This window comes from Kribbella sp. CA-245084 (genome assembly GCF_050942355.1).
Taxonomy (GTDB): Bacteria; Actinomycetota; Actinomycetes; order Propionibacteriales; family Kribbellaceae; genus Kribbella.
The window spans coordinates 6,503,184-6,618,288 of the sequence record NZ_CP192053.1; the positions used below are offsets into that span (position 1 = coordinate 6,503,184).

Below are 115,105 nucleotides of genomic sequence, written 5' to 3' on the forward strand. Positions count from 1 at the left end.
GCGACAAGCTCGAGGTCGAGCATCTGCTCGAGGCGCATCGCCTGCTGATGGCGCAGTCGCCGCACTCGGAGTACGCGGGCGAGATCCGCTACCTGCAGAACTGGATCGGCGGCCGCTCCCCCGCCGAGGCGTACTACGTCCCGCCGCCGGCGCAGCTGATCCCCGAGCTGCTCGAGGACCTGATCACGTTCGTCCGCGAGTCGCGGCTGCCCGTCCTTGCGAAGGCCGCGATAGCGCACGCGCAGTTCGAGACCATCCACCCGTTCGCCGATGGCAACGGCCGGACCGGGCGCGCGCTGATCCACCTGATCCTGCGCGCCGAAGGCCTGGTCACGCGGACCGTGCCGCCGGTATCGCTCTCGCTCGCGACGCACGCAACGGAGTACGTCGACGCCCTGACCGCCTTCCGGTACGTCGGACGCGCGACGACCCCGAAGGCCCGCGCTGCCGCGAACCCGTGGCTGCGGATGTTCGCGATGGCCTGCACACACGCGACCGCCGAAGCCGCGCGCTTCGAGCAGACCGCCGTCGACCTCAAGGCCGCCTGGCGGGAACGTGCGGCGCCGGTCCGGGCGGGCTCCGCGACCGAACTGCTCATCGACGCGCTGCCCGCCGCGCCGGTCCTCACACTCGCCGCCGCGGCGCAGCTCATCGACCGCTCGCAGCAGGCCGCCAACCAAGGGCTCGCCCGGCTGGTCGAGGCGCGCATCCTGCGCGAGGTCACCGACGGCCGGCGCAATCGCGTCTACGAGGCGCCCGAGCTGATCGACGCCTTCACGCTGCTCGAACGCCGCTTCGCCAGCCCGGCCGCGGACACCCGGATCGAGGCACCTAGCAGACCCGTTCCATCGAGGCCAGAACCGACACACCAGTGAATTGACTTTCGTCTCCCCGGCGAGCAAGAATTCGAACATATGTTCGATCGTACAGGGGAGAAGTGATGTCGGAGGCGTTCGACTGGGACATCCTGCACAAGCCATCGGCGATGGCCATGGTGCGCGGCCAGCTCGGCTTCAGCTGGATGGTGCTGTCCGGCCGACTCGCGCAGTTGACCGACGAGCAGTACTTCTGGCGACCGAGCAGCGAGGCGCTGACCGTCGTCCGGCGGCACTACGCCGGTCACTTCCGATCACTCGGATCCGGCGAATGGGTCGCACAGTGGCCCGATGAGCCGGACCATCGCGGTCCCCGCACGATCGCCTGGTTGATCGCCCATCTGACCGAGACCTTCTTCGAGCGGTGGGAGTGGACGTTCGGCGCGAGTCAGCAAGGGCGCGCCGACATCAACCTGCACGGCAACGCGCGCGACGCGGTCGCCTGGCTGACCTACTGGGTCGAGGCGTGGCGCGACGCGATCGCTGCACTGGACGAGGACCAGGTGATGACGGTCGGGTTGAGCCAGGCCAACGAGCTGGATGCCGGCGAGCCGTTCGGCCATGTCGTGCTGCGGCTGAATCGCGAGCTGATCCACCACGGCTCGGAGATCATGACGCTCCAGGACCTCTACGCGGTCGCGGCGTGAGATCGGCGACCACAAGATGTGCGACACGCGGCGTGGCGCTACCACAAGATGTAGATCTCTCGGCCTAGCATCACTACTGCTGGTGGTTCGGAGTGGTCGGCACCACAAGATGTGGGCCAGTCCGAGGCAACAGGGGAATCCGGTGCGAGTCCGGAGCTGCCCCGCAACGGTGAGCGGACGTGCTGTCGAGAGGCGTCCGCAAGTCCGGATACCTGCCACCGGCGCATGCACCGCCGGTGCATGCGGTCCGAGACCTCGCGGGTGGGTCGCAGGGCGTGACGGCAGTGTTCCCGGCCGGTGCTGCCGGTCCCGTCGTGCGCCTGCTCGCGTGGTTCCAGGCTTCCGAACTCTTGTGGAGAGCACACCTGTGACCCTTGCTTCCTCAACGGCTGCATCCCCGTCCCCGTTCTCGGGGATCGCGGCAGACCAGCCGATCGAGCTCACCGTCATCCGTCGCGACGGCAGCAGTACGCCGTTCGACGCCACCAAGATCTCCGTCGCCGTCACGAAGGCTTTCCTCGCGGTCGAGGGCGCCGACGCCGGCGCCACCCACCGGGTCCGCGACCTGGTGACCGACCTGACCGGCCGGGTCGTCGGAGCCCTCACCAGCCGCGGCGACGCGCGCCGCAGCGTCCAGGTCGAAGACATCCAGGACCAGGTCGAGCTGGCGCTGATGCGCGCCGGCGAGCACCAGGTCGCCCGCGCCTACGTGCTGTACCGCGAGGAGCGGACCAAGGCTCGCACGCCTGCCGATGCGGCCGGCGTGACCGAGAAGCCGGCGCTGACCGTCCGCGCGGCCGACGGCACCCGGTCCCCACTCGACGTCGACCGGCTGCGAGTGATCGTCGCGGAGGCGGCAGCCGGGCTCGACGCGGTCGACCCCGAGCTGATCCTCAACGAGACGCTCGGCGCCTGCTACGACGGCATCGCGCAGCACGAGGTCGAGCTAGCGCTGGTGATGGCCGCGCGCGGCTTCGTCGAGACCGAGCCGCAGTACAGCTTTGCCGCGTCCCGGTTGCTGCTGGACCAGATCCGGCGCGAGGCGCTGGGGCGTGTCCACGGCGAGCCGCGGCAGGCCAGCCAGGCCGAGATGGCCGAGGCCTACGCGACCTATTTCCCGCAGTACATCCGGACCGGGATCGAGGCCGGCCAGCTCGACCCCGAGCTCGGCACATTCGACCTCGAGCGGCTCGCCGCCGCGATCAGGCCCGAGGCCGATCTGGACTTCACGTTCCTCAGCCTGCAGACGCTGTACGACCGGTATCTCCTGCACCTCGACAAGGTTCGATACGAGCTGCCGCAGGCGTTCTTCCTCCGGGTCGCGATGGGGATGGCGCTGCGCGAGGACGACCGGGAGGCGCGGGCGATCCAGTTCTACGAACTGCTCAGCTCGTTCCGGTTCATGTCGTCGACGCCGACGCTGTTCAACTCCGGCACCACCCGGCCGCAGCTCTCGTCCTGCTTCCTGACCACGGTCGAGGACGACCTGGCCGGCATCTTCAGCGGCATCCGCAACAACGCTCTCCTCGCGAAGTACTCCGGCGGCCTCGGCAACGACTGGACCCCGGTCCGCGGCATCGGCGCCAAAATCCGCGGCACCAACGGCGAGTCCCAGGGCGTCGTCCCCTTCCTCAAAATAGCCAACGACACCGCCGTAGCTGTGAACCAGTGCTTCGGTCCCGAGACCCTCGTCTACACCGCCGCGGGTGCACAGCCGATCAGTGACATCGCCGTCGGTGACCTGGTCCTCGGCGCGAGTGGCCGGTATCGCGAGGTGACGAAGACCTTCGTGTACGACCAGGACGGCCCGATGGTCGAGGTCGACGTCAAGCACTCGATCGACCCGTTGCTCGTAACCGCCGGACACCCGTTCTACGCGATCCAGGGTGTGCCGATGGAGCAGAGCAACGAGCGCACCTACCGGTGGCTCGCGAACGGCAAGGTCACTGCCGGATGGGTCGAGGCAGGCATGCTCAGCAAGGGGGACTACATCGCTCAGGTCGTACCGGAAGAGATCGTCCCGGTCCGGGATCTGACCGAGGACGACGCACGGCTGTACGGCATCCTGCTCGGTGACGGACACCTGTCGAAGGACCGAAACCAGTGGGGCGTGTCCGGCAACCCACAGCGCGACACGCATCTCGCCTTCGTTCGCGCCTACCTCGCTGCCCGGTCGATCCACTTCTGGGAGACCGGTCGCGGTGACACCTACCAGCAGATCCACTGGGCTGCCGGACGAGGCCCTCGCCGGGATTCACTCACCGGCCGGATCGCCGGCCCCGGCGAGGCGACGTTGCCGTTCACGTACGACGACCTGTACGACGACGCGCACTCCAAGCGCATCGCGCGGCGACTGGCGCATCTGCCACTCGGCCACACTCGCGCGCTCATCCGTGGTCTGCTCGAAACGGACGGCGGCATCTCACGCGGGAAGGAGATCTACTTCACGAGCACCTCGCGCGGGCTGGCCAGCGGCATGCGCTACCAACTGCTCCGTCTGGGGGTTCCCACCGCCGGCCAGTTCCGGATCCGCGAAGGTGAACACGTCGGACGTCGTTCGGACGGCTCCGAGATCGCCTTCTCGAAGCCGGTGCACGCCTACGATCTCCGCATTCCGGCGGTCCCTGGGATCGCCGAAGTGCTGGGCGTGACACCGGTCGAGAAGCTCAACTGGATCACACACGAAGGCATGGTCTTCTCCCGGGTACGCGAGGTCCGCAGGACGCCGATGGTTCCGGTCGTGCACGATCTCGAGGTCGATATCGACGAGTCCTACATGACAGTCGCCGGACTGGCTCACAACGGTGGCAAGCGCAAGGGCGCGGTGTGTGCGTATTTGGAGACTTGGCATATCGATGTCGAGGAGTTTCTCGATCTCCGGAAGAACACTGGGGACGAGCGTCGGCGGACGCATGACATGAATACGGCGAACTGGGTGCCGGATCTGTTCTTGCAGCGGGTTGAGGCTGGTGGCGAGTGGACGTTGTTCTCGCCCAATGAGGTGACCGATCTGCATGATCTGTACGGCGCGGCGTTTGCCGAGGCGTACGTCGCGTACGAGGCGGCGGCGGATCGTGGTGAGGTCCGGGTGTTCAAGCGGGTCAAGGCTGTCGACCTGTGGCGGCGGATGCTGACGGTGCTATTCGAGACCGGGCATCCGTGGATCACGTTCAAGGACGCCTGCAACCTGCGTTCGCCGCAGCAGCACGACGGTGTCGTCCACTCGTCGAATCTGTGCACCGAGATCACCCTCAACACCACGGTCGAGGAGACCGCGGTCTGCAACCTAGGTTCGGTCAACCTGGTCGCGCATCTCACCGGGGACGGCCTCGATGCCGAGCTGCTCCGGGACACGGTCAAGACCGCGGTCCGGATGCTCGACAACGTCATCGACGTGAACTTCTACACGACCCCGGAATCGGAGCGGGCCAACCAGCGCCACCGTCCGGTCGGCCTCGGGCTGATGGGCTTCGCGGACGCGCTGTTCGCGCTGCGGATCCCGTACTCGTCGGATGCCGCGGTCGAGTTCGCGGACAGTTCGATGGAGCAGATCAGCTACCACGCGATCGAGGCGTCGAGTGATCTCGCTGCCGAGCGCGGGCGCTATTCGACGTACGACGGGTCGCTGTGGAGCGAGGGGATCCTGCCGATCGACTCGCTCGAGCTGCTGACGTCCGCCCGCAACGGCGACGTGATCGTCGACGAGAGCAAGCGGCTGGACTGGGACGCGCTGCGGGCGAAGGTACTGCGCGACGGCATGCGGAACTCGAATGTCATGGCGATCGCGCCGACCGCCACGATCTCCAACATCTGCGGCGTGAGTCAGTCGATCGAGCCGGCGTACAGCAACCTGTTCGTGAAGTCGAACATGTCCGGTGAGTTCACGGTCGCCAACCCGTACCTGGTCGCCGAGCTGAAGGCGCGCGGGCTCTGGGACCAGGTGATGGTGTCCGACCTGAAGTACCACGACGGTGTGCTGGCCGGTATCGAGCGCATCCCCGCGGACGTGCGGGAGCTGTATGCGACCGCGTTCGAGATCGACCCGCAGTGGTTGGTGAAGGCGGCGTCGCGCCGGCAGAAGTGGATCGACCAGGCCCAATCGCTGAACCTCTACATGGCGAAGCCGTCGGGTCGTGCGCTCGACGAGCTGTACCGGTCGGCCTGGCGGTATGGCCTCAAGACGACCTATTACCTGCGTTCCCAGTCAGCAACCCACGTGGAGAAGTCCACGCTCAAGGGAACCGACGGCCGACTCAACGCAGTACCAGTGGCAGTGCCAGTTGCAGTACCAGTAGCAATCCCAGAGCCGACCGGAGCTGTCTGCTCCATCGAAGACCCCGACTGCGAGGCCTGCCAGTGAGCACCATTTCCGTTGGAGCGGCACGAGTCGAAGTTGCCGACAAGGCGATGATCAACTCGCGGGCCGACGTCAACCAGTTGCTGCCGCTGAAGTACACGTGGGCCTGGGAGAAGTACCTTGCCGGGTGCAACAACCACTGGATGCCGACCGAGGTCTCCATGCAGGCCGACATCTCACTCTGGCGGCGTCCACCAGGGGCAAAGGACGGCCTGACCGAGGACGAGCGGCTGATGCTCAAGCGCAACCTCGGCTTCTTCGCAACCGCGGAGTCCCTGGTCGCGAACAACATCGTCCTCGCCGTGTATCGCCAGCTGACCAACCCCGAGTGCCGGCAGTACCTGCTCCGCCAGGCGTTCGAGGAGGCCGTGCACACCCACACGTTCCAGTACATCTGCACGTCGCTCGGGCTCGACGAGGGCGAGCTGTTCAACATGTACCGCGAGGTGCCGTCGATCTCGGACAAGGACGCCTGGGCGCTGAAGTACACCCAGCACCTCGAGGACCCGGACTTCCGCACCGGTACGCCGGAGACCGACACCGCGTTCCTGCGCGATCTGATCGCGTTCTACGTGGTGTTCGAGGGGATGTGGTTCTACACCGGGTTCGCGCAGATCCTGTCGCTCGGCCGCCGGAACAAGATGGTCGGCATCGCCGAGCAGTACCAGTACATCCTGCGCGACGAGTCGATCCACCTGAACTTCGGTATCGACTGCATCAACCAGATCAAGCAGGAGAACCCGCACCTGTGGACGACCGAGTTCCAGGCTGAGGTCCGGCAGATGCTCACCGAGGCGTGCGAGCTCGAGGTCGCGTACGGCCGGTCCACGATGCCGAACGGCATGCTCGGCCTCACGGCGGAGCTGTGCGAGCAGTACATGCACTTCATCACCGACCGCCGTGCAGAACAGATTGGTATCGATCCGATCTTCGGTGAAACGCGGAACCCCTTCGGCTGGATGTCAGAGGTGATGGACCTGAAGAAGGAGAAGAACTTCTTCGAGACCCGAGTGATCGAGTACCAGTCGTCCAGCGGACTCAGCTGGGACTGACACCGGATCACCCCAGATCGGGAGGCCCGCGGAGCTACTCGCCGCCCCGCGGGCCTTCCTTACCGCGCCTGATTCGTCGACCGGCCCGATTCGTCAGCGTGGGTTGTTGGCGTGGGTCAGGGTTTCCCAGGCGAAGAAGTAGTTCGCGCCGGCGGGGCGTTTGGCCTCGGTGTAGGCGAGGGTTGTGGGCATCTGCTGGCCGAGGCGGTTGTGGTAGTGGTTGTAGACCACCTCGGTGACCGCTCCCAGGCCCTTCTTCACCGTGCCGCCGCACAGGTTCGACGGGACCGCGGCTCCGTTCTCCAGGCGGGTGTGGAAGTAGTAGCCGTCGGTGAGTCGCTTGCCCGCTTCGGCGTACAGGTTGACGCCTTGGTGATACGCGGTCTCGGCGACGTGCGTGGCAGCGGTGAGGCCCCAGCCGGTGTGGCCGAAGTCGCGGCAGGTCTCCTGGGCGAGGCCGTTCGAGAACGTCGACTGTCCTTGCCAGTAGTCGACGATCTCCTCGCGAGTGTCCTTCGCGCAGGTCGACGGCGCCTTCGGGTACGCACCGTCGGTCGTCTCGTACACATAGCCGGGCAGCCGGCCGCGCCAAATGCTCAAAGCCTTGTCAAAAGCCGCGTGGTCGTCGAGGAACACCGCGATGCCGATCGCGGCGTCAGTCATGATCAGTTCCCAGTTGCCGTTCTTGCAGCCGGCTCCGTTGCGTACTTCGGGCAGGTACACGTCGCGCAGCATCTTCTCGAAGCGCCCGCGCTGGGCCCACTGACCGCCGTACGTGTGCTTGATCAGCTCGCCGGCGCGTGAGAACGAGGCGCCGGACCAGCCGGTCTGCAGCGGCGCGTTGCTGTTGGTGTGGTCCTTCAGTACGGCGGACCACGCGTCCATGATCTGGATCGCCTTCTTGGCGTACCGGTCGTCGCGGGTGATGTACCAGAGCAGTGCGTGCGTGTACGCCGCGAGCGCGTCGTCACGCTCGTCCGAACACCCGTTGTTCGGGTTCGAACTCGAACCGCATTCGACGATCGCACGCGGCTTCGGGGTGTAGGACAAGGCGGCGTACGAGCTGGCCTTCATCGCGTCGTACGCGGCCTTCTGCGGCTGGGCTCCGGCCAGGACCTGCTGCCGAGCGAAGTCGAGCTGCGCCTTGTCGACAAGGACACCCGGATGCTTGAACGCGGCAGGCGCCGCCTCACTGGGCCGGGCAGCGACCAGTACGACGGACGCCGCGATCAGAGTCATGGTCAGGATCAGAAGGAGTGGGCGGTGCAGTCGGAGCATGGCTGTCTCCTGTGATGGGGGCGGAAACAGCAAGCTACCCGGTCCACCGACTATTAGTAAACCTTCTTAACCAAATTATTCGGGAAGCTGCACGAAGATCACCAGCACGAGCAGGCCGGCGACGGCGAGCAGGAAGATCGCCATCTCGTGCAGTCCGGCCGTCGTAGCGCCGTGCTGGAAGAAGTGGGCGTTGGCCGCGGCGGAGATGAGCGCACCGACGTACACGCAGGTCCGCAGCAGGCCGGCGGATGAGCCGATCCGGGCGGGATCGGCCTGCTGGTAGAGGGCGGTCTGGTTGGCGAGGTTGTTCAGGCCCTGCGGGATGCCGGCGATGACGCCGACCACGGCCAGGATCCAGATCGACGTACTCGGGCCGACGAACAGCTGCCCGGCCGCGGCCGCCACGAGACAGATGCTTCCGGCAACGAGTTTGCCGCGGATCGCTGCGCGCCGGCCGGTGAGCAGCGTGACCACGACCGCCGCCAGGGACAGTGGTAGAAGGAGCAGACCAGCGGAGGAAGCACTGAGCCCGCGGGCCTCCTCCAGCCATTGTGTGAAGCCGTAGAGGAACGAGTACGCGCCGACGTACGCAAGCACCTGGCGCGCGTACGTGAAGATCAGCGGACGGTTGCCGCCCAGCACTCGCAGATCGATGAACGGCGCGACGACGCGCAGCTGCGTGATCACGAACGACACGCCCAGGACCAGCGCAAGCACCAGTACGTACCACCGCGAGAGCCGCGGCTGCATCAGGAACAACATCAGCGAGGTCAACGTCGTGGTGAACAACGCGACCCCCGCATAGTCCAGTCCCCCGGCGCCGCGCGACCGTGCCCGGCGCGGCAGCCACAGCGAGCCGAGCACCACGCAGATCACCGACAGCGGGACGTTGATCGTGAAGATCAGATGCCATCCGCCGAGCCCGATCAACAGGCCGCCGAGCGTCGGCCCGATCACCGCGATCACCTGGTTGGCGACCGACAGGCTGCTCAGGATGACGGCGGGCGTGTCCATCCCGGTCCGGTCGGCCTCGCTGCGGATCAAGGACATCGCGGCCGGGTACGCCGCCGACGTACCAAGACCGAGGAGAACCCGGGACCCTACGAGTACGCCGAGGTTCGGGGCCAGCGCACCGAGCAAACCGGCCACGCCGACCAGCGAGGTCGCGATCAGGTACAGCGGTCGCGGACCGAACAGGTCGACCAGCCGGCCCATCACGGGCTGGCCGACCGCGGTCGCGATGTACAAGCCGGTGACGAGCCACGCGGTCTGCGACGGCGGTACGCCGAACGCCGCGCCGATCGGGATCAGCGCCACCGCGAGCATCGACGAGTTGATCGGGTTCAGCACCGAACCCACGATCATCGGCGCAATCAGGCGCCGATCGAACCTCGACGGATCCGCCGTCACAGGGCAGTCACCCGGACAATCACAAGACAGTCACCGGGCCGCCTCGATGGCTCGGTCGAGGAGGGCCAGCGCGGTGATGATCTTCTGGCGCTCGGCCTCGGTGCAGTGTTCCTGCAGGGTCTGTGCCAGCCACTCCTGCCGGACCTTGCGATCGCCCTGCAGGCGGTGGCGACCGGCCGACGTCAGCGACACGACCTGGCGGCGACCGTCCTGTGGATCGGGGTGCCGCTCGATCAGGTCGGCCTGCCGCAGCGCGGCCAGGATCGCCGCGATCGACTGCGGCCGGATCCGCTCCGCGGTGGCCAAGTCGCTCGCCGACGCCGGTCCGTCCTTGTCGAGCCGGCTCAGCACCGAGGACTGCGAGGGCGTCAGATCGTCGGTGTCGGCCAGCGCGGTCAACCGCCGTTTGACCCGGCCGAGGACCACCCGCACCTCGCTCGCCGCGCGTGCCGCGGACGCTGAGCTCTCCATACCGACCACCATAACTCATCAGTCCAGACTGATCAGTTTCGGCTGTCATTGGCCGTACCAACGAAAGACCGGGAAGTTTCCGCGATCCCTGGACACGGCCCGCCGGACCGGACTAGCGTCTCAGTCTCAACCAATTCTATTCACCGTGAGAATAAATGGCGAAGCTCGAACGAGGCAGTGTCGGCACCCGGACGGCGAACCGCGGGGCGGTCATCGCCGCGCTGCTGTCCGGCGCCGGGATCGACCGGCGGCAACTGGTGCAGCAGACCGGACTGAGCTGGGCCACGGTGGCCCGGATCGTCGACGATCTGCTGGCCGACGGGCTGGCCCTCGAGCAGCACAAGATCGTCCGCGACGGCCCCGGCCGGCCCGGAGCCGCGCTCGGATTCAACCCGCGATCCGGGTTGGTCTGCGGGATCGACCTCGGCGGCACCTACTGCCGGATGGTGATCGCCGACGGCATCGGTACGGCGATCATCCGCTGTCGCGACGAGACACCGCGGGACCTGGCCGCCGCCGAGCTGGCGTCCTGGATCGCGACACGGGTGCTCGGACTGGTCGAGCGGTACGGCGACGGCGTACCGCTCACGTCGGTGGCGATCGGGCTGCCCGGTGTCGTTGCCTCCACCAAGGATCGCGTGGTCGGCGCGTTCAACCTGCCGCAGATCCTCGGCACGACCTTCGTCGAGACGGTCGCCGCGGAGCTCGGCGTACCGACGATCATCGACAACGATTCGAACCTGGCATTGCTGGGTGAGCTGCACTACGGCGAGTTGCCCCGGGACGAGACCGTCGTCCTGCTCAGCCTGGGCACTGGTCTGGGTTCGGCGGTCGCGTTCAACCGGCAGGTGCTCGCGGGGCCCGAGGGTCTGCTCGGCGAGTTCGGCCGGCTGCGACTGCCGGGCCGCAAGGAACGCCTACGGGACCTGCTGTCCGGCGCCGGATTGCTCGCCCTCGCACACGAAGCCGGTCACCGACTCAGGAAGGCCGACGAGGTGTTCGCCGAACCGGACCGTTTCGGCGGGCTGGTCGACGAGATCCACGAGGCGCTGCTACATCTGGTGTCGATCGTTGCCCTGGCCTACGAGCCGAGCACGGTGGTCTTCACCGGCGGCTTCTCCGGTGCGTTCAGCGACTCCGTGCTGGAGTCGGTGAGCGCCGAGACGTACGAGACGGTCGGCGTACACAGCGATCTGCGCCGGTCTGTGCTCGGGGATTCGGGCGGCCTGCTCGGTGCGATGGCCGCCGCCCTGAGTGGTTACTACACCGCGATCGGGGTGGCCCGCCACCAGGTCGCCTCGATCACTACGTCCGCCCCCGGTGTCGTGGCCCAGCTGGACAGCTGCGCCGTCGACCCATCCACTGAAGAGGAACTGGCATGAAGCCCTGGAAGACCTTGGCTCTGCTCGCATCGATATCGCTCAGCCTGGCCGCGTGCGGCGGTTCCGGCCCGGGCAAGGCCGCGCCGACGAACAAACTGACGGTCTGGATGATGACCGGCGGTCCCGGTGACAACAAGATCATCGGCGATGTCACCAAGCAGTTCAACGAGAAACACCCCGACGTGAAGGTGACCGTCGAAGTACAGCAGTGGGACAACATCGTCACCAAGCTGACCACGGCGCTTGCCTCCGACAACCCGCCCGACGTCGTCGAGATGGGCAACACCCAGACCCCGATGCTGACCGCCTCCGGCGCGCTGGCCGAGCTGACCGACAAGAAAGGCGAGTTCGAGTCGTCCGACCAGTGGCTGGCCGGACTCGCCGGACCGTCGATGTACCAGGACAAGCTCTACGCCACTCCCCTGTACGGCGGGACGAAAGTCGTCATGTACAGCAAGAAGATGTTCGCCGCCGCGGGGATCGACCAACCGCCGGCGACCGTCGACGACCTGATCGCGGACTGCGGGAAGCTCGCCAAGGCGCACACCTCGACGCCGAACTTCTCCGCGTTCTACATGCCCGGCCAGTACTGGTTCGCCGGCATGCCGTTCCTGTTCGGCAAGGGCGGCACCATCGCCACCGACCAGGACAACAAGTGGACCGCGCAGATGAGCAGCGCGGAGAACCAGGCCGGCCTGGCGGAGTGGAAGAAGTTCCAGAACGGCTGCTCGACGCCGTCCTCGATCGGCGCCAACACCGACAGCCCCGACCAGGACCAGATCTTCGCCGACCAGAAGGCCGCGATGATCTACGTCAAGGCGTGGGAACCGGGCGCGGTCGCCGAGAAGAACGCCAAGGCCGCTTCGGATGCCGGCTACTTCATCATGCCCGGCTACGAGGCGGGCAAGCCGCTGCCGGTGATCGTGGCCGGCTCGACCATCGGTATCGCCCAGAACAGCCCGAACAAGGACATGGCCGTCGACTGGCTGAAGATCATCACCGGCAAGACGTTCCAGCAGACGATGACCCGGACGATCCACCAGCTCCCGGTGGTCGCAGCCTTCCTGCCGACGGGCAATGTGCCTGAGGTGCTGAAGCTCGGCGCGCAGGCAGCCACCGTGAGCCAAGCGCTGCCGTCCACGCCCGGCGAGGCGACGCTGGAGACCGAGAGCTACAACGAACAGTTCTTCTCGAAGATCGCCAAGGGCGCGGACATCGCCGGCGCCGCGAAGGACTACGACAAACACGCGACCGAAGCGTTCAACGCCCAGTCCGGACAGCGCTGACGGCCGATGACCTCGCTCACCCAGGCACCGGAGACCACACCGGTAACGCCGCCGCGCACCCATCAGGCGGTGCGCGGGAATCGGCTGGCACGGTTCACGCCGTACGGCTTGATCGGGCCCGCACTGATCGCGTTCGCGGCCGTGCTCGGGTATCCGATCGTGCGGCTGATCTGGCTGTCGCTGCAGGACTTCGGGCCGCGGTCGCTGTTCACCGGCGAGGCGCCGTTCGTCGGGCTCGACAACTTCACCCGGGTGCTCGGCGACAGCGACTTCTGGTTCACGCTGCTGCGCACCCTGATCGTCAGCCTCGCCTGCGTGAGCGGGCTGATGGTGATCGGCTTCCTGCTGGCATCCCTGCTGATGCAGGTGTCGGCGTGGGCGCGGGTGATGCTGTCGGTCTGCCTGGTGCTCGTCTGGGCGATGCCGATGGTGTCGGCCACGATGATCTGGCGGTGGCTGTTCGAGCCGCAGTACGGCGTACTGAACTGGGTGATCACGCAGCTCAAGGTGTTCGGCGACTTCTCGGCACACGACTGGTTCTCGTCGCCGAGTCAGGCGTTGTTCCTGATCATCGCGCTCATCGTCTGGAAAGGTCTGCCGTTCGTGGCGCTCACGCTGTACGCCGCGATGGGCCAGATCCCGGGTGACCTGTACGAAGCGGCCGCGCTGGACGGCGCCGGGCGGTGGAACGTGGCTCGAAACGTCACGATGCCGATCCTCGCGCCGGTGCTCGCCGTACTCGTGCTGCTCGAGGTGATCTGGTCGGTCAACTCGTTCACGCCGATCTGGGTGCTGACGCAGGGCGGTCCCGACGACGGTACGACGACGCTCGGCGTCTACTCGTACCTCGAAGCGTTCACTCGCAACGACTACAGCGGCGGCGCGGCGATCGCGATCATCACGGTGCTGCTGCTCGCCGTACTGTCCGTGCTGTATGTACGGCGCTTGTTCGCGCAGGACGAGGCTGTGGCATGAGGCGGAAGCGGGCTCCCAACGCCATCGCCGTACTCGTCTCGCTGGTAGTGATCTTCCCGGTCTACTGGATGTTCGCGACCGCGCTGAAGCAGCCCGGCAAGATCCTGTCGGCGACGCCCGAGTTCTTCCCGTGGCCGTTGAGCCTCGACAACTTCCGTACGGCGCTCACGCATGGGCCGTTCCTGCACTACGTGCGCAACTCGTTGCTGGTCTCGGTGTCTACCGTGCTGATCGCGCTGGTCGTTGCCTTGGGCGCCTCGATCGCGCTGGCGCGGTTCCGGTTCATCGGCCGGCGGGCGTTCCTCGTCGGGCTGGTGCTGGTCCAGATGGTGCCCGGCTCGGCGATGGTCATCCCGCTGTACCTGATGCTGCGGTCGGTCGGCGCGATCGACTTCGTGCCCGGGCTGATCATCACCTATATGACGTTCGTCCTGCCCTTCACGATCTGGACGCTGCGCGGCTTCGTCGCCGGGATCCCGCTGGAGCTGGAGGAAGCCGCGATGGTCGACGGCTGCGGCCGGTTCGGCGCGTTCTGGCACATCCAGCTCCCGCTGCTCGCGCCGGGCATTGTGGCGACCTCGATCTTCGCCTTCATCAGCGCGTGGGACGACTACCTGTTCGCCTACGTGTTCCTGAAGTCGCAGAACAACTACACGCTTCCGGTCTGGCTGGTCTCGTTCCAGACCTCCGACGGTATCGACAACGGCGCCACGATCGCGGCGTCGGCGATCTTCTCGCTCCCGGTGCTGATCGTCTTCCTGCTGATCCAGCGCCGGCTGGTCGGCGGGATGACGGCCGGCGCGGTCAAAGGCTGAATCTCCCATCTGATTCGCATGGAGGATGTTGTGACTTCAGAGCTCAATCGGCTCGCCCACGGTGTGCTGTTCCCCGCGCTCGGCCGGCCGAAGGTGCCGAACTGGGTGCCGGCGCGGATCGAGGCCGGCCTCGGCGGGTTCGTGATCTTCGGCAAGGACATCGTCGACGGGCCGCAGTTCCAGAATCTTGCGGCACAGCTGCACGGTCTGCGCGACCACGTGCTTCTCTCGATCGATGAGGAGGGCGGCGATGTCAGTCGGCTGGCGAATCTCGGCGGCTTCTCGATGCCCGGCAACCGTGCGTTGGGTGAGCTGAACGACGTCGAGGTGACGCGCCAGGCGGCGTACCAGATCGGGCTCTCGCTGGTTGAAGCCGGCGTCGACTGGGATCTGGCGCCCGCGGTCGATACGGCGGTCAATCCGCTGAGCCCGAACGGGATTCGCTGCTTCGGGTCGGATCGTGAGCTGGTCAGCCGGCACACCGCGGCTTGGGTGTCGGGGATGCAGGCAGCTGGGGTCAGCGCGTGCGCGAAGCACTACCCGGGGCATGGGATGAGCGGGACCGATGCGCATCTCGCGACGCCGCTGGTCGACGTTTCGCGGGAGGAGTTGCTCGCGAGCTACCTCGATCCGTTCCGGGCGGCGATCGAGGCCGGCGTCGACAGCATCATGGTGTCGCACGACCTGGTGCCGCAGGTGGACGACGTACCGGCGACGATCAGCAAGGTGCTGTTGACGGACATCCTGCGTGGGGAGCTCGGGTACGACGGGGTGGTGATCACCGACGCGCTCGAGATGTACGGGATCGCTGACGTGGCGCCGCTGCCGGAGGCCGCCGTACGGGCGATCGAGGCTGGAGCCGATGCGCTGTGTCTGGGGTCGTGGGCGTTCCTGGACGATGTGGATGTGGCGGCTGCTGCTCTGGTTGAGGCTGTTGAGAGCGGGCGGCTGCCGTTGGAGCGGTTGGAGAGCGCGAACGAGCGGCTCGCTCGGTTGGGGACGCGGGCCAAGGCGGATGTGGCGGAGCGGGACAACGGGCTGGGCTCGCGGTTGGCCGAGCAGGTTGTCGTGACGCACGGGGATCCGCGGGTGCGGAGTGACGCCGTACTGATCATTCGCTTGGAGCCGACGCACTCCCCCGCTGCTGGGTCCTCTGGTTGGGGTGTCGAGCAGTTGCTGCGCGACGCCGGGAAGGTTGTCGAGAGCATCGGGTTGTCGGGACAGACGTACAACGGTCCGGGGATGGCGCGGGCCGGGGTGGGTGAGTTCCGCTCGGAGTACGGCGCCGACAGCCAGGTGATCCTGCTGGTCCGTGGCGCTCATCGCTTCGACTGGCAGGAGAAGCTGATCGGCGAACTGCAGACCCAGCACCCGGACATGATCGTCGTAGACATGGGCGTCCCCGGCGTGGACTACTCCGGTTTCGCCGGCTGGCTCCAAACCTTCGGCAGCGCCCGAGTCTGCGCCGAAGCCGCCGCAAGCCGCCTCCTAGCCCCGTGACCACCTTCCACAATGCCCACCTCTGCACGCCGGAGCCAGTCGATGGCTGGCTCCAAGTCGAGCACGGCCGAATAGTCGCCCTGGGCCCGGGCGCGCCACCCGAGGCCCAACAGTTGGTAGATGCTGGGAATGGGTGGTTGTTGCCGGGGTTTGTGGATACGCATTGTCATGGGGGTGGCGGGGCGGCGCTGTACTCGGGTGAACCGGAGGATGTGCTGCGGGCCGCTCGTAGTCATTTGCTGCACGGGACTACGAGTTTGGTTGCGTCTGTGGCGACTATGCGGCTGGATCGGATGGTTCGGGCTGCGGAGGCGATTGTTGCAGCGAAGGCGCCTAACATCCGTGGGATTCACTTTGAAGGGCCGTTCTTGTCGCAGCGGCGGCGTGGGGCGCAGACGGCTGATGCGTTGCTCGCGCCTGATGAGAAGGTGTTCGACGACCTGATCGGCGCGGCCGGTGGGTTGGCGATGGCTATGACGATTGCGCCTGAGCTGCCGGGGGCGATCGAGCTCATTGAGCGGTATCGGGGCGAGGTCACGTTTGCTGTCGGGCATACCGATGATGACGGGACCTGGACGCGGCGGGCGTTCGACGCCGGTGCGCGGACCGCTACCCATCTGTTCAACGCGATGCCCGCGATGACCCACCGCCAACCCGGGCCGGTCGGCATCGCCCTCACGGACGAGCGCATCGCCTGTGAGCTGATTGCCGACGGCATCCACCTCTCGCCCGAGGCGCTGACCGTCGCGACCCGTACCGCCGGACTCGACCGCACGATCCTCGTCACCGACGCGATGGCGGCGACCGGTCTCGGCGACGGCGAGTACTCCTACGCCGACCGACACGTCCACGTCCGCGACGGCGTCGCCACCCTACGCGGCACCGACACGCTCGCCGGCTCGGTCCACGTCCTCGCCGATGCGCTGGCAACCGCCGTACGCGTCCTCGGCATACCAGTCCCACAAGCTACCCAGCTGGTGGCAAGCAACGCGGCCCGCCACTACGGCTGGCAGGACCGCGGAACGCTTGCCGTCGGCAACGTCGCCGACCTCGTGCTGCTGAGCCCAGACCTCACAGTAGAAGCCGTCTACCTGGCAGGTACGCCGGTCAGCTGACCGCCACCTCGAGCACACCGATCACCTTCTCGAGCCGCGCCGCAACCCGCCCGGCGTCGAACCCATTGCCTTCCACAACGATCCGCAACGAACCCCGGTCCAGCGACAGCTCGAGCTCGCGCACGTCGTACGGATTCAGCAGTACGGCGATCCGCGCGAGCATCCCGCCCGTCTCGACCACCTCGGCGGTGAAGACCGTCATCGTTCGCTCGACTGCGAGCAGGCTCATCGCACGACCTCCTTGTGGCGCAGCAGACCGAAAGTGACCCCGTCGACGAGCGCCTCCCACGACGCCTCGACGATGTTGTGCCCGACACCGACCGTCACCCATGAGCCCTCGCCGTCGGCGGTTTCGATCAGGACTCTGATCACCGCGTCCGTGCCATGTCCCGAGTCGAGGATCCGGACCTTGTAGTCGACCAGCTCGAACTTGTTCACCACCGGGTACGCGCGCTCGATCGCAGTGCGCAGCGCATGATCCAGCGCGTTCACCGGACCGTTGCCCTCCCCCGTGACGATCTCCCGCTCGCCGCCCGCGACGAGCTTCACCGTCGACTCCGACACCGCCTCGCCGTCGGCGCGCGACTCGGTGATGACCCGCCATGACTCGACGTCGAAGAACGACGCCCGCTTCCCGGTGACCTCCTCGGTCAGCAGCAGCGAGAACGACGCGTCCGCGGCCTCGAACGTGTATCCGCGCGACTCCATTTCCTTCACCCGCTCGGTCACCCGGCTGACGACATCTCGGTCGTTGCCGAGGTCGAACCCGAGTTCGCGGCCCTTCAGCTCGACGCTCGCGCGGCCGGCCATCTCCGAGACCAGCATCCGCATGTCGTTGCCGACCAGCGCCGGATCCGTGTGCTGGTAGAGATCTGGGTCCACCTTGATCGCGCTGGCATGCAGGCCCGCCTTGTGGGCGAACGCGGACAGGCCCACGTACGGCTGCCGGGTCGACGGCGGCACGTTCGTGACTTCGGCGATCGCGTGGGCGATCCGGAACGACTCCGCCAGGTTCCCCGGCGGCAGCAGTTCGTGCTCACGCTTCAGTTCGAGGTTGGCGACGATCGCCAGCAGGTCGGCGTTACCGGTGCGTTCGCCGTACCCGTTGATCGTGCCCTGGACGTGCGTGACGCCGGCCTCGACGGCGGCGATCGAGTTCGCCACCGCGCAGCCGGCGTCGTTGTGACAGTGGATGCCGAGCCGGGCGCCGGTGGAATCAAGGACATCCCGTACGACGTCCTGCAGCTCCCGCGGCAAGGTCCCGCCGTTCGTGTCGCAGAGCGCGACCACGTCCGCCCCGGCCTCGACGGCTACTCGTACGACCTCCAGCGCATACGCGCGGTTCGCGCGGTACCCGTCGAAGAAGTGCTCGGTGTCGAGGAACACCCGCTGACCGTGCTCGCGCAGGTGCTTCACGGTGTCGGCGACCATCCGCAGGTTCTCGTCGAGCGTCGTCCGCAGCGCGCGCTCGACGTGCGCATCGTGGCTCTTGGCAACGAGTGTGACGACGCCGGCGCCGGACTCGCGCAGCGCGGCGACCTGCGGGTCGTCGGCGGCCGCGGTGTCGGGCTTGCGGGTCGCGCCGAAGGCCGCGAACGTCGCGTTCTTCAGGTGCAGCTCGGTCCTGGCCCGCTCGAAGAACTCGGTGTCCTTGGGCACCGCACCCGGCCATCCACCCTCGATGAAGCCGACCCCCAAGTCGTCCAGGTGCTGCGCGATCACGATCTTGTCGGCCACGGACAGCGCCAGCCCCTCCTGCTGCGCGCCATCGCGAAGAGTCGTGTCGTAGACGTGGAAATCGTCCGAGATGCTCATGGGGGTCGGCCTTCCGGAACGGAGGGGTTGGGCAAACAAAAAACCTCCCGCAAGGTGCGAGAGGTCTGCGCGCTCAGGTACAGCTTGCTGAGCGCGCCTAGATAATGATGCCCTGGTAGTTCTTCATGACGTTTCGCAGTCTGCCACACAATGTCCGAACGATGACGTGACTGTCTCGCATCACGAACATTCAGTACTCCGGCAGGTACTGGAGTTCAGGCCGACAGATCATGCCGTCAGGGACCAACCCGGATCGTCCCAGGCTGTATAGAAGTCTTCGCGTGACAAAGGCCGCAATCCCCACTCCTCGCGGTCGAGCGCCTGGTCGGTGAGCATGCCCTCGTCGTCCTCGAGCCGCTGCCACCAGTACCGGGTGACCTCGCCGTCCTCGCCCGACCCGAGCTGCCGGATCACGACCCACTCCCGCTCGTGCCAGACCGCCTCGTACAGCCAGTCGGTCCCGTGGTCGTCGACCACCGCGCCGTACGTCCGCGGCGCCGTACCGCGATCCAGATCCCGGATCAGCTCCACCGTCGCCCGGATCGCCGCCGACGTCTCGTCCGACCATCCGCGACGCTCGGCCAGCTCGACGTAGTAGCCCTCGACCTCATCCGGGAAGCTGCTCATGCCGCCCGACCCTACCCAACCCGGCCTGCGGACAGCGACCAGCGGTCCACGCCCCAGACTGAGAACTTCCTATGAAATAAGCAGTGGCCCGGCGGATTGCGCCGGGCCACTGATCGACTGCGTTCAGGAGATGCGGGTCATCCAGCCGTGCGGGTCAGCAACGCGGCCGTACTGGACGTCGAGGAGGGCGCTGCGGACGGCTGCGGTGACCGGGCCGCCGTTGCCGTCGCCGATCTGGGTTTCGCCATCCTTCCACTTCAGCGAGGCGACCGGGGTCACGACCGCGGCCGTGCCGCAGGCGAACACCTCGCGCACCTTGCCGGAGGCCGCGCCTTCGCGCCACTCGTCGACCGAGATCTTCCGCTCGGTGACGGTGTAGCCGAGGTCGGTGACCAGCTTCAGGATCGAGTCCCGGGTGACGCCCTCGAGGATCGTGCCGGACAGCTCCGGCGTGACGACGGAGTTGTCGTCGAGGACGAAGTACAGGTTCATCCCGCCGAGCTCTTCGACCCACTTCTTCTCGACCGCGTCGAGGAACGCGACCTGGTCGCAGCCCTCCTCGATCGCCTCGGCCTGCGCGAGCAGCGAGGAGGCGTAGTTGCCGCCGGTCTTCGCCGCGCCGGTGCCGCCGGGGGCCGCCCGCGTGTACTCCTCGCTCAGCCAGATCCGGACCGGCTTCACGCCCTTGGCGAAGTACGAGCCGGCCGGCGACGCGATCAAGCAGTACGTCACGTGGCTGGACGGCCGTACGCCGAGGAACGGGTCGGACCCGAACATGAACGGGCGCAGGTACAGCGAGGTCTCGCCGCCGCCCGGCACCCAGGCCTTGTCGAGCTCGACCAGCTTGTGCAGCGAGTCGAGGAAGGCCTCGGTCGGCAGCCCGGGAAGCGCGAGGCGCTGCGCGGACCGCTGGAACCGGGCCGCGTTGGCCTCGGGGCGGAACAGGTGGATCGAGTCGTCGGGATGCCGGTAGGCCTTCATCCCTTCGAAGATGGTCTGGGCGTAGTGGAACACCGCGGTCGCCGGAGACAACTCCAGCGGTCCGAAGGCGGTGATCCGCGCGTCGTGCCAGCCCTTCTCGGCCGTCCAGGTGGCGATCGCCATGTGGTCGGAGAAGTACTGCCCGAATCCCGGGTTCGCCAGGATCTGGGCGCGCTGGTCGTCGCCGGCCAAATGGGTGCTCGGCTCAACGGTGAACTCTAAGGCGCTCATAGCCGCACCGTACCTCTCGACCAAGTGGTCATGCGAGCATCGGCTCCGGCCGCAGCGGGAGCCTCACCGGCGGTCACCGGTCAGCCCGCCGCGCGCTTGGCGATCGCGTCGCCGATCTCGGCGGTGCTGCGGGCTACCCCCGTGCGCTCCTCGATATCGGCCTCGACGGCTGCCTCGATCGCACGCGCCGCCTCGGTCAGGCCGAGGTGCTCGCACAGCAGCGACGCCGAGAGGATGGCGGCGGTCGGGTCAGCCTTCTGCTGGCCCGCGATGTCCGGCGCGGAGCCGTGCACCGGCTCGAACATGCTCGGCGCGGTCCGGTCCGGGTTGATGTTGCCGCTCGCGGCCAGCCCGATCCCGCCGCTGATCGCGGCCGCCAGGTCGGTGATGATGTCGCCGAACAGGTTGTCGGTGACGATCACGTCGAACCGGGCCGGGTCGGTGACCAGGAAGATCGTCGCCGCGTCCACGTGCAGGTAGTCGACGGTGATCTCGGGGAAGTCGGCCGCGACCTTGTCGACGGTCCGCTTCCACAGGTGGCCGGCGTGCACGAGCACATTGTTCTTGTGCACCAGCGTGAGCTTCTTGCGCGGCCGCGCCTGCGCCCGCGCGAACGCGTCCCGGACGACCCGCTCGACGCCGTACGCCGTGTTGACCGACACCTCGGTGGCGATCTCGGCCGGAGTGCCGACCCGGAGCGCGCCGCCGTTGCCGACGTACGGACCCTCGGTGCCCTCGCGGACGACGACGAAGTCGACCTCGCCCGGGTCTGCCAGCGGGGAGCCGACGGACGGGTAGATCTTCGAGGGCCGCAGGTTCACGTAGTGGTCGAGGGTGAAGCGGAGCTTGAGCAGCAGACCGCGCTCGAGTACGCCGGACGGGACGCTCGGGTCGCCGACCGCGCCGAGCAGGATCGCGTCGTGCTTGCGAATCTCCTCCAGCTCGGCGTCCGGCAGCGTCTCGCCGGTGGCGTGCCAGCGCTTCGCGCCGAGGTCGTACTCGGTCCGCTCGAACGTCACGCCGTGCTGCGCGGCTACCGCGTCGAGGACCTTGAGCGCCTCGGTGGTGACCTCGGGTCCGATCCCGTCTCCGGGAACGACGGCCAGCGTGAAGTTCTTGTTCTCACTCACTTCTTGGGTTCTCCCCCATTGTCACGGCGGTTCATGGCCTCTTGGACAGCCTTGACCTCGTCACTGGCCGGGCGGGCGGTACGGCGACGGCGGGCCGCCTTCCGCTCCCGGGCGTCGATCGCGGGCCAGTTGGCTGGATACATGTCGTACATGCTGCTGCTCCCAAATATGTCGTGGGCGGCAGGATGCGCACGAATTTACTCGCACATCCGACTATTTCTCCACCATGCGGGCAGCTTGTCCCGAAATGTGAGATCCCGGTGCTGGTCCTGGACCAGACCTGTGCAACTCTCAGCCGGTGAGTGCTCCTCCAGAACTGCCGCCGCTGGTATCGGCGGCCCTCAGCCTGTCCGGCCGCCGCGGATTCGTCAGCTCCACCAGGAACGAGACCGGCCGGCTGCTCGCCTCGCTCGCCGCGTCCAAGACCGGCCTGCTCGGTGAGCTCGGGACCGGCTGCGGGGTCGGCTCGGCCTGGCTGCGCAGCGGCGCCGGGGAGTCGACGAACATCGTCACCGCGGAGAGCGATCCGCAACTCGCGCAGGTGGTCGCGGAGCTGTTCGCCGCCGACGAGCGGATCGAGGTCGTCTCCGCGGACTGGACCGCGCTGATCGAGCGCGGCCCGTTCGCACTCCTGTTCGTGGACGCGCGCGAGGCCAAGCTCTCGGCCCGCGACATCATCGCGGACGTGGTCGAGCCCGGCGGCTTCGTCGTACTGGACGACTTCACGCCGTCAGCGGTCTGGCCGCCGATGTACGAGGGCCGCGTCGACACGCTCCGCCAGGAATGGCTGATGGACAAGCGCTTCACCACCGTCGAGGTGATGGTCGCCCCCGACGCCGCCGTACTGCTTGCCACCAGGCACTAGGAAGTGAAGCGGGCCCGGGCTATTGAGCCCGGGCCCTTGCCGGCCGCCATGCGCCTGCGGGCGGCTGGCCGCCTCCAGTAAATCAGTCGTTCGTCTGAATCAGGCTTCGAGGTCCACAGTACGGGCCGTGTCGGCCTGGACCGCGGCGGCGATGTCGTCGAGGACGGCCGGGGCGACCTTCGAGTCGACCGACAGCGCGACCAGGGCCTTGCCGCCCTTGCGGTCGCGGCTGACCTGCATACCGGCGATGTTCACGTCGGCGTCGCCGAGGATGCGGCCGATCTGGCCGACCGCGCCCGGCCGGTCCTCGTAGGTGAGGAACGCCAGGTGGGCGGCGAGCTCGATCTCGACGTCGTACCCGTCGATCTCGACCAGCCGCTCCGACTGCCGTACGCCGATCAGCGTGCCGGACACCGAGACCTGCACACCGTCGGCGAGGGTGCCGCGCAGCGTGATCAGGTTGCGGTGCTCGGGGCTGTCGTGGTCGGTGACGAGCCGGACCTCGAGGCCCCGCTCGGCGGCCAGCAGCGGCGCGTTCACGTACGAGACGTTGTCCTCGACGACATCCGCGAAGACACCCTTCAGCGCGGCGAGCTCGAGCACCTTCACGTCGTACTGCGTGATCTCGCCGCGCACCTCGACGTCGAGCTGCTGCGCGACACCACCGGCCAGCGCGGTGAAGATCCGGCCCAGCTTCTCGGTCAGGCCGATGCCCGGACGGACGTCCTCGGCGATCACGCCGCCCTGGACGTTGACCGCGTCCGGGACCAGCTCGCCCGACAGCGCGAGGCGGACCGACTTCGCGACCGCGATCCCGGCCTTCTCCTGCGCCTCGTCGGTGGACGCACCGAGGTGCGGGGTGACGACGACGTTCTCGAACTCGAACAGCGGCGAGTCCGTGCACGGCTCGGACGCGAACACGTCCAGGCCGGCGCCGGCCACGCGACCTTCCTTGAGCGCGCTGTAGAGCGCCTGCTCGTCGACGATGCCGCCGCGGGCCGCATTCACGATGATGACCTCAGGCTTGACCTTGTGCAGCTGCTCGTCACCGATCAGGCCGATGGTCTCCGGGGTCTTCGGCAGGTGTACCGAGATGAAGTCACTGGTCGCCAGCAACTCGTCCAGGGTGGCGAGCCGGACGCCCATCTGCGCGGCCCGGCCGGCCTGCACGTACGGGTCGTAGGCGATCACGTTCATGCCGAAGGCGGCCAGCCGCTGCGCGACCAGGACGCCGATCTTGCCGAGGCCGACGATGCCGACGGTCTTCTCGAACAGCTCGACACCGGAGTACTTGCTGCGCTTCCACTCGCCCTTCTTGAGCGACTCGTTCGCGGCCGGGACTCGCCGCGCGGAGGCGAGCAGCAGGGCGACGGCGAGTTCGGCGGCGCTGGTGATGTTGGAGGTCGGCGCGTTGACGACCATCACACCCGCCTGGGTGGCGGCCTTCACGTCCACGTTGTCGAGGCCGACGCCGGCGCGGGCGACGACCTTCAGCTTCTTCGCGGCGGCGAGCGCCTCGGCGTCCACCTTGGTGGCGCTGCGGATCAGGATGGCGTCGACGTCGGCGATGGCCGGGATCAGCTCGGCGCGGTCGGCGCCGTTCGCGTGGCGGATCTCGAAGTCGGGGCCGAGGGCCTCGACGGTGGCCGGGCTGAGCTCTTCGGCGATCAGGACGACGGGCCGGGTTACGTCAGTCATGGAGGAATCTCCTGCAGAAGCGGTAGGGGCTCATGATGAACAGAGCACCGCGCTGTGCCCGCTGCCTCGATGGTACCGCGTCCGCTCCGGGCCTCGTTCGAGGGCCCGGATGACGGTCAGTCACTGTCGCAGCTGACCGGGGTCGCCATCGGAACGGTCCGATCGATCAGCAGCTTGCCGTTCACCCGGACCAGCTGGAAGCGCACGTCGAGCCGGTTGCAGTTCTGGCCGCCGGCGCCGGTCGCGGTCGGCGCGAACAGGATGTCGTACGACATCCGGGCGTACGAGCCGTCCGGTGCCACGTCGGTGAGCTTCGTGTTGAAGAAGTACGACGTCCGGTGGTTGTGCAGGTCCCGCGCCTCGGTCATGCCCTCGGCGAAGCGCGCCGAGTACAGCGACTGCAGCCCGCGGAAGTCCTGCTGGTTCTCGAGCGTGACGTAGTTGCCGAACAAGCGCTGCACCTCGACGTTCAACGGCGTCCCGGCAACCTGGAGCGCCGGAACGACCGCGGCCTGCGGACCACGCGACTGGTCGCAGCTCCCGGCCGTCGCGACGGTGACGCCCGACGGCGACACGGCGGCGTACCCCCGGAGGTTCTCGAGCGGGACGATCGCGCTGGCCTGCACTGTGGCGCCGGTGACGAGCCCGATCAGGCCGCCGGATCTGTCGACGACCGGGCCGCCGAGCTTGGCCGTGTTCATGACCTCGCTCAAGGCCCTCGGGTCAGCCGTCGAACCGACCTCGTTGATCGTCTGCTTGCCCGCCGCCGTGTAACCGATCAGGGCCCGCTGCGCCTTCGGGTCGGGCTCGGCCGCGGCGACCTGCATCGGCGCACCGGGCTGACCGATCGACTGCAGTACGGCGACGCCGTCCGCGCTCGTGCCGAGCAGGTTGGCCCGCCGGATCCGGCCGTCCTGCGTGATGATCACGATCGACCTCGGGTCGGCCACCGCCGAGGCCGCGGTCAGGACCCGGCCGTTGTCGATCAGTACGCCGGATGCCTCGCCGGTCGAGCCGCACGTCGTCGCGAGCACCCGGACCACCGCCGGGCCGGCCGACTTCAGTATTTCGTCGGTGTTGATGTCCAGGCGCTGCTGATGGACGAACCAGCCCGCGCCGGCGCCGCCCGCGGCGATCACCAGCAGGACGACGAACCCGGCCAGGATCCGGCCGAAGATCCACGGCCGCCGGGCCGGCGGTTGCGGTGCGGTGAGCCGGCTGGGAACCTCCAGTTGCGTCAGCGAACCGGCGTTCGCGGGGATCCGCCGAGGCGGCCGCGGCAGCCCGTTCCTGCCGTCCTCCACCGCCGGTCACCTCCCCCGCACTCACCTGCCTGAAACAACCATTACCGTCACACATTGTGTCAAAGGAAAGGGCCCGGACCATCCACCTGGACGGTCCGGGCCCTTCAGATCCTGCAGGTCAGCGGGCGGCCGAGCCCTCGACGTAGTCGTCGTCGTGGGACTTGACCCACGCCATCAGGCCGCGCAGCTCCTTGCCGACGGCCTCGATCGGGTGCTCCTGGCTCTTCTTGCGGAACTCGGCGAACTCCGGCGCGCCGGCGTCCTGGTCGGCGATGAAGCGGGCCGCGAAGGTGCCGTCGGTGATGTCGCCGAGGACCTCCTTCATCCGCTGCTTCACCGACGCGTCGATGATCCGCGGGCCGGACACGTAGTCGCCGTACTCGGCGGTGTCGGACACCGACCAGCGCTGCTTGGCGATACCGCCTTCGTAGATCAGGTCGACGATGAGCTTGAGCTCGTGCAGGCACTCGAAGTACGCGACCTCGGGCTGGTAGCCGGCCTCGGTCAGTACCTCGAAGCCGTTCTGGATCAGCGCCGACACACCACCGCAAAGGACGGCCTGCTCACCGAACAGGTCGGTCTCGGTCTCCTCGGTGAAGGTGGTCTTGATACCGCCGGCCCGCAGACCGCCGATGCCCTTCGCGTACGAGAGCGCCAGGTCCCACGCCTTGCCGGTCGCGTCCTGCTCGACCGCTACCAGCACGGGTACGCCGCGACCCTCGGTGTACTCGCGGCGGACCAGGTGGCCGGGGCCCTTCGGCGCCACCATGAAGACGTCAACACCGGCCGGCGGCTTGATGTAGCCGAACCGGATGTTGAAGCCGTGACCGAAGACGAGCGCGTCGCCGTCGACCAGGTTCGGCTCGATGGCCTCCTTGTAGAGCTTGCGCTGGGCCGGGTCCGGCGCGAGTACGACGATGACGTCGGCCTCCTCGACCGCCTCGGCCGGGCTGAGCACCCGCAGGCCCTGGGCCTCGGCCTTGGCCCGGCTCTTCGAGCCCTCCGGCAGACCGACCCGGACGTCGACGCCGGAGTCGCGCAGCGAGAGCGCGTGGGCGTGGCCCTGGGAGCCGTAGCCGAGGACGGCCACGTGGCGGCCCTGGATCACCGACAGGTCGGCGTTGTCGTCGTAGAACATTTCAGCTGCCACTTGCGGCACTTCTCCATTCCATTGAGTTTCCGGCCTTGCGGCCGTACTCGCGGTCGGGGTTGAAAGCGTTGTTCAGTGTTGATTCGGTACGGCGGCGGCGGCCCGGCCTGGCGGCGGGCCCGGCACCGGGTGGTTCGCGGGGTTCGTGTGGCTCGCGCGTTCGGCGGGTCGTGCCTGCACGGTCGGCGGACCCGACTGGACGTGCGGCGGAGGCACCGGGACCGGCCGCAGGGTGCGGTCGGAGATGGAGCGGCTGCCCCGGCCGATCGCCACCATGCCGGACTGCACCAGCTCGCGGACGCCGAAGGGTTCCAGCACCCGGAGCATGGCTTCGAGTTTCTCGGGATTGCCGGTCGCCTCGATCGTGATCGCGTCCGGTGCCACGTCCACCACCTTCGCACGGAACAGCTGGACGGTCTCCAGCACCTGTCCGCGGGTCAGGGTGTCCGCCTTGACCTTGACCAGCAGCAGTTCGCGCTGAACCGTCTGGCTGGGCTCGAGCTCGACGATCTTGATCACGTTCACCAGCTTGTTCAGCTGCTTGGTGATCTGCTCCAAAGGCTGCTCGTCCACGCTGACCGCGATGGTCATCCGGGAAACCTCGGGGTGCTCGGTCGGACCGACCGCGAGCGAGTCGATGTTGAAGCCCCGCCGCGAGATCAACGCGGCCACCCGGGCCAGCACACCGTGCTTGTTCTCGACCAAGATGCTGAGAGTGTGCTTGGACATCTACAGCTCCTCCCCGTCCCACTTGGGGGCCATGTCGCGGGCGATCTGGATCTCGTCGTTGCTGACGCCGGCGGCGACCATCGGCCACACCATCGCGTCGCGGTGTACGACGAAGTCCACGACGACCGGCTGGTCGGTGACCGACATCGCCTTGTCGATGGTGGCGTCGACGGAGTCCTTGTCGGAGCAGCGCAGCCCGACGCCGCCCATCGCCTCGGCCAGCTTGGCGAAGTCCGGGATCCGGGCCGAGTGCAGGTCGGTGTTGGAGTAGCGCTTGTCGTAGAACAGCGTCTGCCACTGGCGGACCATGCCCAGCGACTGGTTGTTGATCACGGCAACCTTGATCGGGATGCCCTCCAGCGCGCAGGTGACGAGCTCCTGGTTCGTCATCTGGAAGCAGCCGTCGCCGTCGATCGCCCAGACGGTCTTGTCCGGGCGCGCGACCTTGGCACCCATCGCGGCGGGTACGGCGTACCCCATCGTGCCGAGGCCGCCGGAGTTCAGCCAGTGGCGCGGCTTCTCGAACGGCAGGTAGTGCGCGGACCACATCTGGTGCTGGCCGACGCCCGCGGTGTACACGGCATCCGGTCCGGCGATCTTGCCGATCCGCTCGATCACGTACTGCGGGGAGAGCGTGCCGTCCTCGGGCTCGTCGTACGCCACCGGGTACTTCGCGCGGACCGCCTCCAGCTGGCCGCGCCAGGCGTCGTACGACGGGGTGCGGCCGGAGCTCGCGATCTCGGTCCGCAGCGCCGCGATCAGGTCGGTGATGACCTCCTTGCAGTCACCCACGATCGGCACGTCGGCGGCGCGGTTCTTGCCGATCTCGGCCGGGTCGATATCGGCGTGGATGACCTTCGCCTCGGGTGCGAACGAGTCGAGCTTGCCGGTCACCCGGTCGTCGAACCGGGCGCCCAGCGTGATCAGCAGATCGGAGCGCTGCAGCGCGCCGACCGCGGACACCGAGCCGTGCATGCCGGGCATCCCGAAGTGCAGCTCGTGGGTGTCCGGCAGCGCGCCGCGGGCCATCAGCGTGGTGACCACGGGGATCCCGAGCAGCTCGGCGAGCTCCTTCAGCTCGGCGCTGGCCTGGGCGCGGATCACGCCGCCGCCGACGTACAGCACCGGCTTCTCGGCCGCGGCGATCAGGCGGGCCGCCTCACGCACCTGCTTGGGGTGCGGGCGGGTCACCGGCCGGTAGCCGGGCAGCGCGAGCTCGGTCGGCCACTGGAAGTCGACGCCCTTGGTCTGCATCGCGTCCTTGGTCACGTCGACCAGCACCGGGCCGGGCCGGCCGGTGGAGGCGATGTGGAACGCCTCGGCGATCGTGGTGGCGATCTCGCTCGGGTCGGTCACCAGGAAGTTGTGCTTGGTGATCGGCATCGTGATGCCGCGGATGTCCGCCTCCTGGAAGGCGTCGGTGCCGATCGCGGCACCGGCCACCTGACCGGTGATGGCCACCATCGGCACCGAGTCCATGTACGCGTCGGCGATCGGCGTCACCAGGTTGGTCGCGCCCGGGCCCGAGGTCGCCATGCACACGCCGGTCTTGCCCGACGCGGCGGCGTACCCCTGGGCGGCGTGGCCGGCGCCCTGCTCGTGACGTACCAGGATGTGGCGGATCTGGGTCGAGTCGAGCATCGGGTCGTACGCCGGGAGGATCGCGCCGCCCGGGATGCCGAAGACGGTGTCCACTCCGGCATGTTCCAGTGCGCGGATCAGAGCCTGTGCCCCGGTCAGCTGCTCACTCATGAGTGCCTTCCCTCAGTCCTGTCACGATGTTTGCCCATTGAAAGCTGTGCTGTCGCGACCGATCCATCCTCGCTTGTGGCTGCTGTCCGTGCGTCTCTGGGTCGCAGATAGTCGCATTGGCAACAAAAAACCCCTTCGGCCGGGTTGGCTGAAGGGGCGCGCTCGACTCGGTGGTCGCGTCAGTCGGCGCGCCGCACAAGTACGAGGAGAATCGATCGCATGTAGGCATTATTCGCCGACAGACCGCGACCGGGTCAAGTTCGGCGCCTCCGTGTCTCATATTTTGATACATCCGTCCCTAAATGCAGACAGCGCCCTCGGATGCGGACCGCACCAGGCGGGTGTACTTGCCCAGCACGCCCTTGGTGATCGCGGGCGCGTTCGGGGTCCAGCCTTCCTTGCGGCGTTCGAGTTCCGCGGGGTCGACGAGCAGGTCGAGCGTCCGGTTCGCGACGTCGAGGGTGATCCGGTCGCCGTCGCGGACGAACGCGATCGGCCCGCCGTCGACGGCCTCGGGCGCGACATGCCCGACGCAGAGTCCCGTCGTACCGCCGGAGAAACGGCCGTCGGTCAGCAGCAGCACGTCCTTGCCGAGACCCGCGCCCTTGATCGCGCCGGTGACCGCGAGCATCTCGCGCATCCCCGGACCGCCCTTCGGGCCCTCGTACCGGATCACGACGACGTCGCCGGCATTGAGATCCGGTACGGCGTCCATCGCGGCGCGCTCGCCGTCGAACACCCGCGCCGTACCTTCGAAGACGTCGGAGTCGAAGCCCGCGCTCTTCACGACCGCACCTTCGGGGGCGAGCGAGCCGTGCAGGATCGTGATGCCGCCGGTGTGGTGGATCGGCTTGTCGAGCGCGCGGATGATCGTGCCGTCGATGTCCGGCGGAGCGATGTCGGCCAGGTTCTCCGCCATGGTCTTCCCGGTCACGGTCAGGCAGTCGCCGTGCAGCAGGTCGGCATCGAGCAATGCCCGCATGACCACCGGGATCCCGCCCACCCGATCCACATCGGTCATCACGTACCGCCCGAACGGCTTCAAGTCACCGAGATGCGGGACCTTGGCGCCCACCCGGTTGAAGTCGGCGAGCGTCAGCTCCACCTCCGCCTCCCGGGCGATCGCCAGCAGATGCAGAACCGCGTTGGTCGAACCCCCCAGGGCCATCACCACAGCGATCGCGTTCTCGAACGCTTCCTTGGTGAGGATCTGGCGGGCGGTGATGCCCTTCTGCAGCAGCCCCACGACAGCCTCGCCGGACTTGCGCGCGTAGCCGTCACGACGACGGTCGACCGCCGGCGGCGCAGCTGAGCCGGGGAGCGACATACCGAGGGCCTCGGCGGACGCGGCCATCGTGTTGGCGGTGTACATCCCGCCGCAGGCGCCCTCGCCCGGGCAGATCGCGCGTTCGACGGCGTCGACCTCGTCGCGGGTGATCAGGCCGCGGACGCAGGCGCCGACCGCCTCGAACGCGTCGATGATCGTCACGTCCTTGTCGCCGAGCTTGCCGGGCATGATCGAGCCGGCGTACAGGAAGACCGACGCGAGGTCGAGGCGGGCCGCGGCCATCAGCATGCCGGGCAGCGACTTGTCGCAGCCGGCCAGCAGCACCGAGCCGTCGAGCCGCTCGGCCTCCATCACGGTCTCGACCGAGTCCGCGATGATCTCGCGGCTGACCAGCGAGTAGTGCATGCCGACGTGGCCCATCGAGATGCCGTCGGAGACGCTGATCGTGCCGAACTCGAGCGGGTACCCGCCGGCCGCATGCACGCCGTCCTTGACGGCCTTGGCGAGCCGGTCCAGGGACAGGTTGCACGGGGTGATCTCGTTCCAGCTGGAGGCGACCCCGATCTGCGGCTTGGCCCAGTCGTCGTCACCCATCCCGACCGCGCGGAGCATCCCCCGGCTGGCGGTGGCCTCCAGCCCGTCGGTCACTGTCCGGCTGCGGGGCTTCACATCGACCATGCGGGTCACTCTATGCCTTCGTAACTTAACGACACTGTGATTGCTTTGTGTTGTTAGTTAATTACATACTGATTCTGCTAGCCGCCCGGAGGATTTGTCCCGATTCCGAAACGGAGCAAGCTGATGCGCCCCACATTGCGACTCCTGCTATCCGCTGTCGTGCTGTCCCTGCTGGGTTCATTGCCGTTGACCGCGAGCGCGGCCGACACCAGGACGAAGATCGTGAACGCCGCCAACGGCGAGGTCGGACAGGGTGAGACGCCGCCCGGCAGCAATTGCAATCCGTACGGCGCTTGTGAGTCCTGGTGCTCACATTTCGCCACCTGGACCTGGCGCAAGGCCGGGAGTGACATCCCGAACTACGGCTTCACCGGTGACATCTACACCTGGGGCCAGCGCAAGGGCCGCGCCCATTCCGGCAATACCGGGATGAAGCCTGGCGACATCGTGCTCTACGGGACCGGTCCGCAGAACACGAGTACCAGCCTGCACACCGGCGTTGTAGTTGCTACTGGCAACGGCAAGATCACCACCGTCGAAGGCAACTCGCACGACAAGGTCCAGAAGCTCGGGCCGTTCGATCCGAAACACGCTCAGGCGGCCGGGCGCCCGGGAAACATCTATGGCTGGGTCTCCGCGCAGTAATTCCGCTGACGAGCCGGTGCGGTTCTCGCCGACCGCACCGGCTCTTATTTCGTTGCTCCCTCTGCGGCTCGCTTCTAGCATCGCCGGGTGACTGACGATCCGTACGGCGACGAACAACTGGTCGAGTTGTACGACCTCGACAACCCAGACGGTGACGACCACGCCTACTACCGGGCGCTGGCCGCTGGGGCCCGCAAGGTTCTGGACTTCGGTTGCGGCACGGGCCTGCTCACCCGCTCGCTCGTGGCACCGGGTCGCGCGGTGATCGGCGTGGACCCGAGCCCGACGATGCTCGACTACGCTCGCCGCCAACCGGGTGCCGATGCAGTCACGTGGATCGACGGAGACTTCCGCGCCGTCGAGCCCACCGGCGACGCAGACCTCGTCATCAGCGCCGGCAACACGATCATGCACCTCGGTAACCAGGCCGAGGTCTTCACGGCACTCGCGGGCGTGCTCCGGCCAGGCGGGATCATCAGCTTCGAGTCCCGCAATCCCGCAGCCCGCGCATGGGACCAGTGGACCCGCGACACGACGTACGGCGAACGCGACACCCCCGTCGGCCACCTCGTCGAATGGATCGACCTGATCGACGCCACCGACGGCCAGGTGATCTTCGACGCCCACAACGTCTTCCCCGACGGCCACGACGCCATCTACCGCACCACCCTCCACTTCCGCTCCCCCGACGCCATCACAGCCGACCTCCACGCAGCAGGCTTCACCGACATCGTGGTGCGCGGCGGCTGGCACGAGCCACTGACCGATGACTCACGTCTGCTGGTCTTCCACGCGACGAGGAGCTGACCGGCCGTGGACCAACTCCAGGCATACATCGACGGATGGCGGCGGCACGACATCGCCGCCGTCCTCGACACTCTGACCGACGACTGCGTCGTGATCGAGTGCTACGGGCCGGTCTACCGCGGCAAGGCGCGCGTCGAGCAGTGGATGAACGCCTGGTACGGCGCCGGCGGCACCGTCGACGCGTGGGACATCACCGCGCGAGACAGCACCGGCGAACTGCTCGTCGCCGAGTGGCATTTCGAGTGCACGTGGAAGGGCGAGCCCGGCGCATTCGACGGCGCGACGGTCGCACGGCTCGACCGGGGGCGCATCGGGTATCTCCGCGAGTACGCGACCACAGCCCCGCTCTACGACTGGACCGGCGCCTGGCGCGACTAGGCTAGAGGCACCGCGACTGGCGAGGGTGGGGTACCACCGGGGAGCGAAGAGTAAGGCGTCGTCCGCCTGGGCGCCTCCGATTGAGCTCGGAGGTCCTCGTGCGTTATGGGATGAATCCACATCAGGCGGCCGGGATGGCGGCGGTCGATCGTGCGCCGTTCACGGTGGTTTCGGGTGCGCCGTCGTACATCAATGTGCTGGATGCGCTGACCGGGTGGCAGCTTGTGCGGGAGGCTGCGCGGATGTTCGGTGTGCCGGCGGCTGCGTCGTACAAGCATGTGTCGCCGGCCGGGGCGGCTCTCGGCGGGAGCGTGGTCGAGGCTTATGCGCGGGCGCGCGACGCCGATCCGAAGTCGTCGTACGGCGACTTCGTGGCGGTCTCGCATCCCATTGACTTGGAGCTTGCCGACAAGCTGAAGCGGGTTGTTTCGGACGGGATCATCGCGCCCGGGTACGACGAGGGTGTGGTCGAGCTGCTGGCGGCGAAGAAGCGTGGGACCTATCTGGTGCTGGAAGCGGATCCCGGCTTCGAGCCGCCCGCCGAGGAGGTGCGCGAGATCTACGGCATGCGGTTGACGCAGGAGCGGGATGCGCTGCCGCTGACGCGCGACCTGCTCGACGAGGCCGTGCCGGACGACGCAGCGCGGGACCTGCTGCTGGGGATGATCGTTGCCCGGTACACCCAGTCCAACACCGTCGCGATGGTGAAGGACGGGATGGCCATCGGCATCGGCGCCGGACAACAGTCCCGGGTGGACTGCACGCGGCTGGCCGGCGAGAAGGCGCAGTTGTGGTGGTCGCGCCGGTCGGACGAGCCGCTGACCGGTGTCTCGATGGTGTCCGACGGGGCGCTCCCGTTCATCGACAACGTCGAGGAGGCCCATCGCCACGGCGTCACTCACATCGCCGAACCCGGCGGCTCGATCCGCTCACCCGAGGTCGCCGCCGCCTGCGCCGACCTGGGGATCACCTGGTCCTCAACGGGAGTGCGCCTGTTCAGGCACTGAGCAAGTAGTCGCCTGAGGCAACCACTTTGCGGACCTCGGCAGCAGTCGCAGCGGGATCGAACGTCGAGGTGTCGATCGCGTGCGGCTCGAGCTCGCCGAGGTCCGCGAACGCCCCGTGCAGGCCGGTGATCGCCTCGACGTCCTTCAGTTCGCCGGCGGCGCGGGACCGTGCCCGCTCGAGGGTCGTCGCCAGGTCCGGACGCAGTACGACGTACGACATCGACCAATCGCACGAGGCCGCACGGAACGGTGCGAGGAACCACGGACCGATGATCCCGTCGACCACCACGTCGTACCCGCCGTGCGCATAGACCGAAACCGTCGCCACGATCGCGTCGACGACAACCTCGTTCTGCCGTTGCGCGCCGGGCAGGTACGGCGCGATGAAGCCGGTGCGGATCGCCCGGTAGAACTCGTCGGTCGTGATGTGCACGGTCGGCCGCGGCGCGTCGGTCGCGACGAGCCGGGCGACTGTGGTCTTGCCGGAGCCCGGCGGGCCGGTCAGCAGAAGGACGTTGCTCATGACGCCCGACGCTAACCAAACCCGCCGGCAAACTGCAGTCTTTTCTTTTCGGTCCGGATCAGCCGGGGACGTCGATCTTCTCCTTCGCCGGCTCCGGCGGTGCGGGCGGCGGACCACCCTCGAGCTGGATATCGGGGACGATGCGGTCGAGCCAGCGCGGCAGCCACCAGGCCCGATCGCCGAGCAGCGTCATCACCGACGGCACCAGGATCATCCGGACCACGCTGGCGTCGATCAGTACCGCGACGGCCATCCCGACCGCGAGCATCTTCACGGTCGGGTCGTCGTCCAGCACGAAGCTCAGGAAGACCACGATCATGATCGCGGCCGCGGTGGTGATGACCCGGGCCGTCGCGCCGATCCCGATCGCCACCGCGCGGTGGCTGTCCTTCGTCGCGATCCACGCCTCGTGCACCCGGGACAGCAGGAACACCTCGTAGTCCATCGACAGGCCGAACACGATCGCGAACATCAGCATCGGCACGAACGACGGGATCGGCACGTTCTCGTCGATCCCTACCAGCGACGATCCCCAGCCCCACTGGAAGACCGCCACGATCACGCCGTACGCCGCCCCGACCGACAGCAGGTTCAGCACCGCCGCCTTCACCCCGATGAGCAGCGAGCGGAACGCCACCGTGAGCAGCAGGAACGCCAGCACGACGACAGCCCCGATCAGCCACGGCATCCGGCTGCCCACCTTCTCGGTGAAGTCGACGTACCCGGCCGTGGTGCCGACGACGTACGTCGGTTCCTGCTGGCCGGACAGCACGTCGTCGCGGATCCGGTTGACCAGGTCCTCGGTCTCGGCCGACGAGGGCGAGGTGGTCGGGATGACGTTGATGATGGCCGTCGTACCCGCGCTGTTCGTGTTCGGCGGCTGGACCGCGGCGACCCCTGGCGTCTTCTGCAACGTGGAGCTGAGTCCGCTCAGCAAGGTCTGTTTGTCACCCGAGGACGGCAGCTGTACGACGACCGTCAGAGGGCCGTTGGCGCCGGGACCGAACCCTTGCGCGATCAGGTCGTACGCCTTCCGGCTCGAGTCACCGGCCGGATCGGTGCCGGCGTCGAGCTGGCCGAGGTTCATCGAGAGCAGCGGGATCGCGAGGATGAGCAGCACCAGTGTCGCGGCGATCCCGTAGGGCCACGGCCGATCGCTCACCTTGCGGCCCCAGCGAGCAAAGGCACTCTGCTCGTGCTTGGTGTCGCGGCGTTCGCGTTCTTCCGCACGGTGCGCGGCGATCGCGGTCTCGTCCGCGAGGCCGGCCTCGAGCTCGCGTTCGTCGGCGAGGTGATGGCGGTCCTTGCGGTTCAGCACCGTGAACTTCGCCAGGCCGAGCAGCGCCGGGATCAGCGTCAGCGCGGCCAGCACCGTGACCGCGACGACGATCGCCGACGAGAGGCCGAGCGCGCCGACGAACGGTACGCCGGACACGTACAGCCCGAGGATCGCGATCACAACGGTGCCACCGGCAACCAAAATCGCAGCGCCCGACGTGGACTCCGCGCGGCCCGCCGACTCGACGACGCCCATGCCATCGTCCAGTTGCTCACGATGTCGCGACACCAGGAAGAGGCCGTAGTCGATCGCGACCCCCAACCCGAGCAGTGTCGCCACGGTCGGCGCGGAGACCGGGAAGTCCTTGACCGCCGCGAGCAGCCCGAGGACCGCCAGGCCGCCGCCGACGCTGAAGACCGCCGCCACCAGCGGCAGTCCGGACGCGACCACCGACCGGAACATCAGGAACAGCAGCAACAGCGCGAGCGCGAGACCGATCGCCTCCGACGGGCCGTCGTCCGCCTGCTTCCCGATCTGCCCCGTGCCGCCGCCGTACTCCACCTGCAGCCCGGCGGCTCGCGCCGGTTCGACGGCGGCGTCGAGCTTGTCGACGTACGACTTGTCCAGCGACGCCGGCACGACCGAGAACGAGACCGGCGCATTGACGATGGTGCCGTCCTTCGAGATGTACGGCGACGGTGTGGTCGAGGAGCTCTGCGCCAGCGGATCGACGGCGCTGACGACGTCGGGCAGCTTGCCGACGGCCTCCATCGACGACTTGACGGCGTCGGCGTGCTCGGACACCGTGCCGGTCTTGGCGTGGAACACGATCGAGCCCGAGTACCCGCCGGCGCTGGCGAAGTCCTTGTTCAGGATGTTCAAACCAGCGGACGATTCACTGCCCGGAACCGTGTAGTTGTTGACGTACGTGCCGCCGAACGCGGACCGCAGTACGAACAGGCCGACTACCACGACCAGCCAGCCGGCGATCACGAACCAGTGGAAACGTGCCGCTCCCCGGCCGAGCCGATCCAGAAACGCATGCATGGGTGCCCCCTGCCCCCGGGCGCCCCCCAGACGACGGCACAGCCGCCGGTCCCATCTGGCGAAGATAAATCGGCCCTGACCGGGCTCACAACCCCTCGGCACCGACAGTCACCGAACCGCCACCGGTCGGTGACAGAGGGTTCTCAGCCGCCCGCCACGCTCGGCAGGATCAGCAGCTCGTCGCCGTCGGCGAGTGGCGTTTCGAGGCCGCCGAGGTCGCGGATGTTGTCGTCGCGCAGATAGATGTTCACGTGCCGTCGGACCGCGCCCTGGTCATCGGTGAGCCGGCGGCGCAGCGGCGGGTCCAGCGCCGCGAACGCCTCGGCGACGGTCGTGCCTTCGACCTCGACCCGCTCGGCGCCGCCCGCGAACGGGCGGAGCACGGTGGGCAGGCGGACGGCGATCATGCGGCCGTCATCCGACGACGGCGGCGCGCACCGTGAGTACGTCGGGAAGGTGCCGCGCGACCTCGACCCAGCTGTCGCCGGCGTCGGCGCTCGCGTAGACGCAGCCGTCGCGCGTGCCGACGTACACGCCGGCCGGATCCGCGGTGTCGGTCGTCATCGCATCCCGCAGTACGGGCACGTACGACACGTCGGGCAGGCCGGTCGACAAGGGCTCCCAGGTCGAGCCGGCGTCCCGCGACCGATACACGCGACACTTCCCCTCCGTCGGGATCCGGTTGGCGTCCGCGACCAGCGGGAACACGTAGATCGTCGAAGGCTCGTGCGGGTGCACCACGATCGGGAAGCCGAAGTCCGACGGCAGCCCGTCCGCGATCGACTTCCAGATCGCGCCGCCGTCGTCCGACCGGTACACGCCGTGGTGGTTCTGCGCGAACATCCGCTCGGGTACGTCGGGATGCCCGGCGAGCTTGTGCACACACTGACCGAACTCGGGGTACGGATCGGGGAAGAACTTCGCCTGGATGCCCTGGTTGGCCGGCGACCACGACGTACCGCCGTCCGTGGTCTGGTAGACGCCGCCGGTCGACATCGCCACGCTGACGCGATCGGGATCAGAGGCGTGCGGGAGCACCGTGTGCACGGCCTGCCCGCCGAACCCGGCGTCCCACTCGGTCCGGTGCGGATGGTCCCACAACCCGCGGACGAGCTCGAACGTCACTCCCCCGTCGGTCGACTTCCACAGCGCGGACGGCTGCGAACCGGCGTACACAACACCGGGCTGGCCGGACGGTCCCGGCTGGATCTGCCAGACCCGCTCGAGCGAGGCTTCGGCATCGGCCGGGAAGCCGATCGAGCCCTCCGGCGGCTCGGCCCAGGTCGCGCCGAGGTCGTCGGAATGGAAGACCGCCGGGCCCCAGTGCTCGCTGGTGCCGCCGACGAACAGCCGCGGCCGGTCGCCACGGGTGTCGATGCCCACGGCGTACACGCCCTGCATCTCGAACTCCGGGACCGGTCCGTCCAGCCGCCACTGCTTGCGGGCAGCGTCGCTCCGGCCGATCCAGAGACCCTTCTTGGTTCCGATCAGCAGTACGGCCTCGGACATCGTCGTCCTCCTCCTAGCGTTCCTTCTATCGTTGCGGTCCTGCGACCACGTTGATCAGCGGTTCGCCGGACGCGTAGCGCTCGAGCTGCGCGCGGACGAGCCTGGCCACCCGCGGCGCGAATGCCGTCGACGCCCCGCCGCGATGCGGATTGATCAGTACGTTCGGAGCAGACCACAGGGGATGTCCGGCGGGCAACGGCTCGGGGTCGGTGACGTCCAGGGCGGCGCTGATGCGGCGCGTGCCGAGCTCGGTCAGCAGTGCGTCCGTGTCCACCACGACACCGCGCGCGACGTTCACCAGCAGCGCGCCGTCCTTCATGCTCGCCAGGAACTTGGCATCCACCATCCGCGTCGTCTCCGGCGTGGCCGGCGTCAGCAGTACGACGACGTCCGCGCGCGGCAGCAGCTCCGGCAGCTCGGAGATCGGGTGTACGCCGTCCCGCTCCCGCCGCGCGACCCGGATCACCTCGCACTCGAATCCGCTCAGCCGCCGTTCGAGCGCCTCGCCGATCGCGCCGTACCCGAGGATCATCACCGTCCGGTCCGCGAGCGAGTCGTCGACCTCGTCGTACGAGTCCGGCCAGACCGCCCGCTCCTGATCGCGGACGGCCCGCGGCAGCCGCCGGTACGTCGCCAGGATCAGCCCGACCGCCAGCTCGGCCGTCGACGCGTCGTGGACACCGCGCGCGTTGCACAACGTGACGCCCTCGGCAAGCCGCGACTGGACGTGCTCGAACCCGGCCGTCTGCAGCTGCACGACCTTCAACGCGGGCATCTCACGGACGATGTCAAGCACGTCGCCGCCGCCCATGTAGCTCGGCACGTAGAACTCCACCTCGTCGAGCGATGCCGGCCGCTCGCCGCCGGCGTAGAACTCCACGTCGTACCCCTTGGGCATTCCGCCGAGGAAATCGTCGGGGTTCTCCCAGGGCAGCCAAGCCCGCACGTCAGCCATGTGACGAACCTACTATCCAGCGACTTTTCCGGTGCCGGAACGGGTGCATCGTCGTACTCTGGATCGGTGCCTTCGACATCGGATCTGGCGGCGACGCTCGCCCACGATCAGGCCGTCGGGCGACTGCGGGAGTCGTACGAGCGCATCCCGCAGGGCGACCCGGTCCGGCTCGCGAAGCGCTCCTCGAACCTCTTCCGGCCGCGAACCGAGCTCGACCGGCCAGGTCTGGACGTCTCCAAGCTGACCGGTGTGATCGGCGTCGACCCGGCCGCGCGGACGGCCGATGTCCAGGGCATGTGCACCTACGAGGACCTGGTCGCCGCGACCCTGCCGTACGGATTGACGCCGATGGTGGTGCCGCAGCTGAAGACGATCACGCTCGGCGGCGCGGTGACCGGACTCGGCATCGAGTCGTCGTCGTTCCGGGCCGGGCTGCCGCACGAGTCGGTGCTCGAGCTCGACATCCTCACCGGCGCCGGTGAGCTCGTCACCGCTCGCCCGGACGGCGAGCACGCGGACCTGTTCCGGATGTTCCCGAACTCGTACGGCACGCTCGGGTACGCGACCCGGTTGCGGATCGAGCTTGACAAGATCTCGCCGTACGTCGCACTGCGGCACGTGCGGCTCGGCCTCGACGAGCTGGCTCCGGCGATCGACGAGGTCGTTGCCTCAGGCGCGTATGACGGCGACCCGGTGCACTTCGTCGACGGGGTGGTGTTCAGCCCGGCCGAGGCGTACCTGACGCTCGGCCGCAACAGCGACGCCGCGACCCGGACGAGCGACTACACCGGCCAGCAGATCTACTACCGCTCGATCCAGCAGCGGCAGCAGGACTTCCTCACCGCGCACGACTACCTGTGGCGCTGGGACACGGACTGGTTCTGGTGTTCCGCGGCCTTCGGCGCGCAGCAGCCCGTCGTACGGCGGTTGTGGCCTCGACGTTGGCGGCGGAGCGACGTGTTCCACAAGATCGTCGGCTTCGAGAACCGGCACCAGGTGGCGGCACGGATTGCCCGGCGCCGCGGGCAGCCGGATCGTGAGCGTGTCGTCCAGGATGTGGAGATCCCGGTCGGCCGACTGGCGGACTTCCTGCGCTGGTTCGACGCTGAGGTGGGGATGCGGCCGGTCTGGTTGTGCCCGCTGCGGCTGCGCGGCTCGTCGGATTGGCCTTTGTATCCGCTCAAGCCCGGCGAGACCTATGTGAACGCCGGCTTCTGGGGCACCGTGCCGATCGCGCCCGGCGCCGCCGACGGGGACGTCAACCGGCGGATCGAGGCGGCGGTCACCGAGTTCGGCGGCCACAAGTCGCTGTACTCCGACGCCTACTACGACCGGGAGACGTTCGACCGGCTGTACAACGTGCCGGCCCTGACCGAGGTGAAGAAACGCTACGACCAGAATGCCCGGCTCACCGGGCTCTACGAGAAGGCGGTGACGCGCCGATGACGACGCTAGCGACCCAGGTATCGATCGCCGAAGCCCTCACGACCGTGATGCCGGGCGGGCTCCCGTTCCGCTTCACGGCGTACGACGGCAGCGCGGCCGGACCGGAGGACACGCCGATCCACATGCACCTGGCCACCGAGCGCGGGCTGTCGTACATCCTGACGGCGCCCGGCGACCTCGGCATGGTCCGCGCGTACGTGATGGGCGATCTGGAGATCACCGGCGTCCACCCGGGCAACCCGTACGAGCTGATGCGGCTGATCCTCGACAGCTTCCACTTCCAGCGGCCGTCGGCCGCGGAGGCGCTGCGGATCGTCCGCAGTCTCGGCTGGAGCCACCTCAAGCCGCCGCCTCCCCCGCCGCAGGAGCATCTGCCGAAGTGGCGGCGTACGTTCGAAGGGCTGCGGCACTCGAAGGCACGCGACAAGTCAGCGATCCACCACCACTACGACGTGTCGAACACGTTCTACGAGTGGGTGCTCGGGCCGTCGATGACCTACACCTGCGCCGTCTATCCGACTCCGGACGCGACGCTGGAGGAGGCGCAGTACGAGAAGTACGACCTGGTCGCGCGGAAGCTCGACCTGAAGCCGGGTATGCGGCTGCTCGACGTCGGCTGCGGCTGGGGCGGGATGGTCCGGCACGCGGCGCGCGAGTACGGCGTACAGGCTCTGGGCGTGACGTTGTCGGCGGCGCAGGCGGAGTGGGCTGCCCAGGCGATCAAGCGCGAGGGGCTCGAGGACCGGGCCGAGGTGCGGTACCTGGACTACCGCGACGTACCCGAGCGGGACTTCGACGTGATCAGCTCGATCGGACTGACCGAGCACATCGGCGTCCGCAACTACCCGTCGTACTTCGGGTTCCTGCTCGACCGGCTGAAGCCGGGCGGCCGGCTGCTCAACCACTGCATCACCCGGCCGGACAACCGCTTCCGCCACACCGGCGCGTTCATCGACCGCTACATCTTCCCCGACGGCGAACTGATCGGCTCCGGCCGCATCATCGCCGAGGCCCAGGACGCCGGCTTCGAGGTCCGCCACGAGGAGAACCTCCGTGAGCACTACGCCCTCACCCTGACCGCCTGGAACGACAACCTCGTCGCCCACTGGGACGAGGCCGTCGCCGAGGTAGGCCCCGCCACCGCCAAGATCTGGGGCCTCTACCTCGCCGCCAGCCGAGCCGGCTTCGAACACAACACCATCCAGCTCCACCAGGTCCTCGCCGTAAAGCCCGACGACCGCGGCAACTCCCACTTCCCCCTCCGCCCCACCTGGGGAAGCTGAACCATTCGTGGACCTGCGGTGTAGTAAGTAGGGCAGGTCTAACGGAGGAGTCGGGTGTGAGCGGTACGACGGTCAGGCGGCGGGGGCGGGCCGCGGTGGTGGTTGCGGCGTTGGCGTTGGCCAGCGGGTGTTCGGAGGCGACGCCGAGTAGTTCGAGTTCGGCGTCGGCTCCGTCCACTGCTTCGACGGTGGGCGGGCCGGCCGCGGTGAAGTTGACGGTGGCCTCGACGGTCGCGACGGGGATCGAGGTGCCTTGGGGGTTGGCGTTTCTGCCGGACAAGAGTGCGTTGGTGGCGGAGCGGGACTCGGGGAAGGTCAAGCGGATCGCCGGTGGGCAGGTGTCGGAGGTCGGCACGGTCGACGACGTCAAGTCCTCGTCCGAGGGCGGGCTGCTCGGGCTGGCGGTGGATCCGGGGTATCCGGGGAAGCCGTACATCTATGCGTACTACTCGGGCGGCGACGACAATCGGATCGCGCGGATCACGTACCAGGACGGGAAGCTGTCCGACCAGCAGGTGATCCTGGAGGGGATTCCGAAGGCGGCGATCCACAACGGCGGGCGGCTACGGTTCGGGCCGGACGGATTCCTGTACGCCGGGACCGGCGACGGCTCGGACCGGCCGAACTCACAGGACGACAACTCGCTCGGCGGGAAGATCCTGCGGATCACCACCGACGGGAAGGCCGCGCCGGGGAACCCGGACGGGCGGGTGTGGATCACCAAGGGGCACCGGAACGTGCAGGGGCTCGCGTTCGACGGGAACCAGCTGTACGCCGCGGAGTTCGGGCAGAACACCTGGGACGAGCTGAACGTGATCACGCCCGGCTCGAACTACGGGTGGCCGGCCGCCGAGGGGATCAGCCAGCTGGACGGGATGACCGATCCGATCGCGCAGTGGCACACCGCCGACGCGTCGCCGTCGGGGATCGCGTTCGCGCAGGGGCACATCTTCATGGCGTCGCTGCGCGGTGAGCGGTTGTGGGCGATACCAGTTGCCGACGGCAAGCGAATCGGCGAGCCGCAGGCGTTCTTCACCAACAAGTACGGGCGTCTGCGGACGGTCGAGCTGGCGCCGGACGGGTCGTTGTGGGTGACGACGTCGAACACCGACGGCCGAGGGCAGCCGCACGACGGCGACGACCGCATTCTCCGGGTGACGCTGAGCAGTTGAGAGATGGGGCACGTCGTAGGAAGTCAACCGTTTCAAGTCTTGGGTCGTCTGGTACTTGTGAAGTAAGCAGACGACCTGAGGAGGAGATCGGTATGCGGACCGGCCAGGGGCCCGGCGTTCCCAGCAGTGTGATCGCTGCGGTGAGCACTTACGAGGATGCTCAGCAGACAGTGGACTACCTGCGAAGTTACGGGATGGACGCGGGACGCCTGGAGGTGGTCGGCGCCGGACTCCGCCAAGCGACCAGACACAGGATCGTCCCCGTCGCGCGACTCACCGGGGTGGGCGCGCTGCAAGGCGCGGCGCTCGGCGTACTCGCGGCCGTTTTCATCACGCTCGTCGCCGAGACCACGCTCAACGGTCTGGCCGTCGTGGTCTGGGGCTTCGTGTACGGCGTCATCGTCGGCACGCTCTGGGGTCTGTTCCGCGGCCTCATCCGCAACCGCCCCGACGCGGTCATCACGCAGGTCCTCCCCACCACCTACGAGGTCCGCTGCCCCACCGACGAACTAGCAGTAGCCCAAACCCTCCTCGCCGACGGAGAAGACGGCCGCGTCGAACGTGAGGTCATCGCCGACGCTCCCCAACACAAAAACGCAGCCTAAAAACACCCGCCCCTCGCTCCGCTCGGGGCGGGGATGGGGAATCTAAGCCCCGTGCTGGGCTGGGTGAGCTGAAGCGAGCCCCGCTCGGCACGGGCACCGGTGCCAGCCCGCCCGCGAGGGACCGATGCCAGCCCCGCTCGCACGCGACTGGTGCGAGGGCCGCTCGCGGCAGGTTGAGTTTCCTGCGGGCTAGCGGCCGGGCGTCAGCTGATTGGCTGGCGCCCGGCCACCAGTTGTGGGCTTAGATACCCAGTTTTTCGTTGAGGAGCTGGCGGACCTTGGCTGCGTCTGCCTGGCCTCGCATGTCTTTCATGACGGCGCCGATGAGGGCGCCTGCTGCGGCTGGTTTGCCGGAGTTGACCTTTTCGACGACATCCGGGTTGGCGGCGATTGCGCGGTCGATCGCCTCCAGGAGCGGGCCGTCGTCCGAGACGAGGGCCAGGCCGCGCTTCTCGATCACCTCGGCGGGGGTGCCTTCGCCGGCCAGGAGGCCTTCGAAGACCTGGCGGGCCAGCTTGTCGTTCAGCGTGCCGTCGTCTACCAGCTTCTGGACCTCGGCGACCTGCACCGGACCGACGCCGAGCGCGTCCAGCTCCTGGCCCGACTCGTTGGCCGAGCGAGCCAGCTCGCCCAGCCACCACTTCTTCGCGGCCGCCGGCGGGACACCGAGCTCGACCGTCGCGACGATCGGCTCGAGTGCGTTGCCGTTGATGACGTCGCGCATCTCGAGGTCGGTGAACCCCCAGCCCTCCTGCAACCGCGCCCGCCGCACGGACGGAGCCTCGGGCAGCGTCGCGCGCAGCTCCTCGACCCACTCGCGGGACGGCGCGACCGGCACCAGGTCAGGCTCCGGGAAGTACCGGTAGTCGTCTGCGTCGGACTTCTCTCGCCCGGACGTGGTGACGCCCGTGTCCTCGTGCCAGTGCCGCGTCTCCTGCAGCACCTTGCCGCCGGATGACAGCACCGCCGCCTGCCGGGTGATCTCGTAGGTGATGGCGCGCTCGACCGAGCGGAACGAGTTCACGTTCTTGGTCTCGGTGCGGGTCCCGAGCGTCGAGGAACCCTTCGGCTTGAGCGAGACGTTCGCGTCGCAGCGCAGCGAGCCCTGGTCCATCCGGACGTCCGAGACGTCCAGCGACAGCAGCAGGTCGCGCAGCATGCTCACATACGCCCGGGCAACCGCCGCGGCCTTCTCCGGCGGCACCTCGATCGTCTTGGTGACGATCTCGATCAGCGGGATGCCGGCTCGGTTGTAGTCGACCAGCGAGTGCGAGGCGCCGTGGATCCGGCCGGTCGCGCCACCGATGTGGGTGGACTTACCGGTGTCCTCCTCCATGTGCGCGCGCTCGATCTCGATCCGGTACATCTCCCCGTCGACGACGACCTCGGTCCAGCCGTTGAACGCGATCGGCTCGTCGTACTGCGAGGTCTGGAAGTTCTTCGGCATGTCCGGGTAGAAGTAGTTCTTCCGGGCGAACCGGCACCACTCGGCGATCTCGCAGTTCAGCGCCAGGCCGATCTTGATCGCCGACTCGACGCCGCGCGCGTTCACCACCGGCAGCGCGCCCGGCAGACCGAGGCAGACCGGGCAGGTCTGCGTGTTCGGCGGCGCGCCGAACTCGGTCGGGCAGCCGCAGAACATCTTCGACTTGGTGTTCAGCTCGACGTGGACCTCGAGGCCCATCACCGGGTCGTACTGCGCGAGCGCGTCGTCGATCTCGAGAACATCTGCAGCAACAGTCATCGGGTCACCTCCAGCTCCGGAGCCTTGGTCATCAGTACGCCGCCCCACTGCTCGGCCAGCGCGGACTCCAGCGCGGCGCCGACCTGGTAGCACAGGTCGTCGCGCATCACCGGCGCCATCACGTGGAAGCCGACCGGCATGCCGTCCTCGTCGGCGAGGCCGCACGGGAACGACGCGGCCGCGTTACCGGCCAGGTTGGACGGGATCGTGCACAGGTCGTTCTTGTACATGGCGATCGGGTCGTTGACCCGGTCACCGATCGCGAACGCGGTCGTCGGCGTCGCCGGCGAGACCAGGACGTCGACCTGCTCGTAGGCCTTCGCGAAGTCGCGGGCGATCAGCGTCCGCACCTTCTGCGCCTGCCCGTAGTACGCGTCGTAGTACCCGCTCGAGAGCGCGTGCGTACCGAGGATGATGCGGCGCTTCACCTCGGCGCCGAAGCCGGCCTCGCGGGTCAGGCTCGTCACCTTCTCCGCGCTGTTCTCGCCGTTGTCGCCGACGCGCAGGCCGTACCGCATCGCGTCGAACTTGGCCAGGTTGGACGAGGCCTCGCTCGGCAGGATCAGGTAGTACGCCGGCAGCGCGTACTCGAAGTGCGGGCAGGAGACCTCGACCACCTCGGCGCCGAGCTTGGTGAGCAGCTCGACCGCCTCGTGGAAGCGTGCCTCGACACCCGGCTGGTACCCCTCGCCGCCGAGCTCCTTGACCACGCCGATCCGCAGACCGGCGACATCACCGTTGCGCGCGGCCTCGACCACGGCCGGGACCGGCTGGTTGATCGACGTCGAGTCCATCGGGTCGTACCCGGCGATCGCCTCGTGCAGCAGCGCCGCGTCGAGCGTCGTCCGTGCACACGGACCGGGCGTGTCCAGCGAGGACGCCAGCGCGATCAGCCCGTACCGCGAGGTGCCGCCGTACGTCGGCTTGACGCCGACCGTGCCGGTGAACGCACCGGGCTGGCGGATCGAGCCGCCGGTGTCCGTGCCGATCGCGAGCGGCGCCTCGTACGCCGAGATGGCCGCGGACGAACCGCCGCCGGAACCGCCGGGAATCCGGCCCAGGTCCCACGGGTTGTGGGTCGTGCCGTACGCCGAGTTCTCCGTGGAGGAGCCCATGGCGAACTCGTCCATGTTGGTCTTGCCGAGGATCACGATCCCGGCCGCCTTCAACCGCTTCACAACGGTCGAGTCGTACGGCGGCTTCCAGCCCTCGAGGATCTTCGAACCGGCCGTGGTCGGCACACCCTCCTGGGTGAGCACGTCCTTCAGCGCCAGCGGCACGCCGGCCAGCGGGGCGAGCTGCTCGCCCGCCGCGCGCTTGGTGTCGACCGCCTTGGCCTGCGCCAGCGCGCCTTCGGTGTCCACGTGCAGGAACGCGTGCACGTCACCGTCGACGGCGGTGATCCGGTCCAGGTGGGCCTGGGTGATCTCCACCGAGCTGGCCTGCTTGGACGTCATCAACTCCGCGAGCTCGGCCGCGGTCTTCCTGGTCAGGTCAGACATGTCAGTCCTCCTCCAGGATCCGCGGCACCCGGAAGCGCTGCTCCTCCTGGGCGGGCGCGCCGGAGAGCGCCTGCTCGGGCGTGAGGCACGGAACGTTCTCGTCCGCGCGCATCACGTTGGTCAGCGGCAGGGCGTGCGAGGTCGGCGGGATGTCGTCCGCCGCCACCTGGCTGACCTGCCCGACCAGTCCGATGATCTGGTCGAGCTGCGGCGCAAGGTGGTCGAGCTCGTCGTCGGTGAGCTCGATCCGCGCCAGTCGCGCCAGGTGCGCGACCTCTTCGCGGGTAATCGATGGCATGAACTATCCAATGGTTCGCAGGACTTCCGGGCGAAATCCTCCCGGCCCGAGCCATCCTAGTGGGCGGCTGTGACGGTCGCGTTTCCTCGTCCCCCGACCTGTGGACAACACCTCGATGAGATGGGCGCGCGTGTTTGTGGCTACCGCTCTGTAACATGGGCGGCGACAGGGCGTTACGCGCTTGGTGCTCGGCTGGGAGATGATCGTTCGGTGTTCTTGCTGCGCTTGATCATCCCCGACCGGCCCGGTTCGCTGGGCACCGTGTCGACCGCCCTCGGCGAGGTGAACGCCGACATCCACGCGATCGAGATCGTCGAGCACCGCCGTGAGAACGGCACGGCCGTCGACGACATCGTGGTCGACCTGCCGCCCGGCGTGCTGCCCGACCGCCTGGTGTCGGCGTGCAACGGCGTGCCCGACGTCGAGGTCATCTGGTTCTCCCGGTACGGCGCCGGCGGCGGACTGCACATGGACCTCGAAGCGGTCGAGCAGATGACGTCTGCTCCCGCGGACGCGATCGACATCCTGGTCGAGCAGTCCCCCGCCGTACTGCACGCGGACTGGGCCGCGCTGCTCGACGGCACCGGTAGCGAGGTCAAGGTCGCGCTGGAGACGAGCGCGACGCCGGAGTTCGGCGATGTGGCCGACCGGTGGCTCCCGATGGAGAAGGCGACCACGCTGGAAGCCCCTGATCACAAGGGCCTCTCGGAGTCCGTGCTGGTCGCGGCGCCGCTGGAGTCCGACCGGCGCGTTCTCGTCATCGGCCGTCGCGGCGGGCCCGAGTTCCTGGGCTCCGAAGTGGCCCGCCTGTCCTACCTGGCCTCACTGGCCGTCACCATCCGCGCCAGCGCCTAGTCCACAGACATACCGAAGCCCCCGCCAGCAAGGCGGGGGCTTCGCTCTGCGTGGGGTCAGGTGAACTGGAAGTAGGCGAAGGCCCAGAGCCCCGCGATGATCAGCAGAACCACCACGCCGACCAGCGCGACGATCAGGATCGCCTGGCTGTTGCTGCCGTTCTGATCCGGGAGGTCGAACTGCGTGGGGCCCCACGCCCCGCCGCCGTCGACGCGCCGGCCGGCCTCGGGCGGTGGGGCGACCACCGTCCGCGACTCCCGCTTCTCCCGGGGGAACTTCATCCAGCCTCCCAACAACTACAGGCAACTACAGACGACGACTCAGACGTAGAACGACTCGTACGTGATCTCGACCTGCTGCGAGGAATAGCTGTCCGAGCTGTTCCCGCGGATCTCGACTCGCCAACCGGCCACATAGGAAGCGTACGACTTCCCGTCAGAGTGCGCCTGGATGTACGACTTCAGCGCCGCGGTATCGCCGCCCTTGAGCACCCCGAACGCGTCGTTGAGCGCGGTCGGCAGCGCCTTCTTCACATCCGCGGTGTCGCCGGAGGCACTGACCTGGATGTCCTTGATGCCCTCGCCGTCGCTCGCGTAGAAGTAGACCCGCTGCTGGCCGTACTTGCCGATCTCCTTGGTGCAGGAGCTCGTGCACACGTACGCCTTCGTCTTCAGCGCCGCGAGCATCTGCGCCTTGGTGGTGTCGAACGTCTTGTCCGGGATGTCGAGCGACTCCTCGCCGGATTTCGCGCCGGTCAGCTCGTAGGTGTCGCCGTCGTTGCGCAGCTGGAACTCGCCCCAGCTGCTGTCGATCTTCTCCGACTTCTGCCCCTGCTTGACCGCGTCCTGGACCTTCTTCACCTGGTCGCCGCCGAACGTGTCGTTGCCGACCGCCTGCAGCACCTGGTCGAACACGACCGCGGCGTTGTTGTTGTTGTCCTCGTTCACCGACTCGAACTCGATCGCGATGATCGTGCCGTCCGGCTTGAACTGGAACAGCGCCTCGGCCTGCGAGCGGTCCTCGTACTTGAAGCAGCCGCGGTGCGCGCCCTGAGCGGTGTTGAACAGGTCACTGCAGCCGAAACCGTTGCCCTGCAGCTTCTCGGTCGCGTTCTTGGCCTGACCGGTCGCGTTGCCGAGCTCACCGTTGTCGCCGCCGGTGGACTGGCCGCCGGTCGGCTGCGCGGTGGTGGTCGGGTTCGACTCCGGGGTGTCGTCGCCGCCGAACTGGTGGATGCCGAGGAACACGAGCAGCGCGATCACGACGAGGCCGACCACGCCGCCGCCGATCACGAACGGCAGCTTGTCCTTGCTGATACCGAGCGGGCCTTTATCGCGCCCACCGGGACCGCCCTGACCACCGGGCTGCCACGGCGACTGCCCCTGTTGCTGCTGCCACCCGCCCTGCTGCTGAGGCCGCTGGCCCCACGACTGCTGCTGGTACGGACCGCCCTGCTGCGGCTGCTGTCCCCAACCCTGCTGCGGCTGGCCTTGCTGACCGTGCTGGCCAGGCTGACCGCCCTGACCCGGCTGCGGACCCCAGCCACCCTGCTGCGGCGGCTGACCGTGCGGCGGTTGGCCCTGAGGAGGCTGACCGTGCGGGGGCTGACCGTGCGGGGGCTGACCGTGAGGGGGCTGTCCCTGCGGCGGGTGTCCCTGGTGAGGGGGCTGTCCCTGCTGCGGCGGGCGCTGGACCCATCCACCGCCCTGCGGCGGGGGCTGCTGTCCCCAGCCGCCCTGCTGCGGCGGGCCACCCTGGCCGCCTTGGCCGCCCTGCCCGTCCTGTTGTCCCCCGTGCTGCCCGCCTGGCTGGCCCCCCGGCTGCCCAGGACCCCATGGTCCCTGCGGCGGCGTCGTCATATTTGCTCCTTCTGACCCACGAATCGACGTGCAAAGTTAACAGTCCGACGGCTCAGCACAGCCGTCGGATCCACCTCGCACACCGAGCAGTATCAGGGGCGGGTGTGAATCGTTATCCCGCGTCGGGTGAACCGGTGGTCGCGACCCCGCTCCCCGCCTCGGCGCCGTCGGCCAGCAGGACCTCGAACCCGGCCGCGTCCAGGATCGGTACGCCGAGCTGGACCGCCTTGTCGTACTTCGATCCCGGCGAGTCGCCGACCACGACGAACGACGTCTTCTTCGACACCGAGCTCGCGACCTTCCCACCACGCGACACGATCGCCTCGGTCGCCTCGTCCCGGCTGAACCCCTCGACGGTCCCGGTCACCACGACCGACAGCCCGGTCAGGATCTGCGGAAGGCTCGGCCCGGTGCGCTCCTCGCGCATCACGACGCCGGCCGCGAGCCAGTTGTCCACGATCTCCTGGTGCCACGGCACCTGGAACCACTCGATCATCGCCTGCGCGATCGTCGGCCCGACGCCCTCGATCTCGGCCAGCTGCTCCTCGCTCGCCGTACGGATGTCGTCGACGTTGTCGAACGCCTCGGTCAGCGCAGCGGCCGCGGTCGGTCCGACGTGCCGGATCGACAGTGCGACCAGAGCGCGCGACAGCGGCTTGACCTTGGCCTCTTCGAGATTGGCCAGCAGCTTCCGCGCGTTCGCGGACAGGGCGCCGGCCTTGGTGGTGAAGAAGGCGCTCTCGCCGAGCTTCTCCTCGGTCAACCCGAACAGGTCGGACTCGTTGACGATCAGGCCGCCGGTGATCAACGCGTCGGCCGCCTTGAACCCGAGCCCCTCGATGTCGAACGCGGACCGCCCGGCCAGGTAGAACAGCCGCTCACGCAACTGGCCCGGGCAGTACTGCGAGTTCGGGCAGCGGATGTCGACGTCCGACTCCTTGGCCGGGGCCAGCACCGTGTCGCACCACGGGCAGCGCGTCGGCATCTCCCACGCCGGCAGGCCCTTCGGACGCAGGTCGACCACTGGTCCGAGCACCTCGGGGATGACGTCGCCGGCTTTCCGCAGTACGACGGTGTCGCCGGGGCGGACGTCCTTGCGGGCGACCTCCTTGGCGTTGTGGAGCGTCGCGTACTCCACGGTGGATCCGGCGACGCGGACCGGCTCCATATGCGCGAACGGGGTGACGCGACCGGTGCGGCCGACGTTCACCTCGATCTCGATCAGCTTGGTGTTGACCTCTTCCGGCGGGTACTTGAACGCGATCGCCCAGCGCGGCGCGCTCGACGTGGATCCGAGCGCGCGCTGCAGATCGACCTCGTCGACCTTCACCACGACACCGTCGATCTCGTGGTCGACCGAGTGGCGGTTCTCGCCGTAGTACGCGATGAACTCGTTGACTTCCTTGAGCGTGCCGACCCGGCGGGCGCGGTCGCTGACCGGCAGGCCCCACGCGTGCAGCTGTTCGTACGCCTCCGACAGGCGGCCGATGTGGTGCCCCTCGACCTTGCCGAGACCATGGACGACGAAGCGCAGCGGGCGGGTCGCCGAGACGCGAGGGTCCTTCTGGCGCAGCGATCCCGCGGCGCTGTTGCGCGGGTTGGAGAAGACGTCCTTGCCGGCCTCGACGAGCTGCGCGTTCAGCTCCTCGAAGTCCTCGACGCGGAAGTAGACCTCGCCGCGGACCTCCAGGAAGGACGGGAGGTCCTTGCCCTTCAGCTGGTTCGGGATGCTCTTGATCGTGCGGACGTTGGGCGTGACGTCCTCACCGGTGCGGCCGTCGCCGCGGGTCGCGCCGGTGACGAGCTTGCCGTTCTCGTACACCAGGTCGAGGGCGAGGCCGTCGACCTTGAGCTCGCAGATGAACCCGCTGTCGTGGATCTGCTGGAGCGTGACCTCGCGCTCGAGCCGCTTGGCCCAGGCCTCCATCTGCTCGGCGGAGAACGCGTTCGCGAGGCTCTCCATCCGCATCGGGTGCTCGACCGCGGAGAACAGCGTGGAGATCGGGATGCCGACCTTCTGCGTGGGTGAGTCCGGGGTCCGCAGCTCGGGGTACTTCTCCTCGAGGTCCTGCAGCTCGTGCATCAGCGTGTCGAAGTCCGCGTCCGAGATGATCGGATTGGCCAGGTAGTACCGCGCCCGGTGGTCGTCGATCTCCGTGCTCAACTCCGCATGCCGAACCCGCGCCTCAGGCGTCGCAGCCGCACTCTCGTCCGTACCCATGAGCTGAACTTACAGGGGACGACGGACGTTTTGGCGCAGGCGTTTGATCAGGCTTCGGCGGCTTCGCCGACGATCTCGACGATGCGGCGGAGCAGTTCCAGTCGCGCTCTGGCGTCGGCCGGTGACGGAGCGGCGGCGAGCCCACACGCCGGAGTGATCGTGATTTGGTGAAGGAGGGCTGGGTCCAGACCGAGTTCGCGCCAGCGGCGCACGAGCGGAGCTGCGGCTTGGTCCGCGGCTGGGACGGGGCCGGTGGTGGGGACCAGTCCGGCGTACAAGGTGGTGCCGGCTTCGGCTGCGATCGCGATCTGGTCCCACGCAGCGTTGCCCAGGAGCGAGACGTCTACGGCGACCCCGGTGGCGCCGGACTTGGTGAAGACCTCGATCGGTGGGCGGGCTGCGCAGCAGTGCACGATGGTGGGCGCAGCCGTGGTGAACATGCTCAGAAGCTCCACAGCGCCCGGACCGTCGACAGAGCGGTGTTTGCTCCAGCCAGACGCCGTCGGTACGGCTCCGGCGAGTACGGCGGGCAGCCCGGGCTCATCCACCTGCAGCACGAGCTCAGCGCCAGGCACCCGCTTCCGTACGTCGGCCAGGTGCTGCTCGACCCCGTCAGCCAACGCCTGCGCCAGATCCCGCCGAGCGCCGTGGTCGGCCAGCACCTTGTCACCGCGCGGACGCTCCAGCGCCGCAGCCAGCGTCCACGGTCCGGTGACCTGTACCTTCAGCGGCCCCTCGTACCCGTACGCATACTCCTCCAGCACGTCCAGGTCTTCCTGCAGCAACGCCCGCGCCCGCCGCTGGTCCAGACTCGCCCGCGCGTCTCCGCCACCGGTCAGCCGCCACCCAGCAGGCTGCAGGTCAGCAGCCAGCTCGGTCAGTACGCCGACGGTCCGGCTCAGCATGTCGCCGTACGGCCGCGCCGGCAGCTCCGGAAGGAACGGGATGTCTACCAGCTCGAGTACTGCGCGCATCCACTCGCGGATGTCGTCACCGGGGACCGACCCCAGCCCAGTAGTCGTCATACAGATGATGTGGCGCGCTGGACGGTGTCGATGGTCGCGGAGCCGATCACCCGGGTGCCGTCGTACAGCACGACTGCCTGACCGGGTGCGACAGCCGACGTCGGCTCGGTGAACTCGACCTGCACCTGGTCACCGTCCAGCCAGGCAGTCACGGACACCTCGTCGCCGTGGGCTCGGAGCTGAGCCTTCGCGGTCATCTGGTCGGTCGGAGCCGGACCGCACCAGCGAGGCTTCGACGCGGTCAGTCGCTCCACCGCAAGCTCCTCGCGCGATCCGACTGTCACAGTGCGGTCAACGGGCGAGATGTCCAGCACGAATCGCGGCTTGCCGTCAGCAGCCGGCGTACCGATCTTGAGTCCCTTGCGCTGGCCGATGGTGAAGCCGTGCGTGCCCTGGTGCGAGCCGAGCTTGTTGCCCTGCGCATCGACGATGTCCCCGGGCGCCTCACCCAGCTGAGCACTGAGGAAGCCGGGCGTGTTGCCATCGGCAATGAAGCAGATGTCGTGGCTGTCCGGCTTGGCGGCCACCGACAGCCCCCGCCGCTCCGCCTCCGCCCGCACCTCGGTCTTCACCGTGTCACCGAGCGGGAAGAACGCATGCGCGAGCTGCTGCTGGGTGAGTACGCCGAGCACGTACGACTGGTCCTTCGCCGGGTCCACCGCCCGGTGCAGCTCACGGCCGGAAGCAGTGTCGACGATCCGCGCGTAGTGACCGGTAGCGACCGCGTCGAAGCCCAGCGCGAGCGCCCGCTCCAGCACGGCGCTGAACTTGACCTTCTCGTTGCAGCGCAGGCACGGGTTCGGCGTACGGCCTGCGGCGTACTCGTTGACGAAGTCCTCGACCACGTCGGCGTGGAACCGCTCGGCCAGGTCCCAGACGTAGAACGGGATGCCAATCACGTCGGCGGCCCGGCGTGCGTCGCGGGAGTCCTCGATCGTGCAGCAGCCGCGGGCGCCGCTGCGGTACGACTGCGGGTTCCGGCTGAGAGCCAGGTGTACTCCGGTCACGTCGTGCCCGGCCTCGGCCATCCGCGCCGCCGCGACCGCGGAGTCCACTCCGCCGGACATGGCTGCGAGTACCCGCATCAGGTGTTCCTTCCCACGTTCTGCAGGCCGGCGGACTTCGCCCGCTCCACGACCGGCCCGATGTTGTCCAGTACGGCGTCGATGTCGGCGCGCGTACTCGTGTGCCCGAGGGTGAACCGGAGCGAGCCGCGGGCCCGCTGGTCGTCGTACCCCATCGCCAGCAGGACGTGGCTCGGCTCGGCGACCCCGGCGTTGCACGCGGACCCGGTCGACACCTCGATCCCGCGTGCGTCGAGCAGCAGCAACAGCGAGTCACCCTCGCAGTCGCTGAAGGACAAGTGTGCGTTACCGGGCAAGCGACCCGCCGGGTCCCCCGACAGCTGCGCGCCCTCGACGGTGCTGGTGATGCCATCGATCAGCGCGTCCCGCAGCTCGGTGAGCCGGCGCGCCTCGTCGGCCTGGTGCTTGATCGCGTGCTCCATCGCCACCGCGAACCCGGCGGTCGCGGGTACGTCGAGGGTGCCGGACCGTACGTCGCGCTCCTGTCCCCCGCCGTGCAGGATCGGCGTCAGCTTCGTCTCCTTGTGGACGACGAGCGCACCGATCCCGTACGGACCGCCAAGCTTGTGCGCCGACACCGTCATCGCGTCCACGCCCAGCTGGCTGAAGTCCACCGGCACCTGCCCGATCGCCTGGACCGCATCGGTGTGCACGGGTACGCCGTACTGCTGGGCGAGCTCTGCGATCTCCTGGACCGGCTGGAGCGTACCGACCTCGTTGTTCGCCATCATCAACGTGATGAACGACACGGACTCCGGATCGCTCTCGACAGCCCGCCGTACGTCGTCCGGGCTGACCCGGCCGAGCTCGTCGACCGGGAGCCACTCGATCTCGGCCTGCTCGTGCCGGCCGAGCCAGATGGCCGGATCGAGGACGGCGTGGTGCTCGATGCCGCTCAGCAGGATGCGGCGGCGGCGCGGGTCCTCCGCCAGGCGGGACCACCACAGGCCCTTCAGCGCGAGGTTGTCCGCCTCGGTGCCGCCGGAGGTGAACACCACTTCGCTGGGCTGCGCACCGAGCGCGGCAGCGATCGACTCGCGCGATTCCTCCACCGTCCGCCGGGCACAGCGGCCGGAGCCGTGCAGGGACGACGCATTGCCGGTGCGGGCGAGGTGATGGGTCATCGCCTCGATCGCGGCCGGGAGCATCGGAGTCGTCGCCGCGTGGTCCAGGTACACCGTGCGGCGGTCGGAGGTAGCCATAACTGGTTCAAGAGTATGTCCGCCACGGATGTTCCCGCCTGTTGGGCCTGTCCGGTGGACAGCGGGGAAACAGTTAGCCGCGGATTCGGGACGGCCAGGCATGGCCGGGGTGGAGGTGGTCGATCATGTCGGCCAGCCAGGTCCGCTGCGCCGGGGTCAGGAGCGGGACGGCCGCCGCCAGATCCTGCTCGTCCTTCGGCCGGACGAGCTTCGCCTTGTAGGCGAGTGCCATCTCCGGGTTCAGGTAGCGGATCCCGTCCGGCGCCACCCAGGTGATGTCGTCGAGCGCGTAGTCGAGCGAGGGGTCGCGGCGGAAGACCCAGCGGCCGTCGCGGTCCGGGTTGACGACCACGTCGAACTCTTCACACGACGGCTGGTGCTTCGTCCGGCCGGACGAAATCGGGCGTGGTGGTTGTGCGATGGGACGAATACCGACGGACGGCGATCCGCCTAGCGTCGGCGCATGGCGACTCTGAGCGAGATCGAGACGTGGCTACAAGACCGGCTGGCGACGCTGCTCGCCGAGCATGAGGTCCCCGGTGCAGCGGTCGGCGTACTGCTGGGCGGCGAGGTGATCGACCACGCGGCCGGCGTACTGAGTAGATCGACCGGAGTCGAGACGACAGCCGACACTGTGTTCCAAATCGGGTCGATCACCAAGGTCTGGACGACCACGCTGGTCATGCAGCTGGTCGACGAGGGGAAGCTGGACCTCGACCAGCCGATCCGCTCGTACCTGCCTGAGTTCGTCATCGCGGACGAGGCGGCGGCCGCCGTGATCACCACGCGGCAACTGCTGTGCCACACCGCCGGGTTCGAGGGCGACATCTTCAACGAGACCGGCAAGGGTGACGACGCCGTCGAGAAGTTCGTCGCCTCGCTGGCCGGCACCACCCAGCTCTTCCCGCCGGGCGAGATGTTCTCGTACAACAACGCCGGCTTCGCAGTACTCGGCCGTCTGATCGAGGTACTGCGTGGCACGCCGTACGACGCCGCGCTGCGGGAGCACGTCTTCACGCCCCTCGGCCTGGCCCACGCCGCGACCGATCCGTACGAGGCGATCCTGCACCGGGCCGCCGTCGGCCACATCAAGCCGGAGGCCGACGCCGCTCCGGTACCCGCACCGATCTGGGCGATGACCCGCGGCATGGCTCCGGCCGGAGCGATGCTCGCGATGAGCGCCCGCGACCTGCTGGCCTTCGCCAAGCTCCACCTCGACTCCGGTACTGCGGCCGACGGCAAGGCAGTCCTGAGCGCGGCGAGCGTCAAGGCCATGCAGGAACCGCAGGTCACGCTGCCCGCTCTCGGGATGATGGGCGATTCGTGGGGCCTCGGCTGGGAGCTGTTCGACTGGGGCGGCACCAAGGTGATCGGCCACGACGGCGGGACGATCGGCCAGAACGCCTTCCTGCGTGTCGTTCCCGAGCACGGACTCGCGATCGCGCTGCTGACCAACGGCGGCGAGACGATCGAGGTCTACAAGAAGATCTTCGGTCACCTCGTCCAGGAGCTCGCCGGGCTGACGCTGCCGCCGTTCCCCGCACCGCCGGCCGAGCCTGCCCCGGTGGATGTGGACCGGATCCTCGGCACCTACAGCTGCGAGGTCGCCGACATCACCGTGCGCCAGGACGAGGACGGGAAGATCTGGCTCGACCAGACGCCGAAGGGCATCTTCACCGAGCTCGGTCCGACACCCGACCCGGTCGAGCTGGTCGGTCGCGACAGGCAGAGCCTGATCGCGGTCAAGGCCGAGCACGGCATGCACCAGCCGCACGTCTTCGTCGGCGACGACGGCTCCGGCCGTGCTCTGTACCTCCACAGCGGCCGGGCCCTCCGCCGCGCGGCTGTCTGACTCCCGGAGGCAAACATGCGATCCGTACGCACCGCCGTCGCGGCCATCGGTGTGGTCACCGGCCTGGCCCTCTCCGCCTGCAGCTCGGGTGAGCAGACCGCCGGCACCGGTCAGGCCGCCGAGGGCAAGACGATGACCATGGCGATCAGCGCCGACCCCGGCAACCTCGATCCGCAGTTCACCTCGTTGTCGGTCACTCAGCAGGTCGACTGGTTCCTGTACGACTCGTTGGTCGGCATCAGCCCGGACGGCAAGCAGGTGTCCGGGCTGGCCGACAAGTTCGAGGGCAACAGCACCACTGCGAAGTACACGCTGCGAAAAGGGGTCACCTGCGCGGACGGGAGCCCGCTGACGGCCAGTACGGTCGCGCAGAACATCAACTTCGTCGGCGACCCGGCCAACAAGTCCACGCGGATCGGCGTGTTCATCCCACCGGGTGCCAAGGCAACCGCTGACGACGCGACCGGCACAGTCACCGTGACAGCGCCGGCACCGGACGCGTTCCTCGTCCGCAACATCGGCGGGCTGCACATCGTGTGCAGCAAGGGGATGAAGGACCGCAGCATCCTCAAGCAGGGCTCGGACGGCACGGGCATGTACACGGTCGCGGAGGCCGTCCCGGGCGATCACTACACGCTCACCCGGCGCAAGGAGTACGCGTGGGGGCCAGGAGACTTCAAGCAGGGGCAGTCCGGTCTGCCGGACAAGGTCGTCCTGAAGGTGGTCAGCAACGAGACCACATCGGCCAACCTGCTGCTGTCCGGGCAGGTCAACATCGTCGCGATCGCCGGACCGGACAAGCAGCGGCTGCAGGCTCAGAAGACGTTCCAGCGTGAAGCAGGCACACCGCTTGGTGAGCTCTGGTTCAACCAGAAGGCCGGCCTGACCACCGCGGACCTCGCAGTACGCAAGGCGCTCACGCAGGCCCTCGACCTCACTCAGCTCGGCAAGGTGCTCACCAGTGGAACCGGTACGCCGACCACCCGGTTGGTTGCCCCCGGCATGGGTCCCTGCTCCGACGACACCGTCACCGGCAATCTTCCAGGCCATGACCTGGACGCGGCCAAGGCAGCACTCGACGCGGCGGGCTGGCGACCTGGAGCGGGTGGCATTCGGCAAAAGGCGGGTACGAAGCTGTCGCTGGTCTTCTATTACCCCACCAGCCTCGGGCCGACGGTGCAGTCCGCCGCTGAGCTCCTCCAGAAGGCCTGGACCGAGCTAGGTGTCGACGTGTCGCTCAAACCCGTCTCGACCGCGGAGATCAGCACGATCGTCCTCGCCGGCCAAGGCACCTGGCACGCCGGCCTGATCCCGCTGACCGTGTCGCTGCCGAGCCAGCTGGTCAGCTTCCTCTCCGGCACCGGCCCGCCGAACGGCAGCAACTTCTCCTCGATCAAGAACCCGGAGTACGACGCTGCCGTGGCCAAGGCCGCCGCGGTCCCCGGAGCCGACGGCTGCGCGGACTGGGCAACGGCTGAACGCGCCCTGTTCAAGCAGGTCAACCTGGTGCCGTTCGTCAACGCCACCGTGCCGATCTTCGGCAAGGGCGCGACGTTCGACCTGAGTGAAGGCAGCGTGATCCCGTCGTCGATCAAGATGCTGGGGTGAGCCAGTGACGACGGCGGTCAGCGCACCGACTCTCAGCGCTCATCCGTGGCTCGGGTTCGCCGTACGGCGACTTGGCCGGCTGGTCGGCTCAGTCCTCGTCCTGGTCAGCGCTGCGTTCCTGATGATCCACCTGATCCCTGGTGACCCCGTCCGCGGAGCACTAGGACCTGCTGCCGCACAGAGCCTCGTCGACGCCCAGCGTGCTTCGCTGGGCCTCGACGACCCGCTCTGGCAGCAGTACCTGAACTTCCTGCACCACCTGATCACCGGCAACCTCGGTACGTCGATCACGACCGGACTGCCAGTCTCTGACGTGATCCGGGATCGCCTACCTGCCACAGTCGAGCTGGCCGTCGCAGCGTTCCTCGTGGCGGTGCTGATCGCAGTACCGCTGGGTCTGGCGATGGGAGTCCTCACACGCGGCGGGCGGCGGCCACGTGCCGAGCTGGGGTTCACGTCGACCGCTGTGGTGCTCGCTGCGATTCCTGAGTTCCTGTTGGCCGTCGGACTCGTCTACGTGTTCGCGGTGACCCTGCACTGGTTCCCAGTCGCAGGGCGCGGCAGCGTCGCGTCGTACGTGCTGCCGGTGCTGTCGCTGGCTGTTGGTCCGGCTGCTGTGCTCGCACGGATCTGCCGCGTGGAGCTGCTGGCGGTGCTGCAAACGGACTATCTGCGCACCGCCCGCGCAAAGCGACTGCCTGCGGCAGCTATCTACCTGCGGCACGCTCTGCCCAACGCGGTGACCGCCACGATCACACTGGGCGGCCTGCTGCTCGGTGGCATGGTCGCCGGGACCGTCCTGGTCGAGAACGTCTTCGGCTGGCCCGGGCTCGGCAGCACGATCGTCTCCTCGATCATCGCGAAGGACTACCCGCTGGTGCAGGGCGTGGTCCTCGTGTACGGCGTCGGCGTACTGCTGGTGAATCTGGCCGTCGACGTGACGCTTGCCCTGCTCGACCCCCGATCCACCATCAGGGAGAGCTGATGCGCCGTTGGATGGCCGTACTGCGCACCCCGGTAGGCACCGGCGCCGGCCTGCTGCTCCTCGGCGTGCTGCTGCTTGCCGTCTTCGCACCAGTTCTCTGGTCCGACCAAGCGAATGCGATCGACACCGACCACCTGCTGCAGGGCACGTCTGCGCAGCACTGGCTCGGCACCGACAACCTGGGCCGGGACATCTTCTACCGGGTGCTCGTCGCATCGCGTACGTCGATCCTGCTGGCGCTGCTCGCGACCTCGATCGCTGTGGTCACGGGTCTCGCGCTGGGCAGTGCTCCGGCGATCCTGGGCAAGCGTGGCGGCCGAGTCGCGACCGCTGCGGTGAACATCGCGGTCGCCTTTCCGGGGCTGTTGCTCGCGCTGTTCTTCGCGGTTGTGTTCGGAGTCGGAGCGAAGGGCGCCGTACTGGCGATCGGCTTCGCGGGCGCGCCGTCGTTCGCGCGGCTGACGCAGACGCTGGTCGCAGGGGTCGCGGAGCGGGACTTCATCGCGGCTGCGCGGATCGCAGGCGTCGGACGGTTCCGGATGCTCGTGCGGCACATCCTGCCGAATATCGCCGAGCCGCTGGTGGTGAACGCGACGATTGGCGCGGGTGGGACGTTGCTCGCGTTCGCAGGGCTGTCGTTCATCGGACTGGGCGTGCAGCCGCCGGCATACGACTGGGGCCGGATGCTGGGCGAGAGCCTCAGCGGCATCTACGTGCACCCGGCCGCGGCACTCGCTCCTGGAGTCGCAGTGGTCATTGCGGGGCTGGCGTTCAACCTCTTCGGCGAGGCAGTGGCAAAGGGTCTCGGCGTACAGGTCCCCCGAGCGCGGTGGACAGACCGTACGCCGGAGGCCAGGCCGGCTCGTGACGACAACAGCGACGCCGTGCTGGTGGTCGAGGACCTGCACATCAGCTTCCCCGGTCCGGTCACACCGGTCCGCGGTGTGAGCTTCACGATCCACAAGGGCGAGATCGTCGGCGTGGTTGGCGAATCCGGCTCCGGCAAGAGCCTCACCGCGCTCGCGGTCGCCCAGCTGATCGAACCGCCAGGTCAGGTGCGGGCAGCCGAGCTGTCGTTCCTGGGCGCTCCCCTGCTCGGCCGGCTGCCGGTCCGCAGTACTGCGGCCGTACGGCGACGGCTACTGGGTACGTCGTTCGCGATGGTGTTCCAGGACCCGATGACGTCGTTCAACCCGACCAAGCGGGTCGGCGTACAACTGGCTGAGGGTGCACGCGAGCACCAGGGCCTCACCCGTCGTGCAGCGATGGACCGGGCGATCGACCGGCTCCGGGCGGTCCGGGTACCCGCTGCCGAGCGCCGGGCGCGGCAGTACCCGCACGAGTTCTCTGGCGGCATGCGGCAGCGCGCCATGATCGGCATGGGGCTGATGGGTGCACCGGCGTTGATCGTCGCCGACGAGCCGACCACCGCCCTCGACGTCACCGTCCAGCGACAGGTACTGCGGTTGCTGGAAACGATCCGCACCGAGGACGACGTCGCGGTGCTGCTGATCAGCCACGACATCAGTGTGGTCGCACAGATCTGCGATCGCGTGCTGGTGATGTACGCCGGACGCATCGTCGAGGACCTGCCGTCGACGGAGCTGGCCACTGGTGCGCGGCATCCGTACACGCGGGCGCTGCTGGCCGCAGTACCCGATCTGGACACTGCGCTCGACGAACCGCTGGCAGTCATCCCAGGGCGTCCGGTGGATCCGGCGCGGTTGCCGGAGGGGTGTGCCTTCGCGGCGCGGTGTGCGTTCGCGTCGGACCGGTGCCGGGTCGAGGACCCGGTGCTGGTCGATCAGGTGGCGTGCTGGCATCCACAGGCGCAGGCTGAGTACTCGAACTTCCGGACGGGGCAGCGATGAGCGAACTGCGCTTCGAGGGCGTGACGGTCCGGTACGGACGTGCGCTGACGGCTGTCGACGGGGTGGATCTAACGGTGCCGTCCGGACAGGTGGTCGGACTGGTCGGTGAGTCGGGGTCCGGCAAGTCGACGTTGGCGCGGGCTGCGGTCGGACTGGTCGAGCCCGCGAGTGGACAAATCCTGTTGGACGGTTCGCCGCTTCACAATCGGCGCCCGCTGCAGATGGTGTTCCAGGATCCGTACTCCTCACTGGATCCACGGATGACCATCGGCGACTCGATCGCCGAAGCGATGCCGAGACGTGCACGTCGACGCGAGGAGGTCGTGCGGTTGCTCGAGCTCGTCGAGCTGGACGCCGACCGCGTGTCGGCGTACCCGGGTGCATTGTCCGGTGGTCAGCGCCAGCGGGTCGCGATTGCCCGGGCGCTGGCGGGCAAGCCCGAGGTCCTCATCGCCGACGAGATCACCTCGGCTCTGGACGTGTCGATCCAAGGCACAGTGCTGAACCTCGTCCGCACCCTGCAACGCGAACTGCAGTTGTCGATGCTGTTCATCTCGCACAACCTCGCCGTGGTGCGGTACGTCAGCGACATCGTCGCAGTGATGTACCTGGGCCGGATCGTCGAGGTCGGACCGGCCCGCGACGTACTCGGCAACCCGCAACACCCTTACACCAAAGAGCTTCTCGCAGCGGCTCCGCGACGCGGCTCGACCTCGTTGCCGCCACCGGACGAGGCCCTGGTCGCGGACGCCGAGCCGGCCGATCCGCATCACCCGCCGGCGGGCTGCCGGTTCCATCCGAGGTGCCCGATCGGTCCGCTGATCCGGACCGACCGCGAGCACTGTCTGACCCTCGATCCCACCGCCGAGGCCGATCACCGTCTCCACCGCGCCGCCTGCCACCACGCAGCCGGCGTCCTGCGGGCGGTAGGCCCCAACACGTCCGTACTCAAGGAGGACTCCCAGTGACACGTCTGCGCATCGACGACCTGACCGAGCTTGCCGTACCGGAGCAGCCGGCGCTGTCGCCCGACGCCGCCCAGCTCGTCTACGTCCTCCGGACCACCGACGCGAAGGCCGACCGCACGCTGCGGAGCCTGTGGCGGATCCCTGCTTCCGGTGGTACGCCGCAGCAGCTCACCCGCGGCGAGGCGGACTCGACACCGGTCTGGTCACCGGACGGCACGCAGCTGGCGTTCCTGCGGGCCAAGGATGGACCGGCGCAGATCTGGGTGCTGCCGGCCGGAGGCGGTGAGCCGGAGCAGCTCACCACGCTGCCGCTGGGCGCAGGAACACCGAAGTGGAGTCCGGACGGCACGCGGATCGCTTTCTCGGCGCCAGTCGACATCGCCGCGTCCCCTGACAATGAGCATGCACCGATCGCCACCGAGCGACTGGACTACCAAGCCGACGGCGCGGGCTGGCTGCGGACGATCCGCAAGCACCTGCACGTGGTGGATGTCGAGTCGAAGGAGTGCCGTCAAGCCACGGAGGGAGACTGGCATGCCGGGGACCCGGCCTGGTCACCGGACGGCGCGAAGCTGGCGTTCGGAGCTGCCACCGCGCCGGACGCGGACCTGACCCCCACGGCCCCTGCCTACGTGCTCGACGCATCGGATCCCAAGGCGAAGCCGCAGCTGGTTGGTCTGGCTGACGGACTGACCGGCACGGTGACCTGGACGGCAGACGGCGGCGCACTGCTCATCGTCGGCATGCTCTCCGGACCGGTCGGTCACGCCGGTCTACTGCGGCTCTCGCTGGACAGCGGCGACGTCGTGAACCTGGCGGCTCCGCTCGACCGCAACGTGATGTCCGGCGGAGCGGCGTACCCGGGTGCTCTGCCGATGCTCCTGGACGACGGCCGTACTGTCCTCTTCGCCGCGCGGGACCGTGGCTGCACACACCTGTACTCCGTGCCCGTTGAGGGCGGGACGCCTCAGCACGTGTTCGGCGAGCCGGGACAGGTCGTGTCCGGGCTGTCCGTTGCCGCTGGTGTGGCGACGTTCGCGCTGAGCACGCCGACGTCGTTCGGGGAGATCGTCACGCTGGACCTGGCGACCGGCGAGCCGACCGCGCCGACGACGTACGGCGTCGAGAGGGATGCCTTTGTTCGGGTGGAGCGCGAGTTCACCATCTCAGACGGGACTGTGGTCTCCGGCTGGCTTGTTCGCGACCCGGCCGCCGACGGGCCGCAGCCCCTGCTGCTGGACATCCACGGCGGTCCGCACAACGCGTGGAACGCCGCTGCAGACGAGGTGCACCTCTACCACCAGGAGCTAGCCGCTCATGGCTGGACTGTGCTGCTGCTCAACCCCCGTGGCAGCGACGGGTACGGCGAGGAGTTCTTCAACGCAGCGCTCGGCGCCTGGGGTACGGCGGACGCGCGCGACTTCCTCGAGCCGCTCGACGAACTGGTTGCCGAGGGCATCGCTGACGCCGACAGGCTGGCCGTGGCCGGCTATAGCTACGGCGGGTTCATGACGTGCTACCTGACCAGCCGCGACGACCGGTTCGCCGCAGCGGTCACCGGCGGTGTGGTCAGCGACCTCACCAGCATGGCGGGTACGTCGGACATGGGCCACTTCCTCGACGTGTACGAGCTGAACAGCTCGACCGACTACAGCTCCATGTCGCCGTTCGCCGAGGTCAGCAAGGTGGCGACGCCGACGCTGATCCTGCAGGGCGACGCCGACGTACGCTGCCCGATCGGACAGGCTCAGCAGTGGCACACTGCGCTGCGCGAGAACGGCGTACCGAGTCAGCTCGTGCTCTACCCGGAGGCCAGTCACCTGTTCATCGTCGAGGGCCGTCCGTCCCATCGCCTCGACTTCAACCGCCGCATCCGCGACTGGGTCGAGCAGTACGCCGGTGACGCGAGCGGTCCACGCCGGGCGAAGATCGACGCGGCGCACTGGCAGCGTCGACTCACCACGCTGGCCGCGCGACACGGCGTACCGGGTGCGACGCTCGGCATCCTGCGAGTGCGGCCGGGGGTCGAAGACGAGCTGGTGGAGGCGGCTACCGGCGTACTGAACAAGGACACAGGAGCGGCGGCTACGACCGACTCGGTCTTCCAGATCGGTTCTATGTCGAAGGTCTGGACCGCGACGCTCGCACTGCAGCTCGTTGATGAAGGACTGCTCGAGCTGGACGCGCCGATCAGCCAGGTGCTCCCCGAGCTGCAGCTGGGCGATCCGGACGTCGCGAAGCAGGTGACGATGCGGCACCTGCTCACGCACACCAGTGGGATCGACGGAGACGTCTTCACCGACACAGGTCGAGGCGACGACTGTCTGGAGAAGTACGTCGACCTGCTCGCGGACGTCGTACAGAATCACCCGCTCGGCGCGACCTGGTCGTACTGCAACTCCGGCTTCTCGCTGGCCGGCCGCGTGATCGAGAAGCTCACCGGCTCCACCTGGGACCAGGCGCTGCGGGACCGGATCATCACACCTCTCGGTCTGCAGAACACTGTGACGCTGCCGGAAGAGGCACTGCTCCGATCGGCCGCGGTGGGACACATCAGCGAAGGCGAGGAGGAGCCGAAGCGCGCACCGGTCTGGGGACTCCCCCGCTCGCTGGGACCGGCCGGACTGATCACGTCGACCGTGGCGGACGCGCTTGCGTTCGCACGACTCCACCTGAACGGCGGTGTAGCACCTGACGGCACCCAGCTGCTCAGCGAGGCCTCGGTGACGGCGATGGCCGAGCAGCAGGCAGAGCTGCCGGACAAGTACTCGCTCGGTGACTCGTGGGGGCTGGGCTGGATCCGGTTCGGCTGGGACGGCCGGCGGCTCATCGGGCACGACGGCAACACGATCGGCCAGGCCGCGTTCCTGCGGGTGCTGCCGGATGAGGGGCTGGCCGTCGTACTGCTGACGAACGGCGGCCACACGCGTGACCTGTACGAGGACCTCTACCGGGAGATCTTCGGCGAGCTGGCCGGTGTCTCGATGCCCACGCCGCTCGCTCCCCCGGCAGAGCCTCTGACGGTCGACGTACGCCGGCATGTCGGCCGGTACGAGCGCGCCAGCACGATCCAGGAGGTGCTGGTCGACGACGAGGGGCCGCTGCTGCGGATGACGATCACCGGGCCGTTGGCCGAGCTGCTGCCGGAGCCGACCGAGGAGCTGCGCATGACTCCGGCCGACGAGAGCGGTGACTTGTTCGTGGTCCGGGCGCCTGGTGCGCTTACGTGGACTCCGGTGACGTTCTACTCGCTACCGACCGGCGAGAAGTACCTGCACTTCGGGGTCCGCGCTACGCCGAAGGTCGGCGGATGACCGAGCTGGTCGAGCAGTTCGCGGCGCGGTTGCCGCAGCTGCTCGCGGATCTCGAAACCCTGGTGACCTGTGAGTCGCCGTCGTCGGATGTCGCGGCGGTGGCTCACAGCGCGGACGTTGTGGCCCAGCTCGGAGCGGAGCGGCTCGGGTCCAAGCCGGAGTACGTCGTCGTGGACGGCTGCACGCATCTGCGCTGGCGGCTCGGTGACGGGCCGCGGCGGGTCCTGGTACTCGCCCATCACGACACCGTCTGGCCTCTCGGCTCGCTGACCACGCATCCGTTCACGAACGAGGACGGCGTACTGCGAGGACCGGGCTGCTTCGACATGAAGGCCGGCCTCGTGATGGCACTACACGCGATCTCTACGTTGCCGTCGGCAACCGTCACGCTGCTGGTGACCGGCGACGAGGAGCTGGGCTCGCCGTCGTCGCGGGAGTTGATCGAGGCCGAGGCCGCTGGTTGTTCGGCCGCTCTGGTGCTGGAGGCGTCGGCGGATGCCGGTGCGCTCAAGCTGGAGCGGAAGGGAGTCTCCGTCTACGAGGTGCGGATCACCGGGCGAGCCGCGCACGCGGGCCTGGAGCCGGAGCTCGGCATCAACGCCTCGGTCGAAGCCGCTCATCAAGTGCTTGCCATCAGCAACCTCGGCGACGCCGAGCTCGGTACGACGGTGACACCGACCGTGCTGACCTCGGGGACCACGCGGAACACGGTGCCGGCCGCCGCTGTCTTCTTCGTCGACGCGCGGGCCTGGACCGTCGAGGAGCAACTGCGAGTGGACGAGGCGATGCGCGCGCTCACACCGGTGCTGCCCGGGAGCTCGCTGGAGATCATCGGCGGACCGAACCGGCCGCCGCTGGAACGCAAGATGTCCGAGGATCTGTACATCCGGGCTTCGCGGCTCGCGGTCGAGCTGGGCCTGCCGGCCCTGCGCTCGGTCGCCGTCGGCGGCGGATCGGACGGCAACTTCACGGCCGGCATCGGTACGCCGACCCTCGACGGGCTGGGCGCTGTCGGTGGTGGCGCCCATGCCGACGACGAGCATGTCCTCGTCGCCGACCTCGCCCCGCGGACAGCGTTACTGGCCGCGCTCATGGCAGACCTGCTGGACACGCCATGACGCTCGATCTGAGCCCGTCGATTGCCGCCGCTATGGAGGCGGGTATCGATGCGGCGGCTGCGGCCGGAGTACGGGTGCGCGAGTTGCGGGAGCTGGCGGAGCTCGACGAGGTCTACAGCTTGTACGACTCGATCTGGCGGCCGGACCCGAGCAATCCGCCGGTGACGACCGAGTTGCTCCGGGCGTTGACGAAGGCCGGCAACTACGTCGGCGGCGCGTACGACGGTGACGAACTGATCGGCGCCTGCGTCGGGTTCTTCTCGGCGCCGGCGGAGGTCTCGATGCACAGCCACGTGGCCGGGGTATCGGGGTCGGCGCGCGGGCGGAACGTCGGGTTCGCGCTCAAGCTGCATCAGCGCGCCTGGGCACTGCGCCGAGGAGTGTCGTCGATCTCGTGGACGTTCGACCCGTTGATCCGGCGCAACGCGTACTTCAACGTGGCGAAGCTCGCGGCGCAGCCGACGGAGTACCTGACGAACTTCTACGGCGACATGCGCGACGGGATCAACAGCGGCGACGACACCGATCGGTTGCTGGTGCGCTGGGAGCTGGATGCTCCCGCTGTCGGTGCTGCTGCGGCTCGCCAGGCCGTTGTGGCCGACGTCGAGTTGATGCCTGGGGCAACGGTTGCGCTGTCTTGCGGTCCGGACGGGTGGCCGACGGTCGGCGGTCCTGCTGGCGATGGCGTCGTGCTGGTCGCCGTACCGCCTGATGTCGAGGGGTTGCGGCGTACCGATCCCGGTGCCGCGAAGGCGTGGCGGGCCGCGTTGCGTGAGGTGCTGGGCGGGTTGCTGGCGGATGGTGCGCGGGTGACCGGGTTCGATCGGGCCGGGTGGTACGTCGTCGAGCAGAAAGGGTTGAGATGAAGCTGACCGGATTCGAACTACGGCGGATCTCGATGCCGTTGGTGTCGCCGTTCCGGACCTCGTTCGGCACCGAGACGACGCGGGACGTGCTGCTTGTGCGCGCCGTGAGCACGGAGGCCGAGGGGTGGGGCGAGTGCGTCGCGCTGAGCGGGCCGCTGTACTCGTCGGAGTACGTCGACGCGGCGGCCGACGTACTCCGACGGTTCTTCGTGCCCGCGCTGGCTTCGGTGGACTCTGCGGTCGGGGTCGGGCCGGCGTTGAGTCGGTTCCACGGGCATCGGATGGCCAAGGCTGCGGTGGAGACCGCCGTACTCGATGCCGAGTTGCGGGCCGAGAACCGTCCGTTGGCTCGCGAGCTGGGCGCGGTGCGGGATCGGGTGCCGTGCGGAGTGTCGGTCGGGATCATGGACTCGATCGGCGAGTTGCTCGATGCGGTGGGCGGGTATCTCGAGCAGGGGTACGTGCGGATCAAGCTGAAGATCCAGCCCGGGTGGGACCTCGAGCCGGTGCGCGCGGTGCGGGAGCAGTTCGGTGACATCCTGCTGCAGGTCGACGCCAACACGGCGTACACGCTGTCCGACGCGCGGCACCTGGCGCGGCTCGATCCCTTTGATCTGCTGCTGATCGAGCAGCCGCTGGACGAGGAGGATGTGCTCGGGCACGCGGATCTGGCTCAGCTGATCAGTACTCCGGTGTGCCTGGACGAGTCGATCACGTCGGCGCGCGCGGCGGCCGCAGCGATCCGGCTGCGTGCCTGCGCGATCGTCAACATCAAGCCAGGTCGCGTCGGCGGGTATCTGGAAGCGCGGCGGATCCACGACGTCTGCGTCGCCAACGACATCCCGGTCTGGTGCGGCGGCATGCTGGAAACCGGCATCGGCCGAGCCGCGAATGTTGCCCTCGCCGCCCTCCCCGGATGCACGCTGCCCGGCGACACGTCGGCCTCGGACCGGTACTACCGGACCGACATCACCCCACCGTTCACGCTCGACAACGGGCAGCTGCCGGTGCCGACGGGCGCCGGCATCGGGATCGAGCCGCTCGAGGCCGAACTGGCCGCGGTGACCACGAGCACCGAATGGCTGCCGCTCTGACGCTCAGACAGGACCTAGGCTGAGGGCTCGGAGGTGATCGGTGACGAATCGACCGCGGGCAAGCCTCGGCCGGGTTCTCGACGACCTGGGCGCGACCTTGCTGGAGCTCGTGCACGGGGATCCGGATCGGCCGGCGGAGATCGGCGGCATCGTCATCCTCGATCCGCTCGACGAGCCTGTGCTCCCCTCACACGCCCTCGTCCTCGGCGTGGGCCTGCACGAGCCCGACCAGATCGCCGACGTACTGCGTGATCTCGGCCGTCAGCAGGCCGCCGGGCTGGTCGTCCGCTCCCCCATCGCGGCCGGTGACCTCTTGGCGGCCGCTGTGGCCGAGTCCGGAGTCGCTCTGCTGGCGTTGACTCGCGGCGCGTCGTGGGACCAGCTCGCCGTACTGCTGCGGTCGCTCCTCGCCGACGGCGATGTCGGTGAGGCGGAAACCCTCGCGGGCATGCCTTCTGGCGACCTGTTCGCGCTCGCCAACGCGACTGCCGCGCTGCTCGACGCGCCGGTGACGATCGAGGACCGCGGCTCGCGCGTGCTCGCGTTCTCCGGTCGGCAGGACGAGGCGGACAAGGCTCGGGTCGAGACCGTGCTCGGCCGCCAAGTACCGCAGCGGTACTTCCGGCTGCTGACGGAGTACGGCATCTTCCGCGAGCTTTACCGCACCGATCGTCCGGTGCACGTGCCGCCGTTGCCGACCAACGGTGAGACCTTCACGATCCCGCGCGTCGCCGTCGCGGTCCGCGCCGGCGACGAGATCCTCGGCTCGATCTGGGCCGCCGTCCGCGACCCGCTCACCGCCGAGCGCTCCCAAGCTCTGTGCGACGCCGCGAAGTTGGTTGCCTTGCACATGCTTCGCATCCGCGCCGGTGCCGATGTCGAACGACGGCTGCGCGCCGACCTCGTCAGTACGGCACTTGAAGGCGGCCCCGGCGCACGTGCGGCGCTGGACCGGTTGGGCCTGGCCGACCAGCACCTCGTCGTACTCGCGCTGGGGATCATCGCCTTCGACTCGGAGGACTCCGTTGTCCAGACCGACGAGTCGCTCGTCAGCCAAGCTGGATTGGCCGGGGAGCGTCAGCGGCTGGCCGATGCCTTCGCCATGCACCTGGGCGCTGTGCACCCGCGGGCAGCTGCTGCGTTGGTTGGTGATGTCGCTTATGGGCTGATCCCCGTACGCCCGGACCGGTCCGACGGCGAGGAGCGCGCCGTACGCATCGGAAAGCACTTCCTCGAACGGATCGGCGATCGCGTCACCGCCAGCATCGGTGTCGGGCCTGTTGTTGCTGAGGCTGCGCATCTGCCGAACGCACGTGCTGGTGCCGACCGTGCTCTCCGGGTACTGCGAACCGGCCGTGGCGCGCCCCGTGTCGCCCGACTCGCGGATGTCCATGTCGACACCCTCCTGCTCGAGCTGCGCGACCTCATCGAAGCGCGGGGCGACGAGCCGACCGGTCCGATCGCCCGACTCGTCGCGTACGACCGCCAGCACAACACCGACCTGGTCGAGACCCTTCGGGCGTGGCTGGACGCGTTCGGCGATGTCGCGGCGGCTGCTGCAGCGGTTTACGTGCACCCCAACACCTTCCGGTACCGCCTGCGCCGCCTGGCCGAGGTGGGCGGGCTGGACCTCGACGACCCCGACTCCCGCTTCGCAGCCATGCTCCAGCTCCGCCTGGTCAGCCCACCGCACCGCCTGATGACCCGCTGACCCGCCATCCTTCCGGAGAGCAATCGCGGACGAGGGGACGGGGCACATGACCGACTGGTGGCAGGAGCGGCGGCAGAACGAGCAGCTCGAGGACCTGCAGAGCGAGATGTCGTATGCGCGGCAGGAGACGTCGCGACTGCAATCCCAGCTCTCCAAGATCCAGGGTGGTCTGCAGGAGCGGGTCAACCGGCTCTCGACCGCCTTCGACGCGTTCGTCGAGCTCTCCGACCTCCGCTACGAGATGGCCGGCTTCCTCGATGCTGCTGAGCTACGCCGCTACGCCAGTCGCGTTCTGACGGCGATGGCTTCCAGTACTCCGCTCCCGCCGGCCGCCGAGCCCGTTCCGCAGTACTGGCTGGGGCCGGCTACTCAGGCACTGATCGCGCTTGGGCAGGACGAGCAGGTCCTTGGTGTGGCGATGGGGCTCGACGAGCGGCGTACGTCGACGTTCCTGGCGCTGGCGTTGGCTGCGTTGGGGCAGCGGCATCAGGTACGGAGCGAGTGGCTGGACGTGGCGTTCGGCGTACTGCCGGAGGATGGGACGGTTACCCGGGTACAGCGGGTGCTGTGGGCTACTGCGGCGCGTGGTGGGTTCGGGGCGGACGGTCTGGCGCTGGTGGTGAAGCGTCTGCAGTCGGTCGAACCGCCCGCGGACGGGTGGTTGCCGAAGCTCGAGAAGCGCGGCGAGACGCCCCGCTCATCCGGCACCCGCTTCGAGGCCGTCGCAGAGCAGCTGACCGCCCGCACCCGCCTCGGCCGAGTCCTCTCCGCCGTCGAGACAATCGCCGGCAACACCGAAGCCCGCGAACCTGCCCCCACCCTCAGCTACACCTCCACCGACATCAACTCCGAGCTCCCCGCCGACGGTGCAACTGAACGCGACACCGACCGCCGCTCGGGACGCGACTCGGCGCGTGGGTCCGGGCGTGAGTCCGGACCTGACTCGGCGCGCGAGTACACGCGTGACTCGGCGGGTGTGTCCGGGCGTGAGTACGCGCGTGACTCGGGGCGCGGGTCTGGGCGTGACTCGGCGCGTGAGTCCGGGCGTGACTCCGGGCGTGGGTCTGGGCGTGACTCGGGGCGCGAGCACGCGCGTGGGTCCGGGCATGGGCAGGGTGGGCGTGGGCGAGGTTCGGCTGCGGATGGTGCGGTTGGTCGGGACAGCACCGCCGCGCTGCTGCGGCTGCTGATCTCCGAAGGAAGCGAGCCGGAGCGGGAGTCGCTGGCCCGCGTCGCCGTACTGCGTGCTCAGATCAGCGGCGCCGGTGAGTCCGCTGCCGAGCGGCTCGAGGACACGGTCGGCACCGTCGACGAGCTGCTCGCCGACGACCTGAGCCAGAACGACGACCCACACCTGGCGGCCGCCGTACTCCGCGTTATCGGCCCGTCGGTTCTACCCGCCATCGAGGACCTGGCGCAGGTCGCGGGTAAGCCGAGCCCCGCGCAGATCGACGTAGCCAGCGACGGCCACACGATCGCGATCCGCCCCGACGGCCCCGACCAGCTCCAGCTGAACACTGCCCTGACGTCGATCAAGCAGTCCGCCGGTGTCGTGACCGCCGGCAAGTACGCCGTACCAGCCGCCCTCGTCGGCATCGGCGCGGTCGTCGCGATCGGCCTGGGATTCGTGAACGCGATCTGGATCGTCGCCGGCCTGATCCTGATCGGCATCGGCGCCTTCCGCTACTGGAACATCCGCACCGCCGCCAAGGCCGACAAAACCGCAGCCGCCGACCGAGCCACCCGCCTCACCGAACGCTGCACCACAACCGCCACCCAACTAGCCGACTACACCAACACAACCAAAACCCGCCAAACCGCCGTAACCACCACCCTCACCACCATCCGCAACCACCTCACCACCTAACCCCCCAGCCCCACCGCCACCAGCCCCCGCGCCCGGAGCCGCCCCGCTGGACCCGGCAGGACGCGCTGGACCGGCTGCACCTGCCCGGACCCGCTGGACCCGGCCGCACCCGCTGGGCCCGGCTGCACCCGGCAGGACCCGCTGGACCCGGCCGCACTCGACTGGACCGGCTGGCCCCGGCTCGACCCGGCCAAACCCGGCTGCACTCGGCTGGCCGGCTGCCCCTCGCCGTACCGGCTGGGCGTGGTTGGACCGGCTGGACCCAATGCCGTTCAGTTAGCGGAGCCGCCCGACTGTCGCACCCACGCCACACCCCGCGGATGGACTTGGCCTGCCGCCTCCGGTGGCTCCACAAAGTTGGGCAGGATGCGGGATCGGATGGTCTCGCCGGCGGCTTTTTGCGCCGCTGGCGTGCTGTAAGCGGTCAGCGGCTCAATAACCCGCCACTGGCCGCCGAACGCACTCCGACCCGCGCCGCCGAACCGAGGCGGCAACCCCTGCGCGGTGCCTTAGTGTCGACCGCCGTGCAGCACCGGTCCACGCCAGGCGACTTCCTTTAACTGAACGGCATTGCGGCTGGACAGGCAGCCCCCTAGCACCCGGCCGCACCCGCTGGCCACGGCTGCGCTCGGCTTGACCCGCCGGACCCCCCGGACCCGCCGGACCCGCCGGACCCGCCGGACCCGCCGGACCCGCCGGACCCGCCGGACCCGCCGGACCCGCCGGACCGGCTGGACCGGCTGGACCGGCTGCACCGGCTGCACCCGGCTAGCTGTCCTGCCTGGGCAGTACAGCTAGCCCTCGCAGCACCCGGCTACCCGCGGCTGCACCCGGCTGGCCCCTCGCTGGACCGGCTGGACCCGTTCGACCGGCTGCACCCGGCTGCCCCCGCAGCACCCGGCTAGACCGGCCGCGTCGGCCGCGTCGGCCGGGTCGGCTGGGTCGGCCGGGTCGGCCGGGTCGGCTGGGTCCGCTCGGTTAGTGGGTGCGCCAGGTGGATTGGTGGGTCCAGTGGATGAGGTTGGCGGCTTGGGAGGTGTTGAAGAGGGAGGCGGTGCCGGTTAGGGCGGTGTGGAGCTTGGTGTTTGGGGAGTGCTGGGCTAGCAGGTCTGCGGTGGGCTCGGGGCGGCCGGTGTCTTCGGCTGCGATGACGAGGGTGGCGAAGCGGTTGTGGGTGCGGGGTTGGAGGGAGAGGGTGCAGGCGCGGGCTGCCTCGTGTAGGTCGACGTAGCCCCAGAGGTTGCGGCGGTTGTCTTCCGGCGGGGCGTCGGCGATGTACCGGCGTACCTCATCCGGTGTGAGGATCCAGTGGAAGCGCAGGGCGGTGACCTGTACTCCGCGGCGTGCGTACGTCTGGCCCATGCGTTCGAGGACGTCCTTGGTGAGCGCGTACGGGTCGACGTACCGGAGCTCGGTGTTCTCGTCGATCGGGACGTCCGGCGTGTCGATCTCCTCGGGAGACCAGGCGGTGCCGTAGATGGACCCGCTTGAGGCGAGTACCGCCGTACGGATGCCTTGCTTCCAGGCTTCTTCCAGCGCATTGAAGGTCGTGATCGTGTTGAGCTCGAACAGTCGGACCGGCTCGATGTTCACCGGGCTGGCGATGCCCGCGCAGTGCACGATCGCATCAGAACCACGCAGCGACTGGGCGACCGCCTCCCGATCCATCAGATCGACCGGGTCAGGTCCGGTGAGGTCGGCCTCGATCACCTCGTGCCCGGCGCCGATCAACTGCCGGCAGACCTCAGCGCCCAGCTTGCCCCGTGCCCCACTCACCCAGATCCGCATCTGCCGCATGCTAGCCGGACACTCCGACAGCCGGGCTCAGGCGCAGGGCTCGGCCGCGAATGCAGACGCCCGGCTCGGGAGGGGAACCGAGCCGGGCGTCCGTCGAGAGGTCAGGTTGCGAACCTCGCGGGTTTCAGGCCTTGCGCTTGGTGACTTCTTCGGTGGCGGTGGGGAGGACCTTGTGGAGGTCACCGACGACGCCGAAGTCGACCAGTTCGAAGATCGGGGCCTCGGGGTCCTTGTTGACCGCGACGATCGTCTTCGAGGTCTGCATGCCCGCGCGGTGCTGGATCGCGCCGGAGATGCCGGCCGCGACGTACAGCTGCGGGGAGACGGTCTTGCCGGTCTGGCCGACCTGGTAAGCGTGCGGATACCAACCCGAGTCCACCGCGGCACGCGACGCACCGACGGCTGCGCCGAGGGAATCCGCGAACGCCTCGACCGGACCGAAGTCACCACCGGTACCGCGGCCGCCGGACACGATGATCGCGGCCTCGGTCAGCTCCGGACGACCGGTCGCCTCCCGCGGCTTGGACTCGGTGATCCGCGCCGTCTTCGCCGCGTCGGAGATCGACACGTCGAACTCCTCAACCTCCGGCGAGGTCTCAGCGGCCTCCGGGGTTGCGGCGTTCGGCTTGACCGTGATGATCGGCGTGCCGTGGGTGATCTTGGACTTGACCGTGTAGTTGCCCGCGAACACCGACTGCGTGGTGACGGGACCTTCCTGCACGTCGACGGCGTCGGTGATCAGCCCGGACTCGAGCTTGACGGCCAGCCGGGCCGCGATCTCCTTGCCCTCGGCGTTCGACGAGATCAGGATCGCCGACGGCTCGACCTTCGCCGCGACCTGCTGCAGCGCCTCGGCCTTCGGCGCCACCAGGAACTGCGAGAGCTCCGGGCTCGACAGGGCGATCACCTTGGTCGCGCCGTACTGCCCGAGGGCCGGCAGCGCGTCCTGCACACCGTCACCGATGAAGACCGCGACGGGCTCGCCGAGGCGGCGGGCGATGGTGAGGAGCTCGGCGGTCGTCTTGCGGACCTTGCCCGCGGAGTGGTCAACCAGAACCAGAACGTTCGACATAGCTAAGACCCCGCTCCTCAGAGGAACTTGTTCGTGGACAGGAACTCGACGAGCTCGGCGGCACCGCTGCCGTCCTCGTCGGTCACGATCGTGCCGGCGCTGCGCGGCGGACGAGCGGTCACCTCGACCACCTCGGTCCACGCCGACGAGCCGCCGACCTGATCGGCAGTGAGCTCCAGATCGGCCAGCGACCAGGTCTCGACCGGCTTCTTCTTGGCCGCCATGATCCCCTTGAACGACGGGTACCGCGGCTCGTTCGCCTGGTCGGACACGGACAGGACCAACGGCAGCGTGCCCTCGATCGTCTCGCTCGCGGTGTCGCCGTCGCGGCGGATCCGGACGGTCTGCCCGTCGACGGTCACCTCCGAGCCCAGCGTCACGGCCGGCAGCCCGAGCCGCTCCGACACCATCGCCGGCACGACACCCATGCCGCCGTCGGTCGAACCCATCCCGAACACGACCAGGTCGGCCTCGAGCTTGGCCAGCGCCTTCGACAGGATCAGCGAGGTCGCGACCGCGTCCGAACCGTGGATCGCGTCGTCGACCACGTGCACGCCTGCGTCGGCGCCCATCTGCAGGCCCTTCTTCACCGCGTCAGCAGCCTGCTCCGGACCGACGGTGAGAATCGTCACCTCACCGTCCCCGGACTCCTTCACAGTGAGCGCGGTCTCGACGGCATACTCGTCCAGCTCGGACAGCAACCCGTCGACACCGGCACGATCCACCGTGTTGTCCTCGGAGCGGAAGCGGCGGTCCGCCGTGGCATCCGGCACGAACTTCGCGCAGACGACGATCTTCATAGCGTGTGGGACCCCTTCTGGTTAACGGTCTCTCCCAAGCCTGCCACGGATGTTACCCGCGAGAAACATACGTCGCGTGCGAGTCCCATCACAGTCCAAGGCACCGGTCCGACTCAGTAGTGTGGCTCAGGTGACCGAGACGTTACCGCTCACCGGCGAGAGGACCGCACCCGGGATCTGGCACGAGAACTATTGGTTCGCGCGCCACGACGCGGCCTATCGCTGGATCACGGCTCACTTGCCGATCGAGCGGACCGGCCGGATCCTCGACGCCGGCTGCGGCGAGGGCTACGGCGCGGAGCAGCTTCGCCTGGCGGGCGCGGACTCCGTGACCGGTCTCGACTATGAACATACGACGTTGCGCCACGTCCGCCGGGTTTATCCACAGACCAATGTCGTGCGCGGCAATCTCGTCCAGACGCCCTTCGCGGACAGCGCGTTCGGATTCGTCAGCTCGATGCAGACGATCGAGCACCTGTGGGAGCAGCCGCGGTTCATCGCCGAGTGCGCGCGCATTCTCGCGCCGGGCGGGACCGTCGTCCTGAGTACGCCGAACCGCCTGACCTTTCCGAGCGGGAACTGGTACCACACGCGCGAGCTGACAGCCGCCGAGTTCATCGAACTGCTCGAGCCGTACTTCGACATCACGCACGCGCTCGGACTCCACCACGGCGAACGCCTGACGTCGTGGGAGACGCAGTACGGCTCATGCGTCGACGCTCAGCTCGCCGCCGAGCACGACCAGTGGGACGACGAACTGGCCGCGCTCGTGCGGAGTACGACGTACGAGGACTTCGAGATTCGCCCCGGTCAGCTGGACGAATCTCTCGATCTCATCCTCGTGGCTACGGGCGGATGATCCGCTCGACGATCTTTCCGGCGATCAGGTAGACCAGCGCCGCGATACCCCAGTTGACGAGCAGGGTGTTCTTCGCGGTCTCGAGCCGGAACAGATCCTTGAACGGGCCGACCAGATCGTGACCGCGCTCGAGGATCCAGCGCACGATCTCGTTGCTCTGGTTGGTCTGGTCCAGCGCGGTGAACAGTGCGCCGAGCGCCAGTACGGCGGCCGCGAGCACCGCGATCAGCCAGATCAGCGAGGCGATCAGGTTGCGCAGCTTCCGCACACCGGATCCGACCGACGACAGCGCCTGCTTGCCCTTGCCGGAGCCCGACGATCCCGATGCACCACCCCGAGCCGTCGGCGGTTTGTTGCCTGAGGCACCAGTCGGGCCGGAGGTCTTGCCACCCGGCTTGCCCGCAGCGGCCGCCGCGCCGGTCACACCGGTCGCAGCACCAGCGGTCGCAGCAGCGTCCTTGGTCACGGCCGGCTGATCGGGTGCGGCATCCTCCGAGTCCGCCGCACCCGACGACGCATCGGCCGCCGCCTTCTCCCGCGCACGCTGCTCCGCCACGATCTCCGCCGCGGTCTTCGGCCGGGCCGTCTTCGTCGCGGTAGCCGTACCCGCGCCGCTCGAAGCGGCCGCGTCAGTCGCCGCAGCGGCATCCTTGTCCGGCATCACGTCCGCCTTGGCGGCCGTGCCCTTCTCGTCCTGCGTACCCACGTCATCCATCTCCTCAGCCGGGGTCCGTTCCTCGTCCGTGGCCACCGAGCCCACGCTGTCCGCCTTGTCGACCGTCTCGACAACTGCCTCGGTCGCTGCAGCCGGCGGTCTCCTACGCCGACTGACCGGAACCGGGCGCGGCGACAACCGGCGGCGGGCACCCGCTACCGGAGCCGGCGCCGCTGTGCTGCCGTCTGCTGCCTGTGCTTCCGAGCTCATACTTGCGTTCACGCCCATGTCTGGTTCGTTTGTTTCAAGCACTGGTTCCAACGTAGCGCTACCGACGGCTGCCGTCCCGGCAAGGAGCGGCTCGGCGACGATCGGCACCGGGTCGACCGCGCGCGTCCTGGCCTGCGTGATCGAGCCGTCGGCCGCAGCCTGGTCGAGCAACGATCGCGCCGCCGGATCGGCCGGATCGATCGCAGCCGGATCCGCCACGCTACTTCTCCTCTCCGACGCTCAACCGGTCAGTCAGGCGATCACCGGCGTCCGACCGGACGTGGGGGCCATAGTGCCCGACTGGTGAGTAACTTGAGAACCCCTCGCGGTCCTCTTTTTCACCATCTGCTTCTACCTCATCACCACCCGCATCCCCTTCATCGACGCTCCGGGGAACCGCAGGCGACTTCTCGGAGCCTGCCGGAACAGCCTCCTCCGCAGTCCTCACGGGCTCGGGCGGCGGGGCCGCGGTGGGTACGACGCCGGCGTGGAGCCGGGCGGTGGTCTTGTCGTTGGCATCGGTCAGCCCGGCCAAGTATTTGCGGCGTTCGGCGTTGTCCGTGTAGCGGGCGGCGCGATCGGCGAGGACGACCGCGGGCAGGCCTGCGGCCACGGAGTACGCCGGGATGTTGCCTCGGGCAACGCTATTGGCGCCGATGACCACCCCGCGGCCGATGTCGGCACCGCGCGTGACCGTCACCTTCGTGGCCAGCCAGCAGTCCGGGCCGATGCGGACCGGGGACTTCACCAGGCCCTGGTCCTTGATCGGCAGGTCGAGGTCCTCGGTCTTGTGGTCGAAGTCGCAGATGTAGGTCCAGTCCGCGATCAGCGTCGACGCACCGATCTCGATGTCCAGGTAGCAGTTGACGGTCACGTCGCGGGCGAACACGACCTTGTCGCCGATCCGCAACGTCCCCTCGTGCGCCCGCAACCGGGTCTCGTCACCGAGATGCACCCACTTGCCGAGGACGATCCGGCCGTGACCGCGCCGCGCCACGATCTCCAGATGCTTGCCCAGGAAAACGAAACCCTCGGTGATCACCTGCGGGTGGCGCAGCTTGAACCAGGCGAACCGCCAGTAGCGCTTGAGGTAGTACGGCGTCCACGCCCGGTGGCGCACCACCCAGCGCAGATTCGCCACGGACAGCAACCGCATCAACACACCCTACTGCTCCTACTGGGCGGAAGGCGCCACACCAGTGATCGAGACGTTGTAGTACAGCTCGTCCGGCACGACGGTCGACAGCACCTTGTCCACCTTCGACAGCTGCAGCCACGACTTGTACGCGAACATCCGCCAGCCGAACCCGAGCTTCTGCTCCGGTACGGCGGCCTCGAACGTCCGGATCGGCCACCCGACCCACGCGGCCAGCAGCTCCTCGGTGACGGTGCGAACCTGCGAGGCACCCGCCCGGGTCGCCATCCGCGCCAGCGTGTCCGGGTCGAACGTGTGCAGATCGACGACCGCCTCGAGCGCAGCGGCCCGCGAGGACTCGTCCAGCTCGGACTGCGGTCGCCGCCAGTGCGCGAGCGCGGGGAGCTTGGTCACGTTCGTTGTCGCCCACCACGTGAAGCGGGACAGTCGCCGGGCAACGAAATCGCCGTACCGCGTGGGCTCGCCGCAGATCACGAACCGGCCGCCCGGCTTGAGCACGCGCAGCATCTCGCGGAACGCCAGCTCGACGTCCGGGATGTGGTGGATGACCGCGTGCCCGATGACCAGGTCGAACGTGTCGTCGTCGTACGGCAGCTTCTCCGCGTCCGCGACCCGGCCCTCGATCGCGAACCCGAGCGTCTTCGCGTTCTTCTTCGCCGCCTCCACCATGCCCGGCGAGAGGTCGGTGACGTGTGCCTCGTCCAGTACGCCGGCCAGCTTCAGGTTCAACGTGAAGAAGCCCGTACCGGCGCCGATCTCGAGCGACTTCCCGTACGGCCAGCCGCGCGAACCAGCCACCGCGGCGAAGCGGTCCCGGGCGTAGTCGACGCAGCGTTCGTCGTACGAGATCGACCACTTCTCGTCGTACGTCGACGCTTCCCAGTCGTGGTAGAGCACCTGGGCGAGCTTGTTGTCGTTCCAGGCCGCCTCGATGTCCTCGGCGGACGCGGCGGGCTTCGAAGTAGCAGACATCACTTTCCCTTGAACTCAGCTTTGCCAGGACCGTTCTCGACGAACGACTTCATGCCGATCGAGCGGTCCTCGGTGGCGAACAGCGCGGCGAACTGCTGCCGCTCGATCTCCAGCCCGGTGGTCAGGTCGACGCCCAGCCCGGAGTCGATCGACTCCTTGGCCGCACGCAGTGCCATCGCCGCGCCGCGCGAGAACTGCGAGGCCCAGGCAACGGCCGCGTCGTACACCTCGGCGGCGGCAACGACCTTGTCGACCAGACCGATCCCGAGGGCCTCATAAGCGTCGACGAAGCGACCGGAGAAGATCAGGTCCTTGGCCTTGGACGGGCCGACCAGGCGGGACAGGCGCTGCGTGCCACCGGCGCCCGGGATGATGCCGAGCAGGATCTCCGGCTGGCCGAGCTTGGCGTCGTCCGCGGCGATCCGGTAGTCGGCGCAGAGCGCGAGCTCGCAGCCGCCGCCCAGCGCATAACCGGTGATCGCGGCAACGGTCGGCTTCGGGATCGCGGCGATGGCGGACAGCGACGATTGCAACGGACCGGAGCGCTTGGCCATGTCGGCGTACGACATGTCGGCCATCTCCTTGATGTCCGCGCCGGCCGCGAACACCCGCTCGCCGCCGTAGATGACGACAGCACGTACGTCGTCGTCCTCGGCGGCCGCGGTGGCGGCGGCCCGGATCTCCTCCTGGACCTGGACGTTCAGTGCGTTCATCTTCGGCCGATCCAGCCGGATCGTGCCAACCCCATCACTCACGGTCAGGTTGACGAACTCGCCCATACTCCAAGCTCCTTCGCTCCGCTACTACCCATGGGTCACATCCCCGGGAACCGTACCGGACCGCAGCAAGCAGGAGGTACCCCGGGCGTCAGGAGTAGGTGACGCCCAAGCGTTCCAGGAGCGGCCGCAGGTTGCTGACGTCCAGGCTGAGCTCACCGGCCTGGAAGCGGGCCCGGTTGGCGGCTTCCCGCTCCTCCCGCAGCCGCGCGGCCTCGACCACGTCCGCGACCTCAGCCGCCGGGATCACCATCACACCGTCGTCGTCGGCAACCACCAGGTCGCCCGGGTTCACCAGAGCGCTCCCGCACGTCACCGGCACGTTGACCCATCCGGGTGTCGCCTTGACCGTCCCCGCCGCGCTGATGGCCCGAGACCAGACCGGGAACGACATGTCCCGCAGCTCACGCCGGTCTCGTACTCCGGCGTCCAGAACGACCCCTGCGATCTCCTGTGCGCGGCACTGCGTCGCCAGCAGCTCACCGAACATCCCGTGCGTCGACGGGCTCAGCGTGGCGACGACCAGCACGTCCCCCGGCTCGCACACCTCCACTGCCGCGTGCAGCATCAGGTTGTCGCCGGCGTGGTTCAGTGACGTCACCGCGGGACCACATACCCGTGTGCCGGCGACCACCGGGTGGATGTCGATCATCAGCCCACGACGCCGGCCCGCCTCATGCAATGTGGCGACGCTGTACTGCGACGCTGCCTTGACCGCCTCAGGGTCCGGCCGCTCGATCCGGCGTACGACGGTGGGGCTACTGGGCATGTGCCACTCCAAGGTGTGCCGCCGCGCGCGGGAACAGCCGCAGCGCGTTGCCGGACAGGATCTTCGTCAAGTCGTCGTCACTGAGCTCCAGGCCGCGTACGTCGTCCAGGATGTCGTCGAAGAACCGCCCGGTCTCCGCGTCCCGCGTCTTCGCCGTACCGAACATCTCGGAGCCGAACAGCACGTTGTCCGCGCCGATCTTGCGGACCAGCATCGCCAGCGAGTCGGCGTCGTACACGGCCGTGTCGAAGTACAGGTTGCGCACCGCCTCTTCGAAGGGCGGCAGGGACTCGGCCACATGCAGTGCGCGGCTCCGGTTGAAGTGGAACGGCACTCCCCCGCCGCCGTGGGGAACGATCAACCGCAGTTCGGGAAAGTCCGTGAAGACCGAGGACGAGCACAGCTCCACCACCGCGGCATAGTGCTGGGCGATGTAGTGCGAGCCGTTCAGGTGCATGGCCGGGTTCCGCGTCGAGCTGGCGTGAACCATGCCCGGTACGTCGAGCTCGACCATCGCCTCCCACAGCGGGTACCACCACCGGTCCCCCAGCGACGGCGTGAACGGCTGCAGTCCACCGGACACGTCCGGGTTGATCAGACAGCCGACAAAACCCGACGAGACGGTACGGCGCAACTCGGCAACCACACCGTCCAGCCCGGCCCCCGGGCTCTGCGGCAGCTGCGCGACCGGAACGAACTGCCCCGGGTAGAGATCGGCCACCCGTGCGATCAGGTCGTTGTTGATCTCGGTCCAGTGCCGGCTGATGGTTTCGTCGCCGACGTCGTGCCCCATCGCCGACGCCCGCGGTGAGAAGAACACCGCGTCGATGCCGCGTGCCGCCATCTGCTCCAGATGCCCGGCCAGCGACGACCGGATCTGGTCGTCGGAGACCGTCAGCGAACCCTTCAGCGGCTTGTTCTGCAACGCCATCTGGCGGCCTCGGTACGCGTTCAGCGCCGCCGGCGCCGTCGTGTAGTGGCCGTGGGCATCGATGATCACCGCTCGGTCTCCTTCCACGGCGCGATCCGCGCCTCTGCCTGCCGCAGTGCCGCGGTCAGTGCCACGCCCAGCACCATCAGCACGAGCACCGGGACGAGCATCGATGCGGTGTCGAACTGGTTGCCGTACTTCACCACCAGCGCACCCAGACCGGTGATCGCGGTGAAGAACTCGGCGACCACCATGCCGATGATTGCGCGCCCGACCCCGAGCCGCAGACCGGTCATCGTGTATGGCAGCGACGCCGGCAGGATCACCTTGGTGAACACCTGCCACTCGCTCGCCGCGAAGCCGGTGCCGACGTCGATCAGCGCCGGGGGCACGTTGCGCACGCCACTGGCAGTGTTGATCAGGACCGGGAAGATCGCGAGCAGCACGACCACGAACAGCTTCGCGCTGAAGCCCAGTCCGAACCACAGGATCACCAGCGGTACGACGGCCACCAGGGGCGTCGCGTAGAGCGCGTTGACGAGCCAGTCCGTCGCAACCTCGACGGTCTTGTACCGGCCGATCACCAGACCCAGGACAACACCGAGTACGGCGGCGATCGCGAAGCCCAGCGCCAGCGTGCTCAGACTGCTCAGCAAGGCCTTCGGCAGCTCACCGGTCTTGGTCAGCTGCACCGCTGCCCGCACCACAGCTGTCGGGTACGACATGAACAGCGGGTTGATCTGCCGCCCGACCAGCTCCCACGCGCCCAGCACCACCAGGATGGCGACGAGTCGGATCAGCCGGTACTTGCGGCGTGCCTTGCCTGCGTGGTCCACGGCCGGCTCCTCATCGGTCACGGCCGCCACCTCAGCCCGCGGCTGCACTTCAGTCCTGGACACGTTCGCTCCCTGGGTTCGTCGAGCGGATCAGCTGCCAGACCTGGCTGCGCAACTCCTGGAACTCCGGCAGTCCGCGGAGCTCGGTCAGCTCACCACGCGGCCGCTCGAAGGGGACATCGATGATCTGCTTCACGCGACCCGGATTGGCCGCCAGCACAACCACCCGGTCGCTCAGGTAGAGCGCCTCGTCCAGGTCGTGCGTCACGAACAGCACTGTCTTCCTCGTCTCGCCATGGACCCGCAGCAACTCCTTCTGCAACACCTCACGGGTCTGCGCGTCCAGCGCACTGAACGGCTCGTCCATCAGCAGTACGGCGGGATCGATCGCCAGCGCACGGGCCAGACCGATCCGCTGCTGCATGCCACCGGACATCTGGTGCGGGTAGTGGTCGGCGAATCCGCTGAGTCCGACCAGCTCGAGCAGTTCGCCCGCCCGTGCAGCCCGCTGCGTCCGCGAGAGCCCTTGCAGCTCGAGTCCGAACTCCACATTGCGCCGCGCGGTCCGCCATGGCAGCAGATTCGCCTGCTGGAACACCAGTCCGCGGTCGCGGCCCGGCCCTGCCACGGCATTGCCGTCGACAACGACCTGTCCGGCGTCAGCGCCCAGGAGGCCCTGGATGATCCGCAGTACGGTCGTCTTTCCGCAGCCGCTCTCACCGATCAGGCTGACGAACTCGCCCTCGCCGACTCCGAACGACAGGCCGCGCAGCACGGTGTGTGCCTTGCGGTTGGTCTGGAAGGTCTTGCTCAGTCCTTCGACGCGCAACTTCTCCGGAGCGTCGATCATGATGCGGCTCCTCTCGGTGTGAACAGGTCGTCCACCGGCAGCCGGTTCGGTACCAGTCCCTGCTCGTAGGCGTAGCGGGTGATGAGTTCGAGTGCCGGCCGGTTGGCCTCGAGGCCGATCGGAGTCATGTCGATCGCTCCGGTCTCGGCGTGCTGCTTGGCCTCGACGAACAGCTGGGTCAGTTCCTCGCGGCGGTCGGCGTGCTCCTCGCGGATCACCACCATGTGGTTGATCGGTACGGCGTGGGTGCGCTCGTACCAGCTGCGCGCAGCCGCCTTCGCATCCGGGATCAGCGGCCGCAGCCTCGGGTCGTCCGGCAGGTCGTTGCCCATGATCACGGCGTCCAGCTCGCCGGCGTGCAGCAGGTCGACGAGCTTGGACCCGTCCGGAGCGCGCTCGACGGCAGGCGGGTCGACGTACTCGGTCAGGTGGCCGTCCTCGATGCTGACCCACTGCACTTTGTCGAGCGGTACGCCGTACTCGTCGGCGAGGATGCCGCGCAGCCAGACACCAGTGGTCTGGGCATACGTGCGGACGCCGATGCGCTTGCCGGCCAGGTCGCTCACGTCGAGCGGGTCGTCCGCGCGGCACACGATGTGGTCGTGCTGGAACCGCGAGCGCAGTACGACGGGCAACAGGAGCAGCGGCTTCCCCTCGGCGCGGGCCTGCAGGTAGGTGACGATCGCCATCTCGCACACGTCGTACGCCTGCTCGCGGACCATCGCCGCGAAGGCCTTGTGTACCGGGTTCACCTCGACGAAGTCGAAGACGGCGTCTTCCTTCAGCGCGCGGACGTGCGGGTAGTCCGCCAGCACGGCTCTCACGAGACCACCGGGTAGAGAGTCGCTGCGGTGCCGTGGAAGATCTGCTCCTGTGCGGCAGCCGGCAGGAACGCGAGGATGTCCCGGCTCCGCTTGTGCAGTGTCGGCAGGTCGTCCTCGGCGGCCGGGTAGTTCGAGCCCCACATCAACCGCTCCGCGCCGAACTCGGTGAGCAGCTTGCGCAGGAACGTGCCCGGGTCGGCCGGCTCCTTCGTCGACGACACCAGCGTCCGCTCGGTCAGCTTGAGGTACACACCGGCGTACTGCCCCAACTCGAACAGCGGCCGCGCTGCGTCGTACGGCGCGCCTCCGCTGAGGTCCGGCCGCGCGGCGTGGTCCAGCAGCACCTTCACACCGGGGAAGCGATCCAGCAGCTCGCGGAGCGCGGGGATGCCCTCGCTCCGCATCTGCAGACACAAGGAGAGGTTGTTCTGCTCCGCCCATGCCCACGCGGTGTGCAGACGTGGGTCAGACAGCCAGGAGGCCTGGCCGGGCATCGTGCTGCCGGTGGTGAACAGCCGGGCGCCCTGCAGTCCGCGAGACACCCAGTGCGCCAACTGCTCGGATGCATCCGGCGCCAGCATGTCGACGGAGAACACTCCGGCGAAGCGGTCCGGGTGCTGCTCGACCGAGTCGGCGACGTAGCTGTTGTCGTGGCCGTAGGCGGTGGAGGCCTGCACGACGACGGCGCGGTCGATCCCGGCCTGGTCCATGGCGGCGAGCAGTTCCTTCGCGCCGACGGGTCGCTGCTGCGACCAGGCCGACTCCACGCCGCCCAGCGGGTTGCGCGGGTAGCGGTCCCGGTCGACCGCGATCACATGGCAGTGCGCGTCGATTGTCATCAGGATTCCTTCAACTCGGGGAAGAACCGGTCCAGGGGAACGTCCGACGGGACGAGGCCCTGGCGGCGGGAGTAGTCGACAAGTGCGCCGATCGAGGCCTGGTTGGCGTCGAGGCCGTACGGGAGCGGGTCGCCGACGATCTCCGCCAGGCGTTGGTAGCGAAGATCCTCACGCGTACTCGCGGCCGGACCGCCGAGCCGGCGCAGGTACCTCGATCGGCTGTCCTCGAAGGCCTGCACGAGTTCGCCGGCAAGCCATGGGTGGTCGGACAGCAGCTGTTCGCGGACCACGACAACGCCGTGGATCGGGTAGATGCCGGTCCGCCCGTACCAGTCCGCCGACAGGCCCTCCGCATCGTCGAGCAGTTCGCGGTAGCCGGACGCCAGCGTCACCTTGGGATCGCCGACGCCCGCACCACGGGTGAAGGCTGCATCCACCTCGCCCTGCTGGAACAGGTCGAGCAGCTTCGGTCCGGGCCGGTGCACGTTCGGAGGCAGCGTCAACGACTCCACATGCTCGTCGTCGTCGACGATCCACTCGACCTTGGCGGAGTCGACGCCGTACTCGTCCTCGAGCACGCCACGGGTCCAGACCGCGCTCGTCACGGAGTACGCCCGTACTCCGACGCGCCGGCCGTGCAGATCGGTCGGCTGGGCGATCCCTGAGCCGTTGCGGATCACCAGCCCCTCATGGTGGAAGCGCCGGCTCAGGAAGACCGGCAGAGCGACGTACGGCGCTCCGAGCGCCCGCGCGATCAGGTACGTCGTCGGCGCCAGCTCGCACACGTCGAACTCGACCGACCGGACCATCCGCCGGTACGCCGTGATCATCGACGCGAACTCCACCGGCTGGAGACGGCAGCCGTTCACCAGGACGCGGCCGTTCAGCAGGTCTTCGGTGTGGCCGTAGCGGCCGAGGGCGACCCGCAGCTCGAGGTCGTTCACAGCATCTTCACCGCGTCCGCCGCCAGCGACATGTCGGCGACCTGGTCGTACGGGAGCACCTTCTTCTGCACACCCTGGGAGACGTTCAGCTCCTGCATGTACTGCAGCCGCTTCTCGTCGAGTGTCAGGTCGACGGCGTACGCACCAGGCTGCTGCGCGAACGTCCACAGCGATCCGGCTTCCTTGGCGTCGCTGCTCGGCACCGCCTTCTGGTACGCCTTCAGGTAGGCGTCCTTGGAGTCCGGCGAGGAGATGTAGCGGAACAGCTTGGCGTACGCCGCCAGCGTCTTCACCAGCACGTCCCGGCGCTTCGAGATCGCCGTGTCGGACGTGTAGGCGCCCTGGTAGGTGTACTCCGGGAGCTCCTTCCACAGCTCGGCCACCGCGTGCACGCCGTACTTGTCCTGCTCGTCGTAGACGTCGACCAGGGACGGGCCCGCATCGACCTTGCCGGCAGAGATCGCCTTGAACACGTCGGCGCTGGAGCCGATGTTGACGAACTTCACCTGCTCGGGCTTGATGCTGTACTTGCCGAGGTACGCGACCATGATCTGGTGCAGCAGCGCGCCGACCGGACCGGTGCCGATCGTCTTGCCGACCAGGTCCTCGGGTGACTTGATGCTGTCGGACTTCGCGTAGACGGCATGCGCCAGCAGCAGTCCGGAGCCGGAGACCACCTTGAGCTTGGCGCCCTTCTCGATCGCCGGCAGCACCTGGCCGAAGCCGGAGAGCAGGGTGATGTCGTTGCTGCCGTTGAGCAGGCTGGCGATCAGCTTGGAGCCGTCGGAGACGTTCTGGGTCTTGGCGGTCAGATCAACCGCGCCGAAGTAGTTCTGGGTCTGCATCAGCTGCTGCAGCACCAGCGTGCTGTTCGAGCCGGTGTTGACGACCGTGACGGACTTGCCGTCGCCGGCTGCGGCTGAGCCGCCGTTCGGGCCGCAACCGGTCAGACCGGCCACGGACGCCAGCGCGCCCAGTTTCAGCACGGTCCGGCGGGAGGGAAGGGCGAGAAGCTCGGACATGGTCGTTCTCTCCGATGGTCGGGAAGAGCCAGGTGAGCCCCGGGACGAGGGCCGATGATTGGGGAGCCTAGAATTCTGTTGACAAAAATGTCAACATTTTCGTCTACACTTTCTTCCAGTGGTCGGAACCGATCACACTGGGTGCAGCGAGCAGACGGGAGGGATCACCATCAGCGAGGAAAAAACCATGATCCGCACCGGCATGGCCGGGCAGGAGTACGTGCGGGACGCGGTCCGTGAGGACATCGCGTCCGGCCGTCTGGCGCCCGGTCAGCGACTGGTCGAGGCGGACCTGGCGGAGCAGTACGGCGTGGTGCGCAGCGGAGTCCGCGCGGCCTTGCTCGACCTGTCGGCGGAGGGACTGGTCGAGCGGATCCCGCAGCGCGGGTCACGGGTGCGGACGCTGTCGCTGGAAGAGGCGATCGAGGTCACCGAGGCCCGGATGGTGCTGGAGTCGCTGTGCGCGGCCAAGGCCGCGGCGCGGATCACCGAGCGCGGCATCGTCGACCTGAGGGCACTGGGCGACCGGATGGCCGCCGCGGTCGCCGACGGGGACGACCTGGGGTACGCGGAGTTGGACGACGCGCTGCACCGGCTGATCCGGGAGCTGAGCGGTCAGCAGACCGCGACCACGATCATCGAGCGGCTGCGGGTGCTGAACATCCGGCATCACTTCCGGATGACCCGGCTCCCCCGCCGGGCGCAGACCTCGCTCGAAGCGCACCTGCGCATCATCAACGCGATCGCCGACCGCGATCCGGACGCCGCCGGCGCCGCGATGACCGAGCACCTCAGCGACGTCATCGACCACCTGGCTGCCGCCAAACACTCCTGAAGCAACACAGGGCAATCCGCCGGCCGGCCGGGGCCCGGGTCGCCCCGGGCGGGCAGGCCCGGGGCAACTGCGCGGGCGTCGGCCCGCGTGGACTACACGTCGACCGCTTGGCCCGACGCCGCAGAGCGGCGGGCGGCGTCGACGATCTTCAGCGTACGGAGACCGACTGCGCCGTCCGGCTGCGGCACTGCGGCCGGCGACTGGCCCGCGACGGCGGGACCGCTGGTGCGGACCGCGTCCAGGAAGGTGTCGACCATGGCCGCGTCGAGGTTGCCGCCGATGCCCAGGAACACCTCACCATTGGCGTCCGTGCCGCCCACGTGCGGGCGGAACGGCTCGATCTCGACCGAGCCGTTGGTGCCGGTCACCTGCAGCGAGACACCGCCCCAGGTCGGACCGTTGTCCGGGACGCTCCAGGAGAAGTCGATGGTTGCCATCAGCCCGTTGTCGTAGTTGATCGTCACCAGACCGCCGGTCTCCACCTCCACCCCCTTGTCCTGGTGCAGGATGCGGTTCGAAGCGGCGTACACGCGGGTGGCGGACGCACCGCCGGTCAGGCCGTCGATCAGGTCCGCGCAGTGCACGGTGTGGTCGACCATCGCGCCTCCACCGGCCTGCTTGGCGTCGACGAACCACTGGCGCGCGGCGTACGGGATCTTCCCGTTGTTCGTGCCCAGCACTGCGAACACGTCGCCGAGCCGACCGGCCTCGACGTTCGCCCGCAGCTGCAGGTACGACGGCGCGAACCGGACCGGGTACGCGACCATGAGGATCACGCCGGCCGCCTCGCACGCTGCGAGCATCGCCTCGCCGTCGGCGACCTCAGTGGCCAGCGGCTTCTCGCACAGAACGTGTGCACCGACAGAGGCAGCACGCTCGACCAGTGCGCGGTGGCCGGCGTTCTCGGACGTCACGATGACGGCGTCGGGTCCCCACGCGAACAGCTCGTCGTACGTGTCGACGTACGGGACACCGAACGCCTCAGCAAGAGCCGCACCGCGCGGCCCCTCGTCCGGTGCGGACGCACCGTCGGGATCAGCGGCCAGCACCTCGATGTCCGGCATCGCAGCCAGCAGATGCGCGTACGACCCGGCGTGAACATGGGCAAACGAAGCCAGAGCAACCTTCAGGGTCATGCCACTGCTCCACTCGAGACGAAGGTCTTCATGTCGATCGGCTGGCCGGACTCCATCGACGCACGCGCCGCCTCGGCCAGGTAGACGGCGGTCGCACCGTCGGATGCGAGCACCCGCGGCTCCGGTCCGCCGCGCAGCCCGATGGCCAGCTCACGCAGCTGCGTCAGGTAGGGGCTCTCCCCCAGCGTCGACGCCGGAATCAGCAGGTCACCGCCGGCACCGCCGTTCTGCAGCTCCTCCTTGTAGCCGGTGTCGGCCTCCGAGGTGAACCGCAGTACGCCGGTCGACCCCGCCACCTGGAACCCGGTCTGGAACGTCGTACCCGTCGCTCCCCAGGTCGCCCGGCAGTGGCTGATGGCGCCGGACTCGTGCGTCAGCGTCACATGCGCCGCCACGTTGACCGGGCTGATGCCGTCAAGGGTCGGCGGGTTCTGGGCCGCGTACACGGCGGTGACTTCGCCGCACAGCCAGCGTGCCTGGTCCAGGTCATGCACCATCAGGTCCATGATCACGCCGCCCGAGCGGGCCACTTCCCGGTACCAGCCGGCGCCGGCCGGCGAGGAGGCCTGCCGGTAGAACCGCGCCACCGCGACCTCACCGATCCGCCCGGCCCGGATCGCGTCGTACGCCGCCTTGTACTCCGGGAAGAACCGGACCACGTGGGCCGGGTACAACCGGACACCGGCCGCGTTCGCCGCGTCGATCACCTCGTGCGCGTCGGCCGCCGTGAGCGTCAGCGGCTTCTCGCAGATCACGTTCTTGCCCGCCTTGATCGCGGCCAGCGTGATCTCCTTGTGCGTCGCCGACGGTGTGACGATATCGACGAACTCAGCCTCGGCCAGGCAGCCTTCCAGCGATGCCACGACCTCCAGCCCGTACTGCTCCGACAGCTCCTCGGCGCCCTCCAGCGAGTGGACCAGGACCCGGGCCCCGAGGGCCTTCCACGCGGCCACGTGCACGTGGCTGATGTTGCCCGCGCCGATCAGACCGACGGTCAGACCGGCAAGCTCTTCCGACATGAGATCCCCTACAACCCTGTGGGTAAATTAGTAACGATCCTTGCGTATCACTGCGCACAGGCGTTCGCAACCACCGTCTCACGAACATAAGTACCTCACTATCGAGAACTCACCCCGAACTGTGCAGAATGTGCCGGTGAAAGAAGCGACCGCCGCCCCGGGTGCTCCCGGCGTGACCGCCGGCACTGGTCCGCGTCCGGGCGCAGTGGTCCAGACCGGTGGGACCACCTTCACGCTGTGGGCTCCGGCCGCCGAACGGGTCGAGCTGGCCCTGGTCGCGGACGACGGCAGCCAGCGGAACCTGGACCTGAGCCACACCGGTGAGTTCTGGACCGGGTACGTGCCCGGTGTCGGCGCCGGCCAGCGGTACGGGTACCGCGTGCACGGGCCGTTCGACCCTTCACACGGTCTGCGCTTCAACCCGTCGAAGCTGCTGCTGGACCCGTACGCACGGGCCGTCGACGGCTCGCTGGACTTCTCCAGCCCGTTGATCTACGACTCCTCCGACGGCGATTCGGCCGGCCATGTCCCGGTCGGCGTCGTCGTCGCGGACTCCGATCCGCCGCCGCCGATCAGCAAGCCGGTGCACTGGGGCGAGACCGTCATCTACGAGCTGCACACGAAGGGGTTCACCAAGCGGCACCCCGACGTACCTGAGCACCAGCAGGGCACGTACGCCGGGCTCGCGCATCCGTCGGTGATCAGGTATCTGACCGAGCTCGGCGTGACGTCGGTGGAGTTGTTGCCGATCCACCACTTCCTGACCGAGCCGTCGATCGCCGCCCGGGGCCTGCCGAACTACTGGGGCTACAACAGCCTCGGCTTCTTCGCGCCGCACGCGCCGTACTCGTCGTCGGGTTCACGCGGCGAGCAGGTGGCCGAGTTCAAGGCGATGGTCGCCGCGTTCCATGCCGCGGGCATCGAAGTGATCCTCGACGTGGTCTACAACCACACCGCCGAGGGCGGGTTCGACGGGCCGACGCTGAGCTTCCGCGGGATCGACAACCGCGCGTACTACCGGCTCGCGCACGGTGACGGTCATGGGGCCGCGATGTACGACGTGACCGGCACCGGCAACTCGGTCGACACCTCGCACCCGCAGGTACGGCGGCTCGTGATGGACTCGCTGCGCTACTGGGTCGAGGAGATGGGCGTCGACGGGTTCAGGTTCGACCTTGCGGTGACGCTGGTGCGCAACGAGCGGCACGAGGTGGACATCCCCGGGCATCCGTTCCTCGCCGAGGTCGCGGCCGACCCGGTGCTCGGCCGGGTGAAGCTGATCGCCGAGCCGTGGGACGTCGGCCCGTTCGGCTACCAGGTCGGGAACTTCGGCCCGCCGTGGTCGGAGTGGAACGGTAAATTCCGCGACAGCGTGCGTGACGTCTGGCGGAACACCTCCGACGGCGTGAAGGACCTCGCCTACAGGCTGTCCGGTTCGAGTGATCTGTACGGCGACGACGGGCGGTACCCGTACGCGTCGATCAACTTCGTCACCGCGCATGACGGGTTCACGCTGCGGGACCTGGTCAGCTACGACCACAAGCACAACGAGGCGAACCACGAGGACAACCGCGACGGCACCGACGACAACCGCTCCTGGAACTGCGGCGTCGAAGGCGAGACCGACGACCGGCGCGTGATCGCGTTGCGCAAACGGCAGATGGCGAACCTGATGTCGACGCTCATCCTGTCCACCGGCGTACCGATGATCACCGCCGGCGACGAGTGCGGCCGGACGCAGGACGGCAACAACAACGCCTACTGCCAGGACGACGAGATCTCCTGGTTCGACTGGTCGCTGCCGGCGGCCTGGTCCGATCAACTGGAGCTGACAAAACAGCTGATCGCGCTCCGGGCCAGACATCCCGCGCTGCGCCAATGGCACTACTTCTCCGGCGGGCCCGTCGTGCCCGGCGGCCGCAAGGACCTGTCCTGGATCGCCCCGCACGGCGGCGAAATGACCGACGCCGACTGGTTCGACGGCAACCTCCGCACCATCGGCATGTTCCTCGCCGGCGACGCCCTCCGAGCCACCGACACCGAAGGCAACGCCCTCACCGACAGCTCCTTCCTCCTGGCCCTCAACGCCACCCCCCAAACCCAGCCGGTCGTAGTCCCCGACGCCTCCTGGGCCCCCGCCTACGAGGTAGTCCTGGACACCAGCCACAGCATGGTCACCGAAGTAGAAGCCGGCGCCACCGTCCCCCTGGCCCCCCGCTGCCTGGTCCTACTGCGCGCCCTCTAACAGGTCTTCCGGTACACCCGATCCCCGAAGTTCTCCCGCCACTCCGCCTCCGACAGATCCCGCCCAGCCATCCGGCACGCCATCTCGACCGCGTGTTCCAGGCGGGTGTCCCAGTGATAGACCCCGTCGTCGTACGACGCGATCGCCACGGTATGGCTGTCCGGCAGGAAGTCGGCGGTCACCAGTTGCTGGTTCGGCGTCATGATCGTACCGAGCAGCGCCGCGCTCTTGCCGTCGAAGAGCGCGATGCCGCCGTCCCAGCCGGACGTCACCAGCAGCGAGCTGTCGGCCGAGAAGGCGATCCCGTTGACCAGGCCCTGATGGACGATCCGCGGCGCGGCGAGGAACTCACCGGTCGCGGGGTCGATGATCAGTGCGTCGCCCTTCTCACTGCCGACCGCCACCCGGGTCCCGTCCGGCGAGTAGGTCACGATGCTGGGGTATTTCATCGGGAAACTCCCCCGCCGCAGGACCCGGCCCGCGACGAGGTCCACCACCGCCCAACGGTCGGACGGGACGTCTAACCAGGTGGAGATGTTGCGGCCTCCGATCACCAGGAAGGCCGTCCGGTTGTCAGGGCTCGCCGACAACCAGGCGATCGGGCCACCGACCTGAACGGGCTTGCTCACCGGACGGAGGGTTTCGGCGTCCACCAGCGTCGCGAACCCGGACTGATCACCGACGACCAAGCGGCTGCCGTCGCGTCCGCTGTAGTCGAGGTCCCCGATCCTGCCGGCCGTCACTCTCCGGGCGGCCACCAGGCGACCGGTCCGGGTGTCCTCCACCATCACCTGCCCAGCTGTGTTGCCGAGCGCGAACCTGTCGCCGCTCGGGTGCCACGTGCCACAACTGAAGGTCGTCGTACCGAGGTGCGTCGCGTCGAAGTGGACGACCTTGTCGGTCGCGGTGTCGACGAACTCACCGTCAGGTATCCCGGCGTCCAGGTAAGCGGGGTCGTAGTCGAGCAGCCGGAAGTAGCTCCGCCCGCCCGGAGCGATGAAGCGACAGCCGTAGGCAAACCCGGGCGGCGCCTTCTGCTGACTCAGCAAGTGCTGGCGACCGGTGAGATCCCAACTCCGCAAGGCACCGTCGCCTGCCGAGGTGTACAGCGTGTCGTCGCGCGGGCTGAAGGCGCCTGCCAGGGAGTCACGTTCGGAGATCGGCATGTTCTCCAACGTCGTTCCGCCGGCGGTCTCCCAGACGATGACGTGATAGTCGGCGCCGAGCGACACCACCGACTTGCCGTCGTGGGAGAAGCGGACATTGAGCGGGTTGGCCCGATGTCCGTCCAGACGGTGCAGCGTCGCGCCGGTCGCCGCGTTCACGAGCACGACGACGGCGTAGTCGCCGGTGGAGGTGTCGCGCGCCTCCTCCGCGAACGCCAGGGTCTTGCCGTCCGGTGCGATATCGGACACGACGAAGACGAGCTCCGGCTTCGACCACAGTTGCTTGCCGGTAGCAACGTCGTACGCCGCGGCCGGCTTGCTCAGATAGAGCCGGTCGCCGGCCGGGCTGATGACAGCGTCCTGGACGGACGCGGCGGCCAGCGGCATGACTCGTCGTACGGATGGCGCCTGGCCCGGAGTGACGTCCCAGACGAAGACCGCACCGCTGCTGAAGTCTTTCGTTACGCCATCGCCGTAGTAGTGCAGTACTGCGACGAGAGAACGACCGTCGTGGCTGTAGGTGACATGGGTGGCGCGGGCGGGTGTCTTGGGGAACCCGGGCAGGTGGCGACCGGTCGGCTTCAGGGTCATCGGATCGAGCAACACCACCGGCTCGGTGGTCGGGGGCGGCGTCCCGACGGCGAGTTCGCGATCACCCGGGCTGAGCGCGATCGGATCCATGTAGTCCAAATGATCCGCACCGCTGGACCGGTTCGGCGGCTTGAACGAGGCGAGTGGCTCGCCGGTGGTCAGGTCATAGCTGAGGACATGGCCGCTGGCGGCGAAGATGTAGGCCCGCCGGCCGTTCGCGCTCACCTCAAGGCCGTACGAATCCACCCTCTCGGTCTCGAACGAGCTCGTCAGCTGCGGGTGTTTGGCTATCGTGGCCAGGAGGTTCGACCGGGACTCAGGCGAGTCATGCATGCGGACGGCGGCCACGGCAAGCAGCAACGAAGTATCGATGTCGGTCTCTACGACGGCCTTCGCACCTGCTCGGCCGGCTGCTGCGACGGTTGCGGACTGTTCCGCGGCGGCGGCCTGGCGGTCGGCTCGGCGCGCCTGGCCAGTCGCGAGGAAGCCGGCGATGAGCGCGCCGACGAGGAGGACTGCGGCCATGCTCAGCGCCGCGCGCAGCCGGCGGTTGATCCGCGACTCGTGCTGGGCCCGTTGCTCGGCGGCATGGAGTTCTGCGTCGGCGAGGCGTTCGCTCGCGGCGAGGTAGTCGCGCTCGGTCGCGGTCAGATCCGGAGCCGTCCGGTCCCTCCACTGCACGGCCTTCGCGAGCCGGACGCCTCGATACAGCTCGCTGTCCGGACGACCCAGCGAATCCCACGAGTCGGCTACTTGGGTGAGGTGGTGAAGGATCTGCTGGCCTTCGAGGTCGTCGTCGAGCCAGCCGCGCAACCGCGGCCAGGCTCGCGCCAGAGCTTCGTGCGCCAGCTCCACAGCGTCGTCGTCACTGGTCACCAGTCGCGCGCCGATGAGCAGGTCGATGAGTTCGTCCGACTCCGGACCGGTGACCACCGCACGTCTCGGCAGCCGGCTGCGGACCGGTTCGCCGTCGGGGCCGGGAGCAACGAGTCGCAACAGCAACGCCTTCAGCATCGGGCGCTGTTCCGGGGTGAGTCGCGTGTACACCTGCTCGGCCGACTGCGCGACAGCTCCTCGAATGCCGCCCGTCGCGCGGTAGCCCGCGACGGTCAGCGTCCGGCCTTCCCTGCGTTGCCACGTCTCCGCGAGTGCATGCGACATCAGCGGCAGCGCGCCCGGCTGACCGGCGACCTCACCGATCAGGACATCGACCAGCCCGGGTTCGACGACCAGCGCGGCCAGGCGTGCTGGTTCGGTGATGGCGGACCGCAGCTCGGATTCGGACATGCTGCCGAGCAGGTGCAGTCCCGCTTCGACGACGTGCGCGAACTCCGGGTGGAACGAAAGGTCGGCGAATCGATCGGCCCGGAACGACAGGACGAGTGGGGCCTCGGCAGCATGATCGGCGAGCCGGGTGAGGAACGTCGTACGTTCGGTGAGGTCCTGACAGAGCGAGAAGACCTCCTCGCATTGATCGACGACCAAAGTGGGCAGTGGTCCGCGTCCAGGCAGGGCGCCGGCCAGCGCGGCCATCGGGTGTTGACCTGGTGTGATGGTCACGACCCGTCGCCCGTCGCGCAGCAAGGACGCGGCGATACCGGCGCGGATCAGCGAGGACTTCCCGCAGCCGGACGGTCCGACGACAGCGAGGACCGAGCCGTCCGCGAGCTTCCGCAAACCTGCGGCGACCTGGGACTCGCGGCCGAAGAAGAGCTCGGCGTCATCGAGGTCGTACGGCTTCAGGCCCTGGTACGGGCAAACGGCGCTCGGCTCCGGAAGCGCCTCGGGGACGGCCAGGTCCGGGTCCTGCCGCAGGATCGCCTGCTCGAGTCCGTCAATCTCCGGGCTCGGGTCGAGACCGAGCTCGCCGTCGAGCACGGCGCGAAGGCGACGGAGGGTCTGCAGCGCTTCGCCCTGCCTGCCATCGTGGTACTGCGCAGTCGCGAGCAGGGCCCATCTCCGCTCGCGCAACGGCGCCGCCGCGACCATCGCCTGCGCCGTACCCAGGATGGTCCCGTGACCACCTGAGCGCAGCGACGACTCGACGTACAGCTCCTCCGCGAGCTGGCGCAGCTCCTCCAAACGCGCGATCTCGATCCGCGCCGGATCCCAGCTCGAAACCTCCTCGAACGGCCTGCCCCGCCAGAGCGTCAGTACGTCGGCGAGCAGCGCTGCCGCCCGTTCCGGGTCATCGGTGAGCAAGGCACGGGCTCGATCAAGCGTGTGCTCGAATCGCAGACTGTCGATGTCGTCCCGCGCGACGGCCAGCCGATAACCGGCCGGCGAAGTCTCGATCGCGTGATTGCCGAGCACTTTGCGCAACCGGACGACGCAGCCTTGGAGCACTTTGGTTTCCGAGGCAGGGGGCTCGTCGCCCCACAGGGCGTCGGCCAGCGCCCCAGCACTCACAACCTCTCCTGGTTGCACCGTCAGCGCGGCCAGGACGACGCGATCGCGCCGTGCGAGGTTCTTCCGCCCCCCATCGACTGTGAGCGGGCCGAGTACGGCGATACCCACATTCCGACTCTCCGACCGTTGCCGGTGCTCGTCAAGGGCTCCGATACCGCGTTGATACCGGTGGCAGCGGAGTCGATACCGCCTGGCTGGACAACGGAGCTGTCCAGTTCGATCGGAAGTCGGAAGAGGTAGACCGATGAGCACCAAGTCCACACGCTCCACGAAGCACTCCATGTCCCGCCGACTCGTTCGGCTGGTCGCAGGCGCCACGCTCGGCGTCTCCGCACTGACCATCGCGACACCGGCGATGGCGATGAACAAGCCCGAGCCCGCGGGTGGCTGCGTCGATTGGACGCCGGTCACGCCGGACAAGGTCGCTGACTCCTTCGACGTCAGCGAGGCCGGCCTGGGCGCGCTGGGCGGCATCGCGCTCGGCGGCATCGGCCTGGGTATCGGGCTCGTCGTCTTGCGCCGCCGCGACAACACGACGTCGGATCAATCCTGATCGACGTCGCAATCCGGGCCCTCTCGCGAGGGCCCGGATTGTCGTCGGGGTTGTTAACCTTTCGCCTGTACATTCATCGGTCACCTGCTGTTCATCTCTGGGGGGATCGATGTTTCTGCTGCAGCGAGGGCGTGAGCGGACTACGCCTATTGGGGCTTTGCATCGCGGGATCATGCGGTGGGGGCAGGCTGAGCGGACCAGTTCTCGGCTGGCGATTCAGCGGTGGGTGGACGGCGTGGCGTACGTCGATGTGCAGGCGCGGACGTATGCGGAGTACTGGACGCGGCAGAACTCTGCAGCGATGTCGGGCGACGGACCGCTGTGGGTAGTGCTGGGTGACTCGACTGCGCAGGGGCTGGGTGCGTCGTCGCCGCTGCACGGCTATGTCGGACAGGTGCTGAATGCACTGCGTCGGAAGGGGACTCCGTGGCGGGTGCTCAACCTGTCGCGGTCCGGTGCGCAGACGCGGCATGTGCTGGATGACCAGCTGCCGCTACTGGACGGACTGGCGCCGGCGCTGGTCACATGTGGCATCGGCAGCAATGACATCCTCGCTACCCCGCCGAAGCGGCTCCGCGACCACCTCCGTCAGGTGATCGACCGGCTGCCCTCATCGTCAGTTGTGATGGACCTGACCGTTCCCGACCGGCTCTGGCGAGTCGGTGGAGCTGTCAGCCCGTACGTCGCCGGCATCAACCAGCTGATCAGCAACACGGCCACGTCCCGCGGACTGCCCGTCGCCGAGGTCTCCCGGTACGCCAGGCCGCCATGGCGCGGCATGCTCGCGCCGGACGCGTTCCACCCGAACAACCTGGGCTACCGACGCCACGCGGACGCATTGCTCGCCGCACTGCCGGCCGGCGTACTCAAGCCCTGAGCAAGCGTTCTAAACGGTCCAGCGTCTTGGCACTCTCCTGCCGGACCCGGATCGGCACGATCGCCGCACGGCCCGGTACGCGAATGCCACCGGTGAGTGCGACGCGCGTACCACCGCCCGGCTCGGCCGCGACCGCCATGCCGATGATCACGAACCTGCTCTGCAGCCAGCACCACCCCGGCCGGAACTGCCCCATCAGCCGCGCACGTTGACCGCGCCGACCCTTCGCCAGTACGACGACCCGGTCGCCGTCGCGCTCAAGAACGGTTGCCGATACGAAGTCGGCCTGGATCGCAGCGAAGACCTGTAGGTCCGTGAGCATCGCCTTCACCTGATCGGGACCGGCAGGCAGCACCCGTTCGGTAACTACCGCACCCGGCACGCCCGCGGCGAGCGCGCGGAACCGCTCGACGTCGGTCAGTTCGATGGTCGGCCAGTCGCTCATGATCTCCACGCCTTCCGGAAGCTCGCCCGCGCGCGGTGCAGCCGCGACTTCGCCGTACCCGCGGGGACATCGAGTACGGCGGCCGCGGCCTGCTCGTCCATTCCTTCGAGGTCCCGCAGTACCAGGACAGCACGATGCTCCGGCGACAATCGCCGGAGCACGTCTTGTACGTCGACCACCAGCTGCGGATCGTCTGCAGCAGGCAGGTCCGCGAGCTCGGCCGGCTGCTGCCGCTGCCCGAGCCGAGCGACCCGGACCGCCTCGCGTACGGCGATCGCGCGCGCCCACCCGAACAGCGCGTCCGGATTCTCCAGACCGCGCAAACCACGGAAGATCGCGATCAACGCCTCCTGCGCGGCGTCCGGCCCATCGCTCAGGGCGATCGGCCCGCAGATCCTCCCGACGTACGGCGTCAGCGCGTCGAGCACGTCGTTCATCGCGACGGTGTCGCCGCGCTGCGCCGCACGGACAAGGCGTTCCTCGATGATCATCGGAAGACAACAGATATCAACTGCGTGAGTGCGCCACCTCTGCGACTGGGGCCTGCAACTACAGCAGCCTTCACCCGACGCGTTCGGAGCAGCTTCACGTCGGTCACGCACAGCGCGATACACGCCGGCGTGTAGAGCAGCAGATTGAGCCAGAAGAAGGCAGTGCCGCCGGCTGTGAAGATCCAGACGACGCCGAGAGCGGCTCGGACGGCCAGCCCGGCAGCGAGGCCGGCTACTACAAGACGAGCGACCGCGGACCGGTCAGAGCGGAGTACCGCGAGGGCCAGTAGTAGGTGCAGCGCTGCGAGTGGCAGCACGACCTGTGGAGCGAATGAGACTTGGACGCCGAGGACCGCTCGGGAGAGTGATCGCTCGTCGGGCGCGGGCCACGTGGCTCCTGTCGCCCAGTAGATGTGCAGTGCCGCAAGCAGGACGTGCACGCCTGCGACGATTCTTCGAGACCCCATCCCGACCCCTCCTCAGATGTACCTGACATCTGCAAAGAGGAGTCGTTCGGCGGAGACGTTCCCTGCGTGACGCAGGTCTCAGGCCTCGGGGGTCTTCGGGGGCTCGGGGACGACTGGAGCGTCGGCCAGGAGCAGGTAGAGCGAGCGGCGTGCTTCGGCCAGGATCTTGGCGGCGGCGGAGCGCTGCTCTTCGGAGCCGGTGCGGGCGACCTGGCGAGTGGCTGAGGCCAGCTCGTCGAGCAGTCCGCGCAGGTCGGCCCCTGGGGCGGTGCCGGCGAACGGAGCGAACGGGTCGGTCGTCGTCTCGCGACGGCTTTCGACGTACTCGCGACCGGCGTCGGTCAGCGTGACGAGTTTGCGGCCGGCTTCCGCGGTCACGGTGACCAGGCCTTCGTCTTCGAGTTGGTTGAGTGTCGGGTAGATCGCGCCGGGGCTGGGGGTCCAGCGCCCGTCGCTGCGGTCGGCGATGGCCTGCATCAACTGGTAGCCGTGCATCGGCTCCTCGGCAAGCAGCATCAGGACGGCCGTTCGGACATCACCGCGCGGGGCTCGGCCACGCCCGGAACCACGGCCTGGGCCGCGTCGGGGTCCGCGTTCGCCACGTTCACCGCGCTCACCACGGCCGCTGCGTTCACCGCGTCCGCCGTGCATCGGCATGCCTTCTCCCATCCGCGGTCCACCGCGGCGGGGGTGATGGTGGCCGCCTCGGCGGCGGCCTCTGATCTCGTTGGGGGTGTTCATAATATCCCCCTCGATATTCTTCATGACACTAACGATATATCGTTACCGTCTTCAATGCAACCCCCTCCCCGAAACTCGGTTGCGGGCGACCCCCGGCGTACCGAACGTGGGGAGATGGACACCTTCGAGGAACTGATGGGTGAAGTGCTGTCGACCGCCGACCGGTTCGGCCACCGCGAGCATGTGCGGCTGACCTGGCTCGCCGTACGACGCTGTGGGACGGCCGGCGCGGTCGACCTGGTCAGCAACGGGATCCAGCAGACGGCGCGGTACGCGGGCGCGCCGCAGAAGTACAACGCCACGGTCAGCAGGGCCTGGGTCGAGCTGACGGCGTACCACATGAACGAGGCGCCCGACGAGACGTTCGACGACCTGCTGGAGCGCAACCCCGGCCTGCTGAACAAGCGCCTACTGACCCACTTCTACGAACCCCGCACCCTGGCGTCGGCGGACGCGCGCACAGGCTGGGTCGAACCCGATGTGAGGCCGTTCCCGGTGTGACCCTTTACCTTGCCCCAAGGGCAGAGGGTTTGATGGTCGCGTGTTGACGATCAGTGAGTTCGGGCGACGAACCGGGCTTTCACACAAGGCGTTGCGGTTGTACGACGTATCCGGGCTGCTCGCGCCCGCTCAGGTCGACCCGGCCAACGGCTACCGCTTGTACGACGAGGCGCAGCTGGAGCGGGCGCGACGGATCAGTGTCATGCGCCAACTGGACATGCCACTGGCCACGATCGCCGAGGTACTGGCGGGCACCGACGAGGAGGGCTTGATCCGGCTCGACCGCTGGTGGGCTGCCGAGGAGGCGACCACCGAGGCGCGCCGATCAACCCTGCAGTACCTGCGCGACCGCCTCTCCCGCTCCGGTACGCCGGGACTCGCGCCGCGACCGGTCCTGACCCGGGACGTGCCGGCGACCAAGATCGCGTCGATCCGTGCCGACACCAATCAGCAGCTGCTGGTCGGCATCATCGTGACGTGTACCGACGAGATCATGTCGTACCTGCACGCGGCCGGGGCAAGCGCGACCACCGGGTCGTGGGTCATCTTCCACGGCGCGGTGACGCCCGAGGGTGAGGCGACCGTCGAGGTGTGCGTGCCGTTCGACGGCCTCGTCGACCCGGCGGGGCGGATCGGGATCCGGGTCGAGCCCGCGCACCGGGAGGCGTACTGCACGATCACGATGAACGAGTGCGCGTACCCGCGGATCATGCTCGCCTACGACCTCGTGACGGACTGGGTGCGGGCGAACGGCGTACCCGAAGCGGGTCCGCCGCGCGAGGTGTACCTCCCGGACTGCCACCTGATCCCCCGCGACGAACCGGCCGTCGACATCGCTCTGCCCATCCTTGAAAGGAACCCCTGATGGACTACCAGACTCAGAGCCGGTTCAGCGACCCCGGCGAGTACGCCGGACTGTTCGACGCGCTGCCGGACGACATTCCCGGCATCGCCGCCGTGACGCGCGACCTGATCATCCACTACCGCGCCGGCGGTATCGAGTTCACCGGCGAACGCCTCGCCGAGATCGACAGCCGGTGGGTGTCGGCGATCCTCGCCACGGATCAGAAGCGCAACGGTACGCCGCTCGCCGTACCGCGGGAGCCGGTCGACCGCGTCGTCGGGTGCTGCCGCGACCACACGCTGGTGTTCGTCTCGGCCCTGCGGCACAAGGGGATCCCGGCGCGCAGCCGGGTCGGCTTCGCGGAGTACTTCGCCGAGGGGTTCAACCACGACCACGTGGTCGCCGAGTACTGGAACGGCGACCGGTGGGTGATGATCGACACCGAGCTGGATCAGGCCGGCTACCCCTTTGACGTAGAGGACATGCCGGCCGGTCCGTTCCGGTCGGCCGCGGAGACCTGGCTCGGGTACCGGTCCGGGGAGCTGGACGGCGACCTGTACGGCGCGGATCCCAACCCGGACGCCCCGCTGAAACTGCACGGCGGCTGGTTCATCCGCAACTACGTGCACTACCAACTCGCGCATCTGAACGGCGACGAGCTCCTGCTCTGGGACAACTGGGGCGCCATGTCGGACCGGCTCGACGGCGCCGACCTCGACCTGACCGACCGGATCGCGCGGCTGATGGTTGCCTCTGACAACGGAGACGAGACCGCGACGAAGGAGGTCAACGACCTCTACCGCACCGACCCCGACCTGACCTTCGCCGGCCGGTCATTCCACACCTCACCCGCCGGCAGACCGCCGTTCGCGTGGGTCGACATCAGCTGACGAGGTCCGCGACAACCTGGTCGATGCTGTTCAGCAGGGAGAGATGACCTTCGCCCGGCAGGAAGTGGAAGGTGCAGCCGGAGACGTGCGCGGCGAGCCAGTGACCGTGGTCCGCAGGGACCATTCGGTCCTGGTCGCCCTGCCAGATCGCCACCGGGGTGGTGATCTGATCCAGGCGGAAACCCCAGTCCTTCACGAACGCGAGGTCGTCGTCGCGCCAGCCGGCGATGCTCTCGGCAACGGAACGCCGGCACGACGCCGCGAGCCAGTCCAGGATCGGACCGGTCATCGCCGCCTTGTCGACCTCGGACACCAGGTCGCCGAAGGCCGCCGCCAAGTCAGCCGGGGCGGCCGCGGCCAGCCCGCTCGACTCCGCTTCCAGCAGTGGCTCGAGGACATCGCGGCCCTCGAACGCTGCGCCGAACTCGGCAAGGTTCTCCTCGCCCATGCCGACCATGAAGTCCAGCCCGTCCGCGTTGGCCGGTCCGACTCCGGCTACTGAGGCCGCTTTAATGCAGCGCTCTGGCAGCAGGGCCGCGCAGGCCAGCGAATGCGGTCCCCCGCCGGACATGCCGATGCTGTAGAACCGGTCGGCACCGATCGCGTCGAGCAGAGCGGCGGTGTCGGTGGCCACGTCGGCGATCGACCGCCCAGGGTGCGGCGTCGAAGCGCCGTACCCGGCCCGGCCGGGGCTGACCAACCGCAGCCCGTGCCGCACGGCCGACTCCGCGAGCGGCGCGAACCGCACCGCAGCACCCGGCGTGCCGTGATGGAACACGAGCGGTACGCCGTCCGCCGGTCCCTCGATCAAATACTCCAACTTGCGGCCATCGGCGAGCTGCACGAACTCCATGGCGCACAGCGTAGCCTCGGCGCCGCTCGCTCAGTCTGCAGCTCGACAGGAGGTGTCCCGCGGTCGAGCCCGACTCCAGGCGTGCGTAGGCGGGCGACGACCCGACAGTGGACATATACGTACTGTCGAGCTGCAGGGCTTCTAGCCGATTCCGTTGCGGAGGGCGTCGAACAGCCGGTCGAGCCGAACGCGATGGTCGCCTGCCACGTCCTTCGGTGCATCGCCCGCGGTCATGCGTCGTGCGGTCTCGACGAGCACGGCGGTGTAGCCGGCGATGAAGAACGCGGCCAGGAGTGACGCATCGCCCTCGAAGGCCGGGTCGCGGGCGAGCTCTTCCTCGAGCGTCTGCTGGAGCTCGGACGCGATCTCACGCGACCGGGCGATCAGCGCAGGTGAGGCCGCGACGGTCCGGTAGAACGGGACCGATCCGTCCTTGACCCCGGCGAGCGCGTGCTCCTCGTCGAGCAGACGGACGGTTGCCTGCTGCAACGACGCCAGTACGTCGGCGCCTCGGTCGCGCACGGCGGAACGCAGTACCTCGACAGCGTCGTCGGTGCGATCGAGCAGCAGGTCCTCCTTGCGGGGGAAGTGCTTGAAGACGGTCACGCTCGAGACGCCGGCCTCGCGCGCGACCTCGGCGACCGTGACGCCGTCGAACCCGCGTTCGAGGAACAACTGCGTCGCGACGTCCGAGATCCGGGCCCGCGTCTGCGGCCCGCCCCGCGCATCGGTTCTGGGCATCTTCCCTCACTTTCTTGTGTCACTAAGCTTAGTGAGTTAACTTAGTGGCATGACCTCCACACAGACAACCGTCATAGCAGCTCGCCCGCCCCGCTCGCTGCGGGACGCGTGGGTGGCGCTGGCCGGACTGTCGGCGGTGTTCCTGTTCGAGATGCTCGACAACTCGATCCTGAACGTCGCACTGCCCACGATCGGGCGCGAGCTTCACGCCTCGACGACCGCGCTCCAATGGGTGACAGGCGCGTACGCCGTGGTGTTCGGCGGGCTGATGCTGGCGTTCGGGGCGATCGCCGACCGGTTCGGACGGCGGCGGATCATGCTGGCCGGGCTGGTTCTGCTCGGTCTCGCGAGTCTCGCGACGGCGTTCGTGTCCACCGTGGAGCAGCTGATCGCCGTACGGGTCGCGATGGGGGTCGCCGCTGCGATGACGACGCCGGGGTCGCTCGCGCTGTCGTTCCGGCTGTTCTCGGACGACGACCTGCGGGTTAGGGCGACCACGCTGATCTCGACTGTCGGACTCGTCGGGTTGGCGGTCGGTCCGACAGCGGGTGGCTTCGTGCTCGCGATCGCGCCGTGGCAGGTCCTGCTGCTGGTGAACGTGCCCATCGCCGTACTCGCTCTTGTCGGTGTGCGCCTCGGCATCGCGGCGGACGTCCCCGCCGAGCTGCACCGGGATCCGATCGACGTCGCCGGTGCGGTGCTCGGTACGGCGGCGATCGTGCTCGCGCTGGTCGCGCCGACGCTGTTCGTGAACCAGGGCGCTGGGTCGTGGGCCGCGTGGGCGACTACGGCTGCAGCAGTTGTGGCTCTGGCGCTCTTCTATCTGCGCGAGCGCTCGGCGACGTATCCGCTGCTCGATCCCAAACTCGTTGCCCATCCCCTGGTTTCCAGCGGCCTCGCATTCAAGGCCGCTGCGGGTCTGGCGACCGCCGGGCTCGGCTACCTCGTGACGCTACAACTGCAGCTCGACTGGGGCTGGTCTCCGGCACTAGCCGCGATCGGCATGCTCCCGCAGGTGGTCGTCCTCGTCGCGGGCGGCGCGCTGATCGGCCCATTCGTACGCCGGGTCGGCCTTGGTCGGGCCGCGTGGATCAGCGCTGCAGCGGTCGTCTTCGGGCTCGCGGTCTATGGGTCGCTGAGCAGGTTCGGCTATGTGTGGGTGGCTGTGGCCCTCGTGCTCGTCGCCGCCGGGATGCGCGTAGTCGGGGTCGTTGCCGGAGTCAACGTACTCCGAGGCCTACCCGAGAACCGCACCACAATCGGCGCCGCCCTCACCGACACCGCCACAGAGGTAACGTCCGCCGCCGGCATAGCCATCACCGGCACCCTCCTGGCCCTGATCTTCACCGGCCCCATCACCACCCCCAACTGGACCGCCCACCAAACCACCCAGTTCCACCACGCAACAACCACCGCCGCCCTGACCCTCACCACGATCGCCGCAACACTAGTTGCCTACGGCATCATCCGCACCCGAGGCACGAAGGCGGACTGACCTCACAAATGAACAACCCCGCCTGGTGAGGCAGGCGGGGTTGTGTCTCTTTGTGTGGTGGGCTCAGAACTCCGAGCCGGCCGGGAGGTCGGGAGTGGACGGGTCGTCGGGGTCGGACGGGCCGGCGGCCAGGCCGAGCTCGGCGACGCTGGCCAGGGCCGCGTGGTTCGGGACGACGCGGACCGTGTAGCCGAACGGGCCCGTGCGGTCCAGCTTCAGCTCGCCTTCGTAGCGGTGGCGGTTGCCTTCGTACGTCTCGGCCAGCGACAGCGACGCACGGACCGGGTCCGTGATCTCGTCGTTGGCGTCGACGCGACCGTGCAGGACCTCGACACAGATGTCATCCGGAGCGAGATCGCCGAGCGCCGCGAACGCGCGGATCCCAACGGTCGTCCCCAGCTGCGGCACGTCGCCGAGACCCTGCAGCTCCACGTGGTCGACGCGGATCTGCGGCCAGGCCGCGACCACCTTCTGCTTCCACGCAGCCAGCTCGCGCGCACCGTCGTACGTCGAGTTCAGCGAACGCGACGACTTCGCGGCCGGCACGTACAGCTGCTCGACGTAGTCCCGCACCATCCGGGTGGCGAGCACCTTCGGGCCGAGGTCCTTGATCGTGTTCCGCAGGTTCTGGATCCACCGGGCCGGCACGGCGCCGTCGTAGAAGCGCGGCGCGACCTGCTTCTCGATCAGGTCGTACAGCGCGTGTGCCTCGAGGTCGTCACGCCGGTCGGTGTCCTCGACTCCGTCCGCGGACGGGATCGACCAGCCGAACTCGTCGTCGTACCACTCGTCCCACCAGCCGTCGCGGATGGACAGGTTGAGCGCGCCGTTCAGCGCCGCCTTCATGCCGGACGTGCCGCTCGCCTCGTACGGGCGGAGCGGGTTGTTCAGCCAGACGTCGCAACCCGGGTACATCGGCTGCGCCAGCGCGATGTCGTAGTCCGGCACGAACACGATCCGGTGCCGCACGTCCGGGTCGTCTGCGAACCGGACGACCTCCTGGATCAGCTTCTTGCCGCCCTCGTCGTGCGGATGCGACTTGCCCGCGATGACGATCTGGATCGGCCGCTGCGGATGCAGCAGTAGCGCCTTCAGCCGCTCCGGGTCGCGCAGCATCAACGTGAGTCGCTTGTACGACGGAACCCGCCGCGCGAAGCCGATCGTCAGGACGTCCGGGTCGAGGATCGAGTCGACCCAGCCGAGCTCGGCCTCGCTCGCGCCGCGGTTGATCCACGACTGCCGGACCCGCGCCCGGGTGTCGTCGATGAACCGCTGCCGCAGCAGCCGCTTCGTCTCCCAGATCTGCTGGTCGGTGGTCTTGTCGAGGCCCTCGAAGATGTCCTCGTCGGCCGTGTAGTTCGCGTACGTGAGGTCGTGGATCTCGCGCGCCACCCAGGTCGGCGCGTGCACGCCGTTGGTGATCGAGGTGATCGGCACGTCGGTGGAGTCGAAGCTCGGCCACAGCCCGGAGAACATCCCGCGGCTGACGACGCCGTGCAGCTTCGACACACCGTTGGCCCGCTGCGCCAGCCGCAGACCCATGATCGCCATGTTGAACAGCGCCGGGTCGCCGCCCTCGAAGTCCTCGGCGCCGAGGGAGAGGATGCGGTCGATCGGCACCTCGGGACCGAACACGTCGGCCGAGAAGTGCTGCTGGATCAGCTCGACCGGGAACCGGTCGATACCGGCCGGGACCGGGGTGTGCGTGGTGAACACGGTGCCGCCGCGGTTGACCTCGAGCGCGGTGTCGAAGTCGAGGTCCTTCTCGGCGGCCAGCTCGCGGATCCGCTCGACACCGAGGAAGCCGGCGTGACCCTCGTTGGTGTGGAACACCTCGGGCGCCGCGTGACCGGTGATCCGGCAGTACGTGCGGACGGCGCGGACACCGCCGACGCCGAGCAGCAGCTCCTGGAGCAGCCGGTGCTCGGTGGTACCGCCGTACAGCCGGTCGGTCACCTCACGCTCGGAGGGCTCGTTCTCCTCGATGTCGGAGTCGAGCATCAGCAACGGAACACGGCCGACCTGGGCGACCCAGATCTGCGCGTGCAGCTGCCGGTTGCCCGGCAAGGTCAGCGTCACGGTCGCGGGTGCGTCACCATCCCGCAGCAGGCTGATCGGCAGCCCGTCCGGGTCCACCAGGGGGTAACGCTCCTGCTGCCAGCCCTCGCGGTTCAGCGACTGCGTGAAGTACCCGTGCCGGTACAGCAGGCCGACGCCGATCAGCGGTACGCCGAGGTCGCTCGCCGCCTTCAGGTGGTCACCGGCAAGGATGCCCAGACCACCGGAGTACTGCGGGAGGACGTGGGTGATGCCGAACTCCGGGGAGAAGTAGGCCACCGCGTTCAGCGGCGATCCGGCGCTCTGGAACCACCGGTCTTCGGTCACATAGCTGTCGAGGTCGGCTACTGCCAGTTCCAGCCGGCGCAGGAAAGCGTGGTCGTTGGCCAGCTCGTCGAGCCGGGCCGCCGGTACCTCGCCGAGCAGCTTGACCGGGTCACCGCCGGTGGTCCGCCACAACTGCGGGTCGACGGCCTCGAAGACGTCCTGCGTCTCCGGGTGCCAGGCCCAGCGGAGGTTGTTCACCAGGGTGCCCAGACCGGTCAGCGGCGCAGGCAGGACAGGGCGGACGGAAAATCGTCGTATCGCTCGCACCGGGACACCGTACCGGGCCGGGGTTCGCAAAACACCTTCGGCATGCATCGATCTTGCAACGCGAGCAAGATTTTGCAGCCCCGTGTGTCACAGACGACTACTGGGAACCGATAACGTCAGTCCTGTAGTTCCGACTTGCTGACATCCGGCCAGACACAGGGAGTTCATCCACGCCATGACTGGGCGCATCCCGATCACCGAGGTCACCCCGACCGTTGACGCCGGAGCGTATCCGGCCAAGGCAGCGGTCGGCGAGACGTTCACCATCGCGGCCACGGTTTTCCGCGAAGGCCACGATGCGGTGAACGCGAACGTCGTACTGACGTCGCCGTCGGGACAGACCAGACGCATGCTGATGAGTCCGGTGGGTCAGGGCTCCGACCGCTGGACCGTCGACGTGACGCTGCAGGAGCAAGGCGCGTGGACGTTCGCCGTCGAAGGCTGGAGCGACCCGTACGGTACGTGGCGGCACAACGCCGAGATCAAGGTGCCGGCCGGCCTCGACGTCGACCTGATGTTCGCCGAGGGCGCCGCGTTCTTCGATCGCGCGGCGGCCGGCGTACCACCGGCAGTGCGTGCCGACCGCGGGACGTTGAGCGATGCCGCGCATGCGTTGGCGAACGGGGCGTTGCCGCCGGAAGCGCGTCTGGCCGCAGGCATCTCGCCGCAGGTCCGCGCCGCCCTGGGTCGGTACCCGGTGCGCGAGCTGATCACGTCGTCGGAGACGTACCCGGTGTGGGTCGACCGGACCCGTGCGCTGTACGGCAGCTGGTACGAGTTCTTCCCGCGCTCCGAGGGCGCGACGTACGACGAAGAGTCGGGTCAATGGGCCTCCGGCACCTTCCGTACGGCGGCGCAGCGGCTCGAGGCCGTCGCGAAGATGGGCTTCGACATCCTCTACGTGCCGCCGATCCACCCGGTCGGCCACTCGTTCCGCAAGGGCCCCAACAACACCCTCGACCCGAAGCCGGGCGACCCGGGTTCACCGTGGGCGATCGGCTCCGAGGACGGCGGCCACGACGCGATCCACCCCGAGCTCGGCACGTTCGAGGACTTCGAGTACTTCGTCGGCCGCGCGCGCGAGGTCGGCCTGGAGGTCGCGATCGACCTTGCCCTGCAGGCGTCGCCGGACCACCCGTGGGTGAAGGACCACCCGAAGTGGTTCACGAAGCGCGCCGACGGTTCGATCGCGTACGCCGAGAACCCGCCGAAGAAGTACCAGGACATCTACCCGATCAACTTCGACGACGACCCCGAAGGCATCTACGCCGAAGTACTGCGGATCGTCCGGCTGTGGATCTCCAAGGGCGTCACGGTGTTCCGCGTCGACAACCCGCACACGAAGCCGGTCAACTTCTGGGAGTACCTGCTCGGCGAGATCCGCAAGACCGATCCCGACGTGGTGTTCCTGTCGGAGGCGTTCACCCGTCGCCCGATGATGCGCGAGCTGGCGAAGGTCGGCTTCCACCAGTCGTACACGTACTTCACGTGGCGCAACGAGAAGTGGGAGCTCGAGGAGTACCTCACCGAGCTCACCAAGGAGAGCGGGCACTACCTGCGCCCGAACTTCTTCGTGAACACGCCGGACATCCTCACGGCCTACCTGCAGTACGGCGGCCCCGGTGCCTTCAAGATCCGCGCCGCGATCGCGTCGACGTCGTCGCCTGCTTGGGGTGTGTACGCCGGATACGAACTGTTCGAGCATGTCGCGCTGCGGCCCGGGTCCGAGGAGTACCTGGACACCGAGAAGTTCCAGCTCCGCCCGCGCGACTGGGCTGCGGCTGAGGCGGAGGGGCGCTCGCTAGCGCCGTACCTCACCCTGCTGAACAACATCCGCCGCCGGCACCCATCACTCCAGCAACTGCGCAACCTGTCACTGCACACCGTCGACGACGAAGCCATCATGTGCTTCTCGAAGCGCTCAACCGCCCCCGACGGCCACACCGACACCGTCATCATCGTGGTCAACACCGACCCGCACTCCGTCCGCGAGTCGATGGTCCACCTCGACATGGCCGCCCTCGGCATGCGCCCCGAAGACACCTTCACCGTCTACGACGAAATCACCGGCGCAACCTGGCGCTGGGGCCAACAGAACTACATAAAACTAGACCCCAACGCCGAACCCGCCCACATCCTCGCCGTACGCCGCGGCCAGGCCTAGCAACCGCGCACCTGCCACCCCTGCCGGGGACTGACGATAGGCAATAGCCCATCTCCAGTCCCCAGAAAGTGTTGCCGACCGCGCGGCTTCGTTCAGAGCGGGACAGTCTCTGGGTACTTCAGGCCTGCGCCGGTGTTTAGGGCTACTACCTGGTCGTCGGCGCGGATCCAGCCGGACTCGCGTAACTCGCGGATGGCGGCGAAGTTGGCTGCGCCCTCTGGGCAGATGAAGGAGCCTTCCAGGCGGGCGGCCTTGTGTTGTTCGGCGAGGATGTCTTCGTCGTCGACGGCGACTGCGCAGCCGTTGGTCTCCGCGATCGCTTGCAGGACTAGGAAATCGCCGAAGGCCTTGGGGACGGTGATGCCGAAGGCAACAGTGCGGGCGTCCGGCCACGGTTCGCTTTCCGGTAGGCCCTTCTCCCACGCGCGGACGATCGGCGCGCAGCCCGTCGACTGTACGGCGACCAGTCGCGGGAGCGGGCCGGAGATCCAGCCGAGGTCGAGGAGCTCGTTGAGCGCCTTCCAGATGCCGATGATGCCGACGCCGCCGCCGGTCGGGTACACGATCACATCCGGCAGCTGCCACTGAAGCTGTTCGGCGATCTCCAGCCCCATCGTCTTCTTGCCCTCGATGCGGTACGGCTCCTTCAGCGTCGACGCATCGAAGTACCCGGGCTGCTCCCGGACGTACGCCGCCGCGTCGCCGATCAGCCCGTCGATCAGCACCAGCTCCGCCCCGACGACCGTCACCTCGCGCCGGCAGATCTCCGGTGCCGCGATCGGCATCGCGATCAGCGCCTCCATCCCGGCGCGAGCGGAGTACGCCGCCCACGCGGACCCGGCGTTCCCGTTCGTCGGCATCGCGATCTTCCGTACGCCGACCTCGTATGCACGCGACACCCCGACGGCCGCGCCCCGCGCCTTGAACGTACCGGTCGGGATCAGCCCCTCGTCCTTCATCAGCAGCCGATCGACCCCGAGCTCAGCGCCGTACCGAGGCAACGGCAGCAGCGGCGTCATCCCCTCCCCCAGCGTCACCACGTTGTCGGGCGATCGCACCGGCAGCAGCTCGTGGTATCGCCACAGGTCCGGCGCGCGATCGGCCAACGCGGCCGGCGTCACCGTGACGGACGGCAGGTCGTACCGCGCGAGCAGCGGCGATCCGCACGGGCAGAGGCCGATGATCTGGTCGGCGTCGTGGGTTGCTCCACAACGAGGGCACTCGAGATGACTCAGCGCAGAGAAGGTCACAACCTCAGAAACTACCGCTCCTGCTCAATGGGTACCTGATCAGACCGAGTCGGACATCCTCAGCCAGGCGGCCATCCGCTCGGCCACCATGATGGTCGGCAGGTTGGTGTTGGCGGCTGGAATCGTCGGCATCACCGATGCATCGGCGACCCGGAGCCCGTCGACGCCGTAGACCCGGCCCCGGGCGTCCACAACCGCGTCCCGGTCGGGGTCGGTGCCCATCCGGCAGGTGCCCACCGGGTGGTGGTAGGAGGCGACGCGGCTGCGAACGGACTCGGCGATCGCGGTGCGGTCGTCGTCCGCGACGGCCGGCCCTGGTGCGATCTCGGCGCCGACGACGAGCGTGGCGAGCGGCTCGCTGCGGGCGATCCGGCGGGCCTCGACGGTGGCGTCGACCATGCGGGCGAGGTCGTCGGGGTGACGAAGGTGTGCCACGTCGATGCGCGGCGGATCGCCGGGGTCAGCGGATCGGAGCCGCACCGCTCCCTCCGATCGCGGGGCCATCAGCCCGGCGACGATTCCGAAGACCGCGCCGGACTCGCTGACCTCACGGTCGACGGGGAACGGTCCGGCCGCGAAGAGGTGGAGGTCCGGCGTTCCACTGGACGTCGGAGACAGCGTGGCGATCGCCTGGAACCGCGGTCCCGCAGCCGGTCTCGTGGGGAGGTCGACGGCAACGATCGGATGGTCGATCAGATGCTCGCCGACAGCAGGCAGATCCGCCACGACGTCGATGTCAAGACGAGACAGGCGAGCTGCGGAGCCAACGCCCGAGCGAGCGAGGATCGCCGGACTGCCGTAGGTGCCGGCCGCCAGTACGACGCGATCCGCCTCGAGCAGTTCGCCCGTTGTGGAGCGCACGCCGACCACGTGGCCGTGCGCGATCTCTATCCGCCCGATCGTCGTGCCGGAACGGATGGCGAGGTTCGGCCGGTGCCGGGCGGCGGCGAGGTAGGTGACGGCAGTGCTCATTCGCAGGCCGTCCCGGACGTTGCGTGGAGTCGGTCCGACGCCGATTGCGCCTGGTCGGTTGTGGTCCTCGACGTACCCGTGCCCGGCCTGAACGGCGGCATCGATAAACGCTCGCTGGATCGGGTTGAGTTCGTCGACCGGATGGCGGCGGATCGGGACCGGACCGTCGGTCCCGTGCCAGTCGTCGGCGAAGTCCAGGTCGGATTCCAGCCGCCGGAAGAACGGCAGGACCTCGTCGAAGCTCCACCCGGGATTGCCCAGAGCCTGCCAATGGTCGTAGTCGGCCGGAGCACCGCGCAGCGCGAAGCAACCGTTGGTGGCTGAACAGCCGCCGATCAGCCGCGCTCGCGGTAGCGGGATGCGCCGGTCCAGCAGGTCAGCCTCGGCGTAGTAGCCCCAGTCGTGCTCCACCGTCGGCGCGGAGGCGTCGGCAACATCGGCCGGCAATTCGTCCAGCGTTGGATAGTCGGGCCCGGACTCGACCAGCAAGACCGAGCACCCCGCGTCCTCACTCAGCCGGGCCGCCAGCACGCACCCTGCGGTGCCGCCCCCCACCACGATCACGTCGGCGCTCATTCGGCCTCCCCCTGACCTCACGATCGCACGATCCTCCGGCAGCAACGAGCCCCGGCTCAGAAACTACCCCGCGCGGAGATCCGTGATCATCGGGCGTTGGTGATCGGTGAGACGGAAGCCGGTGCCGCGGACGGCGTCGATGGTGACTGTCGTGCCGAGTTCGTCGAGTTTGCGGCGCAGGCGCTTGACCACCGAGTGGACATCGGCGGTGCCGCGGACGTTGAGGTCGCGCCAGACGGTCTGGTGCAAGGCGTCGTACGACCAGACGCGGAGCGGCGTGGACATCAGCCGGGTGAGCAGGTCGTGCTCGAGGTCGGTCAGCTGGATCTCTCGATCGCGCCAGCGGGCGACCGAGCGGGCCCGGTCGATGGTGAGTACGTCGGCGCCCGGCTCCTCGCCCGGGGCCCGGACCACGGCGGCTTCGACCGCATCGGGCTCCGGGGGTTCGGGGTGCTCGGGCGCGGCGGGCGGGGGTTGCTGGGCGGGAACCAGCAGCCGGCGCAGCTCCTCGAGGCTGGAGACGAGCAGCAGCGGTGCGACGTCGTCGACAAGCTCAGCCAGCCGGACGCGTTGCTCAGCAGAAGCCGCGACCGCGATCAGCAGCGGGAACGGCTCTTCGTCGGGTCCTGTCGTGGTCAGGTCTATACGGGCGGTGACCATCTGATCACGATGTCAAGCGTTGCCTCAGATCGTCAACGAATTGCCAGC

General features: G+C 68.4%; 99 protein-coding genes and 2 riboswitches (1 of these 101 running past the window's edge). Of the genes, 41 read left to right on the plus strand and 58 right to left on the minus strand.

The window, feature by feature from the left end; translation table 11 throughout:
• The 4 genes from ACQPYH_RS30955 to ACQPYH_RS30970 form a co-directional block, all read left to right on the plus strand.
• Nucleotides 1–875, plus strand: partial view of a Fic family protein gene (locus ACQPYH_RS30955; protein ID WP_432878448.1) — the 3' portion only. It extends 394 nt beyond the left edge of the window; 875 of the gene's 1,269 nt are visible here — the last part of the coding sequence; the start codon falls outside the window, past its left edge; its stop codon occupies nt 873–875.
• Between the two features lie 65 nt (nt 876–940).
• Nucleotides 941–1,522 carry a DinB family protein gene (locus ACQPYH_RS30960; protein ID WP_432878450.1) on the plus strand — a complete coding sequence of 194 codons (582 nt, stop codon included), beginning with the start codon at nt 941–943 and terminating at the stop codon, nt 1,520–1,522.
• A gap of 66 nt (nt 1,523–1,588) precedes the next feature.
• A riboswitch (cobalamin riboswitch) is annotated at nt 1,589–1,756 on the plus strand.
• Nucleotides 1,757–1,889: 133 nt separating this feature from the next.
• Nucleotides 1,890–5,882: a ribonucleoside-diphosphate reductase subunit alpha gene (locus ACQPYH_RS30965; RefSeq protein WP_432878453.1), complete on the plus strand. Its 3,993-nt coding sequence runs from the start codon at nt 1,890–1,892 to the stop codon at nt 5,880–5,882.
• On the plus strand, nt 5,879–6,931 hold the full coding sequence (locus tag ACQPYH_RS30970; protein WP_432878455.1) for a ribonucleotide-diphosphate reductase subunit beta: 1,053 nt from the start codon (nt 5,879–5,881) through the stop codon (nt 6,929–6,931). The genes ACQPYH_RS30965 and ACQPYH_RS30970 overlap by 4 nt, the downstream gene beginning before the upstream one ends.
• A gap of 93 nt (nt 6,932–7,024) precedes the next feature.
• On the opposite strand, the gene ACQPYH_RS30975 is transcribed toward ACQPYH_RS30970, so the two are convergent.
• The 3 genes from ACQPYH_RS30975 to ACQPYH_RS30985 form a co-directional block, all read right to left on the minus strand.
• Entirely contained in the window at nt 7,025–8,209 is a 1,185-nt protein-coding gene (locus ACQPYH_RS30975) for an alginate lyase family protein (protein WP_432878457.1), read from the minus strand.
• Between the two features lie 75 nt (nt 8,210–8,284).
• Entirely contained in the window at nt 8,285–9,574 is a 1,290-nt protein-coding gene (locus ACQPYH_RS30980; RefSeq protein WP_432878460.1) for an MFS transporter, read from the minus strand.
• Between the two features lie 75 nt (nt 9,575–9,649).
• Entirely contained in the window at nt 9,650–10,090 is a 441-nt protein-coding gene (locus ACQPYH_RS30985) for a MarR family winged helix-turn-helix transcriptional regulator (RefSeq protein ID WP_432878463.1), read from the minus strand.
• A gap of 155 nt (nt 10,091–10,245) precedes the next feature.
• On the opposite strand from ACQPYH_RS30985, the gene ACQPYH_RS30990 reads away from it, so the two are divergent.
• The 6 genes from ACQPYH_RS30990 to ACQPYH_RS31015 all read left to right on the plus strand — a co-directional run bounded on the left by ACQPYH_RS30990 (nt 10,246) and on the right by ACQPYH_RS31015 (nt 17,163).
• The gene (locus ACQPYH_RS30990) at nt 10,246–11,472 is read left to right on the plus strand and encodes an ROK family protein (RefSeq protein ID WP_432878466.1); all 1,227 of its coding nucleotides are present in this window, start codon (nt 10,246–10,248) and stop codon (nt 11,470–11,472) included.
• A complete protein-coding gene (locus ACQPYH_RS30995; protein WP_432878469.1) occupies nt 11,469–12,758 on the plus strand; it encodes an extracellular solute-binding protein in 1,290 nt (429 codons plus the stop codon). Before ACQPYH_RS30990 ends, ACQPYH_RS30995 begins: the two co-directional genes overlap by 4 nt.
• A 6-nt stretch (nt 12,759–12,764) precedes the next feature.
• The gene (locus ACQPYH_RS31000; protein ID WP_432878472.1) at nt 12,765–13,733 is read left to right on the plus strand and encodes a carbohydrate ABC transporter permease; all 969 of its coding nucleotides are present in this window, start codon (nt 12,765–12,767) and stop codon (nt 13,731–13,733) included.
• Nucleotides 13,730–14,548: a carbohydrate ABC transporter permease gene (locus ACQPYH_RS31005; RefSeq protein ID WP_432878475.1), complete on the plus strand. Its 819-nt coding sequence runs from the start codon at nt 13,730–13,732 to the stop codon at nt 14,546–14,548. Before ACQPYH_RS31000 ends, ACQPYH_RS31005 begins: the two co-directional genes overlap by 4 nt.
• Before the next feature lie 30 nt (nt 14,549–14,578).
• On the plus strand, nt 14,579–16,048 hold the full coding sequence (locus ACQPYH_RS31010) for a glycoside hydrolase family 3 protein (RefSeq protein ID WP_432878477.1): 1,470 nt from the start codon (nt 14,579–14,581) through the stop codon (nt 16,046–16,048).
• Nucleotides 16,049–16,200: 152 nt separating this feature from the next.
• Nucleotides 16,201–17,163 (plus strand): N-acetylglucosamine-6-phosphate deacetylase, encoded by a 963-nt coding sequence (locus tag ACQPYH_RS31015; RefSeq protein WP_432878479.1) that lies wholly within the window; start codon nt 16,201–16,203, stop codon nt 17,161–17,163.
• On the opposite strand, the gene ACQPYH_RS31020 is transcribed toward ACQPYH_RS31015, so the two are convergent.
• From ACQPYH_RS31020 to ACQPYH_RS31045, 6 genes are all read right to left on the minus strand, one after another.
• Nucleotides 17,156–17,392 carry a hypothetical protein gene (locus ACQPYH_RS31020; RefSeq protein WP_130449022.1) on the minus strand — a complete coding sequence of 79 codons (237 nt, stop codon included), beginning with the start codon at nt 17,390–17,392 and terminating at the stop codon, nt 17,156–17,158. The genes ACQPYH_RS31015 and ACQPYH_RS31020 overlap by 8 nt on opposite strands.
• A complete protein-coding gene (gene cimA / locus ACQPYH_RS31025) occupies nt 17,389–18,978 on the minus strand; it encodes a citramalate synthase (protein ID WP_432878482.1) in 1,590 nt (529 codons plus the stop codon). Before cimA ends, ACQPYH_RS31020 begins: the two co-directional genes overlap by 4 nt.
• Before the next feature lie 228 nt (nt 18,979–19,206).
• Nucleotides 19,207–19,605 carry a hypothetical protein gene (locus ACQPYH_RS31030; RefSeq protein ID WP_432878485.1) on the minus strand — a complete coding sequence of 133 codons (399 nt, stop codon included), beginning with the start codon at nt 19,603–19,605 and terminating at the stop codon, nt 19,207–19,209.
• Nucleotides 19,606–19,728: 123 nt separating this feature from the next.
• A complete protein-coding gene (locus ACQPYH_RS31035) occupies nt 19,729–20,817 on the minus strand; it encodes a branched-chain amino acid aminotransferase (protein ID WP_432878488.1) in 1,089 nt (362 codons plus the stop codon).
• An 80-nt stretch (nt 20,818–20,897) separates the two neighbouring features.
• On the minus strand, nt 20,898–21,947 hold the full coding sequence (locus ACQPYH_RS31040) for a 3-isopropylmalate dehydrogenase (RefSeq protein ID WP_432878491.1): 1,050 nt from the start codon (nt 21,945–21,947) through the stop codon (nt 20,898–20,900).
• A complete protein-coding gene (locus ACQPYH_RS31045; RefSeq protein ID WP_198682109.1) occupies nt 21,944–22,099 on the minus strand; it encodes a hypothetical protein in 156 nt (51 codons plus the stop codon). Before ACQPYH_RS31045 ends, ACQPYH_RS31040 begins: the two co-directional genes overlap by 4 nt.
• Before the next feature lie 146 nt (nt 22,100–22,245).
• Here ACQPYH_RS31045 and ACQPYH_RS31050 point away from each other — a divergent pair, with 146 nt between their 5' ends.
• Nucleotides 22,246–22,812, plus strand: coding sequence for an O-methyltransferase (locus ACQPYH_RS31050; protein ID WP_130449012.1), 567 nt, complete (start codon nt 22,246–22,248; stop codon nt 22,810–22,812).
• A gap of 99 nt (nt 22,813–22,911) precedes the next feature.
• Here the strand turns inward: ACQPYH_RS31050 and serA are convergent, their stop codons facing one another.
• The 6 genes from serA to ilvD all read right to left on the minus strand — a co-directional run bounded on the left by serA (nt 22,912) and on the right by ilvD (nt 31,411).
• Nucleotides 22,912–24,510: a phosphoglycerate dehydrogenase gene (gene serA, locus ACQPYH_RS31055; RefSeq protein ID WP_432878495.1), complete on the minus strand. Its 1,599-nt coding sequence runs from the start codon at nt 24,508–24,510 to the stop codon at nt 22,912–22,914.
• 116 nt (nt 24,511–24,626) lie between these two features.
• Nucleotides 24,627–25,814, minus strand: coding sequence for a S1 family peptidase (locus tag ACQPYH_RS31060; RefSeq protein ID WP_432878498.1), 1,188 nt, complete (start codon nt 25,812–25,814; stop codon nt 24,627–24,629).
• A gap of 118 nt (nt 25,815–25,932) precedes the next feature.
• On the minus strand, nt 25,933–26,952 hold the full coding sequence (gene ilvC, locus ACQPYH_RS31065) for a ketol-acid reductoisomerase (protein ID WP_329006056.1): 1,020 nt from the start codon (nt 26,950–26,952) through the stop codon (nt 25,933–25,935).
• Nucleotides 26,953–27,036: 84 nt separating this feature from the next.
• Nucleotides 27,037–27,693, minus strand: coding sequence for an acetolactate synthase small subunit (ilvN, locus tag ACQPYH_RS31070; protein WP_432878501.1), 657 nt, complete (start codon nt 27,691–27,693; stop codon nt 27,037–27,039).
• Complete coding sequence (locus tag ACQPYH_RS31075) at nt 27,694–29,445, minus strand: acetolactate synthase large subunit (RefSeq protein ID WP_432878504.1); 1,752 nt, start codon at nt 29,443–29,445, stop codon at nt 27,694–27,696.
• Between the two features lie 298 nt (nt 29,446–29,743).
• Nucleotides 29,744–31,411 carry a dihydroxy-acid dehydratase gene (gene ilvD, locus ACQPYH_RS31080; RefSeq protein ID WP_432878507.1) on the minus strand — a complete coding sequence of 556 codons (1,668 nt, stop codon included), beginning with the start codon at nt 31,409–31,411 and terminating at the stop codon, nt 29,744–29,746.
• 123 nt (nt 31,412–31,534) lie between these two features.
• On the opposite strand from ilvD, the gene ACQPYH_RS31085 reads away from it, so the two are divergent.
• The 4 genes from ACQPYH_RS31085 to ACQPYH_RS31100 all read left to right on the plus strand — a co-directional run bounded on the left by ACQPYH_RS31085 (nt 31,535) and on the right by ACQPYH_RS31100 (nt 34,248).
• Nucleotides 31,535–32,056, plus strand: a complete 522-nt coding sequence (locus tag ACQPYH_RS31085; protein ID WP_432878509.1) for a CHAP domain-containing protein — start codon at nt 31,535–31,537, stop codon at nt 32,054–32,056.
• 87 nt (nt 32,057–32,143) lie between these two features.
• Nucleotides 32,144–32,863 carry a class I SAM-dependent methyltransferase gene (locus ACQPYH_RS31090; protein WP_432878512.1) on the plus strand — a complete coding sequence of 240 codons (720 nt, stop codon included), beginning with the start codon at nt 32,144–32,146 and terminating at the stop codon, nt 32,861–32,863.
• A gap of 6 nt (nt 32,864–32,869) precedes the next feature.
• Nucleotides 32,870–33,241 (plus strand): nuclear transport factor 2 family protein, encoded by a 372-nt coding sequence (locus ACQPYH_RS31095; protein ID WP_432878515.1) that lies wholly within the window; start codon nt 32,870–32,872, stop codon nt 33,239–33,241.
• 2 nt (nt 33,242–33,243) lie between these two features.
• Nucleotides 33,244–33,320: riboswitch (ZMP/ZTP riboswitch) on the plus strand.
• A 31-nt stretch (nt 33,321–33,351) separates the two neighbouring features.
• Nucleotides 33,352–34,248, plus strand: a complete 897-nt coding sequence (locus ACQPYH_RS31100; protein WP_432878517.1) for a 5-aminoimidazole-4-carboxamide ribonucleotide transformylase — start codon at nt 33,352–33,354, stop codon at nt 34,246–34,248.
• Here ACQPYH_RS31100 and ACQPYH_RS31105 read toward each other — a convergent pair.
• From ACQPYH_RS31105 to ACQPYH_RS31125, 5 genes are all read right to left on the minus strand, one after another.
• A complete protein-coding gene (locus tag ACQPYH_RS31105) occupies nt 34,238–34,771 on the minus strand; it encodes an AAA family ATPase (RefSeq protein WP_432878520.1) in 534 nt (177 codons plus the stop codon). The genes ACQPYH_RS31100 and ACQPYH_RS31105 overlap by 11 nt on opposite strands.
• Nucleotides 34,772–34,829: 58 nt before the next feature.
• Complete coding sequence (locus tag ACQPYH_RS31110; RefSeq protein WP_432878523.1) at nt 34,830–37,097, minus strand: MMPL family transporter; 2,268 nt, start codon at nt 37,095–37,097, stop codon at nt 34,830–34,832.
• A gap of 143 nt (nt 37,098–37,240) precedes the next feature.
• Nucleotides 37,241–37,504, minus strand: coding sequence for a MoaD/ThiS family protein (locus ACQPYH_RS31115; RefSeq protein WP_432878526.1), 264 nt, complete (start codon nt 37,502–37,504; stop codon nt 37,241–37,243).
• A 7-nt stretch (nt 37,505–37,511) separates the two neighbouring features.
• On the minus strand, nt 37,512–38,606 hold the full coding sequence (locus ACQPYH_RS31120; RefSeq protein WP_432878528.1) for a WD40/YVTN/BNR-like repeat-containing protein: 1,095 nt from the start codon (nt 38,604–38,606) through the stop codon (nt 37,512–37,514).
• A 25-nt stretch (nt 38,607–38,631) separates the two neighbouring features.
• Entirely contained in the window at nt 38,632–39,561 is a 930-nt protein-coding gene (locus ACQPYH_RS31125) for a 2-hydroxyacid dehydrogenase (RefSeq protein WP_432878531.1), read from the minus strand.
• 66 nt (nt 39,562–39,627) lie between these two features.
• Between ACQPYH_RS31125 and ACQPYH_RS31130 the strand changes: the two genes are divergently transcribed.
• The 4 genes from ACQPYH_RS31130 (at nt 39,628) to ACQPYH_RS31145 (ending at nt 44,067) form a co-directional block, all read left to right on the plus strand.
• Entirely contained in the window at nt 39,628–41,007 is a 1,380-nt protein-coding gene (locus ACQPYH_RS31130) for an FAD-binding oxidoreductase (protein WP_432878533.1), read from the plus strand.
• Entirely contained in the window at nt 41,004–42,290 is a 1,287-nt protein-coding gene (locus ACQPYH_RS31135) for a class I SAM-dependent methyltransferase (protein ID WP_432878536.1), read from the plus strand. Before ACQPYH_RS31130 ends, ACQPYH_RS31135 begins: the two co-directional genes overlap by 4 nt.
• Nucleotides 42,291–42,346: 56 nt before the next feature.
• Complete coding sequence (locus ACQPYH_RS31140) at nt 42,347–43,462, plus strand: PQQ-dependent sugar dehydrogenase (RefSeq protein WP_432878538.1); 1,116 nt, start codon at nt 42,347–42,349, stop codon at nt 43,460–43,462.
• 140 nt (nt 43,463–43,602) lie between these two features.
• The gene (locus tag ACQPYH_RS31145; protein WP_432878539.1) at nt 43,603–44,067 is read left to right on the plus strand and encodes a hypothetical protein; all 465 of its coding nucleotides are present in this window, start codon (nt 43,603–43,605) and stop codon (nt 44,065–44,067) included.
• Between the two features lie 241 nt (nt 44,068–44,308).
• On the opposite strand, the gene gatB is transcribed toward ACQPYH_RS31145, so the two are convergent.
• Genes gatB through gatC form a run of 3 tightly spaced genes read right to left on the minus strand, consistent with a single transcriptional unit; the run spans nt 44,309 to nt 47,611 of the window.
• Nucleotides 44,309–45,811 carry an Asp-tRNA(Asn)/Glu-tRNA(Gln) amidotransferase subunit GatB gene (gene gatB, locus ACQPYH_RS31150; RefSeq protein ID WP_432878541.1) on the minus strand — a complete coding sequence of 501 codons (1,503 nt, stop codon included), beginning with the start codon at nt 45,809–45,811 and terminating at the stop codon, nt 44,309–44,311.
• Nucleotides 45,808–47,313 (minus strand): Asp-tRNA(Asn)/Glu-tRNA(Gln) amidotransferase subunit GatA, encoded by a 1,506-nt coding sequence (gatA, locus tag ACQPYH_RS31155; protein ID WP_432878543.1) that lies wholly within the window; start codon nt 47,311–47,313, stop codon nt 45,808–45,810. Before gatA ends, gatB begins: the two co-directional genes overlap by 4 nt.
• A 1-nt stretch (nt 47,314) precedes the next feature.
• Nucleotides 47,315–47,611: an Asp-tRNA(Asn)/Glu-tRNA(Gln) amidotransferase subunit GatC gene (gene gatC, locus ACQPYH_RS31160; RefSeq protein ID WP_350860716.1), complete on the minus strand. Its 297-nt coding sequence runs from the start codon at nt 47,609–47,611 to the stop codon at nt 47,315–47,317.
• 210 nt (nt 47,612–47,821) lie between these two features.
• Here gatC and ACQPYH_RS31165 point away from each other — a divergent pair, with 210 nt between their 5' ends.
• The gene (locus ACQPYH_RS31165) at nt 47,822–48,466 is read left to right on the plus strand and encodes an ACT domain-containing protein (protein ID WP_432878546.1); all 645 of its coding nucleotides are present in this window, start codon (nt 47,822–47,824) and stop codon (nt 48,464–48,466) included.
• A gap of 56 nt (nt 48,467–48,522) precedes the next feature.
• On the opposite strand, the gene ACQPYH_RS31170 is transcribed toward ACQPYH_RS31165, so the two are convergent.
• The 7 genes from ACQPYH_RS31170 to ACQPYH_RS31200 form a co-directional block, all read right to left on the minus strand.
• On the minus strand, nt 48,523–48,747 hold the full coding sequence (locus ACQPYH_RS31170) for a hypothetical protein (protein ID WP_432878548.1): 225 nt from the start codon (nt 48,745–48,747) through the stop codon (nt 48,523–48,525).
• 39 nt (nt 48,748–48,786) lie between these two features.
• Entirely contained in the window at nt 48,787–50,325 is a 1,539-nt protein-coding gene (locus ACQPYH_RS31175) for a hypothetical protein (RefSeq protein ID WP_432878551.1), read from the minus strand.
• 112 nt (nt 50,326–50,437) lie between these two features.
• On the minus strand, nt 50,438–52,546 hold the full coding sequence (ligA, locus tag ACQPYH_RS31180) for an NAD-dependent DNA ligase LigA (protein WP_432878553.1): 2,109 nt from the start codon (nt 52,544–52,546) through the stop codon (nt 50,438–50,440).
• A 47-nt stretch (nt 52,547–52,593) separates the two neighbouring features.
• Nucleotides 52,594–53,571: a methionine synthase vitamin-B12 independent gene (locus ACQPYH_RS31185; RefSeq protein WP_432878555.1), complete on the minus strand. Its 978-nt coding sequence runs from the start codon at nt 53,569–53,571 to the stop codon at nt 52,594–52,596.
• The gene (gene mnmA, locus ACQPYH_RS31190; RefSeq protein ID WP_432878557.1) at nt 53,568–54,656 is read right to left on the minus strand and encodes a tRNA 2-thiouridine(34) synthase MnmA; all 1,089 of its coding nucleotides are present in this window, start codon (nt 54,654–54,656) and stop codon (nt 53,568–53,570) included. The genes ACQPYH_RS31185 and mnmA overlap by 4 nt, the downstream gene beginning before the upstream one ends.
• On the minus strand, nt 54,656–55,858 hold the full coding sequence (locus ACQPYH_RS31195; protein ID WP_432878559.1) for a cysteine desulfurase family protein: 1,203 nt from the start codon (nt 55,856–55,858) through the stop codon (nt 54,656–54,658). The genes mnmA and ACQPYH_RS31195 overlap by 1 nt, the downstream gene beginning before the upstream one ends.
• 73 nt (nt 55,859–55,931) lie before the next feature.
• The gene (locus ACQPYH_RS31200) at nt 55,932–56,210 is read right to left on the minus strand and encodes a hypothetical protein (protein WP_432878562.1); all 279 of its coding nucleotides are present in this window, start codon (nt 56,208–56,210) and stop codon (nt 55,932–55,934) included.
• A 111-nt stretch (nt 56,211–56,321) separates the two neighbouring features.
• Between ACQPYH_RS31200 and ACQPYH_RS31205 the strand changes: the two genes are divergently transcribed.
• Genes ACQPYH_RS31205 through ACQPYH_RS31255 form a run of 11 tightly spaced genes read left to right on the plus strand, consistent with a single transcriptional unit; the run spans nt 56,322 to nt 73,112 of the window.
• Nucleotides 56,322–57,710: a serine hydrolase domain-containing protein gene (locus ACQPYH_RS31205; RefSeq protein ID WP_432878565.1), complete on the plus strand. Its 1,389-nt coding sequence runs from the start codon at nt 56,322–56,324 to the stop codon at nt 57,708–57,710.
• Nucleotides 57,711–57,725: 15 nt separating this feature from the next.
• On the plus strand, nt 57,726–59,318 hold the full coding sequence (locus ACQPYH_RS31210) for an ABC transporter substrate-binding protein (protein WP_432878568.1): 1,593 nt from the start codon (nt 57,726–57,728) through the stop codon (nt 59,316–59,318).
• Between the two features lie 4 nt (nt 59,319–59,322).
• The gene (locus ACQPYH_RS31215) at nt 59,323–60,303 is read left to right on the plus strand and encodes an ABC transporter permease (protein WP_432878571.1); all 981 of its coding nucleotides are present in this window, start codon (nt 59,323–59,325) and stop codon (nt 60,301–60,303) included.
• Nucleotides 60,303–62,174, plus strand: a complete 1,872-nt coding sequence (locus ACQPYH_RS31220; RefSeq protein ID WP_432878573.1) for a dipeptide/oligopeptide/nickel ABC transporter permease/ATP-binding protein — start codon at nt 60,303–60,305, stop codon at nt 62,172–62,174. Before ACQPYH_RS31215 ends, ACQPYH_RS31220 begins: the two co-directional genes overlap by 1 nt.
• Entirely contained in the window at nt 62,171–63,142 is a 972-nt protein-coding gene (locus tag ACQPYH_RS31225) for an ABC transporter ATP-binding protein (protein ID WP_432878575.1), read from the plus strand. Before ACQPYH_RS31220 ends, ACQPYH_RS31225 begins: the two co-directional genes overlap by 4 nt.
• Nucleotides 63,139–66,456 (plus strand): serine hydrolase, encoded by a 3,318-nt coding sequence (locus ACQPYH_RS31230; protein WP_432878577.1) that lies wholly within the window; start codon nt 63,139–63,141, stop codon nt 66,454–66,456. Before ACQPYH_RS31225 ends, ACQPYH_RS31230 begins: the two co-directional genes overlap by 4 nt.
• Nucleotides 66,453–67,574, plus strand: coding sequence for a M20 family metallopeptidase (locus tag ACQPYH_RS31235; RefSeq protein ID WP_432878580.1), 1,122 nt, complete (start codon nt 66,453–66,455; stop codon nt 67,572–67,574). The genes ACQPYH_RS31230 and ACQPYH_RS31235 overlap by 4 nt, the downstream gene beginning before the upstream one ends.
• Complete coding sequence (locus ACQPYH_RS31240; protein ID WP_432878582.1) at nt 67,571–68,440, plus strand: GNAT family N-acetyltransferase; 870 nt, start codon at nt 67,571–67,573, stop codon at nt 68,438–68,440. The genes ACQPYH_RS31235 and ACQPYH_RS31240 overlap by 4 nt, the downstream gene beginning before the upstream one ends.
• Nucleotides 68,437–69,534, plus strand: coding sequence for an o-succinylbenzoate synthase (menC, locus tag ACQPYH_RS31245; RefSeq protein ID WP_432878585.1), 1,098 nt, complete (start codon nt 68,437–68,439; stop codon nt 69,532–69,534). The genes ACQPYH_RS31240 and menC overlap by 4 nt, the downstream gene beginning before the upstream one ends.
• Before the next feature lie 40 nt (nt 69,535–69,574).
• The gene (locus ACQPYH_RS31250; protein ID WP_432878587.1) at nt 69,575–71,245 is read left to right on the plus strand and encodes a PucR family transcriptional regulator; all 1,671 of its coding nucleotides are present in this window, start codon (nt 69,575–69,577) and stop codon (nt 71,243–71,245) included.
• A 46-nt stretch (nt 71,246–71,291) separates the two neighbouring features.
• Nucleotides 71,292–73,112 carry a hypothetical protein gene (locus tag ACQPYH_RS31255; RefSeq protein ID WP_432878590.1) on the plus strand — a complete coding sequence of 607 codons (1,821 nt, stop codon included), beginning with the start codon at nt 71,292–71,294 and terminating at the stop codon, nt 73,110–73,112.
• 978 nt (nt 73,113–74,090) lie between these two features.
• Here ACQPYH_RS31255 and ACQPYH_RS31260 read toward each other — a convergent pair.
• The 3 genes from ACQPYH_RS31260 to ACQPYH_RS31270 all read right to left on the minus strand — a co-directional run bounded on the left by ACQPYH_RS31260 (nt 74,091) and on the right by ACQPYH_RS31270 (nt 76,781).
• Entirely contained in the window at nt 74,091–74,900 is an 810-nt protein-coding gene (locus ACQPYH_RS31260; RefSeq protein WP_432878591.1) for an NAD-dependent epimerase/dehydratase family protein, read from the minus strand.
• Between the two features lie 133 nt (nt 74,901–75,033).
• Nucleotides 75,034–75,981 (minus strand): electron transfer flavoprotein subunit alpha/FixB family protein, encoded by a 948-nt coding sequence (locus tag ACQPYH_RS31265; protein WP_432878593.1) that lies wholly within the window; start codon nt 75,979–75,981, stop codon nt 75,034–75,036.
• Between the two features lie 17 nt (nt 75,982–75,998).
• The gene (locus ACQPYH_RS31270; RefSeq protein ID WP_363877887.1) at nt 75,999–76,781 is read right to left on the minus strand and encodes an electron transfer flavoprotein subunit beta/FixA family protein; all 783 of its coding nucleotides are present in this window, start codon (nt 76,779–76,781) and stop codon (nt 75,999–76,001) included.
• A gap of 130 nt (nt 76,782–76,911) precedes the next feature.
• Here ACQPYH_RS31270 and ACQPYH_RS31275 point away from each other — a divergent pair, with 130 nt between their 5' ends.
• On the plus strand, nt 76,912–77,640 hold the full coding sequence (locus tag ACQPYH_RS31275) for a class I SAM-dependent methyltransferase (RefSeq protein ID WP_432878596.1): 729 nt from the start codon (nt 76,912–76,914) through the stop codon (nt 77,638–77,640).
• Here the strand turns inward: ACQPYH_RS31275 and ACQPYH_RS31280 are convergent.
• The 12 genes from ACQPYH_RS31280 to ACQPYH_RS31335 all read right to left on the minus strand — a co-directional run bounded on the left by ACQPYH_RS31280 (nt 77,627) and on the right by ACQPYH_RS31335 (nt 88,484).
• Nucleotides 77,627–78,784, minus strand: a complete 1,158-nt coding sequence (locus ACQPYH_RS31280; protein WP_432878599.1) for a hypothetical protein — start codon at nt 78,782–78,784, stop codon at nt 77,627–77,629. The two genes, ACQPYH_RS31275 and ACQPYH_RS31280, sit on opposite strands and share 14 nt — an antisense overlap.
• A gap of 1 nt (nt 78,785) precedes the next feature.
• Nucleotides 78,786–79,721 (minus strand): acyltransferase, encoded by a 936-nt coding sequence (locus ACQPYH_RS31285; RefSeq protein ID WP_432878601.1) that lies wholly within the window; start codon nt 79,719–79,721, stop codon nt 78,786–78,788.
• 18 nt (nt 79,722–79,739) lie between these two features.
• Nucleotides 79,740–80,693, minus strand: a complete 954-nt coding sequence (locus ACQPYH_RS31290; RefSeq protein ID WP_130448927.1) for a class I SAM-dependent methyltransferase — start codon at nt 80,691–80,693, stop codon at nt 79,740–79,742.
• Nucleotides 80,693–81,472: an enoyl-CoA hydratase/isomerase family protein gene (locus ACQPYH_RS31295; RefSeq protein WP_432878604.1), complete on the minus strand. Its 780-nt coding sequence runs from the start codon at nt 81,470–81,472 to the stop codon at nt 80,693–80,695. The genes ACQPYH_RS31290 and ACQPYH_RS31295 overlap by 1 nt, the downstream gene beginning before the upstream one ends.
• 88 nt (nt 81,473–81,560) lie before the next feature.
• Nucleotides 81,561–82,238 carry a 4-carboxy-4-hydroxy-2-oxoadipate aldolase/oxaloacetate decarboxylase gene (locus ACQPYH_RS31300; protein WP_432878607.1) on the minus strand — a complete coding sequence of 226 codons (678 nt, stop codon included), beginning with the start codon at nt 82,236–82,238 and terminating at the stop codon, nt 81,561–81,563.
• Nucleotides 82,228–83,238, minus strand: a complete 1,011-nt coding sequence (locus ACQPYH_RS31305) for an amidohydrolase family protein (protein ID WP_432878610.1) — start codon at nt 83,236–83,238, stop codon at nt 82,228–82,230. The genes ACQPYH_RS31300 and ACQPYH_RS31305 overlap by 11 nt, the downstream gene beginning before the upstream one ends.
• Nucleotides 83,235–84,068 (minus strand): ABC transporter permease, encoded by an 834-nt coding sequence (locus ACQPYH_RS31310; protein ID WP_432878612.1) that lies wholly within the window; start codon nt 84,066–84,068, stop codon nt 83,235–83,237. The genes ACQPYH_RS31305 and ACQPYH_RS31310 overlap by 4 nt, the downstream gene beginning before the upstream one ends.
• Nucleotides 84,055–84,855, minus strand: coding sequence for an ABC transporter ATP-binding protein (locus tag ACQPYH_RS31315; RefSeq protein WP_432878615.1), 801 nt, complete (start codon nt 84,853–84,855; stop codon nt 84,055–84,057). Before ACQPYH_RS31315 ends, ACQPYH_RS31310 begins: the two co-directional genes overlap by 14 nt.
• Entirely contained in the window at nt 84,852–85,679 is an 828-nt protein-coding gene (locus ACQPYH_RS31320) for a hypothetical protein (RefSeq protein ID WP_432878617.1), read from the minus strand. The genes ACQPYH_RS31315 and ACQPYH_RS31320 overlap by 4 nt, the downstream gene beginning before the upstream one ends.
• Nucleotides 85,676–86,518 (minus strand): amidohydrolase family protein, encoded by an 843-nt coding sequence (locus ACQPYH_RS31325; RefSeq protein ID WP_432878620.1) that lies wholly within the window; start codon nt 86,516–86,518, stop codon nt 85,676–85,678. The genes ACQPYH_RS31320 and ACQPYH_RS31325 overlap by 4 nt, the downstream gene beginning before the upstream one ends.
• Nucleotides 86,518–87,462 carry an ABC transporter substrate-binding protein gene (locus ACQPYH_RS31330; RefSeq protein WP_432878623.1) on the minus strand — a complete coding sequence of 315 codons (945 nt, stop codon included), beginning with the start codon at nt 87,460–87,462 and terminating at the stop codon, nt 86,518–86,520. The genes ACQPYH_RS31325 and ACQPYH_RS31330 overlap by 1 nt, the downstream gene beginning before the upstream one ends.
• On the minus strand, nt 87,459–88,484 hold the full coding sequence (locus ACQPYH_RS31335; RefSeq protein WP_432878626.1) for an ABC transporter substrate-binding protein: 1,026 nt from the start codon (nt 88,482–88,484) through the stop codon (nt 87,459–87,461). The genes ACQPYH_RS31330 and ACQPYH_RS31335 overlap by 4 nt, the downstream gene beginning before the upstream one ends.
• A 187-nt stretch (nt 88,485–88,671) precedes the next feature.
• Here ACQPYH_RS31335 and ACQPYH_RS31340 point away from each other — a divergent pair, with 187 nt between their 5' ends.
• Nucleotides 88,672–89,319, plus strand: coding sequence for a GntR family transcriptional regulator (locus ACQPYH_RS31340; RefSeq protein ID WP_432878629.1), 648 nt, complete (start codon nt 88,672–88,674; stop codon nt 89,317–89,319).
• Between the two features lie 92 nt (nt 89,320–89,411).
• Here the strand turns inward: ACQPYH_RS31340 and ACQPYH_RS31345 are convergent, their stop codons facing one another.
• Both ACQPYH_RS31345 and ACQPYH_RS31350 read right to left on the minus strand, forming a co-directional pair.
• Complete coding sequence (locus ACQPYH_RS31345) at nt 89,412–90,455, minus strand: Gfo/Idh/MocA family protein (protein ID WP_432878631.1); 1,044 nt, start codon at nt 90,453–90,455, stop codon at nt 89,412–89,414.
• Complete coding sequence (locus ACQPYH_RS31350) at nt 90,452–91,474, minus strand: Gfo/Idh/MocA family protein (RefSeq protein WP_432878634.1); 1,023 nt, start codon at nt 91,472–91,474, stop codon at nt 90,452–90,454. The genes ACQPYH_RS31345 and ACQPYH_RS31350 overlap by 4 nt, the downstream gene beginning before the upstream one ends.
• A 172-nt stretch (nt 91,475–91,646) precedes the next feature.
• Here ACQPYH_RS31350 and glgX point away from each other — a divergent pair, with 172 nt between their 5' ends.
• On the plus strand, nt 91,647–93,719 hold the full coding sequence (gene glgX, locus ACQPYH_RS31355) for a glycogen debranching protein GlgX (protein ID WP_432894536.1): 2,073 nt from the start codon (nt 91,647–91,649) through the stop codon (nt 93,717–93,719).
• Here the strand turns inward: glgX and ACQPYH_RS31360 are convergent.
• The gene (locus ACQPYH_RS31360; RefSeq protein WP_432878636.1) at nt 93,716–97,993 is read right to left on the minus strand and encodes a BTAD domain-containing putative transcriptional regulator; all 4,278 of its coding nucleotides are present in this window, start codon (nt 97,991–97,993) and stop codon (nt 93,716–93,718) included. The two genes, glgX and ACQPYH_RS31360, sit on opposite strands and share 4 nt — an antisense overlap.
• 136 nt (nt 97,994–98,129) lie before the next feature.
• Here ACQPYH_RS31360 and ACQPYH_RS31365 point away from each other — a divergent pair, with 136 nt between their 5' ends.
• Nucleotides 98,130–98,438 carry a hypothetical protein gene (locus ACQPYH_RS31365; RefSeq protein ID WP_432878639.1) on the plus strand — a complete coding sequence of 103 codons (309 nt, stop codon included), beginning with the start codon at nt 98,130–98,132 and terminating at the stop codon, nt 98,436–98,438.
• Nucleotides 98,439–98,547: 109 nt separating this feature from the next.
• Complete coding sequence (locus tag ACQPYH_RS31370; protein WP_432878641.1) at nt 98,548–99,315, plus strand: SGNH/GDSL hydrolase family protein; 768 nt, start codon at nt 98,548–98,550, stop codon at nt 99,313–99,315.
• Here the strand turns inward: ACQPYH_RS31370 and ACQPYH_RS31375 are convergent.
• The 4 genes from ACQPYH_RS31375 to ACQPYH_RS31390 form a co-directional block, all read right to left on the minus strand.
• Nucleotides 99,305–99,760 carry a hypothetical protein gene (locus tag ACQPYH_RS31375; protein ID WP_432878643.1) on the minus strand — a complete coding sequence of 152 codons (456 nt, stop codon included), beginning with the start codon at nt 99,758–99,760 and terminating at the stop codon, nt 99,305–99,307. The genes ACQPYH_RS31370 and ACQPYH_RS31375 overlap by 11 nt on opposite strands.
• The gene (locus ACQPYH_RS31380; protein WP_432878646.1) at nt 99,757–100,251 is read right to left on the minus strand and encodes an RNA polymerase sigma factor; all 495 of its coding nucleotides are present in this window, start codon (nt 100,249–100,251) and stop codon (nt 99,757–99,759) included. The genes ACQPYH_RS31375 and ACQPYH_RS31380 overlap by 4 nt, the downstream gene beginning before the upstream one ends.
• Entirely contained in the window at nt 100,248–100,718 is a 471-nt protein-coding gene (locus tag ACQPYH_RS31385) for a DUF3995 domain-containing protein (protein ID WP_432878648.1), read from the minus strand. The genes ACQPYH_RS31380 and ACQPYH_RS31385 overlap by 4 nt, the downstream gene beginning before the upstream one ends.
• Before the next feature lie 78 nt (nt 100,719–100,796).
• The gene (locus tag ACQPYH_RS31390) at nt 100,797–101,234 is read right to left on the minus strand and encodes a PadR family transcriptional regulator (RefSeq protein ID WP_432878650.1); all 438 of its coding nucleotides are present in this window, start codon (nt 101,232–101,234) and stop codon (nt 100,797–100,799) included.
• Between the two features lie 339 nt (nt 101,235–101,573).
• On the opposite strand from ACQPYH_RS31390, the gene ACQPYH_RS31395 reads away from it, so the two are divergent.
• Genes ACQPYH_RS31395 through ACQPYH_RS31405 form a run of 3 tightly spaced genes read left to right on the plus strand, consistent with a single transcriptional unit; the run spans nt 101,574 to nt 103,694 of the window.
• Nucleotides 101,574–101,960, plus strand: coding sequence for a hypothetical protein (locus ACQPYH_RS31395; protein WP_432878652.1), 387 nt, complete (start codon nt 101,574–101,576; stop codon nt 101,958–101,960).
• A gap of 40 nt (nt 101,961–102,000) precedes the next feature.
• Nucleotides 102,001–102,825 carry a MerR family transcriptional regulator gene (locus ACQPYH_RS31400; protein WP_432878654.1) on the plus strand — a complete coding sequence of 275 codons (825 nt, stop codon included), beginning with the start codon at nt 102,001–102,003 and terminating at the stop codon, nt 102,823–102,825.
• The gene (locus tag ACQPYH_RS31405) at nt 102,825–103,694 is read left to right on the plus strand and encodes a transglutaminase domain-containing protein (RefSeq protein ID WP_432878656.1); all 870 of its coding nucleotides are present in this window, start codon (nt 102,825–102,827) and stop codon (nt 103,692–103,694) included. Before ACQPYH_RS31400 ends, ACQPYH_RS31405 begins: the two co-directional genes overlap by 1 nt.
• Here ACQPYH_RS31405 and ACQPYH_RS31410 read toward each other — a convergent pair.
• Together ACQPYH_RS31410 and ACQPYH_RS31415 are read right to left on the minus strand one after the other, a co-directional pair.
• Nucleotides 103,687–104,547 carry an alpha/beta fold hydrolase gene (locus ACQPYH_RS31410; protein WP_432878659.1) on the minus strand — a complete coding sequence of 287 codons (861 nt, stop codon included), beginning with the start codon at nt 104,545–104,547 and terminating at the stop codon, nt 103,687–103,689. The two genes, ACQPYH_RS31405 and ACQPYH_RS31410, sit on opposite strands and share 8 nt — an antisense overlap.
• Before the next feature lie 141 nt (nt 104,548–104,688).
• Nucleotides 104,689–105,288: a TetR/AcrR family transcriptional regulator gene (locus tag ACQPYH_RS31415; RefSeq protein WP_432878661.1), complete on the minus strand. Its 600-nt coding sequence runs from the start codon at nt 105,286–105,288 to the stop codon at nt 104,689–104,691.
• A gap of 49 nt (nt 105,289–105,337) precedes the next feature.
• Here ACQPYH_RS31415 and ACQPYH_RS31420 point away from each other — a divergent pair, with 49 nt between their 5' ends.
• Entirely contained in the window at nt 105,338–106,783 is a 1,446-nt protein-coding gene (locus tag ACQPYH_RS31420; RefSeq protein ID WP_432878663.1) for an MFS transporter, read from the plus strand.
• A gap of 63 nt (nt 106,784–106,846) precedes the next feature.
• Here ACQPYH_RS31420 and glgP read toward each other — a convergent pair whose 3' ends face one another.
• Entirely contained in the window at nt 106,847–109,435 is a 2,589-nt protein-coding gene (gene glgP, locus ACQPYH_RS31425) for an alpha-glucan family phosphorylase (protein WP_432878666.1), read from the minus strand.
• Nucleotides 109,436–109,610: 175 nt separating this feature from the next.
• Between glgP and ACQPYH_RS31430 the strand changes: the two genes are divergently transcribed.
• Nucleotides 109,611–111,599 (plus strand): alpha-1,4-glucan--maltose-1-phosphate maltosyltransferase, encoded by a 1,989-nt coding sequence (locus ACQPYH_RS31430; RefSeq protein ID WP_432878668.1) that lies wholly within the window; start codon nt 109,611–109,613, stop codon nt 111,597–111,599.
• Nucleotides 111,600–111,691: 92 nt separating this feature from the next.
• On the opposite strand, the gene ACQPYH_RS31435 is transcribed toward ACQPYH_RS31430, so the two are convergent.
• The 3 genes from ACQPYH_RS31435 to ACQPYH_RS31445 all read right to left on the minus strand — a co-directional run bounded on the left by ACQPYH_RS31435 (nt 111,692) and on the right by ACQPYH_RS31445 (nt 115,057).
• Entirely contained in the window at nt 111,692–112,849 is a 1,158-nt protein-coding gene (locus tag ACQPYH_RS31435; protein WP_432878671.1) for a threonine synthase, read from the minus strand.
• 39 nt (nt 112,850–112,888) lie between these two features.
• On the minus strand, nt 112,889–114,397 hold the full coding sequence (locus tag ACQPYH_RS31440) for a GMC family oxidoreductase (protein WP_432878674.1): 1,509 nt from the start codon (nt 114,395–114,397) through the stop codon (nt 112,889–112,891).
• A 63-nt stretch (nt 114,398–114,460) separates the two neighbouring features.
• A complete protein-coding gene (locus ACQPYH_RS31445) occupies nt 114,461–115,057 on the minus strand; it encodes a winged helix-turn-helix domain-containing protein (RefSeq protein ID WP_432878676.1) in 597 nt (198 codons plus the stop codon).
• Nucleotides 115,058–115,105 lie beyond the last annotated feature (48 nt).

Bases quoted from the DNA above. Each gene is read 5' to 3' on its own strand.
- ACQPYH_RS30975 (WP_432878457.1), bottom strand. From the start codon at position 8,209: ATGCTCCGACTGCACCGCCCACTCCTTCTGATCCTGACCATGACTCTG.
- serA (WP_432878495.1), bottom strand. From the start codon at position 24,510: ATGACTGACGTAACCCGGCCCGTCGTCCTGATCGCCGAAGAGCTCAGC.
- ilvC (WP_329006056.1), bottom strand. From the start codon at position 26,952: ATGTTCTACGACGACAACGCCGACCTGTCGGTGATCCAGGGCCGCCAC.
- ACQPYH_RS31415 (WP_432878661.1), bottom strand. From the start codon at position 105,288: ATGCCCAGAACCGATGCGCGGGGCGGGCCGCAGACGCGGGCCCGGATC.
- ACQPYH_RS31265 (WP_432878593.1), bottom strand. From the start codon at position 75,981: ATGTCGAACGTTCTGGTTCTGGTTGACCACTCCGCGGGCAAGGTCCGC.
- ACQPYH_RS31365 (WP_432878639.1), top strand. From the start codon at position 98,130: ATGAGCACCAAGTCCACACGCTCCACGAAGCACTCCATGTCCCGCCGA.
- ACQPYH_RS31075 (WP_432878504.1), bottom strand. From the start codon at position 29,445: ATGAGTGAGCAGCTGACCGGGGCACAGGCTCTGATCCGCGCACTGGAA.
- ACQPYH_RS31445 (WP_432878676.1), bottom strand. From the start codon at position 115,057: ATGGTCACCGCCCGTATAGACCTGACCACGACAGGACCCGACGAAGAG.
- ACQPYH_RS31335 (WP_432878626.1), bottom strand. From the start codon at position 88,484: ATGTCCGAGCTTCTCGCCCTTCCCTCCCGCCGGACCGTGCTGAAACTG.
- ligA (WP_432878553.1), bottom strand. From the start codon at position 52,546: ATGGGTACGGACGAGAGTGCGGCTGCGACGCCTGAGGCGCGGGTTCGG.
- ACQPYH_RS31110 (WP_432878523.1), bottom strand. From the start codon at position 37,097: ATGCATGCGTTTCTGGATCGGCTCGGCCGGGGAGCGGCACGTTTCCAC.
- ACQPYH_RS31115 (WP_432878526.1), bottom strand. From the start codon at position 37,504: ATGATCGCCGTCCGCCTGCCCACCGTGCTCCGCCCGTTCGCGGGCGGC.
- ACQPYH_RS30980 (WP_432878460.1), bottom strand. From the start codon at position 9,574: ATGATCGTGGGTTCGGTGCTGAACCCGATCAACTCGTCGATGCTCGCG.
- ACQPYH_RS31210 (WP_432878568.1), top strand. From the start codon at position 57,726: ATGCGATCCGTACGCACCGCCGTCGCGGCCATCGGTGTGGTCACCGGC.
- ACQPYH_RS31290 (WP_130448927.1), bottom strand. From the start codon at position 80,693: ATGTCTGCTACTTCGAAGCCCGCCGCGTCCGCCGAGGACATCGAGGCG.
- ACQPYH_RS31270 (WP_363877887.1), bottom strand. From the start codon at position 76,781: ATGAAGATCGTCGTCTGCGCGAAGTTCGTGCCGGATGCCACGGCGGAC.
- ACQPYH_RS31440 (WP_432878674.1), bottom strand. From the start codon at position 114,397: ATGAGCGCCGACGTGATCGTGGTGGGGGGCGGCACCGCAGGGTGCGTG.
- ACQPYH_RS30960 (WP_432878450.1), top strand. From the start codon at position 941: ATGTCGGAGGCGTTCGACTGGGACATCCTGCACAAGCCATCGGCGATG.
- ACQPYH_RS31370 (WP_432878641.1), top strand. From the start codon at position 98,548: ATGTTTCTGCTGCAGCGAGGGCGTGAGCGGACTACGCCTATTGGGGCT.
- ACQPYH_RS30990 (WP_432878466.1), top strand. From the start codon at position 10,246: ATGGCGAAGCTCGAACGAGGCAGTGTCGGCACCCGGACGGCGAACCGC.
- ACQPYH_RS30985 (WP_432878463.1), bottom strand. From the start codon at position 10,090: ATGGAGAGCTCAGCGTCCGCGGCACGCGCGGCGAGCGAGGTGCGGGTG.
- menC (WP_432878585.1), top strand. From the start codon at position 68,437: ATGAAGCTGACCGGATTCGAACTACGGCGGATCTCGATGCCGTTGGTG.
- ilvN (WP_432878501.1), bottom strand. From the start codon at position 27,693: ATGTCCAAGCACACTCTCAGCATCTTGGTCGAGAACAAGCACGGTGTG.
- ACQPYH_RS31135 (WP_432878536.1), top strand. From the start codon at position 41,004: ATGACGACGCTAGCGACCCAGGTATCGATCGCCGAAGCCCTCACGACC.
- ACQPYH_RS31345 (WP_432878631.1), bottom strand. From the start codon at position 90,455: ATGACCCTGAAGGTTGCTCTGGCTTCGTTTGCCCATGTTCACGCCGGG.
- ACQPYH_RS31375 (WP_432878643.1), bottom strand. From the start codon at position 99,760: ATGAGCGACTGGCCGACCATCGAACTGACCGACGTCGAGCGGTTCCGC.
- ACQPYH_RS31385 (WP_432878648.1), bottom strand. From the start codon at position 100,718: ATGGGGTCTCGAAGAATCGTCGCAGGCGTGCACGTCCTGCTTGCGGCA.
- ACQPYH_RS31315 (WP_432878615.1), bottom strand. From the start codon at position 84,855: ATGATCGACGCTCCGGAGAAGTTGCGCGTCGAAGGACTGAGCAAGACC.
- ACQPYH_RS31030 (WP_432878485.1), bottom strand. From the start codon at position 19,605: ATGAGCAGCTTCCCGGATGAGGTCGAGGGCTACTACGTCGAGCTGGCC.
- ACQPYH_RS31120 (WP_432878528.1), bottom strand. From the start codon at position 38,606: ATGTCCGAGGCCGTACTGCTGATCGGAACCAAGAAGGGTCTCTGGATC.
- ACQPYH_RS31390 (WP_432878650.1), bottom strand. From the start codon at position 101,234: ATGCTGCTTGCCGAGGAGCCGATGCACGGCTACCAGTTGATGCAGGCC.
- ACQPYH_RS31220 (WP_432878573.1), top strand. From the start codon at position 60,303: ATGCGCCGTTGGATGGCCGTACTGCGCACCCCGGTAGGCACCGGCGCC.
- ACQPYH_RS31005 (WP_432878475.1), top strand. From the start codon at position 13,730: ATGAGGCGGAAGCGGGCTCCCAACGCCATCGCCGTACTCGTCTCGCTG.
- gatA (WP_432878543.1), bottom strand. From the start codon at position 47,313: ATGTCTGACCTGACCAGGAAGACCGCGGCCGAGCTCGCGGAGTTGATG.
- ilvD (WP_432878507.1), bottom strand. From the start codon at position 31,411: ATGGTCGATGTGAAGCCCCGCAGCCGGACAGTGACCGACGGGCTGGAG.
- ACQPYH_RS31205 (WP_432878565.1), top strand. From the start codon at position 56,322: ATGGCGACTCTGAGCGAGATCGAGACGTGGCTACAAGACCGGCTGGCG.
- ACQPYH_RS31240 (WP_432878582.1), top strand. From the start codon at position 67,571: ATGACGCTCGATCTGAGCCCGTCGATTGCCGCCGCTATGGAGGCGGGT.
- mnmA (WP_432878557.1), bottom strand. From the start codon at position 54,656: ATGCGGGTACTCGCAGCCATGTCCGGCGGAGTGGACTCCGCGGTCGCG.
- ACQPYH_RS31085 (WP_432878509.1), top strand. From the start codon at position 31,535: ATGCGCCCCACATTGCGACTCCTGCTATCCGCTGTCGTGCTGTCCCTG.
- ACQPYH_RS31185 (WP_432878555.1), bottom strand. From the start codon at position 53,571: ATGACGACTACTGGGCTGGGGTCGGTCCCCGGTGACGACATCCGCGAG.
- ACQPYH_RS31420 (WP_432878663.1), top strand. From the start codon at position 105,338: ATGACCTCCACACAGACAACCGTCATAGCAGCTCGCCCGCCCCGCTCG.
- ACQPYH_RS31380 (WP_432878646.1), bottom strand. From the start codon at position 100,251: ATGATCATCGAGGAACGCCTTGTCCGTGCGGCGCAGCGCGGCGACACC.
- cimA (WP_432878482.1), bottom strand. From the start codon at position 18,978: ATGAGCATCTCGGACGATTTCCACGTCTACGACACGACTCTTCGCGAT.
- ACQPYH_RS31020 (WP_130449022.1), bottom strand. From the start codon at position 17,392: ATGAGCCTGCTCGCAGTCGAGCGAACGATGACGGTCTTCACCGCCGAG.
- gatB (WP_432878541.1), bottom strand. From the start codon at position 45,811: ATGACTGTTGCTGCAGATGTTCTCGAGATCGACGACGCGCTCGCGCAG.
- ACQPYH_RS31285 (WP_432878601.1), bottom strand. From the start codon at position 79,721: ATGCGGTTGCTGTCCGTGGCGAATCTGCGCTGGGTGGTGCGCCACCGG.
- ACQPYH_RS31170 (WP_432878548.1), bottom strand. From the start codon at position 48,747: ATGAAGTTCCCCCGGGAGAAGCGGGAGTCGCGGACGGTGGTCGCCCCA.
- ACQPYH_RS31235 (WP_432878580.1), top strand. From the start codon at position 66,453: ATGACCGAGCTGGTCGAGCAGTTCGCGGCGCGGTTGCCGCAGCTGCTC.
- ACQPYH_RS30995 (WP_432878469.1), top strand. From the start codon at position 11,469: ATGAAGCCCTGGAAGACCTTGGCTCTGCTCGCATCGATATCGCTCAGC.
- ACQPYH_RS31395 (WP_432878652.1), top strand. From the start codon at position 101,574: ATGGACACCTTCGAGGAACTGATGGGTGAAGTGCTGTCGACCGCCGAC.
- ACQPYH_RS31350 (WP_432878634.1), bottom strand. From the start codon at position 91,474: ATGTCGGAAGAGCTTGCCGGTCTGACCGTCGGTCTGATCGGCGCGGGC.
- ACQPYH_RS31295 (WP_432878604.1), bottom strand. From the start codon at position 81,472: ATGGGCGAGTTCGTCAACCTGACCGTGAGTGATGGGGTTGGCACGATC.
- ACQPYH_RS31405 (WP_432878656.1), top strand. From the start codon at position 102,825: ATGGACTACCAGACTCAGAGCCGGTTCAGCGACCCCGGCGAGTACGCC.
- ACQPYH_RS31125 (WP_432878531.1), bottom strand. From the start codon at position 39,561: ATGGCTGACGTGCGGGCTTGGCTGCCCTGGGAGAACCCCGACGATTTC.
- gatC (WP_350860716.1), bottom strand. From the start codon at position 47,611: ATGCCATCGATTACCCGCGAAGAGGTCGCGCACCTGGCGCGACTGGCG.
- ACQPYH_RS31300 (WP_432878607.1), bottom strand. From the start codon at position 82,238: ATGCCCAGTAGCCCCACCGTCGTACGCCGGATCGAGCGGCCGGACCCT.
- ACQPYH_RS31225 (WP_432878575.1), top strand. From the start codon at position 62,171: ATGAGCGAACTGCGCTTCGAGGGCGTGACGGTCCGGTACGGACGTGCG.
- ACQPYH_RS31260 (WP_432878591.1), bottom strand. From the start codon at position 74,900: ATGCGGATCTGGGTGAGTGGGGCACGGGGCAAGCTGGGCGCTGAGGTC.
- ACQPYH_RS31100 (WP_432878517.1), top strand. From the start codon at position 33,352: ATGAATCCACATCAGGCGGCCGGGATGGCGGCGGTCGATCGTGCGCCG.
- ACQPYH_RS31045 (WP_198682109.1), bottom strand. From the start codon at position 22,099: ATGTACGACATGTATCCAGCCAACTGGCCCGCGATCGACGCCCGGGAG.
- ACQPYH_RS31410 (WP_432878659.1), bottom strand. From the start codon at position 104,547: ATGGAGTTCGTGCAGCTCGCCGATGGCCGCAAGTTGGAGTATTTGATC.
- ACQPYH_RS31175 (WP_432878551.1), bottom strand. From the start codon at position 50,325: ATGACGACGCCGCCGCAGGGACCATGGGGTCCTGGGCAGCCGGGGGGC.
- ACQPYH_RS31035 (WP_432878488.1), bottom strand. From the start codon at position 20,817: ATGAGCGCCTTAGAGTTCACCGTTGAGCCGAGCACCCATTTGGCCGGC.
- ACQPYH_RS31255 (WP_432878590.1), top strand. From the start codon at position 71,292: ATGACCGACTGGTGGCAGGAGCGGCGGCAGAACGAGCAGCTCGAGGAC.
- ACQPYH_RS31340 (WP_432878629.1), top strand. From the start codon at position 88,672: ATGATCCGCACCGGCATGGCCGGGCAGGAGTACGTGCGGGACGCGGTC.
- ACQPYH_RS31195 (WP_432878559.1), bottom strand. From the start codon at position 55,858: ATGGCTACCTCCGACCGCCGCACGGTGTACCTGGACCACGCGGCGACG.
- ACQPYH_RS31325 (WP_432878620.1), bottom strand. From the start codon at position 86,518: ATGACAATCGACGCGCACTGCCATGTGATCGCGGTCGACCGGGACCGC.
- ACQPYH_RS31430 (WP_432878668.1), top strand. From the start codon at position 109,611: ATGACTGGGCGCATCCCGATCACCGAGGTCACCCCGACCGTTGACGCC.
- ACQPYH_RS31000 (WP_432878472.1), top strand. From the start codon at position 12,765: ATGACCTCGCTCACCCAGGCACCGGAGACCACACCGGTAACGCCGCCG.
- ACQPYH_RS31105 (WP_432878520.1), bottom strand. From the start codon at position 34,771: ATGAGCAACGTCCTTCTGCTGACCGGCCCGCCGGGCTCCGGCAAGACC.